This is a genomic window from Janthinobacterium sp. GW821-FHT03C10 (assembly GCF_059420865.1).
On sequence record NZ_JBWKUN010000010.1, the window covers coordinates 115,344 to 226,552 of the forward strand.

Consider the following 111,209-nt stretch of genomic DNA (forward strand, 5'->3'; position numbering starts at 1 on the left):
GAAAATCCGTGCGCCGGCGGTACCCCGCATCCCAGCCCGCCGCCAGCGCGTGGTGTTCGCCCAGCGCGCGGCGGTAGGTGCCGCTCGCCTGCACGCCCACCTCGTCCAGGCCCGAATCGACCAGGCGCGTGATGCCCTGTCCCGGCGCCGCGCCGCGGCCCAGGAACTGATAATCATTGGCGCGGTGGTTGACGCTGGCGCCCAGCTTCACGTCGAGACTGGCGCCATGGTCGAGCTTGCGCAGCCAGTGCAGGTCGCTGCGCACGGTGCTGCTGTCCTGGTTGAAATGCGCCTGGGTCTCCGGATAGGCGGTCGTGCCGCCCAGGTAAGCCGTTTCCAGCGCGTGGCGGCGGCTGGCCAGGCGGCGCACGTTGACCAGGCTTTGCCAGGCCAGGCTGCCCTCCCCCGCCAGCGCCCATTGCACGCGGGGCGCCAGCTCGATGCCGTCGCTCGTCACGCGCTCGGTGAGCGGCACGTGGCGCACCACCGTGGGCGCACCGCCGCCATCGAATTCGCGGTTCCACTCGTCGAGCAGCGCTTCGCGTCCCGTATGGCTGAGCGTGCCGGCCAGCGCGTACGACAGGCGTCCATCCTTGTCCGACCACTGCACGGTGGCGCTGCCGGCGGGCATGCCGTGGCTGGCGGACGCGCCCAGCTTGAACGTGCGTTCGCGCCGCCCGCCCGATTTTTTCAGCACGATGTTGATGGAACCGGCGATCGCCTGGGTGGAAAATTCCGCCGTGGCGGCGCGCATGATTTCCACGCGCTCGACCAGTTCCGGGTCCAGGGCGTCGAGCGAAAAGCCGGGCGCCACGGGCACGCCATCGAGCATGATCAAGGTATAGCCCTGGCCCAGGCCGCGCATCTGGATTTGCCCGCCAGCGGCGCCCGCAGCCGCGCCGGACGGCCCGCCGATGGAAATGCCGGGCAGGCGCTTCAGGGCGTCGGACAGCACGCGGTCGCCCTGGCGCATCAATTCATCGCGGCCGACGACGATGGCGGCGACGGTGTCGTTGCGGCGCTGCTCCGCCTTGCCCGCATGGACCGTCACGGAAGGGAGAATGTCTTCGGCACGGACGTGCGCCGTCAACGGCAGCGCGAGGCTGCACAACAAGATACTCAATCGCATGGGGATTCCCGAAAGAAAGGATATTTCAGTGAAAACCAAGAGCCTCACGCCGGGGCAGACCCTGCCGAGTCCGCCCCCGTTTGTTGTTCCTGGGTGACAAAAAACCGTACGGCGTCAGCGGCCGAACTGCTCCTTGCGCATGCGCAGGGCCCGCTCGCTGGCGTTGGCATCCAGGCCGGCCAGCCAGCGCTGCGGATCTTGCACGCGGCCGTCCTGGCGCACCTGGAAGTGCAGGTGCGGCCCCGTCGCGCGGCCCGTGTCGCCCACCGTGCCGATGCGCTGGCCGGCCTCGACGATGGCGCCGTCTTCCAGCGCGACGCTGTCGAGGTGGACGTACACCGATTGCAGTCCGCCGCCATGGGCGATGTGCACGGCCTTGCCCAGCCAGTCGTCCCGCGTCACCGTGGCGATGCCATCGGCCACTGCCTGCACGGGCGTGCCGCGCCGCGCCGCCAGGTCAATCCCGCGCAAGCCCTTCTGCGTGATGGGGCGCACCACGCCAAAGAAACCCGTGACGCGCATGGTGGCGAGCGGATTGCGCCACGGCGCATGGACAGGCGCCGCGGCCGAAAGCGGGGCCGGGCTGGCAAGGGACGCGGCCGATGTCCAGGCCCTTACGGGCTGCATTGCCGGTGCCGGCTGCAAGGCCAGTGCCGGCTGCAAGGCCACGCTGGCCGCACCCAGCGCGCACAGGGCCAGGCCCATGGCCAGCCGGGCGCACCAGTGCATCTTGACGGCGCTGCTGTCGCGCATGCGGGCCACGCGCTCCAGCATGCTGTCGGGCTGGCCGCCAAACGCCAGGCCGGCAGGGGAACGGGTTTGCAGACCCAGCTGGCGCACCAGCGCGGCCGCATATTCCCGGCGCTGCTGCTGCGGACGTCCAGCCAGCACATGGCGGTCGCAGCCCAGTTCCTGCGCCCAGGCCAGCTTGCCTGCCAGCCAGCGCGCTGCCGGGTTGAACCACAACAGCAGTTGCACGCCGCTGGCCAGCAGCTGGAGCACGGGATCGCGGCGGCGCGCATGCGTCAGTTCGTGTTCGATGACCAGTTGCTGCTGCTCGGCCGTGAATTGCCGCAAATGCGCGGGCAACAGCAAACGTTGCCGCCACACGCCCACCAGCATGGCCGAGATGGGCGCGTCGATTTCCAGCACGGCGGTGCGCTGGGCTTGCAGCTGGCGCAGTTGCTCCGGCGCAAACGCGCCATGCGCGGCCAAGGCTGCCGGCGCCAGCGGCCGCGCCGCCTGGAGCAAGGTCCGCAGCGTGCCGCGGCTACGCCAGCGGCGCCACGCCAGCACGGCCAGGCCCAGCGGATACACACCCAGCCAGAGCGTGGCCAGCATGCTCAGCCAGGTCATCACCGATGGCGCTGCCACCAGCGGCGCAGGCATGGGCGCGGAGCGTGGCGCGGGTGCGGCCATCGGCAAAGCCGCCTCGGGCGCTGCCTGCGCGGCGGCGGACAGGCTGAACTCGGGTACCACGCTGATCTGCGGGCCCTGCGGCAGCAGCGGCAGCAGGAACACGCCAGCCAGCACCAGCGCGGCCACCAGCCATGCGCTGCGCTGGGCCGCCAGCGCGGGCCAGCGCCCCTGCGCCAGGTGCAGCAAGCACTGCAGCAGCAAGCCGGCGCACAGGCAGGCGGCCGTCGCCTGCAACAAGGTCAGGGCGAACAGGGTCATGGCCTATTCCTTCGCGTCCGCAGGCCAGTCGTGCAGCAGCTGTTCCAGCGCCGCCAGTTCCTGCTGGTCCACCAGTTTGCTGCCCGTAAACATACTGACCGGCAAGGGGCTGTCGATCTCCATCACGCGCCGGCCAAAGTCGTGGGCAAACGCAGCCAGGGTGGCCACCTTGTCCACGTTGGACTCATACACGAGCACGCCGTGCACGCTGCGCTGCAGCAGCATGCCCTTGTCCAGCATGCGTTCTAGCGTCTTGCGCGTGGAGGAAAACGACCAGCCCAGCTCTTCTTCCACGCGGGCATGCAATTCGCGCGCGGACAGCGGATGGTCTTTCCACAAGGCTTTCAATAAAGACAGTTCGGTGACGGAGGGCGTGCTCATGGTGCATCCTTTGAGTGACTATTGACGCAATTATGCGACAACAGTCACACGCACGCAAGCGGTATTTGCGACAGCTGTCGCATGCACTCGGACGCCGCCATTAAAACTCGTCCCACTCATCGTCCCCGGGGCGCTGCTTGCCGGCCGGAACTTGCGGCGCATGGCGCGCCACGGGCTTGCCGCTGAGGCGGGCGGGAGCGCGCGCCACCTTGAGCGGCACGGGGCGGCGCACGGCGGGCCGGGGTGCCGGCGCCGTGATGGCGTCTGCCTGCGCCGTCTTGAACACGGCCACCGCATCGGCCAGCCGGGCGGCCTGCTCCTGCATGGCTTCGGCAGCCGCGGCCGCCTCTTCCACCAGTGAAGCGTTTTGCTGGGTCACGTGATCCATTTCGCTGATGGCCTGGTTGACCTGTTCAATGCCGGTCCGCTGCTCGTCGCTGGCGGCCGCGATCTGCCCCACGATGCTGCTGACCTTGTGCACGCTGTCGACGATCTCGTGCATGGTACTGCCCGCCTCGTCGACCAGGCGCGCGCCGCTCTCCACCTGCGTCACCGAATCGTTGATCAGGGCCTTGATTTCCCTGGCGGCCTGGCTTGATCGTTGCGCCAGGTTGCGCACTTCGGTGGCGACGACGGCAAAGCCGCGCCCCTGCTCGCCCGCCCGGGCCGCCTCCACGGCCGCGTTCAGGGCCAGGATATTCGTCTGGAAGGCGATGCCGTCGATGACGCCGATGATGTCGACGATCTTGCGCGAGGAGGCATTGATCGACCCCATGGTGTCGACCACTTGCGCCACCACGGCGCCGCCCTTGCCAGCCACGGCAGAGGCCGACGCCGCCAGGCCGTTGGCTTCGCGGGCATTCTGCGCGTTCTGCTGTACCGTGCCAGTCAGTTCCTCCATCGACGAAGCGGTTTCTTCCAGCGAACTGGCCTGCTGTTCCGTGCGCGACGACAGGTCGAGATTGCCCGAGGCAATCTGGCGCGAGGCCGTGGCGATGGCTTGCGTGCCGCCCCGCACTTCGGTGACGATGTGCAGCAGGCTGGCCGCCATCTCCTTCAATGCCTGCATCAACTCGCCTGTCTCATCCTTCGAGCGCACCGCCACCCGCACCGTCAGGTCGCCCTGCGCCACCTGCCTGGCCACGTCGATGGCCGAGCGCAAGGGTCCGCTGATATTTCTTGCCAGCCACATCGCCACCAGGCCGGCCAGCACCAGGGCCACCAGGCCGCCACCGAGCAAGACCCAGCGCGTTTGCAGCTGCAGGCCGGCCAGCGCCTGCGAACGCTGCGCCAGCAGCGCCGTTTCCGCCTCGCCCACCTCCTTGAGCAGCGCGCGCATGGCATCCATGCCCTGCTTGCCGCGGCCTTCTTTTTCCAGCGCCAGCACGGGCTCGATGGCGGCCGTGCCCTGCGCCACGGCGCGCCGCAGGGCGATCACGGGATCGAGCGCGCGGGCCAGCCAGGCTTGCTGAGCGGCATCGAGTTTCGCCAGGCGTTCCTGCTGGGCAGGATTGTCGCTGGTCAGGGCGCGCGTCTTGTCCAGATGCGCGCGGAATGCCGCCTTGCCCAGCACATATGGTTCCAGCGACGCCTCCGCGCCCGTGATCACGTAGCCGCGCTGCCCCGTTTCCATATTGATCAAGCTTTCCAGGATGGCATCATTTTCACTGAGCACCTGATAAGTATGGGTATTGATGGCGTTGGCGTCGGCCAGTTTCGAGAAATTCAAAGTAGCAACAGCGACCAGGACGGCCAGCAGCAGGACAATGGCGCCAAAACCGCCGTACAGGCGGGTGGCGATGCGAAGATCGGCAATGCGCATGGTATTCCTCCAGGAACAAGAACCCCGGCAGCGCGGCCATCCCCCGCGCAAGGGGTGCAGACAGGAATTTTACCCAGAATTACGCCAGGGCAGCGCGCCATTGCCTCACTTTTCTTTACTTGCGACATTGCAAACCTGAAACAAAACAGGCGCGTTTTTGCCAGGCTGTTATACTTCGCGTGTGCGGCACATATGACCAGTCCCCTTGCCGCTGTCTTTCGACCCCTAATCTGATTGCCTGCGACTGGCGCCCCACGATGGCGACAGGCCGATCTCACAATAAAGTTACCATGTCCTTTTCCTCCCTCGGATTGTCCGACGCTATCGTACGTGCCGTTACCGAACACGGCTACACCGTGCCGACCCCCATCCAGTCGCAGGCGATTCCCGCCGTGCTCGCTGGTGGCGACTTGCTGGCCGGCGCACAAACCGGCACCGGCAAGACGGCCGGCTTCACCCTGCCCGTGCTGCACCGCCTGTCGACCGACGCGAATGGCGCGGCCATCACCAGCAACACCTCGACGCGTCCGATCCGCGCCCTGATCCTGGCGCCGACGCGCGAACTCGCCGCCCAGGTCGAGGAAAGCGTGCGCGCCTACAGCAAGTACACCAAGCTGAATTCGGCCGTGATCTTCGGCGGCGTCGGCATCAACCCGCAAATCAAGCAATTGAAGCATGGCGTCGACATCCTCGTCGCCACGCCGGGCCGCTTGCTCGACCACATGGGCCAGGGCACCGTCGACCTGTCGAAGGTGGAAATCCTGATCCTGGACGAAGCCGACCGCATGCTCGACATGGGCTTCATCCGCGACATCAAGAAAGTGCTGGCCGTGCTGCCGCCGAAACGCCAGAACCTGCTGTTCTCGGCCACCTTCTCGGAAGAGATCAAGGCCCTGGCCGACGGCTTGCTGAACAAGCCGGCCATGATCGAAGTGGCGCGCCGCAATTCGACCGTGGAAGTGATCAAGCAAAAGATCCATCCCGTCGACCGCGACAAGAAGCACCCGATGCTGTCCTACCTGATCAAGTCGAACAACTGGACGCAAGTGCTGGTCTTTACGCGCACCAAGCATGGCGCCAATAAGCTGGTCGAGCAGCTGGGCGCGGACGGCATCGGCGCCCTGGCCATCCACGGCAACAAGAGCCAGTCGGCCCGCACGCGCGCCCTGTCCGAGTTCAAGGACGGCACCCTGCAAGTGCTGGTCGCCACCGACATCGCCGCGCGCGGTATCGACATCGACCAGTTGCCGCACGTCGTCAACTACGACTTGCCGAACATTCCGGAAGACTATGTGCACCGTATCGGCCGCACGGGCCGTGCCGGCGCCAAGGGCGAAGCCGTATCGCTGGTCTGCGTGGATGAGCACGAAATGTTGAAAGACATCGAAAAGCTGATCAAGCAAACCCTGCCGCGTGAAGTCATCCCCGGCTTCGAACCGGACCTGAACGCCCGCGCCCAGCCTGTGCAACTGCGCAGCGGCACCGGCGGCCACCGCAACAACAGCCGCGCGCCAGCCGGCGCCGTGGTGCGCGTGAAAACGGGCGGCGGCGGCGCCAAGCCACGCAGCGCCGGCCCAGCGGGCGGCGGTGGCGGCGGCAACCGTTCCGGCAATGCGCCGCGTTCGGCGGCCTCCCACCGCTCCGGCGGCCGCGGCCGCTAATACCCGCTTGTAAGCGCGTATCGCAGCAATCAAAACCGTTCCAGGACTTGCTTCTGGAACGGTTTTTTCATGCACGCCACCTTTTGCCGATTTGGGCTAGGATAGTATCCATCTTCCTCACCTGCGTGCCGCCATGCCGAACTTCGCTGCCAATCTCAGCATGATGTTTACCGAACTGCCCTTCCTCGACCGCTTTGCCGCCGCCAGGGAAGCGGGCTTCGATGCCGTCGAGTTTTTGTTTCCCTATGCCGTCGAGGCGCGGCAGATCGCCATGCGGCTGGAACGCCACCATCTGCAGCTGGCCGTCTTCAACTTCCCGCCCGGCGACTGGGAGCACGGCGAGCGGGGCATCGCCTGCGACCCGCGCCGGGGAGAGGAATTCCGCAGCAACGTGCAGCTGGCGCTCAACTATGCGCTGGCGCTGGGGGCGAAACAGCTGCACTGCATGTCCGGCATCGTGCCGCCCGGCATGAGCCTGGAGCGGGCGCGGCAAAGCCTGATCGGCAACCTGCAATTTGCGGCCGACGCCTGCCGTCCGCACGGCATCAACGTGCTGATCGAGCCGATCAACCGCTACGACATGCCCGGTTACTTTCTGAACCATAGCCAGCAGGCGGCCGACATCATCGCCGACTGCCAGCGCGGCAATATCTTCCTGCAGTACGACATTTATCACATGCAGCGCATGGAGGGCGAGCTGAGCAACACCATCCGCGCCCTGCTGCCCCTGATCCGCCACATCCAGATCGCCGACACGCCGGGCCGCCACGAACCGGGCACGGGCGAGATCAACTACCGCCACCTGTTCAAGCTGCTGGACCAGGTCGGCTACGCGGGCTGGGTCGGCTGCGAATACCGTCCCGCCAGCGACACCTTGGCCGGACTGGGCTGGCGCGAGCAATTAACGGCCACGACGGGCACGATGGGCGCCTGATCGCAGCGCGCTTGCGCCCGCACAAGGCGGGCAGCGCAGGCCGGCACGACAATACCTTTCCATACAGTATTTCCTGTCGAGAGGTGACGTGTCCGCCCTGCCTGCCCGCCTTCGCCGCGCCCTGTGCCTCAACCTGTACCTGAGCCTCTTCCTGGCCGTCGTGCTGTGCGGCTGCGCCAGCCCGCGCACCGACCTGGCGCAAGTGCGCGCCCTGGCCGCCGGCACCGATGCCTTGACCGCCTTCGGCGAACTGTCGCAGCGCCACGTGGACAGCTACCAGCGCGCCCGACCCTACCTGTCGCCGGCCGAAGACGCGCGCGAACGCGTGCTCGATGCGCAGCGCCGCGCCGCGCAGGCGGACGTCGCGCGCCTGGCGCAAGCCGTGCGCCTGTACCTGCAGGCGCTGGGCCGGCTGGCGAATGCCGATGCGTATGACGTGCAGGCGGAACTGGCCGGCGCCGGCGCCGCCATCCGCGCCTGGCCCGGCAGCGGCATCGACGACCGCCACGTCAGCGCCTACACCCTGTTGCTGCAGCAGCTGTCGCGCCTGGGCGGCGCGGCCAGCCAGCAGGCGCACCTGGCGCAAGTGCTGCACGACGGCGACGCGCCCCTGCAAGCCCTGCTGGCCGCGCTCGACAGCTTGCTGGCGCTGTACGACAAAAGCGGCGACAACGAGCGCGACATCGTGCTCGGCTTGCTCGACGTGGAAATCGCGTATGCGGACACGCCGCGGCAGCGCCTGCTGGCCGTGCTGGCGAAAACCATGCAGCAAAGCAAAACCGAAGAATACCGGCTGCTAGGCCTGCGCCATACCCTGGCGCGCCGGCAACTGGCGGCACTGGCGCGCGGCCACGCGCAGCTGGCCGCCGCCCTCACCACCACGGAGGCAAGATGGACGGATCGGTAGGCAGGAGCGGCGGCAGCGAACGCCGCGAAGCGGCCCTCAGCAGCGCCATGCGCGTCGAGCAACTGGCCGACAGCCTGTCGCAGGCGGCCGTCACCTTGCACGGCGCCGTCATGCGCGCCATCCGCAAGCGCGCCAGCCAGGGCGCCAACGGCATCAGCCACAGCCAGGCGCAAGCCGTCTTCGCCCTGGAAGTGGCCTTGCGCCAGCAAGCCAACCAGCTGTATGCCGATGCGGCCGGGCATACGGTAATGGGCCTGGAAACGGCGCAGCGCCAGCTCAGCGGCCTGCTCGACACGGTGCGCCTGCGCATCGCCCGCAACGACGACGTGCGGCACTGGATCAGCCTGGCGACGAGCTTGTTGCACCTGGGCAGCGCCGTCCTGGCCGGCAATCCCGAGCGCATCCTCAGCACCCTGGGCAAGGTGCGTGAGCGGCTGCAAGAGATGGCGCCGGACTGATTGAAATCGGCCGGCGAGCGCCTATACTGGGACGTCCCCGCCTGGCAATCGTGCCTGCGGGGCGATTGCCAGAGGAGACCAACATGCGTATCGAACCGTATTTGCAATTCGATGGAAACTGCGCGCAAGCGCTGGAATACTACCGCCAGCACCTGCATGGCACCGACCTGTGCCTGATGCCGTATCGCGGCACGCCGATGCAGGAGCAAGTCAAGGAAGACTGGTATGACAAGATCATGCACGGCTCCGTGCAGCTGGGTCCCACCATGCTGATGGGCTCGGACGGCGGCTGCGACGAGGGCGCCAAGGGCATGAGCGGCAGCTCGATCTGCCTGACCGTCGATACGCCGGAGGAGGCGGAGCGGGTCTTCGACGCGCTGGCGCGTGACGGCAACATCCAGATGCCCCTGGAGGAAACGTTCTGGGCCAAGCGCTTCGGCATGCTGAAAGACCAGTTCGGCGTGGCCTGGATGGTCAACTGCCTGAAAGAGCCAGCATAGATCGGCCCGCGCCTGCCTGCGCCGCATCAAACGCTGCGCGGGCAGTAGCGCAAGCAGAAGCGCCCATCCTGGACTACCATAGAGGAGTGACTCCTATCGGGGACCGCCATGAATGGATTGCCGCAAGACCAGCTACAGCGCCTGCAGGGCGTGCTGGAGCAACGCAAGCTGGCGCTGCAGGAACAGATCGAGAATGAAACGGCCGAGGCCGATGCGCGCGCCTCGCTGCTCAATGAAGTCGAAGCCTCGCCGGCCGACAATGCCAGCGTGCGCACCTTGAACGCCCTCGTCAGCGAAGCGGCCGAGCACAATCAGGCGCAGCTGGCCATCATCAAGCACGCGCTGGCCAAGTTTGCCGACGGCAGCTACGGCCTGTGCGACAACTGCGGCGAAGCCATCGGCCTGTCGCGGCTGAACGCGCGCCCCGAAGCGCGGCTGTGCATCGATTGCCAGACGCGGCTGGAGAAAGCCCGCCGCCCGCTACCATGACGGCAGCATGACGGCGGCACAACAACAAAGGGCAAGGCATCGCTGCCCTGCCCCCTGTTTTCCAGCGTGACTACCATGCTGCCTGCCGTCCTCCGCCAGCGTCTATGCGCCGGCTGGGTGGACGGGTCTCCTCTACTGCCATTGCCCAGCTTCAAGTGTCCCGCGGCACCCCGGATCAGCTCATGTGCTGTCCGCCATTGATGGCGATATTCGCGCCCGTGACGAATGCCGCCTCGTCGGACGCCAGGTATGCCACCAGGGCCGCCACCTCGTCCGGCTCGCCCAGGCGGCCCAGGGGAATCTGCGGCAGGATCTTCGTTTCCAGGATATCGGCCGGCACGGCCGTCACCATCTGCGTGCGCAGGTAGCCGGGCGAGACCGTGTTGACGGTGATGCCGTGGCGCGCCACTTCCAGCGCCAGCGCCTTGCTGAAGCCATGCACGCCGGCCTTGGCGGCCGCGTAGTTGCACTGGCCAAACGCGCCCTTCTGGCCATTGACGGACGAGATATTGATGATGCGGCCCCATTTCTGTTCCAGCATGGGTTCCAGCACCTGCTTGCTCATGTTGAACAGGCTGTCGAGATTGGTGCGCATGACCTCGGACCAGTGCGGCAACTCCATCTTGCGCATGCTTTGGTCGCGCGTGATGCCCGCGTTGTTGACCAGCACGTCGATGCGGCCGAATTGCGCCAGCACCCTGCCGACGGCTTCGCTGCAGGCAGCAAAATCCGTCACGTCGAGCGCCAGCGGATGAAAATAATACTGCTGCGACTGCTGCTCGTCGAGCCAGCTTTCCACCCGCGTGTTGCCCGGCGTATGCGCCGCCACGACGGCAAAGCCCGCCGCATGCAGGCGGCGGCACAAGGCCGTGCCCAGGCCGCCCATGCCGCCCGTCACCAACGCTACCTTTTGTTCCTTCATTGCTGTCTCTCCCCGCTTGTTATGGTTGTTCTGCGTGGGATCAAGTGTAGGTGGCGCTTTTGAAGCGGGCATTGCGCCAGATCAAAGGCCCGGTCTGCTTACTGCCGCGTTCGTCTGCGCTGTGTCCACATGCGAGAAATTATCAGAATCATACTCATCGGAGAGGTGATGGCACCTCGGCGGGCAAGGCAGATAATCCTTGCCTGATGGCATGATCCAAAGGAGAACGCGATGGAAATCCAGGACGACACAGAAGCATTGAGGGACTTGTTCAACGACATCAATCCCGGCATGAGCGACGTGGAATCGGTGCATCAGGCGGAGCTCGATCCACAGCATGCGCTGGCCCTGATGGCCAACCCGAAGGCGGCGCTGAAGGCCATGGGCATCCCCGTCAGCGACGCCTCGCAAGTGCAGGTGACCATGAAGAACCGTGCCAGCCGCGCCATGCTGGAGGTGGCGCAAAAGGCGGCTCAATTGCGGCGCATCATCGTCATCGTGATTCACTATCGCAACTGCGACGCCGATATCATCATCATCGCCATGAGCTGAAGCGACAAGCGCCGGCCGCAGTCGTGCGCGGCCGGCGCCCCGGACTGTGCCAGAATGGCCGCTACTGCACAGCGAGAGGACAGGCCATGACGTACAAGACCGTATTGCTCCACATCGACGACGGCGCCGGGCGCGCCGCCCGCATCGCAGCGGCGGCCAGCATCGCTCAGGCGTGCGGCGGCCACCTGACGGGCGTGGCGCTGACGGGCGTGTCGCGCCTGCTGTACCAGCACCAGCCCGACCTCGATGCGGACCCGAACCTGAGCTTGCATCTGAACTTCCTGCGCGAGCGGGCCACGCGCGCCCTCGACGGTTTCGAGCAGCAGGTGCGCGCGGCCGGCGTCGCCTCGTTCGAACAGCGCGTGCTCGACGACGAGGCGGCGGGCGGCATCAGCCTGCTGGCCCGCTATGCGGACCTGGTGGTCATCAGCCAATACAATGCCAAGGATAAATCGCCGTCCGTGATGCGCGACTTTCCCGCCTATGTGCTGCTGCATTCGGGCCGGCCCGTGCTGATCGTGCCGTATGCGCCGCCGCTGCCCCTGCTGGCGCCGCCGGCAGGGGCGCGCAATGTACTCATTTCCTGGAACGCCAGCAAGGAAGCGAGCCGCGCCGTGACCGCCGCCCTGCCCCTGCTGCAGCGGGCTGAACATGTGCATGTGGCCATCTTCGACGCCCAGGTGCATGCGGCCGAACACGGCGAACAGCCAGGCGCGGAACTGCTGCAGTACCTGGCGCGCCACGGCGTGGAAGCGCGGCTGCATTTGCTCGATGGCGGCGGCGTGCGGCGCGGCGATATCGGCGAAGCGCTGCTGTCGCAAGCCGCCGACCTGTCGGCCGACTTGCTGGTGATGGGAGCGTATGGCCATTCGCGCCTGCGCGAAACCATCCTGGGCGGCGTCACGCGCACGATTCTGCAGAGCATGACCATCCCCGTGCTGATGGCGCACTAGGCTCTTGGCAAGACGGCAGGGCTAGCTACCCTGCCAGGGCAGGCTGCGGATCTTCGCCACCTGACGCTGCGCCAGCCACTGCCACAGCTGCAGCGCGTCGTCCTGCGGCAGGGCCGACATGTGGCGCGGGCTGGCCAGGGCGATTTCGCAATCGCGGTCCGACCATTCCTCGAAGGTGACTTCGCCTCCGCTAGCGACTTCGACCTGATACATCAAGCCATCGTCGTAGCCGAAGCGCAACAAGACGGCGGCCGGGCTGCCGTCCGGCGCGACGGCGCCGCCGCGGTACACCTCGGCCAGCGCATCGGCCAGCTGTGCCGGCGAGGGCGCGCAGATGTCGCGCCCATCGGCCCGTGTCAGGATGAACCATGCCTGTGTCATGACGCGCCCTCCTATCCATACTCGTTAGCATGCGAGGCAAGTACTACGGGCAGTCACCTGGGTCCAGTGTCACTTCGGGCGCGCGGAAACTATCCCTGTCGGCATTGTTTACCAATCATTAGCAATACTAACAAGGATCATACCTAAATTTCGTGCAGCGCGGAATTTATGCATATGGCACCACAGAGGCGCCGATTCACGCCACCAGCACGGGAATGCTGAGCGGATCGAAGTCATGCCAGTCGCCATTGGCGATCGTGCCTTCCGCTTCCTCGATATGCTCGGCGCCCAGCCGGTGCAGTGTCTCGAGCGCCCGTTCGCGCTCGTCGAGGCCGCCCAGCGCGACGGCGATGAGCATGCCCGGATGGCGCGGCTGGCGGTGGTTTTCGCCATTTTTCTCGGGCTCGCCCGCCTCCTTCATTTTATTAAAACTGTAGAGCGAGCCCACGTGGGCGCCCACCAGCGCCCCCACCACCGGACCCAGCGGCCCCGTCGCCAGCGTGGTGGCCGCGCCGATGCCCGCGCCGACGGCGGCCCCGACGGCCACCCCCTCCACCACGCCCTCGGGCGTCTCCTTGGCGCCGGGCGAGATGTCGCGGTCGCCGCCGAGCGCGTGCAGATCATGCTGGCCCGGCTGGTTGACAAAGAAGGCGCTGATGCGGCTATCGGAAAAGCCCGCCTGGTTCAGCGCGGCGCGCGCGGCGTCTACCTGCTCCTGCAACTGAAAATGACCTGCAATGATGCGTGACATGATATGGCCCTCCTGGTCGGCTGCGGGCGCCCCGTGCGCCACTGATTAAGCGTGCGCCGGACGGCGCCAACATACCGTTCGCTTGCGCACACAGCCCACACATCCTCAGGCCGGCGTCCCATATGGGCTGCGGATATCGGCCAGAAATTGCTGTGCACGCGCATGTTGCGGCCGCGCAAAGAATTCGCCGGGCGCGGCCCGCTCCAGCACTTGCCCGTGGTCCATGAACCAGACGCGATCCGCCACCTCGCGCGCGAAACCCATCTCGTGCGTCACGCACACCATCGTCATACCCTCACGCGCCAGGTCGCGCATCACTTGCAGCACCTCGCCCACCATTTCCGGGTCCAGCGCGCTGGTCGGCTCGTCGAACAGCATCAGCGGCGGCTGCATGGCCAGTGCGCGGGCGATCGCCACCCGCTGCTGCTGCCCGCCCGACAGGGCCGCCGGCATGGCGCGCGCCTTGTGCGCCAGCCCCACGCGCTCCAGCAGGGCCAGCGCCCGCTCGTGCGCTTCGCGCCGGGTGAGGCCGCGCAGGCGCTGCGGCGCCAGCGCGCAATTGTCCAGCACGGACAAGTGCGGAAACAGGTTGAATTGCTGGAACACAAAACCGATATGCGAGCGCAAGGCATTCACGTCCAGCCCCGGCGCGTGGATGTCCTGGCCCGCCACCGTGATGCGGCCCGAGGCGACCGGCTCCAGGCGGTTGATGGTGCGGATCAGGGTCGACTTGCCCGAGCCGGATGGCCCGCACACGACCAGCACCTCGCCCTTGGCCACGTGTTCATTGATCTCGCGCAAGGCGTGATACTCGCCATAGTATTTGTTGACGTTGTCAAAGGTAATCATCTAGCCGCTTTCAGGAGACGCGCCTGGCGCCGCTCGAGCCAGAAGGCGGCGCGCGACAGGCTGAAACACAAGACAAAATACGTCATGCCCAACAGGAAATACACTTGCACGGGCTTGGTCAGCACGAGGCCGTTCACTTGCGAAGCGATGAACGACACCTCGGCCAGGCCGATGATGTACCCGAGCGAGGTTTCCTTGATGGTCGAGACGAACTGATTGACCAGCGAGGGCAGCATGTGGCGCAGCGCCTGCGGCAGCACCACCGAGCGCATGCTGTCCAGATAGTTCAAACCCAGCGAACGGGCCGCCTCCACCTGTCCCTTGGGCACGGCTTGCACGCCGGCCCGCACGATTTCCGCCAGATAAATGCCGTCGAAGAGGACGAGGGCGGCCAGCATGGTGCCGAACTGCCCGCTTTCATGTCCCGTGATGCTGGGCAGGAAGAAGTACGCCCAGAAGATGACCAGCAGCAAGGGGATGCCCCGCACCACGTGGATCAGTGCGGCGACGGGCCAGCGCAGCAGCCGCCAGGGACTCAGGCGCGCCAGGCCCAGCAGCAAACCGAACGGCAAGCTCAGCACCAGCGCCAGGCTGGCCAGCACGACCGTCAGCGCCAGTCCGCCCAGCGGCCCCTCGGGATAGCGGCCGACGAGGAAATACAACCAGTAATCATGGAGGAGTTCCAGCATCAGGCCACCTTTCTTTGCAGCCAGGCCGCCAGGCCGGCGATCAGCAGGGAGACGGCCAGGTAGGCCGCGCTGGCGAAGACGAAGGTCTCGACGCTGCGGAACGAGGCCGCTTCCACGCGCTGCGTCTGGTACATCAGCTCGGCCACGCCGATGACGGTGGCGATGCTGGTGTTTTGCCACAGGGTCAGGGTTTGCGACAGCAGCGGTGGTGCGGCCAGGCGCAGCGCCTGTGGCACGATGCACAGGCGCATGGTGGCGAGAAAGCTGAAGCCCAGCGCCCGGCCCGCCTCGAATTGCTGGGCGGGAATGGCGCGGATGCCGCTGCGGATATCTTCCGCCATGTAGGCGGCCGTATATAAAGTCAGGGCCGTGACGGCGCTGACGGCTTCGATATTGCCGGCATACAAGCACTCCTTCCACGCCTCGGGCAACAATTCGGGCGCGCCGAAATACCAGAACAGGAAGTGCGCCAGCAGGGGCACGTTGCGGATCAGCTCGACATACGCCACGCCCAGGGCATTGAGCAGGCGCGACGGGGCCAGCCGCAGCATGGCCACGCCGCAGGCCAGCGGCAAAGACAAGAGCAAGGTAATGCCCATCAGTTGCAGGGACAGCAGCAAGCCGGAAACGAGCCAGCCGCGGTAGCCGCCGGCCAGCAAAAAGTGCAGATCAAACATGCGGGAGAGTCAGGCAAGGTTCAGGCGTCGATCTTGTCCGATTCGATCTTGAAATTACGTTTCTCAAATTTCACATTACTCGTCGGGCCATACCATTTGAAGAACAGTTTTTCCGCCTCGCCCGATTTTTCCAGTCCCCGCAGCACCTGGTCGACGGCTGTTTTCACGCCCGTCTCGCCCTTGCGGATGCCGAAGGCAAACACTTCCTGGCTGATGTTTTGCGGCAGCACAATATAGTCTTTTTGCGCGGCGCCCAGCTTGGCGTAATTGTTCAGCAGGGACACTTCATCGTCGACATAGCCAACGCCCTTACCTTGCTGCAAGCCCAGATAAGCCTGACCCGCCGTCTCGAACGTCACCACGTCCACGCCGGGCACGGCCTTGCGGATATTCGGTTCCTGCGTGCCGCCCTTGACGGTCAGCACTTTCTTGCCGGCCAGTCCCGCGACCGTCGTGATGTTGCTGCTCTTTTTGACCAGCACGCGCTGGCCCGTGTAAAACGTGGACAGCGAGAAATCGACGAGCGCTTCGCGTTCCTTGTTGTGCGTCAAGGATGCCGTCAGGATATCGATGCGGCCCTGCTGCAATTCGGGAATGCGGGCGGCCACGGCCAGCTGCTTGATCACCGGTTTGACGCCCAGGCCCTGGGCGATGGCGCGGCACAGGTCCACTTCATAACCGACCAGCTGGCGCGACTTGGCGTCGATGAAACTGTTTGGCTCATCCGTGCCCAGGGTGCCGCAGACCAGCTCGCCCTTCGCCTTGATACTGGCCAGCTGGTCCGCTTGCGCCACCTGGGTGAAGGCGATGGAGGTGAAAAGAAGCGCGGCGAAGTGAAGACGGGTCTGCATGGAATTCCTCTGGTGGATAACGAATGCCGCCATTAGACCGCGGCACGCTTATTTCCAAAAAGGAATCTTTTCACCCTTGCATATGAGCAAATCATCTAAGGCGCCAGCGCCTTCGTCTCGCCACCGAGGCGGATGATTGCCGCCCTGGCCCCCACGGCGCCCGGATAGCGGGGGTCGAGCTGCAGCGCCTGGCGATAGGCGGCCACCGCCTGTGGGCGCAAGCCTTGCTCCACATAAAACTCGGCCAGACTATCGTGCAAATTCGCGTCGTGCGGATGCAGGCTGACGGCCGCCTGCAGCACGGCCATGCCTTGCGCCACGGCGCCGCCGCCTTTCAATCGATACGCTTCCAGGTTCAGCGCCGCCGGGCTGGCCGCGCCCAGCGGGTCGCGGGCCAGCGACACGCGCAGGGCGGCAAGGGCCGGTTCTGTCTTGCCGGCGCGCAGCAAGGTCAAGCCCTGCAGCGCATGCGCGCCGTCGCTGAGCGGATACAATTCCACGGCCAGGCGGCCGGCCGCCAGCGCCGCCTCCGCTTCGCCGCGCGCGGCCGACGCTTGCGCCAGTTCAAGCAGCTCGGGCACGAAATCGGGATACGCACGCTGGCCGCGGAAAGCGGCGCGCAGCTGGCCGTCGAGTGCGGCAATGGATACGAGGACCTGCGGCCAGGCAATAGCGGCCGTGCGGTCCCAGCTGGCGGCCAGGGCCACGATGGCTTGCTCGAAGGCGGGATCGAAGCGGGGCAAGGTGCCGGACGCTTTGCCTTGCGATAGCAAAATATAGTCGCGCGCAAACGCCAGCGCGCCGCCGCGCGAGTAGGTATCCAGGTCGGCGCCCGACCGGCGCAACGCCTCGGCCATGCTGGCGCCTGCTGCCAGGAAGACGCTTCCGCCGGCCGGATGGCGGGCCGCCTCGATGAAGGCACGCGCCGACGTGGCGTCCGGCGCCAGCGCTTGTTGGTTGATTTGGGTAAAGGCTGCCCGCGTGGCGGCCGCATCCGCATACGCTTGATCCGTGCGCTCGGCGTAGGCCCTGCCCTCCTCGAACAGGCCTTGCGCCACCTGGTAAGCGCGCTGCGCGTCCGCATCGGCGATATACGTTTTCAGCTGCCACGGCTCGCCCGTGACCACCTCGAACAGGCGCTGCACGAAGGCCTCGGGATTGACGCGCTCGAGATTGGCGGCAACGGCAAGGGTGAGTTTGCGCGAGGGAAAGCTGTACAGATAGGTGACGGTTTCCGGCTGCTGGCCGCTGTGGGCGATGGCGTAGCGCCCTCCCGTGGGGAGGATTTCCCAGCCCATGCCGTAGCGCGTCAAGCGGCCCGCGCGCGTGGCCATCGGCTGCACCATGGCGGCCACGCTGGCTGGCGACAGGATCTTGCCTTCATGGACGCCCCGGCCGAAGGCCAGCATGTCGGGCACGCTGGCGCGCGTGCCGCCGGCGGAAAAGCGGCTGCTGATGTCGACGAATTCCGCGTTTTTCAAAGCCTGGCCGTCCAGCCGGTAGCCGCGCACGCGGTGGGCGATCAGGGCGTACGGGTCGTCCATCACGATGGTGTCCATGCCCAGCGGCCCCCACACGTGGCGCCGCATGTAGCCGCCATAGCTTTCGCCCGAGGCGCCCTCGATGACGGCACCCAGCAGGTTGTAGCCATAACTGGTGTAGCGGAAGCGCGTGCCCGGTTCGGCGATCAGGTCGAACTGCTCGAAGACGGCGAGGGACTGGCGCGTATCCTTGTGCTCCTTGAAATGCTGTTCCGCCTGGCTGTTGCGGTAGGCATCGATGCCGCCCAGGTGACCCAGCAACTGGCGCACCGTGACCGTAAACGGTTTGACGGGGAAATACGGCACATAGGTTTGCACGGGCGCATCGAGGTCAACCTTGCCCTGCTCGACCAGCTGCAGCACGGCCACCGCCGTCATGGGCTTGGTGACGGACGCCAGCCGGTAGCTGGAGCTGGCCGTGGCCGGCACGCGGTTTTCCAGGTCGGCATAGCCATAGCCTTTTACCCATTCCACCTCGCCCTGGCTGAAACCGACGGTCACGCCCGGGATGCGCTGCGCACTCATGCGCCGGGCCACCCAGCCGTCGAAATCCGCCAGGCGCGCGGCCAGCGCAGGGGCGGGAACAGATGCGGGAGCGGATGCGGCCTGCGCCACGCCGCAGAACAGCGCCAGCGCGCCGGCGAAACCGTAGTAGTTGCTGCTTTGCATAGTCATGCTTCCATGGTGAGGCCGCGTCCACCACGCGGCACTGATGCATGATAAGCATCATGACAGCGCCATGGGCGGGCGATGCATGAAATGCACGCGGACTGCATGAACGGCACCGGGGAGCATGAAAATGTTGCAAAGGGTTGGCAAATGAACAGCTACAATGCCCGCCATGCCCTCCCTCTTCCGCTACCTGTTGCTGTGCTGCCTGGCCTTGCCCTCTTTCGCCTGCGCCATGCATCCGCTCTGGCTGGACGAAGGCTGGCGCACCTGCGGCGCGAGTCCCTCCGCGCCCGCCGCCACACTGCGGCAGTTGCTCCGGCCGGGCCAGCTGCTGTGCATCGAGCGCGAACTGGTCCTGGCCGCCACGCCGTCGTCGACGCAGCTGCTGGTCCTGTCGGCGCTGGCTTCCAGCGAGCTGTGGCTCGATGGCAACTTGATCGGCAGCAATGGCCAGCCGGCCCGCCAGGCTGTCGATGAAAGGCCGGGCGACATCGATTTCGCCATCCACCTGACGCCGCAACAGTTGACCGTAGGCAAGCACCACCTGCGCCTGCTGCTATCGACGCAGCAGGCGCAGGCCCGCCTGGTGTCACCATTCTATGCGCTGTACCTGGTCGACCGCCAAGAGTACCGCGCGGCGCTGGCCTGGTACCGGCTGCCGCCGCTGCTGCTGGCCGGCGCGCTGGGCGCCGTCGCCCTGCTCTTCCTCGCCTTGACGGCGCTGTACCAGCGGCAGCGGCACTGGGCCATGTTTGCCGCGCTGTGCCTGGTGGCGGCGCTGCTGCTTGTGGCGGAACTCTGGCGCAGCGTTACCGGCTACGCCTACCCCTGGCACTTGCCGCGCCTGTATGCCGTCAGCGCCCTGACCTGGCTGTTTTCCGCCCTGCTGCCCCTGTATTTTTATACGGCCTGGCGCCTGCCCCGTTGGCCGCTGGCGGCGGCGGTGTTGCTGGCGTGCATTGCGCTGGCCGGCGCGCTGCCCGCGCATTTCGATGCCCGCTGCTGGCTGATGTTTCTGACGGGCCTGACAGCGAGTCTGCTGCTCAACCTGGGCGCCCTGTGGCGCCGCCTGCCGGGCAGCCACGGCGGCACCTTGATCGCGCTGGCCTCGTGCGCCCTGTTCCTGCTGACGGGCAGCCAGTTTGCCGAAGGCGGCTTCGCCCTCGTCGTGTGCTTCCTGCTGCTGCCCCTGTGCGCGCAATTGCTGGCGCAGCTGTTGAGCGAACGCAGCAAGGCGGCGCGCGCCCGGCAGCTGGAAAACCAGCTCTTGCGCAAAAGCATGCAACCGCATTTCCTGATGAATTCCCTCAGCCTGATCAGCGAACTCAATGCCCAATCGCTGCAGGCGGCCGAAACCTTCATCGAGGCGCTGGGAGCCGAGTTGCGCATGCTCAATGAGTTTGCCCAGCAACCGAGCATCGCCCTGACGCAGGAACTGGCCCTGTGCCAGAATTACCTGAGCATCATGGGCACGCGGCTGCAGCAGCCGTGCCGTTTGCAGCTCGATGGGGAGGCGGCGGGCATCACCGTGCCGCCCGCCATCTTGCTGACGGCGCTGGAAAATGCGTTCAGCCATAACCGCTACCGCCACGGCGCCCACTTCGTGCTGCGCAGCGCCAGGCTTGCGCAAACGCACATACTGACCCTGATCCTGCCCGAGGGCGAGGCACGCCCGCACGCGGGCAGCGGCGTGGGCGAACAGTACATCCGCTCCAGCCTGCATGCCGTATTCGGCGATGCGGCCAGCTATGCCTGTGAATATGCCAGCGAACAGCCGCCGACAGGCTGGCGCCTCACCTTTACCTTGCCGGCGGCCACATGAACGTATTGATACTGGAAGATGAACCGCTGATCGCGCAAGGCCTGGAACGCGAGGTGCGCGCGCATTTCGGGACGCGCCTGGCGGCGCTGGCGCTGCATGACAATGTGCCGCAAGCGCTGGCCGCCCTGGCGCAGAACAAGATCGACTTGCTGCTGCTGGATTTGAACCTGCATGGCGGGGACGGCTATGACCTGCTGCGTCTGGCCCAACAAGCCCCGTTCCAGACCATCATCGTTTCGGCCCACGCGGAGCGCTCGATCACGGCCTTCGAGTTCGGCGTACTCGATTTCGTCGCCAAGCCCTTCAGCCGCGAACGGCTGCAGAAGGCGCTGCAACGCTACACGGGGCGGCACACGCAAGCGGCCTCGCTGGCCGTCAAGAAACGGGGCGCGCTGGAATGGATCGCCATGGCCGAGATCGACCACGTGCAAGCCGATGGCCACTACAGCAACATCGTGCTGCGCAACGGCGAACAGTGCTTTCACGACTTACCGATCGACAAGCTCATGGCCCTGCTGCCGCCCCACTTCCTGCGCGTGCACCGCTCCTACCTCGTCAACAGCCTGGGTTTCAAGCGGCTGCAGATCGCCGCGGGCGGCAGATACGCGCTCGACACGCAAACCAGCACGGGCATCCCCGTCTCGCGCAGCAGCTATCCCGCGCTGAAACAGCGGTTGCTGGGCTGAAGCCCCGCCTACCAGTGGGGCGCGTAATTGGGAAACGGCGAGGCCATGTGTTCGGGCTCCACGGGTGGCGCCATCCAGTCGCGCGGGTCGACCTTGTAGTACTGCAAGAATTGCGCATACAGTTCTTCGTGGTGCTCGGCCATCTGGTACGGCTTTTCAAAGAAGGTTTCCGTCGCCACGGCAAAAAATTCGGCGGGATTCGTGGCGCCGTAATGGTCCATCACGCTGTGCTGCTGATAGATGGCGTCGTGGCGCAGGTTGTCGAAGTCGCGCGACAGCACGGTGGCCCAGCTGCGGTAGCTCGACACGCTGGGCAGGTAGGGCGCGCCATTCGCGGCGCCCGATTCGCTGTCGAGCTGGTGGGCGAATTCATGCAGCACGACGTTGTGGCCATCGGTCCAATCGGCCGCACCGCGCTGCACGTGGTCCCAGGCCAGCACCACGCGGCCATCGCCCCAGGATTCGCCCAATAGACCATTGGCCGATGGCGTGACCACGCCGCCCGGCCCCACTTCATTGCGCGTGACGATGAATTCCGTGGGGTACACGAGGATGGTGTCGAGTTCCGGATACACCTGGGTCTGGCGATTCAGCAGCAGCAAGCACGCCTGACCGGCGATGGTGTAGCGCATCTCGTCCGTGATCTCCAGGCCGCCGCAGCCGACGAATTTCTTCTGATACAGGAATTGCACGACGAGCCGGCGCAACTGCTGCTGCAGCGGCGCCGGCATGCGCGGATACACGGGAATATTCTTTTCCAGCACGGCCAGGCCTTCCGGCGGCAAGGGCCTGGACAGGGCACGTTTCAAGCGCCAGCGGGGGAACCATAATGAAAAGACGATGGCGGCCGTGACGAGGGCGATCCACAGGAGCGGATTCATGCGGCGGCCCGTTTCAGGCAGCGCAATGGCGGGAACGATAACAGGGCGGCGTAGGCAGACAAGGACAAGCTCCTTCAAGTGAACCCGCGCGTTGCGGGCAGCAGTCCAGCCCACATGGGGTTGATTAATATCTTTTCAATCCGCCAAGGTCAAAGGGCTTGCCCCAACGCCAAAAGCCGGGTTGCAACCCGGCTTCTATTACGTCCCAACGCCTGACAAAACCGTAGCGAGCGGCGATGATTTGTGGCCAAGAAGCGCAACCGTACCTTAGTACGGTGAGCATCGCAGGCCGCACGCCGCGCGAGGTTTGGTCAGGTGTTACTCGGCCGACTTTTGCTGTGGCGCGCCAAACAGGGCGGCCACCAGCGGATCGCGCGTCACGGGACCGCGGTTGACGCGGATGGCGTAATGCGTGTCATCGGCCAGGATGTGGAAGTGGCGGCCGCTGCCTGCCATGCTTTGCTCGCGCAGGCCGGGACGGTCCTTGCGCGGTGGCGCGCCTTCGCGTTTCGGCTGGACGATGGCGGCCAGGAAGGCGCGCACGCGCTCAGGATCCGGCGTCAGCTGGTACACTGCCTTGCCCAGGTAGGTGGCGGTGCCTTCGATGTAGCGGGCCAGTTCGATCACGCCCGCTTCGCGCAGGTCGCGGATGTATTTGCGGGCGCCCGATGGCGAAAACTTGAGGAACCAGGCGATTTCGTCGGCCAGCATCTCGTGCAGCGACAATTCGCCGATCAGTTTTTGCATATTTTCGATGCGGCGCAGGGTGGCCGACGTCGAACGCACGCGCTCGATCGGTGCCATGGAAATGGGATTCATGCGTTCCGGGGGGATGGGTGCTGCGCGTTCGACCATTTGCGAGCCTTTTTCGGGGCTACGAAGTTCCTGGTGCGCTGCCTTTAATTCGCTCTTCACGTGAGACTGAGTCATTGCATGCATTTGAATACTCCTTTTAAACGATTGCCGGTAGCCCGGATTGTTAAGTTCTTGGCAATTTTTATACCAGAACGCCACGAATCCTGAGCGTCTGGACACAGAATGCCATCCTGCTCCTCACTGGTCTGTGCGTTAACGAACATTAGAAGCAAGAAAGTGAAAAATATTGCCCTGCTGAATTATTTCTCTCGCGGCATCTATAAAAGACATCTGAAAAACCCCGTATCCCATACGCGCACAAAGTGAAATAGCGAACAGAAGCGTCGGCATTCTTGCAATAAATTCAAGCTTCGCGCGCGGCGCCCGCCGTCCGCATCGCGCCAATTCTTAATATTTTGCAAAGGAACCATCATGAACATGCCTACTCTGCTGGCCGCCGCTGCCCTGGTCACCCTGTCCGCCTGCAAAAAACCGGCCGAGGCGCCGCTGCCTGAAACGGCGCCCAACCCCGCATCCGCCCCGCAGGTACTGCCCGCCCCCATGACGCCAGCCACGCCGGAAACGGGCCCGGGCAGCACCACGCCGCCCGCGCCGCTGACCGATCCGGCCACCGCGCCGGCCCTGCCGCCCGCCACGGCGCCGAAATAAGGCCCGCCAAAGCCGACCGATCAGGCGCCCGCGCGGCGCCGCCCCTACTCCACGGGGGAGTTACGCGTTGCCAGCCTGTTTGCAACGCGTTTTTTTACGATTGGAGTCGGCCGCGCCATTTAGGTTCACCCGCATGCCGCCCCCACGCGCGGCGCCAGCCCGCATCGCATCCACCGGCCAAAATGCGGCAATCCGCACAGCCTTTCCCCTCGCCGTGCGGAAAGGCGGAATCTCGCCATTTCCCATTTTCAATAGATTCAAATTAAACCTTTATAAACAATCACTTGCAATAAACGCCAAAATGCGCTCCACTGGCACGGAAGATGCTTTTATATTTTTGTAACCGCCACCAGAGCGGCAGCCTCACCCAATATAAAAACCATCTACCTTTTTTGGAGACAACAGCATGGCAAGCACCTTCCGCATCGCATCCTTCCTCAACACCAAGGCACTGGCCGTGGCCGTCGCACTGGCCGCGCAATTCCCGCTGGCCGCCCATGCGGCCGATCTGGTTCGCCTGGGCAACCTGAAATTCGCCCATTACGGCGCCGTCGCCTACATGAAGGAAATCGCGCCCAAATACGACCTGAAAATTGAAGAGCGCATCTTCGCCAAGGGCCTCGACATCGTGCCAGCCATGATCGCCGGCGAAATCGACGTCTCCGCCAGCGCGCTGGAAGCGGCCATCACGGGCCGCGCCACGGGCTTGCCCGTGTACCTGGTGGGCGGCTTCGCCAAGGGCGGCGTGCAGATCGTCGGGCGTCCCGACCTGAACATCAAGGATATTGCTGGCCTGAAAGGCAAGAAAGTCGGCGTCACGCGCGGCGGCCCGCAGGAAATCCTGCTGTTTGCCGAATTGACCAAGGCCAAGCTGAGCTGGTCCGACAAGCCGGGCAAGGACGTGCAGATCCTGTACATGGGCTACCCTGACCTGAACCAGGCGCTGCTGACCAAGGATATCGACGTCATGAGCCAGTCCGAACCGTACTCGACGCAGGCCATCCACAAGAAATACGGCGCGGCCGTCATCAAGCCCTACGACACGCCGCTGGGCGAGCCCGTGCGCGCCCTCGTGATGACGGAAAAGATGTACAAGGAAAAGCCGGCCGTGGCCCAGCGCTTCATGGATTGCTTCGTCGCCGCCACGCGGGCGTTCTTGGCCGACCCGAAACTGGCGGAAAAATACGTGCGCGAATCGATGTTCAAGAACCAGATCACGAGCGAGGATTACCGCGACGCCATCGACAACGCCATCTTCACGGAAGACATCACGCAAAGCCACGTGCAGCTGACCACCGACTACATGGTGAAATTCGGCGTGGGCCGCATGGCCAAGGCGCCTGCCGCCAAGGATTGGGTCAAGCTGGATCTGCTGGAAAAAGCCAAGAAGTCCTATGTCCCACGCTAACCACGACCACGCTAATCTGAAAGTGTCACGATGAATATTCAAATGATGAAACGCTTCGCGCACGGCGCCGCCGTGCCCGTCGCCGTGCTGCTGCTGTGGCAAGCCATGTCGACCTTCGGCTGGATCAACCCGCAAATCCTGCCCTCGCCCGTGGCCGTGCTGGTGAAGTGGTATGAATACCTGATGCCGATGCAAGCGTACACGCCCGAAGCGGGCAACTACCTGGTGTGGATGTTCTCCGGCGAACTGCCGCATGACGCCTGGGCCAGCCTGTCGCGCGTGCTGGGCGGCTTCGCCATCGGCGCCGGCCTGGCCTTGCCGCTGGGCTTGCTGATGGGCACCAACAAGACCATCTATAAACTGTTCGACCCGCTGGTGCAGGTGCTGCGCCCGATTCCACCGATCGCCTACATTCCGCTGGCGATCCTGTGGTTCGGCCTGGGCAACCCGCCCGCCTTCTTCCTGATCAGCATCGGTTCCTTCTTCCCCGTGCTGATGAATACCATCGCCGGCGTGCGCCAGGTCGACGGCATCTATATCCGCGCCGCGCGCAACCTGGGCGCCAGCCAGATGACCATGTTCCGCCGCGTCATCCTGCCGGCGGCCACGCCGTATATCCTGGCCGGCGCGCGCATCGGCATGGGCACGGCCTTCATCGTCGTGATCGTGGCGGAAATGATCGCCGTGAATAGCGGCCTCGGTTTCCGCATCCTGGAAGCGCGCGAGTATTTTTGGTCTGACAAGATTATCGCCGGCATGTTTACCATCGGCCTGTTCGGCCTGGCCATCGACATGGCCATGAATGCCCTGAATAATCATTTGCTGCAGTGGCACCGCGGCCTGGAACACTGAGAGGAACGGCCATGACCACGATCAATATCAATGCAGTCAATAAAATCTTCACCACGGGCGGCGCGGACGTCATCGCCCTGAAGGACATCAACCTGGAAATCGCCAGCGGCGAGTTCATCTGCCTGCTGGGACCGTCCGGCTGCGGCAAATCGACCTTGCTCAACGCCATCGCCGGCTTTTCGCAGCCGACCTCGGGCCAGATCCTGGCCGGCGGCAAGCTGATCACCGAGCCCGGTCCCGACCGCGGCATGGTGTTCCAGGAATACGCGCTGTTCCCCTGGATGACCATCGAAAGCAATATCGCCTTCGGCCTGGAAATCGCCGGCAAGACGCCTGCCGAGATCAAGGAACGGGTCGACATGCTGCTGAGCATGCTGGGCTTGACGGAATTCCGTGCCCGCTACCCGAAAGACTTGTCCGGCGGCATGCGCCAGCGCGTGGCCATCGCCCGCGTGCTGGCCCTCGATTCGCCGATCATGCTGATGGATGAACCGTTCGGCGCGCTGGACGCCTTGACGCGGCGCAACCTGCAGGATGAGTTGCTGAAAATCTGGAAAGTCTTCGGCACCACCATCGTCTTCGTCACGCACTCGATCGAGGAATCGATCTACCTGGCCGACCGCACCATCGTCATGACCTACCGTCCCGGCACCATCAAGCGCGACGTGGCCATCGAACTGCCCCGCCCGCGCGACCCGAGCGACCCCGAGTTCAACCGCCTGAAGCGCATGCTGGGCGAGATGGTGATGGAAGAGCAGCAGCGTCATCACAATGCCGAGACGATGGCCAGTACCGCCGATTGAGGTAGCTTGATTAAGCGACCGCAAACTTATTTGGGGTCTGACCCGGCGGGTCAGACCCCAAGGCTATTCGGCCCCCTGCTGGCCGTGGGCTCGCTGGTCGTGCTGACGTGGGCCTCGTATGCCTGGGTCAAGCAGCGCCAGCTCGATGAATTGCACCGCACGCTAGATTCGCGCGCGGAACTGTATGCGGCGTCCATCGGCGGCGCCCTGAACAAATACGAATTCCTGCCCCTGGCCGTGGCCCAGAGCGATGCGGTGGCGCAATTGCTGCAGCAGCCCAGCGCCGACAAGGTCACGCAGATCAATGCCTACCTGGTCGACATGAACCGCCGCGCGGGCGCCTTTGCCGTCTACGTGCTCGACGACAAGGGCACGACCCTGGCGTCGAGCAACTGGCAAGACCGCAGCTCGTATGTGGGCGTCAACTACGGCTTCCGTCCGTATTTCAAGAACGCCATCGCGGGCGGCATCGGCCGCTTCTACGGCATCGGCTTTTCCACCTTCGAGGCCGGCTATTTCATTTCGCAGCCCGTGCAGCGCGACGGGCGCATCCTCGGCATCGTCGCCGCCAAGGTCAACCTGGACTGGATCGAGCAATCGTGGCGCACGCCCGGTGCGGGCGAACAGATCTGGGTCAAGGATGCGAATGGCGTGATCATCCTGGCCACCACCCCCGCCTTCAAGTTCAAGACCCTGGCGCCTTTGTCGCCGGCCGCCAAGAAAGACATCAGCGAGCAGCGCCAGTTCCTGCAAGAAAATCTGCCCATCCTGCCGCACAAGGTGCAGCGCCAGTTCGCCGACGGCGCCAGCGTCATGACCCTGGAACGTCCCCAGGCTGGCGACACGCCGGCCCTGTCCGGCAATGCCGACAAGGCGGACTATCTGGCCGTGAACCGCGTGCTGGGCCCGCTGCAATGGCAAATCACCGTGCTGGCCGAGCTCGACCAGGTAGATGAGGCGGCGCGCAACGCGGCCATCGCCGCCGCGCTGGGCTGGGCCTTGCTGCTGCTGGCCCTGATGTATGCGCGCCAGCGCCGGCGCCGCATCGCCGACAAGCTCAATGCGCAACAGACGCTGGCCCGTGCCTATGAACAGCTGGAAATCAAGGTCGAGCAGCGCACGGCCGACCTCGTGCACGCGAATGGCCGCCTGCAGGCGGAAGTGGCCGAGCGCGAGCGGGCCGAGCAAACCTTGCGCTATGCCCAGGCGGAACTGGTGCAAAGCGGCAAGCTGGCCGCCATCGGCCAGATGGCGGCCGGCGTCACGCACGAGCTGAACCAGCCGCTGGCCGCCCTGCAGACGTTTTCCGACAATGCCAAGGTCTTTTTGGCACGCGGCCAGATCGATGACGCGCTCGACAACCTGTCGACCATTTCCGACCTCGTCAAGCGCCTCGGCTACGTCACCTCGCAACTGAAGGGCTTTGCGCGGCGCAGCGACGATGCCCGCAAGCCCGTCAGCGTACGCCAGGCGTTTGCGCAAACCATGCTGCAAATCCGCACGCGCAAGCATTCGCAACGGCTGACCCTGCATGAAAGCTGGCTTGAGGACGACATCATCGTGCTGTGCAACGCCATCGGCCTGGAGCAGGTATTTACCAACCTGATCACGAACGCCATGGATGCCGTGCCGGAAAGCGAGCCCGTGCAGATCTGGTTCCAGGTGCGCCGCGAAGGCAGCCTCGCCGTGCTGCATATCACCGATAATGGCCCCGGCATCCCGCTGGCCTCGCTCGACAAGATCTTCGACCCCTTCTATACCACCAAGGAACACGGACTGGGCTTGGGTTTGTCGATCAGCGCTGGCATACTGCGCGCGGCCGGCAGCGCACTGGCCGTGCGCAACCGCAGCGCGCAGGAAGGGGGCGGCGCACAATTTACCATCACCCTGAGCTGCGACCCGGGGGTGAGAGACAAGGAAACATCTGATGCACGAGAATAATTTTGAAGGCATGCAAGTGCTGCTGGTGGAAGACGACGCCGTCGTGCGCAAGGGCGCCCGGCAATCGCTGGAACTGGCGGGCCTGCAAGTGACGGCCGTCGCCACGGCCGAGGAAGCGCTGCCCTACCTGGTGCCCGAATTTGCCGGCATTTTATTGAGCGACATCAAGCTGCCCGGCATGGATGGCTTGAAACTGCTCGATATCGCCGTGGCGCAGGATGCCAGCCTGCCCGTCATCCTCGTCACGGGTCACGGCGACGTGTCGATGGCCGTGGGCGCCATGCGCCGCGGCGCCTACGATTTCATCGAAAAACCGTTTTCCGCCGATCTGCTGGTGGAAGTGTGCCGCCGCGCCCTGGATAAACGCCACCTGGTACTGGAAAACATGGACTTGCGCCGCCAGCTCGAACAGCGGGTGGGCATCGAGGCGCGCATCGTGGGCCGCAGCGCGGCCATGGCCAAGGTACGCCAGCTGGTGCTGACCCTGGCGCCGAAGTCGGCCGACATCATCATCCTCGGCGAAACGGGCACCGGCAAGGAACTGATCGCGCGCTGCCTGCACGACTTCAGCGAGCGGCGCGACCATCCTTTCGTGGCGATCAACTGCGGCGCCCTGCCCGAATCGATCTTCGAATCGGAACTGTTCGGCCACGAGGAAGGCGCGTTTACGGGCGCGCAGCGCCAGCGCATCGGCAAGATCGAGTACGCGAACGGCGGCACCTTGTTTTTGGACGAAATCGAAAGCATGCCGCTGGCCCTGCAAGTCAAGCTGCTGCGCGTGCTGCAGGAACGGCAAGTCGAACGCCTCGGCTCAAACAAACTCATTTCCGTCAATTTCCGCGTGATCGCCGCCGCCAAGGAAGACCTCAATGTGCTGGCGGAACAGGGCAAGTTCCGGCCCGACCTGTACTACCGCCTGAACGTGGCCAGCCTGACCCTGCCCGCGCTGCGCAACCGGCGCGAGGATATCCCCCTGCTGTTCGAGTTTTTCGTGCTGCAGGCGGCCCTGCGCTACGGCCAGCCGGCCGCCCTCGTCAGCGGCGAACTGATCGCCTCGCTGATGGCGCAGCGCTGGGCCGGCAACGTGCGCGAGCTGCACAACGTGGCCGACCGCTTCGTGCTGGGCTTGCTGGACGACACCCTGAGCCCGGCCGGCTGCCGCGAGGCATCGCTGGCCGAACAGGTGGACACCTTCGAGATTTCCATCATCGAGGAAGCCTTGCGCCGCCACAATGGCAACGTCATCGACGCGGCCGCCAGCTTGAATATCCCGAAGAAAACCCTGTACGACAAACTCAAGCGCTTTGATATCTCGACGGAGCAATTCCGTTAATCTGAAGCAAATGGCCGACACAGCCATGCGGCGGCGTCCTACCCGTGCGGGCGGTCTCCTGTGTGAGAATGCAAGCTCTTATTCATTTCTGCACAGGACACTGCCATGAAAACCGCTGCTCTCTTGCTGGCCGCCACCCTGATGACCGTCGGCGGCGCCTGGGTACAAGCCCAGTCGACGACGAATGTGAACCAGACGGGCAACCACACCAACAATGCCAACGATCCGGGCCAGCAATCGGACCAATCCGACAAGCTCGACAACAAGGGCAGGCTGATCCACGACGGCAAGCCTGCCAAGACGCGCACCGACAAGCGCACGCGGCGCGGCAAGCCGACAGCATCCACACCCGCTGTGCCCAGCATCCCCCCCGCCCCCGCAAAATAAGATCAGCGCTGCGCCACATTGCTCCAAGGCACGCTATCATCGCGCCTTTACAAGATAGCCGGGATGACAATGAAAGCAGCATGGCAAGCGATGGTGGCGGCAGGCGTATTCACGGCCGCGGGCGTACAGGCGGCGCCCACGGTGGGCGAGTGCATGGAGCTGACGACGGGCGTCAAGTTCAGCAAGAACAATGGCGACGCGCAAGTCAACGTCGAGGAAGTCTTCGAAGGCAAGAAACTCAAGGGTATCCAGCTGATCCTCGACGGCGGCGTGCTGCTGGCCACGTCCTACCAGGATATCCGCGACGGCCAGGTCTTCCTGACGGGCACGGTCCATTACAACGAAGACGGCACAGTGCGCAGCAAGAACGTCTACGCGCCGCAGTCCGCCATCCCCGCCAAGATGCGTCCGGGCCAGGAAGTGCGCGTGCAATTCACCGACACGCAAACGAGCACCCACTACCCGCTGGCGGGCCTGTCCGACAAGATCACCACCTCCACGCGCACGGATCAACGCGATTTCTCGATCACCTTCCTGGGCTGGGAGCGCCTTGAACTGGGCGGGCGCCGCTTCCCCGACGCCTGCAAGTTCGAATTGCACGACGTGGGCGGCAAGAGCAAGGGCAAGAGCGGCGAATACGTGTGGTATGCGCAGGGTTTTGGCGTGATCATGACGGACAAGATTGACCAGGATGGCGACGTGCAGCCGGCCTACCGCATTGCGCTGACGAACATCATCAGCGCGCCGTAATTTTTAGCAACTTTTGCGCTAGAATCGGTGATACACACTTTTTTAGGAAGTCATGTCGCCCATCGAACGCAAATGGTGGTTTGCCCTGCCGGTCATGTTCATCGCCATGGCCGCCACGCTGTGGCTGCTCGATTACGCGCAAGTACCACGTACGTACTCTTTCGCCTGGGTCATTATTTTCAGCCTGTGCAGCGTGCCGCTGCAGCGCAGCCTCTCTTTTCTTGTCTGGGTATTGCTGCTGTGGCTGGCGCCGGAAGTGGCGGATAGCAAGCGGGCCAAGGGTAGACGCCACACCGCCTAGTTCAGCTGCGCCAGGGCATTGCCCCGCACCTGGAACGCCACCTGCGCCACCGTCTTGCCGGCGTCATCGACGAGGGCCAGCGCGTGCTTGCCCGGCACGGGGCGCCAGCTGATGCTCTCCGCTGCACCGCCCATATCCTTGCCGTCGAGCACCCAGCGCAAGCCGTGGCTGCCTTGTGCCTGGAAGAAGACGCGCTGCAGGGCGGGCGGGATGTCGGGGTCGATGGCGAGGATGCTGTCCTCGGCCGGATACACGATGGCGGGCGGCTTGACGGTGTCGCCCAGCACGGCGATGACGGGACTTTCCGTGCCGACGATAAACCATTCGCGGCGCGGCGCTTCCAGCGCGGGCTGGTACGCCACCATCTGCTGCAGCACGCCGGGCGGCGCTTTCGGTGCATGGCTGGGCACGTTCTTGTGCAGGTAATCCATGACGTCGCGCCACACGGGCGCGGCGCCCGTCACGCCCGACACGTCCCACATGGGCTTGCCGTCAAAATTGCCCACCCACACGCCTACCGTGTAGCGCTCCGAGTAGCCCATGCACCAGTTGTCGCGCATGTCCTTGCTCGTGCCCGTCTTGACGGCGCTCCAGAAATTCGTCCCCAGCTCGTTGCGCAAGCCAAAGGTCATGCTGCGCGCGGCGCGGTCGGCCAGGATGTCGCCGACGATGAAGGCGGCGCCCGGCTCCATCACGCGGCGCCGGTCCTTGCCAGCCTGCCCCGGCTGCAGGCTGGCGGTGCTGTACAGCCCGCCATTCGCCAGCGCGCGGTAGGCGTTGGCCAGTTCCAGCAGGGTCACTTCCGACGAGCCCAGCGCCAGCGAGGGGCCGTAGTATTCGGCCGGTTCCGTCAGGCTGGCCAGGCCCACGTCCTTCAGGCGGTTATAAAAACCGTCTTGCCCCGTCAGCAGCACCGTGCGCACGGCGGGAATGTTGAGGGAGCTGGCCAGGCTGGTGCGGGCGCTGACGTAGCCCTTGAAATTGCGGTCGTAGTTTTGCGGCGCATACATGCCGGACGCCGTGGCGACGTCCAGCGGGGAGTCGTCCATGACGGAGGCGGCCGTCATCAGCCGGCGCTCGATGGCCAGTTCATACAGGAATGGTTTCAGGGTGGAACCGGCCTGGCGCAGGGCCGTCACGCCATCGACGTGGCTGCCGCCCGCATTGCCCACATAGGCGAGGATCTCGCCGCTGCGGTTATCTAACACGACGATGGCGCCGTCGTTGACATTGCGCTCGCGCAAGGACGCCAGTTGCTGGCGCAGGTTTTCCTGCGCGAAGCGCTGCAAAGGGCCGTCGAGCGTGCTGGCGACCTGCGCGCCCGGCTGTTTCAATAACTGCTGCGCCACCTGCGGCGCGGGGGCCAGCTCCGCATACAGCGCATTGCGCTGCAAGGCCGTCTGCACGCGCTGGCCGATCAGCTGGCAGCTGCTGTCCAAGCGCCATTCCTTTGCCAGCGCGCAGGCGCGCCGCGTGACGGTGGCCGGCGGCGCGTTCGGCGCCCGCACCAGGCTGGCCAGGATGATGCCATCCGTCTGGTTCAGGCCGGACGGTGCCTTGCCGAACAGGCTGTACGAGGCGGAGGCGATGCCTTGCAGTTCTCCCCGGAATGACACGAGGTTCAAATACGCTTCGAAAATCTGCGCCTTGCTCCAGCTGTCCTCGATGGCTTGCGCGGCGCGCATCTGGTCCCATTTCTGGCGCAGGCTGCGTCCGCCCGAGGACGCCTGCAAGTCCGCGTCCAGCTGGCCCGCCAGCTGCATGGTGATGGTGGAGGCGCCCCGGGCTTTCTTGGAAAACAGATTGTCCCAGGCGGCCGTGGCCAGCGCGGACACATCCACGCCGCCATGGCGCATGAAGCGCTGGTCTTCCGCCAGCAGCACGGCCTGCTGCACGGCGGGAGAGATGTCGGCCAGCGGCACCCACGGCAAGCGCCGCACCTTCATATCCACGCGCAACGATTGCAAGGGTGCGCCGCCGCGGTCCAGCAGCTGCGCTTCCGAACTGCGGTAGGCGGCCTGCACCTGGGCCGGCGTCAGGACCGCCTCGGCGAAGATCGGGCTGGCCAGCAGGCCGCCCATGATAAAAATCAAACTCTTCACTGCGCCACCCTGACATTCGCATTCGGCGCTTCGCCAAACATCTCGGGCGAATACATGGCCTCGATGCGCGTGGCCGGCAGGCTGAAATCCCCGGCATTGTTCAGGCGCACCGTGTATTCCACGCTCCAGTTACCCTTTGGCACAAAAGCGTAGTAGGCGCGGAAGGCGTCAAACGCCCGCTCCTCGAACGTGGGCCAGACCCAGCCCGTGGATTTTTCGCCGGCCGTCAGCAGCTGCGAATCGCGGCCCAGGCCATTGCCCAGTACGCTGGCGCTGGCGGGAATCGGGTCGTCGACCACCACCCAGCTCATGTCCGCCTGCGCCGACAGATCCAGGCGCACGCGGTAGACGTCGCCGCGCGACCACTGGCCAGTGGTTTTCTGTTCCACCGGCGTCACGGTTTTCTTGATCGTGTAGCCGCTGGAGACGGGCGCCTTGAGCGGGATGGCCGCCAGGCTTTGCACGGTGGCCCACGGCTTGCCCGTACCGCTGTGCGCCAGGCCCAGGGTGTCCATGCCCTTCGGCCACGCCTGCAGCACGGGGCCCACTTTCGCCGCGCCATTCCACACGAGCGCTTGCGTGTCGCCGCCCAGCTTGACGGCGCTGGCGCCCGTCACTTGTGTGGACTCGAATTTGGCCGAGAATCTGGCGATGGCCAGGGTACCCCAGGCGTTGGCCACCGTCGTATCCCAGCGGCCCTTCTTCTGGCGGCCCATGCTGCCGCGCACCAGGCGGCCGATATCGTCCTTCCACGCCGGGTCGTCCATCACGGCCAGCAATAAACGGTTGGCGTTGACGTCGCCGGACACCATCAGCCACCACCAGTTATCCTTGCGCTCGGTGGAAAAGCCCATGGTCGTGCCCTGGAAATTCAGGCGCGCACGCAAGATCTGCTGCGCCTCGGCCAGCAGCGCATCGCGGCGCGCCAGGCCTGGTGTGCGTTGCAGCAACAAGCTCCAGTCGATGACGGCCGAGGTCGGCCACAGGTTCGGGCTGATGCTGATGCTCTCCAGCGCATCGGGCGGCACCTTGTTCGAACGCGACAGCGCTTCCAGCGCGGCCAGCTTGCGCACGGCCAGGTCGGTCGTGGCCAGCGCGGAACGGCGCACGATCTTGCCCTGCACGAAGGCCGTCAAGGCGGCTTCCATGCGGTTCTTCGTCTGTTCCGGAATCGCATAGCCCGCTTCCCTGGTGGCCGACAGCACGTAGGCCGTCAGGCTGTCGCTGCCCTGCTCCATGATGGGGAAGTATTTCAGCATGCCATCGCTGTCCAGATAGGCGGGCAGGCTGGCGGCCAGCTTGTTCCACGCCTCCTGGTCTTGCAGGGCGATGGCCTTCGACGTGTTTTGCTCGAAGCAGGTGTACGGATAGGCGGCCATGTACTCGCGCACGCCGGGCAAATCGCCGCCCAGCCTGGCGACAAAGCTCGTCTGGATGCCGCCCCGGCCCGGCAAGGCGCCGGCCGGCATCTGCACGGACATATTGACGGGTTTCTCGATCTGCAGCAAGGTGGCCTGATACGTGCGCACGGGCGTGGCCTGGCCTACCTTTTGCGTGATTTTCAGCTTGTCCGTGTGGCTGCCCGCCTTGGCGACTATCTCCCAAACGACATTCTGCGCACCGAGCGGCACCTGGTAATCCCAGCCCGTTTCGCGCGCTTCGCCGGCAGCCAACGTCAAGCTTTGGCGCGGCAGCGCCTTGCCTGCCGCGCTGGCGTTGAGTTCCACGTTCAAGGATGCGGCCGAGGTGTTGCGCACAGTAAAACCCGCGCGCAACTGGTCGCCTTCGCGCACGAGGGTCGGCAAGCCCGACATCAGGATCAGGTCTTGCGAGCTGCGGATGTCCGTGCTGCCCGTGCCAAACAATTCCTTGCCCGCGCTGGCGATGGCAACGATGCGGAAGCCCGTCAAGGAATCGTTGAGCGGCACTTGCACCGTCGCTTCGCCCTTGGCGTCGAGCTTGACGGTGCCCTTCCAGAACAGCAGGGTGTCGAACAGCTCGCGGCTGGCGCCCTTGCCGCCGCCACCGCCGGCCGGGAAGGCCTTGCGGCCGAAATGGCGCTTGCCGATCACCTGCATCTGTGCCGTCGCCGTTTCCACCTGCAGGCTGCGCTGCGCCATCATGGTATCGAGCAACTTCCAGCTATCGTTGGGCATCAGTTCCAGCAGCCCCGTGTCGACGGCCGCCAGCGCCACTTCGGCGCCGGCCGGCAAGGCCTTGCCGTCGGCGCGGCGCACACGCACGGACACTTCCGCCTTGTCGCGCGTCTTGTACACTTCCTTGTCAGACACCACCATGACGTTCAGCTCGTGCGCCTGCCACCCCACGTTCAGCGGTGCGATGCCCATCTTGTAGGCCGGCTTGCCCAGGTCGACCAGGGCCGTCGGCTGCACGCCATCGACCCTGCCCCGCACGACAAACACGGACACATACACGTTCGGCGCATAATTCGGTTTGACCGGGATGGTCACCACCGGTTCCCGGCCATTGAGCTGGCGCACATAGGTGTCGAGGATGCCTTCGCGCTCGACCGTGATCAGCGCCGTGCCCGCGCGGAACGGCATGCGTACCTGCAAGCTGGCTTCCTGGCCCGGTTCATAGCGTTTCTTTTCAGGCAAGACGTCGATGCGGTCATTGTCGCTGGCGTTGAACCACCAGTCGCCGCTGCCGGCCACCCAGGTTTCGCGGTTGGCGACGGCCGCGTTGCCGGCACTGTCCTGCGTGCGGGCGCGCAACACCAGATTGCCGCTGGCGGGCGCCTTCACGTCGCAGACCAGCAAGCCCTTGTTGTCCGTCTTGCCCGAGCACGCTTGGCCCAGCTTGACGACTTCGCTGCTGTTTTCATACGCATAGAAGCCGCCGATCAGGCGCCGGCGGTGCGAATAGCTGTTGCGCTGGAAGAAGTCGACGGCCACAGGGGCATTCGCCACCGGCTTGCCATTGGTACCGAGCACGGCCACCGTGAACTTGAAGGCATCCTTGCTCAAGGCCCAGGCATCGGGCTTGATGCCGATCACATAGTTGGAGGGCCACAGCGGCACGCGCGCGGCCACCGAGGCCGTCTCGCCATTCGCATCCTGGAAAGCCATTTCCGCCACCAGGTCGCGCGGCACGGACAGCTGCGGCAGCTGGTCGATGACGATGCGCGCGCCGCCCGCCTTGTCCAGGGTCAAGCTTTGCGTGCGCGCGGCAGCCGCGCCGGCGCCGGAGGGGCCGCCATGGCCTTCGTCCTGCCACTCGCCCTCATCGTCGTCATAGCCCGTGCTCTGCTTGACAAGACCTTCCTTCACGTCGCCATTGCTGAAGCTATAGTCGGGATAGTCGGCAAACGTCACGCTCTTGTCCTGCAGCACCGTACGCAGCTTGACGGGCGCGTTGGTGGCGGCGCCGCCGGCCAGATACGTGATTTGCGCATCCAGGGCCAGCTGCCTGGCCTGCACGGCGGGCGCTTTCGGGCCCTGCAGCACGGCTTTCATGGTCGGTACGCGGAAGGCTTCCACGCGGAAACTGCCGGACGGACGGCCCGCCATCGTCACGCTGTATTCGCCCTGCTTGGCGTCGGCGGGGATGAGCCAGTCGCTTTCCGCCGTGCCGCCGGCGGACCAGCGCAGCGGTAATTGATAGTTCTGGTCGCTGCCCTGGTGCGTGATGACGATGGAGGTGGCGCTGCCGGGGCCGTTGTTCTTGTCGACCAGGCTCATGCCCTCGCCCGTGTGCTTGCGGATGAAATGCTTCATGTGCACGGTTTCGCCGGCGCGCAGCAGGGTGCGGTCGAATACCGTCGCCAGCAGGGTGTTGTCGGCGCGCGTGTCGTCCGTGGGCAGGTTGAAACGCCAGGCTTCGATGCCGCCCACCCAGTCCGACAGGGTGAACGTCATGTCGCCGCCGCTGCGCGCACTGATAAAGTAGCGGCCATTGTTCTTGCAGCTGGAAGCGGCCAGCTCGCCGGGGATGTGCGCCACGCCGTCCGCGCCCGTGGCGCCTTGCCACAGCAGCTTGCCGGCGCAGTCGCGCACGGCCACTTGCGCTTTCGCGACAGGCGCGCCCTTGTCCAGCGACGTGACCCACACGAGCGACGATTGCGCGCCGTGCTTGAAGTGGGCCGCCAGGTTCGTCACCAGCGCGGCCGTGCGGATATACGCCGTCGTCGGCTTGCCCAGCAGCACCTTGCCGAGGATGGGGCTGGCCAGCTCGACTACATAAAAGCCCGGTTTCTGCAGCGGAATGCCGATCACTTCAAAGGTTTTCCTGCCATCGGGGCGCGGCAGGCTGATGGGGCGCGTGCCGGCGGCGTCCGCCAGCACGGATTTGCTCATGTTGCCTGCATACTGGGCGTACGGCTGCCAGTACTCGCCCCCGGCGCCATTGCCGGCCAGGCGCTGCATCCACTCGATGACGAACTTGTCGTCATTGTCGGGCACGCGCAAGGTGGCACCCGTGGCGGCAGCGGATGGCTGGGCGATTTCCTTGCCCGACAGCACGGGCTCGATATTGCGCACAGTGACGGGCAGCAAGCCGTCGCCCTTCGCTTCGATGATGCCGAACGGGGCCGGGAACTTCAGCAGCGGCGGCTGTTCGCCCGTGCGCACCGTCATGGGGAAGCGCGCGCGGTTGAGCAAGGCGCGGCCCGCATCGTCCTTCAAGCCCGGCGGCAAGCTCAGCATCAGACTGGCCTGCACAGGGAATGGGCCATTGAAGACGGCGCCATACAGGAATTCCGCCTTTTCTTCCTCTTTGGAAATCGTCGGCGCGTACGTCTTGCCGCCGCCCTTCAGGGTCATGGCGCGCACCAGCGACGCGCTCACGGGCGCGGAAAACTGCACGCGCATGGGCAGGAAGGGGATGCACTGCTCCTTCGGATTGCTGCGCTCGCAGCTGAACTTGGCCGTGAAATCGGGACGCGTCTTGAACTGCAGGGTTTGCGCCTTGTCCGTGGCGATGCCGCCGGCGCTGGCGATGCCCTCGCCCCACACGAGCGACACCTTGGCGTTGGCGGGGAAGCTGCGCTTGCATTGCAGCACGGTCACGGGCAGCGGCGGCGCGCCCTTGCTGGCAACGGGCATGCCCGCTTTCCAGACCGTGCCCCGCTTCTTGAAGTACACGGTCAGGTAGCGGTCGAGAAAGCTCTTGCGCAGGGTCAATACCTGCTCCAGTTCCTTGCCTTTGAGCAGGCGCACGGGAATCTTTTCATTGATGCCATCGGCGCGGCAATACGCGTTCGCGGCCACGCTGGCCTCGTTCGGCGCGGCGTCCAGGCCCAGCACGAAGATCTGGTTTTCATCGATGTAGGGCTGGCCGTCATAGGGCACGGCCTCGACGATGGCCGGACCGCCCGTGGAAAAGCGGTAGGATGCCGTTCCCTGCAAAGGCTTGCCCGCCAGATCCTTCAGCCCCGGCTGCAAGGTGAAGCTGCAGGCCACGCCGGCCGGCAAGTCGCGCTCGAAATCGAAGTTCCAGTTGCGTTCGTCAGCCCAGCGCCCCGCGCCCGCCACGACGGCCGGCTCCGCCTTGCCGCAATCGATGGCGAACGGCGCGGGCAAGCCCATGTCGCCGAACGGCACCATCGGCGTGGCGAACTGGGCCCGTACCTGGCGTACGGCCTTGACCGTGCCGCTCGGTGAAAACAGGGACACGCCGCTATCGGCCCAGGCCGGCGTCGCCAGGCCCAGCGACAGCAGCAGACACAGCGGGCCCAGCTTGCCAGGCAGCGGGGAAGTAAGAATATGGCTCAGGTCAGGCACGGGTAACTCCTTGATGAAAAGTGGCGGAGCTGGCTGCGGCGCGCAAAAGTTGCTTGGCGGAAGCCTGGAAAAGCAACAGAACGCGGCAGGAATACAACATCAATGTAATATTAGTTATCAAGCTCATCATTGTTGCTAATATACAGTGGCATGCAGGTGACAAGTCGTACGATTGCCTCTTGCCGCGCCGCCAGGAAAAGCCCGCGCTTGTAAAAATTTCACCAATAAAATTAGTTTTTTTCAACACCAAAGTCTTTGTCGTGAATCTGCAACACCATTGATATACCGCAATGCTTTGTGCGCCAGCGCACCGACCACCTGAACCTGCAAACGTATTCTCTAGTCCAACAGCAGTGCATTTATCGCAAGAAAGCGCACCTGGAAGTGTGGTCTATCTCTAGCAATAGCACGTGTAGCAAGATGTCGTTTTGATGCCGTAGAGAAAATCTCTTATCAACGTTGGGAGTTACTTGTGAATAATCTAAAAAAAATCGCCGTTGCCGCCGCAGTCCTGTGCTCCGCCCTCGGCGCACAGGCCCAGGAAATCAATCCCTCCTGGTATATTCAACCTAGCATCAACGCACTCAAGCCAGATTCCGACTTCGCCACGGACAAAACCGGCTATGGCGCAGGCTTGCGTTTCGGTAAGCCTGTTTCCCAGGACTGGGATATCCAGCTGGGCACCACGTATGCCCGCTCCAAGGATGGCGGTCAACGCTACCAGCAAAATACGCTGGGCGTAGACGGCTTGTACATGTTCTCGCGTAAAGCCTTCCGTCCTTTCCTGCTGGTCGGTGCCGGCATGCAGCGCGACAAGGACACCAGCTTCGCCTTCGGTGAACGCACGAAGAGCTCGCCATACGCGAGCGTGGGCCTGGGTTTCCAGTCCAGCATCACGGAGCAGCTGTCCCTGCAGGCTGACGTGCGCAACGTGCACGGTTTCCTGCGCGGCAATACCTTCGATCCAAGCAGCAAATCCAACAACTACTATGTCACCGTGGGCCTGAACTACGCGTTCGACAAACCGGCTGCGCCGCCGCCACCACCACCGCCGCCGCCAGTGCGCGAGGAAGTCGTCGTCGTCGTGCCGCCGCCACCACCGCCACCGCCGCCAGCACGCTTTGAAAAAGTGACGATGTCGGCAACGGAACTGTTCGCGTTCGACAGCGCCAAGCTGGGTCCGACACAGACCAAGCTCGACGAAATCGCCCGCGTGCTGAACGCAGCGCCGGACGTCAACAACGTCGTCATCAGTGGTTATGCCGACCGCATCGGTTCACCCAAGTACAACCTGAAACTGTCGCAGCAGCGCGCTGATGCAGTCAAGGAATACCTGGTGGCCCACGGTGTCGCCGCCAACCGCCTGACGGCCGAAGGCAAGGGCTCGACCAATCCTGTCGTCACCTGCGATAACAAGAAACGTGCCGACCTGATCAAGTGCCTGGAACCAAACCGCCGCGTTGAAGTGGAACAGATCACCATCGAACGCCGCGTGCAGTAAGCTCGACAGTGGTACGCCACTTGTGAATAGAAAAAGGGGCTCGCGCCCCTTTTTTGCATTGAAAGCCATCATGAATTTCTCTACCCGCTATCCCAAGCTGGCCGACCTGGCGCCGCTCAGCAGGCAGATGCGCAGTGTCATCGTCTGCTCCGTCACCGAATGGCTGGAACACCGCGCTTCGAGCAAGGGCGCCGCCCTCGCCTATTACACCCTGTTTTCCATCGCCCCCATCCTCGTGCTGGTGATCGCCATCGCCGGCTTTTTCTATGGCCCTGCCGCCGCGCGCGGCGAGCTGATGGGGCAACTGCAAGGATTGCTGGGCACGCAAGGCGCAGAAGCCATCCAGCTGGTGCTGGCCGGCGCGAAAAACCATGAGCAGGGCCGCATCGCCACCCTCATCGCCAGCGCCCTGCTGCTGTTTGGCGCCACCAGCGTGTTTGCCGAACTGAAGGCCAGCCTCGATGAAATCTGGCAAGTACCACCGCTGAAGGAAGCCGGTGCCTGGGATATGGTGCGCACGCGCTTGCTGTCCTTCGGCCTGGTGCTGGTGCTGGCCTTCCTGCTGATGGTGTCGCTGGTGGTCAACGCCGCCATGGCCATCCTCGCCAACTTCTGGGAAGGCGTGTGGAAAGATACGGCCGTGCTGTTTACCATCCTGTCGAACCTGATCGGCTTTGCCGTCATCGCCAGCCTGTTTGCCGTCATCTATAAGATGCTGCCGCGCGTGCGCCTGTCCTGGCGCGACGTGGTGATCGGCGCCGTGGGCACGGCCTTCATGTTTTCACTGGGGAAATATGCGATTGGCGTGTATATCGGCAATAGCGGCGTGGCCAGCAGCTATGGCGCCGCCGGTTCACTGGTGGCCCTGCTGCTATGGGTGTATTACTCGGCGCAAATCTTCTTCCTGGGTGCCGAATTCACGCGCCAGTTCGCCCTGCAGTTGGGCAGCATGAAGGATATGCCGAAGACGGACGATGGCGACGTGCAAGTGAAGATACTCAAACGCCACCAGTCGTAAGGTGTCGTTCCTGATGCAACAACGGCGCCCGCGGGCGCCGTTTGCGTTGCCGCAAGCTATTCGCCCAGCAGTTCCGCCACCACTTCCATGCCCTGCACGCGCTCCGCCACGACCTTCGCGATGACGATGATGGGCACGCCCAGCAGCAAGCCCCAGACGCCCCACAGCCAGCCCCAGAACAGCAGGCTGACGAACACGGCCGTGGGATTCATGCGCGCGATGCGCCCCGTCATCCAGGTGGTGACGAAGGTGCCCACCAGGGTGGCGATGGCCATCGACGTGCCCGTCACCAGCAAGACCATTTCCAGCGATTCGAACTGCAGGAAGGCGACCAGGCCCGTGGCGATGGTGATGAGCAAGGGGCCGAAGTACGGCATGATGTGCAGCAAGCCGGCCACGATGGCCCAAGCGCCCGCGTTTTCCAGGCCGATCACGCGCAGGGCGATCCACATCAGGACGGCCAGCAAGACATTCGTGACGAGCAGCATGAACATATAGTTCTGGATCGAGGTATTGATGTCTTCCAGGATGTGCACGGTGACCTTCTTGCGGCTCAACGACGGTCCCGTCAGCTTGACGAGCTTGCGTTTGAAGGTGTCGCCCGACAGCAGCAGGAAAAACACGAGGAAGATGACCATGGTGGCCTGGCTGAGAAAGCCCACCAGGCCCAGCGAACCGGCCCAGACCCAGTCCATGATCTTGAAGTTGGGCGCCTCGGCGGCGGCGGCGCGGCGGTTGTTGCGGCGCGCTTCGGCGCCGGCGGCCACTTGCTCGATTTCATTGGCCACGGCCTGCATTTTCTGGAAGGTGCTGTTCTTGCCGCCCGTATTGGCGGCGATCAGCCGCGACAGCTTGTGCGTGGCGGCCGGCAACTCTTCCACGATGGATTCGAATTCGCCCTGCACGCGCTCGACGACGACGAGGGAACCGAACAGTATCAGGGCCGTGACGGCCGTGGCGCCGATGGCGCGCGGCAGGCGCAGCTTTTCCAGCCAGGCCACGACGGGATTGAGGGTATAGGCAATGAAAATGCCGAAGATGACGGGAATGAGGAATTTCTGTGCCCACTGCAGCGCATAGATGAAGCTGACGGTGGCGATGATGCCCAGGGCCATGCCGCGCGCGTTGACGTGCAGCGGCAAGCGCAAGGTTGAGTCTGGCTGCTCCACGGGCGCGCCGGGAGGTGGCCCGGCGGGCTCGGTGGAGGCAGCCGCCACCGGCTCGGGCGGGGTATCTGTAGGCTGGATATGCATGCGATTCCCGCGACGGTCGGTGGAGGGCCGCAGTGCCAGCCGTGGGGCTGGCCGCTGCGGCAGGTCAGGCCATTACTTGACGCGGATGTCGTTTTTCACCGACTTCACGCCCTTGACGCCACGGGCGACTTCGCCCGCTTTGGCGGCATCGGCTGGCTGGGCCACGAAGCCGCTCAGCTGAACCACGCCCTTGAAGGTTTCAACGTTGATTTCCGTCGATTTCAGGGTCGGCTCGTTGAAGATGCTGGCTTTCACTTTGGTGGTGATGGCCGCGTCGTCGATGTACTCGCCCGTGCCTTCCTTGGTTGGGGTCGAAGCGCAGCCTGCAACGGCGAATAGGGAAGCGACGAAAAGGCCAGTAGCGATAGATTTAGTGAATTTCATGGTTTTTTCCTTAGGAGTGGTCAATCAATGTGCTCACAATGAGCTTCTTATACCAGCGTGGTGCCTGCGCGCCGGAGGGCACTCAGTAGCCAAACTGGGTTTTTGCAGCCTTGATACAGTCATCCTTGGCTGCGCCGGCTAATGCATCGCATTTTTCTGTCGCGACCTTGTACTCGGCTTTTCTTTTTGCTTCACGCGCATCGCTGCGCGCTTCGATGACTTTCTTGTCCGCCTTGGCGTCGGCCAGGGCCGCCACCTTGGTGGACTTGGCCAGCTTGACGCAGACATCCTTGTCGTTGCCCGTCAGCGCATTGCAGCGGGCCAGGTCGACGTCGTAATTGGCATCGGCAATCTTGATGCGCGCCTTGGTATAGGCACGCAGGGTATTCGTGTATTGCGCCTGCGCCACGGCTTCATCGTAGGCGCGCACGGCCTTCGCTTCAGCGATGCAGACATCCTTTGGGTTGCCCGTGATTTTTTCGCACTCGGCATGCGCCAGCTTGTAGTTCAGGCCAGCCTGTTCATTGGCAGCCTTGTAGGCTGCTTTCGCTTCCGGCGTGGCCGCCACTGCCTGGCCGCCCCAGGCGGCGCATGCCAGGCTGACGACGATGGCGGTGAAAAGCTTATTCTTGTTCATGTTGTATTTCTCCCTGGTGGTAGCAAGCATGTCTGCTTGGCATGACTACCGTTTTACGTGGATCGTGGCCACTCTTCTGTACGCTGCCGTACACAAGTAATTTATTTTGAAAGCGGAAGGCCGGCACGGAGAAATAACAACGCTTTGCTGGATCGCCCAGGACAACAATACCATTTCGACAGCAAATTAGTACGTGCGGCAGCGTACAGACCGGGGACGGGGGCATGACTAAGATGGCACTACACCCTCACCTCGTCAGGAGAATAAAATGAAAACCAACGCCACCTTGGCTGCACTGATGCTTGCCGCCACCGCCGTATTGAGCGGTTGCGCCACCGGTCCTTCCCAGTCACAACAGTATTACCCGGCCAACCAGCCTGAGTCCGCCATGTACGGTACCGTCGATTCCATCCAGATCGTGCAGGGTGGCGGTCAAACCAGCGGCGCCGGCGCCGTGGTCGGCGGCATCGCCGGCGCCCTGCTGGGCAATACCATCGGTTCAGGCAGCGGACGCACGGCCGCCACCGTGGCGGGCGCCGTTGCCGGCGGCGTGGTCGGTAACCAGGTGGAAGGCCGCAAACAGCAAGCCCAGGCTTACCAGATCAGCGTGCGTCTCGACAACGGCGAATACCGCACCGTGGTGCAGGACAACGCGAATGATTTGCGCCCAGGTAATCGCGTGCGCGTCGTCGACGGCCGCGTCTACCGCTATTAATTTTCGGCGGAGCTTGTCAGCAGGCATCCGCCATCCGCATGAGTCGTACGATAACAAGGAGTTGCCATGGGCACCATCATTCTGATCATCTTGATCCTGGCCCTGGTCGGCGTCCTGCCTACCTGGCCGCATAGCCGCAACTGGGGCTACGGCCCCAGCGGCATCGCCGGCCTGGTCGTAGTGATACTGATCCTGCTATTACTGACGGGCAGGTTGTAAAAAAAGGCGCTTCGGCGCCTTTTCTATTTCAAGGAGGAAATATCATGACTATCCACAACACACTCTTGGCCGCCCTGTTCGCCTGCAGCGTGGCACCACTGGCACTGGCCCAGACGGCCACGCCGCAGCCGGGCGACCCGCAACGCTGGTACCAGGAAGACAGCACGGCGCAAGCCCAGCTGCGCACCCTGCGCAAGGAAATCGCCGCCGCCCTGACCGAGGCCAAAAAAGCGTGCCGCCTGGAGCCATCCGCCACGCGCGCCACCTGCCTGAAGGAGGCGCAGGATACTTACCGGCAAGACATGGCGAATGTGGAAAAACTGCGTGCAGCGGCCCATCCGCAGTGATATGCCGTTTCCGGCAACGCCTGATCAGGCGGCGTCGCGTTCGTACGGCGGCAACTCGTGCACTACGAGCGGCGTGTCTTCCGTGACGAAGGCCAGCCAGCCGGCCGCCTTGATCGCGCGCAAGCCATCCTGGTAGCCCTGCTCCCAGCGCCACTCGATGGAGCCCTTGGAGAAATTGATATCCTTGGCCGCCATGTGCCAGTCGCGCCCCGCATACGGCAGGCGCACGATATGCATGGTGCTGTCGCAGCCCAGCGCTACGAGCTCTTCCGTCTGCTGGCGGTTGTGTTTGGTGTCGGGCAGGCCGGCGTACAGCTCGCGCAATTTGCGCTGCAAGGTGTGCGTATTGACATAATCGGCGATATGCCGCTTCGAGCGCGACGCGAAGGTGACGTCCTTCTGCCGCGTCTGCACCTCATCGAGGGTGGTCGGTTCCGGCCCTTCCGAGCTCCACAGGTCCACCATGAAGACCAGGGTGTCAACGTGGGGCGTGTCGTCGAGCACGGTTTCCAGCGGCGTATTCGAGTACAGGCCGCCATCCCAATATAAATCGCCATCGACGCGCACGCCGGCAAAGCCGGGCGGCAGGGCGCCGCTGGCGCGGATATGGTCCGCCGTCAGGGCTTGCTGCTGGCTGTCGAAACTGGTGAGGCTGCCACATTTGACGCGCAGGGCGTTGACCGTCAGGCGCATGCCGCCGGGCTGGTTCAGGTAATCGAAATCGACCAGTTCCTCGAGGGTATCGGCCAGCTCGCTGGTGTCATAGAAGCTGGCTTCTTCCGGCTTGACGGCGATTCCGACGGGAAACAGACTGAAGGCGCGCGGCTTGAAGAAGCCGGGCACGCCGCGCAGCACCGTATCGAGCGTGGCCAGCCAGATGTTCGAGCGGCGCTGCCGGTCCGAAACGAGGTTCATGTCGATGCTGTCGCGGTGCGCCACGCGCTGCCAGAACTGTTTCAGGCGCACCAGCCTGTCCTCGTGCTTGTTGCCGGCCAAAATGGCGGCATTGATGGCGCCGATCGAGGTACCCACCACCCAGTCGGGCGCCAGGCCATGTTCGTGCAGCGCGTGGTAGACGCCGGCCTGGTAAGCGCCCAGTGCGCCGCCGCCCTGCAGCACCAGCACGATGCGCAGGCGCGAGGGATTTAACTGATTGATCGGTGTCTTCGAATTCGTCATCAAGATGGCCCCTCTGTGCGCCGCGCAAAATGCGGCGTGAATCATTGTAAGGGATTGCGCCTGCCCGTGCCGGACGTTGGGTACGGGCAAAAAAAACGCCGTCAATGACGGCGTTCCTGTGCAACACGGCTGGCGTTCAGCGCTTGCGGCGCAGCCAGCTGGCGGCCACGGCGGCCACGGCCACGAGGACCAGGGCCGGCTTGACCAGCTTCTTGCGTCCGATAAACGATAGCGCCGTCAGCACGTAGGGCATGGCGCCTTGCAAACGCATGCCGCCCGGCGCCAGCAGGGACTCGACGCGGTGGCCGGCAAAGCCGACCGCCGTTTCCACCACGCCCTGCAGCATCGACTCGGGGCGCAAGGCATAACCGACGTTGGCGCGCGCATGCACGATGCCTACGCGGTACATTTCGCCCTGGGCGATCAGCAGGCGCTTGCGTGCGGCTTGCGCCGCCAGTTTGTCGTTGTCCGACATGAATTCTCCTCGTAATGCCGCTTACATCAGCATGTCGCGGTCGGCCTTCAATTCCGCCATGGTGGCCGGCATGGACAGCTTTCCTTGACGCAGCATGGCACGCGCATACATGACCAGGGCAATGGCCAGCAGTACGAACACGACCGTCATGATCGCCAGAATCTTCCAACCCAGGCTATCCCAGGCCAGGAAGACGATCAGCACGCTGCCGTAAGCGATGGCGAACAAGCCCGCCACCGTCGCCAACGCGAAAATGACAATCAGCTGCAACATGTGATTGCGCACTTCCGACAGTTCGATGGTGGCCAGTTCCAGCCGCGACAACATCAGTCCGACGGCGTTTTTGGCCAGGCCGGCGACCGAGCCGATCAATCCCGGCCCCTGGTGAGACGAAGCAGACTTGTCCATATCGCTCCTGAAGTGGATTACTTGCGGCCCAGGATGAAGCCGACCAGCACGCCGACGCCAGCGGCGACGGCCACCGTGCGCCATGGGTTTTCCTTGACATAGCCGTCAGCCTGGGCAGCCATCTGCTTGGTCGCGACGATGGCCGATGCTTGCGCTTCATGCGCCTTGGCCAGGGCGGCGTCCAGGGTTTTCATGCCCTTGACGCGCACTTCATCGGCTTTTTCGCCGGTCAGGGCGGCAGCGGCGCTGAACAGGGCTTGCGCATCCTTGACCAGGGTTTTGACATCGTTATTAACGGTGGTGATATTGTTTTCCAACATGGTTTAGCTCCTTAGCTGTGGATGAATGTAGTTACTATACCTACTTTACTCAAAAACACTATTCCATTAGATCGCGCATATCATCGGCGTGCTCTTCCTCGACAGCCATGATCTTGATCAACAAATGGCGTGTGGTTGGGTCTTTGTCGCCGATTTTCACGATCATCTGGCGATACGACTCGATCGCCACCCGTTCCGCGATCAGATTGGCACGCACCATGCTTTGCACGTCTTCGGAGTCATCATACTCGGCATGGCTGCGTGCAAGCAATGTTGCAGGATTAAAATCTGGCTTGCCATTCAATTGCACGATGCGCTCGGCCAGCCAGTCCGCGTGTTCCTGCTCCTGCTGCGCATGCTCGAGGAACTCGGCCTTGATGGTGCCATTGTCGCGGCCGCTGACGGTGTAGTAATGGCGTTTATAGCGCGCAATACACACCAGTTCGGTGGCCAGCGCCCCATTCAACAGGGTGATCAACTCCTGGCGGTCGCCCTGATAGCCGGCCGTCACGGCGCCGTCGTCCAGGTTGCGGGCGGCAGCGCGGATGGCGGCCGTGTCGATGCCAGCTGGAATCTCAACAGATGTTTGGGTCATGATGTTTCCTTTCAAGTCTTGCATGGGTATCCACCGGCCAACCTTCGGCCGGTGCTGCCTACTAACAAATCAAACACTAGGCAAAACCGTAGTTTGGCCTGGTGTTTTAACGGCGGGCGGGAATGGCCGTGTTATCTTCCGACAAGACGATTTCCACCCGGCGATTCAGCTGGCGGTTCGCCGCCGTATCGTTGCCGGCGGCCGGATAGGCGGCGCCATAGCCTTTCGTGGCGATGCGGTCGCGGCTGATGCCTTGCTCCAGCAGCGCATTGCGCACGGATTCGGCGCGGCGTTGCGACAATTCCAGGTTGTGCGCGGAGCCGCCCGTGCTATCCGTGAAGCCTTCGATCAGCACGGTGCGCTGCGGATTGTTTTTCAGCACATCGGCCAGCTTGCGCGCCGTATTCGCGCCATCGGCCGTCAGGTTCGCCTTGTCCGTGCCAAACAGCACGTCGCCCAAGGTGATCACCATGCCGCGTTCGGTTTTCTTGGCGGCCAGGTCGGCCAGCTGCGCTTCGAGTCCGGCGGCGCGGGCTTGCGCATCGCGCGCCGATGCTTCGGCCGCTTGGGCCTGGGCCTTGGCCGCTTCCGCATCCGCTTGCGCCGCCTGGGCGCGGGCCGTGGCCTGGTCAGCCTGCTGCGTGCGCGCATCGAGGCGCAGCTGGTCGCGCTGCTTGCCGGCGTTGGCGATATCGGCTTCGGCCGCCTTCTGCTTGGCGACTTCTTGCGCCGTGGCTATCTTTTGCTTGGCCAGGTAGGCCAGCTTGTCGACTTTTTCGCTATCTTCCTGGCGCGTGGCGGCTGCGTTTGCCGCTTCCAGGGCAGCGCTCGCTTCGCGGAATTCGCGCGGCGCATAGGTCGATACCATCGGGTTCGATTGCGCCGCCATGTAGTCGCCGCGCGTCTGGTCGAGCAGGCTGGTGGTGGTCGGTGCGGAGCTGCAGGCGGCAACGAGGGCGGCCATGGCCAGCAGGCCGGGGATGGTGGTGTAGGTAGCTTTTTTCATGATGGGATCCTGTTATTCGTTATTGTTTTGGGGCTTGCTGATTGGCACGGTCGAGTTCTTCGCGCATGACGCGGATGTTCTCGTTGATTTCATCGGCGGCGCTGGTGGCCTTGGCCGAGTTGGCCTTGCTTTGCGCCAGCTTGGCATCGGCTTGCGCCTGGTCGGCCAGCTCGCGCGCCGTCTTGTAGTCGCGGTCTTTCAGGGCCTGGTTAGCCATGCGCATTTTTTCGCGGGCCGAACGCATTTCATCGGGTGCCAGGTCGGCGGCGCCGGCGCTGGCGGCGTTATCGACGGCGGCGCGCGACACGGCGACATCGGCCGTGGCTGGCGTTTTCAGACTGGAGCAGCCCGTCATCAGGACGACGGCGGTGGCGCAGGCGGCCAAGGCGGCCAGCGGGGAAATCTTGAAATCTCGGTTTGTCATTTTTTTTCTCCTGGAGAATGTTTAAGCGGTAGGTATCAACGTCGGTGCATCTGGAATCAGGAACTGCGTTTGATGTATGACGTTATAGGCTCCGGCTTCCCGCATATCCGTTCGGTGCCGCACATAGAGTAGGAAATCGACAATACTTGCATCGGCAACGTGCGCCAGCGCACGTGCCGGACCGCAAAAGCGAGAAACGGGCCCGGCTTTGAAGCGATTCCTGTAGCATCGTGAATACTTGTCCAGAAAGAATCTCTCCCATGCCACGCTTTACCTCCCTCTCGCGCCGCCAGAAAATCGCCCTCGCCAGCGCCGCCGTGCTCATCGCCCTGCCCGTCACCGCTTCCATCGTCCTGATGAACATGGACTGGAACCGCGCCAAGCCCTGGCTCAATGCGCGCGCCAGCGAAGCACTGGGGAGACCGTTCGCCATCGCGGGCGACCTGACGCTGACGTGGCAGCAGTCCACGACTGGAGGCAAACAAAGCTGGCGCGACTATTTGCCTTGGCCGCACTTGCAGGCCACGGACGTGCGCCTGGGCAACCCGAGCGCGATGGCCGGGACGGGTGACCAGGCGCAGCTGGCCAGCGTCAGCCATCTGGCGTTCTCTCTCAATCCTTTGGCCCTGCTGGACAAAAAGATCGTCATCCCGGAATTGCGCTTCGACACGCCGCAGGTACGTTTGCTGCGCAACAAGGACGGCAAGAACAACTGGACCTTCGACAAGCAGGAGCAGCCATCGCCGTGGCAGCTGGAACTGCAAAGCGTAGTCTTCAGCAAAGGCACGGTGGTGCTCGACGATGACGTGACGGGCACGGCCATGCGCGCCGATGTCGACACCATCGCCGGCGATACGCGCTATGGCATCGCCTGGACGCTGTCGGGCAAATACCATGGCGAAACCATCAAGGGCGGCGGCAAGGCGGGCGGCGTGCTGTCGCTGCAGCAGCAAGGCACGCCCTTCCCCATCCAGGCCGACATGCGCGCGGGCGGCAGCAGCGTGGCCATCGAAGGCACCCTGACGCGTCCGGCAAACCTGGCCGCACTCGACGTGCGCCTGAAAATTTCGGGGCCCAGCATGGCCCGGCTGTACCCCTTGACGGGCGTGCTGCTGCCGGAAACGCCGCATTTCAGCACGGAAGGCCATTTGACGGGCACGCTGGCGCCGCGCGGCGGCGAGTGGGTCTACGACCAGTTCAGCGGCAAGGTGGGTTCGAGCGACATCAGTGGCAAGCTGGCCTTTTCCGCCAGCAAGCCGCGCAAGCGCCTGACGGGCGAAGTCCACTCGCGCCTGCTGCAATTTTCCGATCTGGGCCCGCTGGTGGGCGCCGATTCCAGCGCCAGCAAGAAGGAGCGTGGCGTGCCGTCGACGCAGCCGGCCGGCCGCGTGCTGCCGGTGGAAACCTTCAAGACGGAGCGCTGGACCAGCCTGGACGCCGACGTGCGCTACACGGCCGACAAGATCACGCGCGACGCCGAATTGCCGATCAGCAAGCTCGACACGCACGTGGTGCTGACGGACGGCGTGCTGTCCCTGATGCCGCTCAACTTCAACGTGGCGGGCGGCACCCTGAGCTCGCAGATCAAGCTCGACGGCAGCGGCAAGGTCATCGCCAACGGCATCGCCGCCGAACTCAAGGCCAGCGCCCGCCATCTGCATATCCAGCAACTGTTCCCCCGCCTGCCAGCCCTGCAAGCGAGCGTGGGCGAAATCAATGGCGACGCTTCACTGTCGGCCACGGGCAATTCCGTCGCCAGCCTGCTGGGCAGCTCGAACGGCGAAGTGCGCGCGCTGATCAACCGGGGCAGCATCAGCAAGCTGCTGCTGGAAGAAATGGGCTTGAATATCGGCAGTGTCGTGCTGGCCAAGCTGGCCGGTGACAAGCAGGTCAAGCTCAATTGCATGGCCGCCGACTTCGCCGTCACCAAGGGATTGATGCAGACGCGCCAGTTCATCGTCGACACGGATGACGCCGTCCTGCATATCGATGGCACGGTGAACCTGGCCGATGAACGGCTGGACCTGACCTTGCGGCCCGACAGCAAGGGCTTGCGCGTCTTTTCGCTGCGCTCGCCCCTGTATGTGCATGGCACCTTCAGCAAGCCCGACGTGAGCGTCGACAAGGGCGTGCTGGCCCTGCGCGCCGGCGGCGCCCTGGCGCTGGCCGTGGTGGCGCCCGTGGCGGCACTGCTGCCGCTGGTCAATACCGGCCCCGTCGAAGACAGCGAATGCGCGGCGCTGCTGGCCCAGGCGCGCGTGAAACCGGTGGCGCCGAAGCCGGGCAAGACGGCGCGCAAACACCGCTGAACAAGAGGGGAAGAGAGGGCAGCCGTGCACGATTACAATTGTTACACCCCTATGTGCGTTGCCGAACAGACCCTGCCTTGTCACAATCCTATTCTGTGATCGTGCCTGAAACACCCAAGACGTGGCGATACGAAGTCCCCCGGCCCATACCATGCCGGCGCCACGAGGTCCGAATTCATAGGAGAACTATCATGCAAATCATTAAAAAAATCGCCGCTACCACTTCCGTTGCCGCTCTGCTGCTGAGCTTGACTGCTTGCGCCAACATGTCCAACCAGGATAAGAACACGGCCATCGGCGCCGGCGTCGGTGCCGTTGCCGGTTCCGTGCTGACGGGCGGCAGCGCTGTCGGCGCAGTCGGCGGCGCCGCAGTCGGCGGCGTGATCGGCAACCAGGTCAAGCCGAAGTAATCGGCCATCCGAAAAGCGGGGTGGGCGCCCAGGCGCCTGCCCCGCTTTTTTGCGTCCGGCTTCCGTTGACGACATTGAAAAGTTATTCTGAGGAAATTAAACGAAGACGTTGGCCATGCCGATGGCGCCGCTATCCTTGACCAGCTCGTAGCAGCGGCAAGAAACGGCTTCCAGGCCGGCCGAATCGAGGATTTCGATATTGCCGCGACTGTAAGTAATCAGCTTTTGCTGTTGCAGCGCGCTGGCCGCCTTGGTCACGCCGACGCGCCGCACACCCAGGGTGTGGGCGAGGAATTCATGGGTCAGGTGAAATTTTTCGGACTGCAGGCGGTCGCGCGTGATCAGCAGCGACCGGGCCAGGCGCGCCTCGAGCACGTGGAAACGGCTGCACACGGCAATCTGGATGGCTTGCGCCAGCAGGGTGTCCGTGTAGCGGTACAGCAAACGCTGCAGGGACTCGAGCTGAGCGAACTCGGCGCAGAAATCGGTCCGCGAGATGCGGCTGGCCGTGCCGGAACGTTGCACCACCGCCCGTACTTGCGCCAGGTCGTGGCCCAGCGCGACGGATGCGCCCAGCACGCCTTCGCGGCCGACGGAGCCCACTTCCAGGGTCATGCGGCCTTCCGCCACGGCCAGCAGCGAGATCAGGCAGTCGCCGGGGAAGTAGATGTGGCCGATAGGCTGGCCCGGCTCGTACAGCACCTCGCCCACCTCGACCGTGACGGTATCGAACAGCGCCGTCAGGTGCCGCAAGTCGTGCTCGGGCAGGCTGGCCAGCAGACGGTTGCCCGCGTCAAGCGTGCCCGCAGGCGTGCCCAGGCCGGATCGGCCTGCGTCGCGGGACAGGGTCATGCTGGCGTTCGTTAGTGGCATTGCTTTTCCTTGGTGCCGTTACAACTCGACATAATTTTTACTTAGCCTACGGTGCCATACCATCCCTGTATGTACGGTGACGCACGGAAGCGAGGCAAGCGGCACAGCACACTGGCAATACACGCGAATCGCACGGATAACACGCACTACCCATTTCATTATTTATAAAAACCAAGGAGCTCTCCATGACCACCACCACCAAATCCCTCCATCCGCTGGTGCTTGCCGCCGCCGTCGCCGTCCTGCTGTTTTGCGGCGTGGGCACGGCGGCCCTGATGGGCTGGCTGCCCTCGTCGCAGGGTGATAGCCAGCCGCTGGCGGCCAGCACTTCCGCCGAGCAGATGGCCAGCCTGCAGGCGAACCAGCCGCCAGCGAACCTGCAGCCTGCCGCCGCACAGCCGCTGGCCGCCCTGCCGCCGCAGCAACAGCAGCCACAGCAGCAGCCCGTGCGCCAGCCACAGCCCCAACCGCAACAGCAATACGCGGCCGCCCCCGCGCCGGCGCCGCAGGTGTGCGGCAATTGCGGCGTGATCGAAGCCATCCATGAAGTCAATACGCGCGCCGAAGGCAGCGGCGTGGGCGCGGCCGGCGGCGCCGTCGTCGGCGGTTTGCTGGGCAACCAGGTCGGCGGCGGCCACGGCAAGCAGCTGGCCACCGTGCTGGGCGCCGTTGGCGGCGCCGTGGCCGGCAACCAGATCGAAGGCAGCGTGCGCGCCACGCGCAGCTACAACATCGTCGTGCGCCTCGATAACGGCAAGACGCGCACCGTGCACCAGAGCGCCGCGCCGAACTGGCGCCAGGGCGACCGCGTGCGCGTCGTCAACGGCGGCTTGCGCGCCATCGGCTAAGCTCCCGGCGGCCAGCGCGCCGCCCGCCAGCGCAGCAAATCAAACACACGCCCGGCCTGTCCGGGCGTTTTCTTTTTGGCAATGTTCGCTGGCGTACAGATGAGCTTGCCGTCCCGCGAGATGATGCATTCAAGAAAGTTCAACGGATATCTTCAAGGAGATGCGATGGAAAACGACAAGACAGGCAGCCACCGGATCTGGCTCGGCTTTATCGGCGGCGGCATATTGGCTACCGCGCTGGGCTTCTGCGCGCTGGACCTGGCCCCCGCGGCCAGCAGCGCCCCCGTGTTTGGCGTCATGCTGCTGCTGACGGGCGGCATGGTCAGCTGCCTGGCCGGCGCCGTCGGCATGGCCGGCATGCTGGCCTGGATACCGGGCATGGATGGCGAGCAGGAACGCCGGCCGATGCGCGAACAGAATCTGGCCAAATAAGCTGGCCCAATAAAGCAAATAAGTTGGGTAAATAAGGCTTGTGTACGGCACCGTACAGAAAGTTTCAGAAACAAAGTAGACAATAAGTCATGGCATCAGCGCTCAGCGACCAAGTCGCCGCGCAATGACAAAAACCGATGACAGCACAAGGCCAAGGCAGTCGCCGTCATCCACACATTACTCTCGGAGGACACATCATGCTGTATACAATCGCCGTCGTACTCATTATTCTTTGGCTGCTGGGCCTGGTAACTTCTTATACCATTGGCGGCTTCATCCACATCCTGCTGGTCGTCGCGGTCATCATGATCCTGCTGCGCCTGATCAGCGGGCGCGGTTTATAGAGGCTGGCGCACTAGCCAGACAGGGCGGCGCGCGTGCAAACGGGCGCCGCCTTTTTGCCGCTTTTTGCGTACGTATGCGCGCACTGGCACGCCGCGGCATTTTGCAGTAACGTGTGCAGGTAATTCCTGGGTATGTCCCAATAACAAAACAAGGAGAAAATCCATGAAACAAGCATTCAAAAAAGGTCCTGGCGCCACATCCCTGATCGGCATGCTGGTGATCGCGCTGGCCGCCACCGGCTGCGCGGACATGTCCTCGACGCAACGTGGCACGGCCACGGGCGCCGGCATCGGCGCGGGCCTCGGTGCCTTGATCGGCGGCACCACCGGTGGCGGCAGCAGCGGCCGCACGGCCGGCGGCGCCCTGATCGGTGCCGCAGCTGGCGCCGTGGTCGGCAATATCTGGTCGAACCGCATGGAAAACCAGAAGCGCGCCATGGAACAGGCGACACAGGGTACCGGTGTGCAAGTGTCGCAGACGGCCGATAACCGCCTGAAAATGGAAATCCCGAGCGACATTTCCTTCGACACCAACCGCGCCGACATCAAGGGCAACTTCCGCCCCATCCTCGACCGCTTCGCCGCCACGCTGAATGAAAACCCGAACACCACGGTCAGCATCATCGGCCACACGGACAGCACGGGCAGCGATTCCATCAACGAACCGCTGTCGGTGGAACGCGCCGCCCACACGCGCGACTACCTTGCCATGCGCGGCGTCTCGCCGACGCGCGTCGTCACGGAGGGCCGCGGCGCCCGCGAGCCGATCGCCTCGAATGCGGATGCCTCGGGACGCGCACGCAATCGCCGCGTGGAAATCTACGTAGCAGAGCTAGCCCCACGGGGGTAACACCGAACCAAACCTACTGCGCGTCGGTATAGGCGGCCTGCGATGCTCACCGGCTCGGCGCCCCCGTACTAAAGTACGGTTGCGCTTCTCGGCCACCTCTCCCTTCCGCTCGCTACGGTTCTGTTCGGTGTCGGGACGTTGACATCAAAATCAAGATCGTAAAAAAACCCGCTGGCACGGTCACTTGCCAACGGGTTTTTTTCATTTAAAGCAGCTTATTTTGAAGTAGCTTACTTCGACGTCGTTGCCTTGGCGCCGCTCTCGCCCTCTTTCGCCACCTTGGCAAAGTCGCCCGCCGTCACCACCGACACGGCCGCTGGCTTCAGGTATTCGCGCAGACCCTGGTTCACTTGCGCCAGGGTCAGGGCGGCCACTTTGGCTTCCAGGTCCTTGTCGTAGGCCATGGTGCGGTCTTCGGCAAGGTAGCCGGCCAGTTCGCGCGCCAGGCCGCTGTCCTGCGTGCGGCCCACTTCCTGCGATTGCAGCCAGCCTTTCTTCGCCTCGGCCAGTTCCTCTTGTGTAAAGCCGTCGGCCAGCACCTTGGCGATTTCCTCGCGCAGGGCCGCTTCCACCTTGACCGTGTTTTGCGGCGCGCTGATGGCGTAGGCCATCCAGTAGCCGGCCGGTTCGCGCGACGGCACGGACACTTGCGAGCCGACGCCGTACGACAGGCCTTCCTTCTGGCGGATGCGGTCGGCCAGGCGGCTGCGCAAGGCACCGCCGCCCAGCATGTGATTGGCGATCAGCAAGGCCGGATAGCTGGCCGCGTCATCCTTGAGGGGAACCGGCTGGACGGCGAACAGCACGCTGTTGGCCTTGTCCGGCGTTTCCAGCGTGACTTTCTCGCCGCTGACGGGCTTGACGGCGTCGGGAATGCGCACATACGGCTGCTGCGCCTTCCAGCTGCCGTACAGGCTGGCCACTTGCGCCTTCAGCGCGGCCGGGTCGAAGTCGCCCACGGCGGCAAAGGTGGCGTTCGCCGCGCCATAGTAGGCGCCATGGAAGGCTTTCACATCGGCAACCTTGATGGCTTTCCATTGCGCCAGCTCGGCCGGCAAGGTGGCCACATGGCGCACATGGCCTTCCGGCGTGGCGTCGAGCAGGCGTCGGAAGGCGTTCACGGCCAGCGGCTGCGGTTCAGGCAATTCCTGCTCCGCGCGGCCCACGCGCTCGCGCTGCAATTCCAGGAATTCCGTTTCGCTCAGGGCCGGCTTTTGCAGCACTTGCGCCAGCAGGTCCATGGCGGCCGGCAAGTTCTCGCGCTTGCCCGTCAGCATGGCGGTCACGCCCTCGGCGCCGCCCGTGATGGCCACCTGCATGCCCAGCTGGTCGAACTTGTCCTTCACTTCCTGACGCGACAGTTTATCCGTGCCGCGCGATAACAAATTGGCCGTGTAGCCGCCCACTTGCGCCTTGCCGCGCAAGCTTTCTTCGCTGCCGAGCTGCAATTTCAATACGACGCTGACGTTGCTGCCCTTGGTTTTCTTCGGCAGCAAGGCGCCCTTCAAGCCGTTCGGCAAGGTGAAGCGCGTGGTGCGCGCCTCGATATTGTCAGGGCTGGGGTCGAACGCCTCGCCCTGTGCCACCACGGCGCGGCCCGTGTAGCCGGCCAGCTGCGGCGCCACGTCCGCGTAGGCCGGCACGACCGTGCGGTCCGGCGCGTCGGTGGGGATGAAACGGCCCAGGGTACGGTTCGAGCTCTTCAGGTATTTCTCGGCCGCCGCCTGCACCTGCGCCGTCGTCAGCTTGTCGAGCTGGTCGCGCTGCAGGAAGAACAGGCGCCAGTCGCCGGCCGCCAGGGACTCCGTCAGGGCGATCGTCATGCGCGCCGTGTTCGAAGTGATCAGCTCGACCTGCTTGTTCAGCTGCTGTTTCACGCGCGCCACTTCCGCATCCGTGATCGGCTGCGATTTCAAGTCTTCCAGCACTTTCAGCATGGCCGCCTGCGCCGCATCGAGGTTGCCATCGACGGGCACCAGCGCGCCGAACAGATTGTAGCCCGGCTCCAGGTTGCTCACCGAGTTGTATTCGATCTTGCTGGCCAGCTTGGTTTCCACCAGCGCCTTGTGCAAGCGGCCGGCGGGCGCGTCCGTCAGCACGTGACCGAGCACCTCGATGGCGACGGCGTCCGGGTTGCCGGACGGCGCCACGTGGTAGCCGGCGCCGACGAACTGCGTGCCGCCGCTGCGGCGCACCGTCACGGCGCGCTCGCCATCCTGCACCGGTTCGGCCGTGTAGGTCGGTTCGATCACGCGCGTGGGTTTCGGTATCTTGCCGAACAGCTCATTGATCTGTGCCAGGACCTTGGCTTCATCGAAGCGGCCCGCTACCATCAGCACGGCGTTATCGGGCTGATAATATTTATGATAGAAGGCGCGCAGACGGGGGATGTTCACCTGCTCGATGTCGGAGCGGGCGCCGATGGTCGACTTGCCGTAGTTATGCCAGTCGTAGGCGATGGCCTGGATGCGTTCGCTGGTCACGCCGATCGGGTCGCTCTCGCCCATCTCGAACTCGTTGCGCACGACGGTCATTTCGCCCTTTTGCGTCTTCGGGTTCCACAGGTCGTTCTGGTCGATGGCCGCGTTGACCATGCGGTCCGCTTCCATGGCCAGCATCTGGCGCAGGTTGTCGTCGTTGGCGGGGAAGGTGGCGTAGTAATTGGTGCGGTCGTACCAGGTGGTGCCGTTGAACTGCGCGCCCGTCGAGTTCAGGATCTCGACGGGGGTCTTGGTTCCCTTCTTGACGCCGAAGTTGGCGCTGGGCTTGAACAGCAAGTGCTCGAGCAAGTGGGCCATGCCCGTTTCGCCATAGTTTTCATGGCGCGAGCCGACCAGGTAGACGATGTTGGTGGTAAGCGTAGGCTTGCTGGCATCCGGGAACAACAGCACGCGCAAGCCGTTGGCCAGGCGGTATTCGGTGATGCCTTCGACGGAGGTGACCTTGACGGCGGCGACGCGGCTGGCGGCAAGCTTGCCGGTTTTCTGGGCCGGCGCGGCATCGACCGGGGTGGCGGCCAGGATGAACGACGGCGAGAGGATGCCGGCGGCAAGCAGGAGGGCGGTAATTGGTTTCAAGTCGGAGTCCTGGTGGCACTACGTTATAAAGATGCGCAAGCGCAATGAAAGATACGCAAGCACAATGCGATACGAACGCAAGAATGATCACGGTGCCCGCGCTGCGTCTTCGCCGCCACGTGAAATTATTGCTCTCGCAATTTACGTCATGCTTGTCAGTTGCGCAAGTCCTGTCATCGGGCTGTTATGTGCCCGTGCTATACTCCACGGTTCCAGAACTATCTGCCTGTATATGAGACGAGCTCTCGTCCTGCTCTGCCTTTTTGTTTTCATCGCCCTACCCCAGGCGTTCGCCAGCATGGCTTACGCCAGCCCTTCCCCATTCCAGCATGCAGTCGCGGCCGGCACTACCGCCGCGCCTGCCTTCGTCGCCGATTGCCTTGCCCCCGACGCCCATGTGGGCTTGCCCGGCGACAACTGCGACGCCGACGAATGCGACAACGACCCCATCACGCTATACCCGACCTCGCGCCAGGGAGCGCCGTTTTGCGCCATCATTTGGCAAGCGGGACCGGGGGCACTTGCCGAAGCGGACGCGCGGCAGGCCACCCGGCCGCCGCGCGTCCGCCGCCACACCACGCACTCGCAACACGGTTCCCTGGGGCACGAGCCACCAGGCAAGCTTGAAACTTACTGACTTTACAAGGTTACACACATGGAATGGTTATTTGACCCGACAATCTGGGTCGGCCTGCTGACGCTGGTCGTACTGGAAATCGTACTGGGTATCGACAACCTGATCTTCATCGCCATCCTGGCCGAAAAGCTGCCGCCGCACCAGCGCGACAAGGCCAGGGTGCTGGGCCTGACCCTGGCCCTCGTCATGCGCCTGGGCCTGCTCTCGCTGATTTCCTGGCTGGTCACCCTGACGACGCCCTTGTTTTCCATATGGACCTTCTCGTTTTCGGGGCGCGACCTGATCCTGCTCGTCGGCGGCCTGTTCCTGCTGTTCAAGGCCACCACCGAGCTGCACGAACGCCTCGAAGGCGTCACGCATGCCCAGACGGGCCCGAAAGTCTATGCCGGCTTCGGCCTCGTGGTGGCGCAGATCGTCGTGCTCGACGCCGTCTTTTCCCTCGACGCCGTCATCACGGCCGTCGGCATGGTGGAAAACCTGTACGTGATGATGGCGGCCGTCGTCATTTCCATCGTCGTCATGATGCTGGCCTCGAAGGTGCTGACGCGCTTCGTCAACGCCCACCCCACCGTCGTCGTGCTGTGCCTGAGTTTTTTGCTGATGATCGGCCTGTCGCTGGTGGCCGAAGGCCTGGGCTTCCACATTCCGAAGGGCTATCTGTACGCCGCCATTGGTTTCTCGATCGTCATCGAGTTCTTCAACCAGCTGGCGCGCCGCAACTTCCTCAAGCTGCAATCGAATGCGCCGCTGCGCGACCGCACGGCGCAAGCCGTGCTGAGCCTGCTGGGCGGACGCAAGGGCCGCGAAGCCGTGGAAGAGCACGAAGTCAAGGAATTGCCCGACGTCTCCGCCTTCGGCGTGGAAGAGCGCAACATGGTCAGCGGCGTGCTGACCCTGGCCGAACGCTCGATCCGCTCCGTGATGACGCCGCGCGGCGACGTCTCGTGGGTCAACCTGAACGACAGCAGCGAGAAGATGCTGCAACTGCTGCGCGACACGCCGCACAGCATGATTCCTGTCTGCAACGATGACCTCGACAATGTGGCCGGCATCGCGCGCAGCAAGGACCTGATCGAAGACCTCGTCTCGCATGGCAAGATCGATCCGGCCAGCATGCGCGAAGCCGTCGTCGTGCCGGAAGCGGCCGGCGTGCTGAAAGCCATGGAAACCCTGAAGCGCTCGCGCGGCCAGCTGGTGCTGGTGGTCGACGAATTCGGCACCGTGCAAGGCGTGCTCACGCCGATCGACATCCTGGAAGCCATCGCAGGCGAATTCCCCGACGAGGACGAACAGCCCGACGTGGAAGTGCTGGGCCCCGGCCACTGGCGCATCGATGGCGCGACGGACCTGCATTACCTGGAGCAAGTGTTCGAGACGGAAACCCTGGTCAGCGAAGATGGCGAATACAACTCGCTGGCCGGCTTCCTGCTGGCGCATTTCGAGAACATGCCAGCCGTGGGCGAAGTGCTGGAGCTCGACGGCTTGCGCTATGAAATCGTCGAGGCAGACGAGCGCCGCATCGCCAGCGTGGACGTGCGCCGCATCGAGCCCGATCACAGTTTGTAACACAATGGCAAGCGTGCCCCGCTTGCCATGCCGTATGCTGGGGTCTGCCTTTTTTGGAGACGCCAACATGAAACACTCCCTGCTACGCCTGACCCTGCTCGCTTGCGCCGCCTTGGGCAGCCAAGCCCAGGCCGCCGCGCCATCCCCCTCCATCAAGCCGGGCCTGTGGCAAGTCGACAGCAAGATGGCGTCGCCGGACGCCGCCACCGACAACGCCATGTCCATGGTGCTGCAGCAGCTGGGCAACCTTCCTCCCGATCAACGCAAGCAGCTGGAAAGCATGGCGGCCAGCCGCGGCATGGCCATGCCCACCGTGGGCGCCGACGGCGCCGTGCGCGTGACGGCCTGCGTGACGCCGGAGATGGCGGCGCGCAAGCAGATTCCCACGGGCCAGCCCGGCGACTGCACCTCGAAGAACACCGACACCGCGGGCGGCATGAACGTGTCGTTCACGTGCGCGAATCCGAAATCGAGCGGCGAAGGCAAGGTGATGTTTACGGGCGACCAGGCGTTCAGCATGCAGCTGGCGGTGACGACGAGCGCGCGCGGCACGCCGGAACAGGTGAATGTGACGAGCAACGGCAAGTGGCTGGGAGCAACGTGCCCGGCCCCATCCGCCGCCGCTCAGAAGCCGTGACGGAAACCCATGTTGAAGGCGGCGTCGCCGCGTCCCGCGTCGCTGGCATTGCCCACCGTGTAGCGGGCGCCATTCTTGTTGTGGATCTTCGCGTAGGAGGCGTAGAAATCGCTGCGTTTTGACAGGGAATACGTGAGGCCGACGGCCACCTGATTGGCGTCGCGGTCGGCCAGGTCGCGGTCGTCCTTGCGCACGTACGAGGCCAGCAGCTTGAAGCCGCCCACGGGCACGGACACGCCGAGCAAGGTGTCGCGGCTGTCCGACGACGACATCGACAGGGCCAGCGAGCTGTAGGCATTGTTCGGGTCCCATGGCGAGCTGCCATAGCCCTTGTTCACGCCCACGGCGGCAAAGGCGGTGGCCACTTTCAGGTCGATGTTCGCCGCGATCAGGGTGTTGCGCGACGACATATCGATGGCGGGCAAGGTGCCGGACGCGAGGATGAAGTTGTTCTTGCGCTGGTGCGACACGCTGACATTCACGGCGCCGGCCGAATAGCCGAGGGTGGCGCCATACGCGCGGTTGTTGGCGTTGCTGTATGGCGACTCGCCAAAGCTGTAGATGGCGCTGGCCGTCACGCCGCGCAAGGCGGGCGTCGCATATTTGACGGTATTGTCGTAGCGTTTCACGCTGTAGCCGGCCAGGTTGCTGGCGCTGCCGGCCATGCCGCCCTTGAAGGGGTCGGCCACGTCGGTCAGGGTCAGGTATTGCAGGTTGTACTGGCGTCCCAGGGTCAGCGCGCCCAGGCGGCTGTCCAGGCCCACATAGGCCTGGCGGCCGAACAAGCGGCCCTCGTCCGACTGGCCCGTGTCGTTCTGGATGCCCGCTTCCAGGGTAAACACGGCGGAGACGTCGTTGCCCAGCGCTTCGCGGCCCTGCACGCCCAGGCGCGAGCCGGAGGCGACGCCACCGGACAGCTTGGTGCCGGCGCAACCGGCGGCACAGCCCCGTTCGGCCACGATACCCGCGTCGAGCACGCCGTACACGGCAACGTTCGTGGATGCGGCACTGCCCGCGCCATCGGCAGCCTGGGCCGTCGCGCCCAGCGCGAACGGCCCCATCCCTATCACAGCAAGCGCAAAATACGAGGTCTTCATGATAAATATCTCGGTGACGTGAAAAGTAAACTACCCGGTATTGATCAGGACATGCGCTGTGTGTCTGATCTCAGTGTTACCTTATCCTCGCTTTTTGTCCAGCCATCCGTGCGTTGTACAACAGAAACTTCAGCTTAGCCCCACGAAAAGAGTCGCGCACTGACAACACGCAAGTTTGACCATGATTGTGGCCATTTGCGGCAAAATGGCGTGAATTGCAGGCCCTGCCGTAAAGCAATGTTCGGTGGCGAACGTTGCGCGATCTGACGCAGGCGGTACACTACTGGTTTTACCGACAGCGGCTCGCCCGTTTTTTCTGCATGCTAGCTATCCTCGAACGCATTGACCCCAACTCCAGCAATATCGACTTGCTGGTGGAATTATTCAACTCACTGCGTCCCAAGCGCCCCCACGACAGCGCTACCGCGATTGCCAACGTGCGCACCCTGCGCCAGCTTCTCAAAGGTAACCCCGCGCAGGCGCGCGCCCTGCACGAATACGTGCTGCGCGTGCTGGCCGCGCGCCGCCACGCCAGCCTGTACACGGACATCGGCGTGCTGTCGAACAGCGGTTTCTTTACAGAATTGAAACGCCGCATCGCCTACCGCATGCTGCCGCCCGCCCTCGGCGACGAATACCTGAACGACGCGCTCGACCAGGTGCTGTACCTGAAGACCGATTATTTGTGGATCAGCAACGTGCCCGCCACGGACTGGCTGGAACTGTTCGACGTATTGACCAGCGATGAGGTCGAACTGGCCGTCGGCGATGGCAATATCATGCTGCCGGGCATGCTCGACGCCATCCGTACCCTGTCCTACCGCGTCTGCGCCATGGGCCTGGAACCGGAACTGACGCGTTTCCACAATGAAATTGAAGTGTTCCAGTCGCCGTTCATGGTGCAGAACACGGAAGTGAACGCCTATCTGGACGCCTATACGAGCCTGCTGCAGGGCGATATCGAACACATCGAGGATGCGCGCCATTTGCTGGTGATGCTGGACCAGTGCGACGCCGTCATCGCCAAGATCCGCAAGAAGGCGCTGTACCAGGGCACCAGCATTCCCCTCACGTATTTATTGGTGGCGCTGGCGCAGAGCATCGACCGCTTGCGCAAGCTGCTGTTCCTCGTCGACACGAGCGGCGAGCTGCCGGCCTCGGGCAACGTGGACATCGACGCCATCACGGTGGACGCCACGCAAGACTTGCTGCACCCGCAGCCCGTCAGCCGCCGCCGCGCGGGCGCCGTCGGGCTGGCGCTGGAATTGATACGCGCGCATAACCACAAATACAAGGTCAGCGACCTGTTTTCCGACAATATCAACTTGCTGGCGCGCAATGTGACGGAAAACGCCAGCCGCACGGGCGAGCACTACATCGCGGAAAACCGCCGCGAAATGGGTGCCATGTTCCTCTCGTCCGCCGGCGCGGGCGTGATCATCGGCTTCATGGCCCTGTTCAAGATCTTGATGTCCTACCTGCGCTCGGCGCCGCTGGTCGAAGCGTTCATGTTCAGCATGAATTACTCGATCGGCTTCATGTTCATCCACTTGCTGCACTTCACGGTGGCCACCAAGCAGCCGGCCATGACGGCGTCGCGCATCGCCGCCGGCCTGCACAGCAAGGATGGCCGGAACATCGACCTCGACAGCATGGCGGAACTGATCAACAAGGTCTTCCGCACGCAAAACATGGCCGTGCTGGGCAACTTGGCCACGGCCATCCCCACGGCGTGGCTGATCGCGCTCGGCTACAAGGCGATCACGGGGCACAACCTGGTGACGCCGGAAAAAGCCATGCACCTGCTGCACGATATCGACCCCATCGGCAGCCCCGCCATCTTCTACGCCATGATCGCGGGCGTGTGCCTGTTCGTCGCGGGCCTGATTTCCGGCTACTACGACAACCAGGCCCTGTACACGCGCTGGGCGCAGCGCATCGCGCAATTGCGCGGCCTGGGCCGCGTGATCGGCCAGGAACGCTTGCAGCGGCTGGGTATGTATCTGGAAAACAATCTGGGCGGCCTGATGGGTAATTTCTATTTCGGTATCCTGCTGGGCTCCATCGGCACCTTGGGTTTCCTGATCGGCTTGCCGATCGATATCCGCCACATCACCTTCTCGGCCGCCAACTTTGCGACAGCCCTGGTGGGACTCGATCACAATATGAGCTGGCAACTGGCCGTCAAGTCGCTGTCGGGCATCTTCGCCATCGGCACGGCCAACCTGCTGGTCAGCTTCGGCCTGGCCCTGTGGGTAGCCCTGCGTTCGCGCCAGGTGCGCTTCAAGCACGGCGTGCAACTGTTGAAAATACTGGGCAAGCGTTTCCTGCGCTCGCCCATCGTCTTCTTCTTCGGCTCGAAAAACCCGCCGCCACTGGCACTGGCCGATGACTCGGCAAACCTGTCACCCACGACCAAGGCTCAAAAATGACCGCCAGGCGCATGCAACCCTGTCTCACCGCCCTACTGCTGTGCTGGACCCTGGCTGCATGCGCCGCGTTGCCCAATGTCAAGAATCTCAATACCACCCTCGAACCGGTGGCCAAGCCCAAGGTGATCACGGGCAAGGGCGCCGTGCTGAACGTCAACAGCCGGGCCGCCCTGCTCAACAAGCGCTGGGCCAGGTCCGGCATGGACTTGAAGACCCAGGCCGCGCTGGAAGAGGCGGCCACGGGCGTGCCTTTGATCAAGGGCAACAAGGTGACCCTGCTGTTTGACGGCCCGCAAACCATGGCCGCCATGTTCCAGGCCATCAGCGAAGCGAAGAACAGCATCAACCTGGAAACGTATATCTTCGACCAGGACCCGCTGGGCCTGAAATTCGCCGACATGCTGATCGAGAAGCAGCAGGCGGGCGTGACGGTCAACGTCATCTATGACAGCGTGGGCACGATCGGCGTGCCGCAGGCGTTTTTTGACCGCATGCGCGCGGCCGGCGTGCACCTGGTGGCCTTCAATCCCGTCAATCCCGCCAAGCTCAAGGGCGACGACTGGAAGATCAACAACCGCGACCACCGCAAGGTGCTGATCGTCGACGGCAAGACGGCGTTTACGGGCGGCATCAATATCAGCGATACCTATGCAAAAAGCTCGCTGTTCCGCTCGAAATCGAAGCCCACCGACAAGAAGGACGTGGGCTGGCGCGACACGCACGTGAAAGTGGAAGGCCCGGCCGTGGCCGCCTTCCAGTGGCTGTTCATCCGCACCTGGGCCCAGCAAGACCAGGCCGACTTGCCGGACGCAAATTATTTTCCCGTGCTGTCCGAAGTGGGCGACAAGCTGGTGCGCGTGGTGGCCAGCGAACCGGACGGCGGCTTTGAAATCTACAAGGCCTACATCCTGGCCATCCAGGAAGCCAAGAAATCCATCCACATCACGTCCGCCTATTTCGTGCCCGACCAGCAGACGGTGGACGCGCTGGTCGCGGCAGCGAAACGGGGCGTGGACGTCACCGTGGTGCTGCCCGGCGTGTCCGACAGCGGCCTCGTGTTCCATGCGGGACACGCGCTGTACGACCAATTGCTGGCCGGCGGCATCCGCATCTTTCACTTGAAACTGGCCGTGCTGCACGCCAAGACGGCCGTCATCGACGGTGCCTGGTCGACGGTCGGCTCGACCAACATCGACATGCGCAGCTTTTTGCACAACAGCGAGCTGAACGTGATCGTGCTGGGCGACAGCTTCGGCCGCGAAATGGAAAACGCCTTCCAGGAAGACTTGCGCGACTCGGAAGAGATCACCAAGGCAAAATGGGAAACGCGCCCCATCTCCGACCGCATGAAGGAGTGGGCGGCCCGTTTCATGAACTACTGGCTGTAAGCACCGATCAGGCGGCTGGATATTTGCACAAATATGCACTATATTGCACCAATAGTATGACGATCGTCGTACTGCTCATATCTGGAGTGGACCACCATGGGAACCGTGCGCAAAACCATTACCTTGACGGACCAGCAGGACGACTGGATCAAGGCGCAAATTGACGCGGGGCGCTATACGAACGACAGCGAATACATCCGCGACCTGATCCGGCGTGAACAGGAACGCAGCGCCGAACTCGATGCGATCCGCGCGGCGCTGGTGGAAGGCGAGGCCAGCGGCGAACCCCAGCCTTTCGACGCCAGGGCTTTCAAGCAGAGAATGCTGGCAGCGCATGGCTGAATACCGGCTGACGCCCGCCGCCGAACGTGACCTTGAGGCGATCTGGGCGTATACGTCGCAGCGGTGGAGCGTGCAGCAGGCCAGTCTTTATCTTGACACCATGACGGCAGCCTTCGATGACCTGGCACGCGCGCCCGAGACGGCACCGGCATGCGAGCAGATTCGGCCCGGCTACCGGCGCCGCAAAGTTGGACGGCACATGATTTATTTCCACATCACTCACTATGGCATTGCCATCGTCCGCATTTTGCATGACCGCATGGATGCGGCACGCCATCTGTAATTAACACATCATCGATCACAGCGGCCGCAAGCTGGCCCACACCCCGCCCTGGCGTTCGAACGCTTCCGTGCTGACCTTTTCAAAGTCGGCGCTGTCTTCATTCCAGCTGTAGCGCTCGACCCGGATGCAGCTGTTTTCCACGCGCAGCACATTGAACGAGTTCGACTCGCCCCTGCCCCGCGTGGACGTGGCCGTGCCCGCCTGCACCATCAGGGCTGCGTAACCGGCGATCTTGTAGCGCTCGGCCGTGTTGCCCGCCACGCTGGCATGCAAGTGTCCCGCCAGCAATAAATCCACGCCGCATTCGGAAAACATTTGCAGCGCCTGCGGCGCGCGGTCCACCAGGTCATCCTCGTCGAAGTGCTCGGGCAAGTCAAATGGATGGTGCGTGACGATGATGCGCGTCAAACCGGGCGGCAAACGGCCCAGGCGTTCACGCAGGAAATCAATCTGCTCATGGCTGATGCGCCCATCCTTGAACGTCAATGAGCGGGCCGTGTTGATGCCCAGCACGGCGATTTCCTCGTCCACGTATTCGGGCGACAAATCGTCCGTCACATGGCGCCGGTATTTCACCAGCGGCGTCAGGAAGCGGGAAAAGACGTTGTACAGCGGTACGTCATGGTTGCCCGGCACCACGATCTGCGGGCCCGGCAAGCTGTCGAGAAAGTGCCGCGCCGCCTGGAACTGGGCGCTGCGGGCCCGCTGCGTGAGGTCGCCCGAGACCACCACCACGTCCGGTTCCAGCCGCTCGACCAGCGCGCGCAAGGGCGCCAGCAAGTCCCCGTCGACCCGGCCGAAATGCAAATCCGATAAATGCACGATGGTACGCATGGCGCTCTCCTAGCTGGCGGCGGGCACGGGCGCCGGCACGATCACATCGAGCGCGGCCGTGCGGATGCGGTAGCGCAGCGGCGTATTCATGACGGTCACTTCGCCATCGGTGGCCACGCGCAGGCGGCGGTGTCGCGTGGCGATCTCCAGGTCAGTGGCCGTCAGCACGTCGAAATCCTTGGCCTGCGACAACTTGCCGAACAACGCGTGCAAGGCCAGCTTCAGCAAGCCCAGGCGGCCCGGACGCTGCGCCACGTACAGGCTCAGCTGGCCACCGTTGAGCCGTTCGCGCTCGCCGATATTCAAGCCTTCCATCCGGTATTCATTATTGCCGATGAAGACGAAAGGCGTGCGGCGCGCATGCACGGCGTCCTTGAGTTTCAGCTGCACGCTGAGAAACGGATAGCGGCGCAAGGCGGCCACCAGCGCCCAACTGAACGCCAGCCACTTGCCCCGTCCCAGCCGGCGCTGCTGCTTTTCGCGGTCGCGCACGATGTCGGGATACAGGCCCAGGCTGGAATTGTTCAGGAAGATGCGGCCATTGACTTCGCCCACGTCGACCTGGTGCGGCACGCCCCGCGCCACATTGGCGATGGCGGCATCGAGCGCCAAAGGAATATTCAAATCCTTGGCGAAATGGTTCAAGGTGCCCAATGGCAAGACGCCAAACGGCGTGCCGCTGCCGACGACGACGGAGGCGACGGCATTGATGGTGCCGTCGCCTCCGCCGGCCACGACGATGGGCGCGCCATCGCGCAAGGCTTGCTCGGCCGTGGCGATCATCTCGGCCCCGCTTTGCGCCAGGGTGATGGCGGCGTCGAGGCCCACGGCCAGGAATTGTGCTTCGAGCTGCTGCGCCCAGTCGGGCGCATAGCCGCAGCCGGCGCCCGCATTGATGATGACTGCAATCTTGCTCAGGATCACTCCCCTTATTTGGTTTGCCGGATATGCCGGCGGCGGCGCAGGGTCGACACGCCGGCGATGCAGATGGCCAGCCAGCCATAGCTTTCGGCCATCGCCGCCAGCACATCGCTCAGGTAATGCGCGCCCAGATAAATGCGGCTGAAGCCGACGAGCGACGCCATCAGGAATGCGCCCAGCGCGATGGCGATGCGCTTGCCCCAGGCGCCCGGTGCCGTCTGGCAAATCAGGTAGGCGGCCAGCAAGCCGTACAGGGCTGTCGAGGTGGCCGTATGGCCGCTGGGAAAGCTGTACGTGCTCAAGGCCGTCTGCAGGATGGGCTCGTCAAAGCTGGGCCGCGCGCGGACAAAAATGTACTTTAACAGCAGGTTCAAAAACATGACGCCCGGCATGGTGATGAGCAGGGTAAACAGCCAGTAATCGGCGCCCTTGCGGTGCAGATACCAGCCCAGCAAGGTGGCCAGGGTGATGGCGCCGATCACGCCATGCATATGCGTGACGACCAGCAGGCAACTGGTGATCCACGGGACCGCATGCTGGTTGAACCACTGCGCCACCTGCAGGTCGATCACGGTGATCCGGGCCATGCCCATCACGGCTTCGGCGATCTCGTGGAAGACCACGATGGCCACCAGCATCAGGGCCACGCCCACCGTCATATGCAGGCCCAGCTCGCCTTCGGGCGACAGGCGCGCCTCGACGAAACGGCGCAGTTTCATGGTCCAGCCCGTGGTCATGCCCATGTCATTTTTCTCTTGCAAACTGATCTCTCTTTCATGTTCCTGGCGATGATCAAAAAAACCACACCAGCAAAAAAATACTGTTTATTCATACAGTAGCTGTGTATTCATACAGTAGTTATGCTATTCTGATGACTCGTTCAACACATCTCCCTCAAAGGAATTGTCATGGCAACATTGAATAGCGGTTTTGGCTCACGGTTCGGCCTGGAATACGCCCCAAGCTCTTTCCTCGTCCGCATGGGCAAGCGCGAAATCCTCGTTTGCCGCGACTTCCGCAAGCGCTACTACACCGTCAATCCCTTGATCGAGTGCGGTACGGGCATCGAGCCGGGCTATGTTGAAGTGCTGCTGATGCGCCGTTGGCTCCTCATTCTATCCAAGGCGCATTAAGAATGCCTTTAAAGCATGGTGCTTGCACCCTGTTGTAAAGTCAGCTCCGCCCGGCCACGCCGGGAGCGCGCCAGTACCGGCCAGCGGCAACGCTGGCCGACCCCTCATTACTGCGTGCGTTCCGGGGCGGCCGGGCTGGCAGGTGTATTCGGGCCTGCCTTGACAGGCGCCACCTTGTCGAACACATTCGCTTCGTACCACAGGGTCACGAACAGCACCATCACGACGGGGCCGATGAACAGGCCCACGAGGCCCAGGGTCTCCACGCCGCCCAAAATACCGAACAGCACGGCCAGGAAAGGCAAGCGGGTGGCGTTGCCGATCATGCCGGGGCGCACGAAGTGGTCGGCCACGAACAGCACCACGGTGCCCCAGGCGGCCACGCCGATGGCGGCGCCCACATTGCCCTGGAAAACCAGCAAGGCGGCCGCGCACAGGTAAGCGAGCGGCGCGCCGAACGGGATGATGGCCAGGATGCCCGTGGCGAACGCCCACAGGGCCGGCGACGGCAAGCCGGCGATGGCATAGGCGAAGCCGATCAGCACGCCCTCGGCCAGACCCACCAGCACCAGGCCGTTGACGGTGGCGCGGATGGCGGTCGGGATCTTTTGCGCATAGCGGCCCCAGCGTTCAGGGCGCAGGAAATGGCTGCCGACGGCCGTGATCTGGCGCGTCAGCGCTTCGCCATCCTTGTAGAAGAAAAACAGGCATAAAAAGGCCAGGCCGAAGTCGACCAGGCGGTGGAAGACGTCCGCGCCCAATACCTTGAGCATGTCGCGCGCGGAATGAAAGCCGCCCACGGCGCTGCCCGCAAAGAAGTGGCCGAGGCCGTGTGGCTGGCTCAGGGTGGCTTGCCACCAGTCGCCGATGGCGCTGCCCGCCAGGGGAATATGCGGCACCCAGTCCGGCACGGGCAAGCCGTCCGTATTCGCATGCACGATGAAATTGGCCAGCACGGGCACTTCGCGCGCCGCCTGCGCCACGCCGAACAGCACGGGGATGATGAAGATGCAGGCAAACGCCAGGGTCAGCACGGCTGCCGCGATGATGGTGCGCTGGCCCAGCGCCGCGCGCACGCGCAGGTACAGGGGCCAGGTGGCCACGCACAGGATGCCGGCCCACACGAGCGGCAAAAAGAAACGCTGCATGACGAAGGCCGTCACGGCGATCAGGGCCAGGGAAAAGCCTGCGCTGACGATGTCGCGCTGGGTATCGGTCATACCACTCCATTCGTGCCCGGCGCCACAGGCCGCCAGTATTCGCTATGCGCCAGTTGCGCAGGCATAGCGTAACACGCCACCCGCCAAGCTTATACCAGTCCCAGCTCCACCGGCTTGACGCCGGCAAACACGTGATCGAGTTGCGCCGGCGTCAAACCGAAGGTGCGGCGCAGCAAGCCGCCCAGCACGGCCCGGTATTCATTCAGCACGGGCATGTCGCGGTTCTGGAACAGCGTCGCCTGCGAAATCGCCACCTGTTCGCCCGCCACCTGCTTGCCCTTGATCCCGCCACCGAGCACCCAGAACACGCTGCCGTGGCCATGGTCCGTGCCGCGGTTGCCGTTTTCGCGGAAGGTGCGGCCAAATTCGCTGACCACCACCACCACGGTATTGCGCCATTCGCTGCCCATTTCCTGCGAAAACGCGGCCAGGCCCCGCCCCAGCTCGTCGAAGCGCCCCGCCAGATAGCCGCTGGCGCCGCCCTGCCCCACGTGCGTATCCCAGCCGCCCACGTCGACGAAACCGAGGTTGTATTTGTCCTTCATCAAGCGGGCGATGCGCTGCGCTTCCAGTTCAAAACCCTTGGTACTGATGGCGTTGCGGTTGGCCGCCTGCATTTCTCCCGTCAATTCCCGGCTCACGTCCGCGCGCACGGCAAAGCCCGCGCTGACCGGTTGCTGCAAGGGCGTGCCCTTGTACATGGCGGCGATGAGCTGGCTTTGACGCGCATCAATACCGGACTTGCCCACGGAGCGCAGCCCCATGTTCGGCACTTGCACGCCGCCCTGGAAGATCAGGGGCAGCTGGTCCGTGAAGGAAATGGCGTGATTGCCGCTGTTGAGGCTTTGCGCCAGCCGGTTCAAAAAGCCCGAGCGGAAATCGCGGCGCCCGCCCAGTTCCTGCCCCAGTTCAATGCTGTCCTGCGTCTCGAAATGGCTGCGCGTCAAATCCGTCGTGCCCGCAAACGGGATGAAGGCCGCCTCGCCGCCAGTGAACATCGGGTAGATGGTCTCGCGCAAGGCGGGATGCAGGGCCCAGTCGGCGTTCAAGGCCAGCGCGCCGTTATCCGCACCGGGCTTCGCGATGGCGATATTCGGCCGCGATGCATAATAAAAATCGCTGCCGAGCGGCACCAGCAGGTTGTTCGCGTCATAGCCGCCGCGCAGGAAGACAAACAGCAGCTTCGCATTCGTGGCGGGCGCGGCCAGCAGGCTGCCCGCGTGCGACAACAGGGGCGCGGCGGCCAGGGCTTTCAACAGGTCACGACGGTTCATGGTGATCCTTTCAATCTAACGGTGCATCATTTCCGGTGAAGACAACAGGAAAGTGTTCCACTCCTGCGGCGAGGCGGCCTGCTCCAGGGCCTGGCGCGTGGCGGGACTCAGGCCTGGCTGCAGCGACTGGTAATACAGGGCGCTGGCCAGCTGGGGAAACGCGACCTTTTCCTGCGGCTGCGGCCCATCCGTCTTGAACAGGCCGGCGCTGCCCGAACCGATGGTGCGGGCGATATCGAAGCGCGTCGTCATCTGGCCGGGGCTGGCCCAGGAGGCGTCCGTCAGCGGATAGCCATCGGGCGTCTGGCGCCCGTACAGGGGCTGGCCCATGCGCGCGAGCCAGCTCAGCATCGGGCCCGCGTTCAGGATGGGCTTGTCGTCGTAGCTGAGGCGCACGGCCGACACCACATAATGCATGGGATCCTTGAATTTCTTGCCCAGCGACTGCCTGAACTCGGGACTGCTGAACATGGTCTGCAGCACGTCGGCGATCATGCCGTCGCTTTGCTGGAAGGTGGCCGCCATGCGCGCCACCAGGGCTTCAGGTGGATTGTCGCCGACGAAATACTGGGCCAGCTTGCCGCTGATAAAGTGCGCGGTGGCGGGACTGCGGCTCAGGCGATCCAGCGCTTCGTCGAGTTCGGCCAGTCCCCTGCCCTTCACCGTTTGCCCCAGAAATTGTTTATCGCCGTAATCGTGGCGGTTCGGATTGAATTCGAACAAGCCACGGCGCACGTATTGCGATTGCAGCGCCGGTTTCACCTTCGGCGTATCCGTGCCCAGGTTGACGCCCACGCCCGTCAGGATGCGCGCCAGTTCCTGCACGTCGGTCTGGCTGTAGCCGCCGTTGACGCCCAGGGTGTGCAGCTCCATCAGCTCGCGCGCATAGTTTTCATTGATGCGCTTGACGGCATTGGCTTCATTATCGAGGTAGCGCAGCATGGCCGGGTGGTGGACGGTCGCGCCCAGCAAGTCGCGGAATTTCCCCAGTGCGTGCGGCGCGATGGCGTTCGCCTCGTAGTCGCCGACCATGGCGCGCAAATTGTGCTTGCCCTGGTGCACGCTGAAATGGTTGAGCCAAAACCAGCTCAGCTGCTGCTGCAGCTGGTTCGGCGAATACACGTCCAGCAACAGCGAACGCGTGGCCGCCTCGCGCGCCAGGCGATTCAGTTCCTGCTGGTACTCCTTTTGCGCCTGCTGCTTCGCCATGTCGTCCATGACGCCGGCCGACGCCTTGCGCTTTTGCTCCACGGACATGACGAGCTGATCGAGCGGCACCTGGCTGATGGTCATGGCGTCGATCTGCGCCTGCACGGCGGGCGGCAGCGTGGTTTTGCCTGGGTGCAGTTGCGCCCGCAGCCAGGCGTTCCAGCCTTTCTCTTGCACTTGGCGCACGCTGCCCCCGTTCACGCCCCAGCTGACCCGTTCCAGCATGGCAATGTCCTGCGCGGAACTGGCCGGCGCGCGATGATCGGCCTGGACGGCAGGTTCCGTCGCGGCACAGCCGGCCAGCAACAGCAGGGACATCAAGGTCGTCGGCAATAATCGGTTCGGGGTCATGGCAATCCTTCAAGCGGTTTCATGCAGAATGCCTGAGAGTACGCCCAGGTTGACCTGCGCATGATTGCCATTTGCAACGAGTTGTAATCAAGCAGGATTGCTCATTAGGAAACTTTTCGCGGGTACGGGCACATGACTGATGAATAATCTCGGATAAAATGTTATCGGGAGAATTGCGTATTGCAATGGCAGCTACGTATTTTCTCTTGAATCAGACATTATCCATACAATACGTCCATATTAAAAAGAAATGAAAATATTATTTATCGTTGCATCAGGAATGTTATCGCTCATACAAACGCCGTCAGCCTCCGCGGAGAATCTGAATGGAAAAACGCTGTATGTCCAGCGATGTGCCGTGTGCCATGGCGCAGAGATCAAGGGCACAGGGCCATTGGCGAATAAAAGCACGCCTCCCACACCGGACCTGACAACGGCCGCTTTCAAGAAACGCCTGAAGGATTATCCGGGCGTGATCGTATCCTCGGTCATACTGCGTCCGAATGGCGATTTGATTCCAAAGACCTTGAAAGAGAATGGCGTCAAGATCGCGCCATACGCCTGGCGGGTAAAGGATTTTCGCGATTTGAATCAATACATGAGCGATGTGATTTTCAAAAACCGCTGATCTTACAATCAGCGAAGTACGCCTCGCGCAGGAATCATCCGCAATTAATCATGCTGTTTGAATAACTCCGCACACTTGTCGCGCAGGAAATCGCGCAGCTGCAGCACCAGCGGCGTCACTTGCGCCCGGTGCATGCAGACTAGGTGCAGGGGCGTCGCCTCGCCCGCCACGTCGGGCAGCAGCACGTGCAGGCGGCCGGCCGCCAAGTCGCCGGACACGTCCAGCCGCGATTTATAGGCGATGCCCAGCCCCGCCACTGCCCAGCGGCGCACCAGCTCGGCATCGTCGGCGCTGCGGTTGCCGCTGACGGAAATCGTCACTTGCTCGCGCTGGGGCAGGCGGTAAAAGGTCCAGCGGTCGTGCAAGCCGTCTTCCAGCGCGAAGCGCAGGCAATTGTGCTGCAGCAAGTCTTCCAGCGCCAGCAAGGGGCCATGTTCGCGCAGGTAGCCGGGCGAGGCCACCAGCACCCTGTCGTTGGCGGGGGCGATGGGCATGGCGATCATGCTCGAATCGTCTTGCTGGCCGTAACGCAGGGCAATGTCCACTTGCTGGCGCACCATGTCGGCCACCCGGTCGCTGACGCTGAGCTGGTACTGCAGCTTCGGGTGGCGCGACTGGAATGCGTCCAGCCAGCCCAGCATCAGGTTGCGGCCCAGGTCGGAAGGCATGGCAATTTTCAAGGTTCCGCCGAAACTGTCCTTGCCGGCCAGCAGCGCATCATGGCCCGCGCGCAGCAGGCGCAAGGCTTCGCGCGCGTGCTCCAGGTATTGCGTGCCTTCCGGCGTCAGGCTCAGCGAACGGGTCGTGCGGGCCAGCAGGCGCAAGCCCAATTCCCCTTCCAGGCGCTTGACGGCGGCGCTGGCCAGCGCTGGCGAGATGCCGATCTCGCGCGCGGCCGCCGACAGGCTGCCCCGGTCGGCCGTGCGCACAAATACCTGCAAGTCATCGAGTCGCAGCAATTTTCAGCATTCCTTTGAAAGTGTTTCGGTACGCGCCCTCTTTTTCGCTGGCGAGAAAATGGCCATGATACGTCATCAAGCCTGTATGGCGTAGGTCGGATTAGGTCCAAAGGACCGTAATCCGACAACATTGTTGGCGTGGCCGATGGTGGTGTCGGATTACGCGCGGTACAGCCGCGCTAATCCGACCTACCCGACTCCATCACTGTTTTACCAAAGGAAGAATATGAAAGCCATCGCCTACCACCACAGCCTGCCCATCACGGATGCCAACGCCCTGCTCGACATCGATCTGCCCGTGCCCGTCGCCACGGGACGCGACCTGCTCGTCGCCGTCAAGGCCGTCTCCGTCAACCCCGTCGACACCAAGGTGCGCAAGAACCGCGCGCCGAAAGACGGCCAGCCCGAAGTACTGGGCTGGGATGCGGCCGGCGTCGTCACGGCCGTCGGTCCCGACGTCACCCTGTTCCAGGTGGGAGACAAGGTCTGGTACGCAGGCGCCATCAACCGCCCCGGCAGCAACAGCGAATTTCAATTAGTCGACGAGCGCATCGTGGGTCACATGCCGGCCAGCCTGGACTTTGCTCCGGCCGCCGCCCTGCCGCTCACGGCGATCACGGCCTGGGAATTGCTGTTCGACCGCCTGCAGCTCAGCCGCGACAGGAGTCTGACCGGCAAGTCGCTGCTGGTGATCGGTGCGGCCGGCGGCGTCGGTTCCGTGCTGGTGCAGCTGGCGCGTCAATTGACGGGCGTCACCATCATCGGCACGGCGTCGCGCGCGGAAACGGCCGATTGGGTCAAGCAACTGGGCGCCCACCACGTGATCGACCACAGCCTGCCGCTGGCCGCCGAAATCACGCGCCTGGGCTTGCCGCCCGTCGATTACGTGATCAGCCTGAACCAGACGGACAAGCATTTCGAACAGATCGTGGAACTGATCGCGCCGCAGGGGAAATTTGCCCTGATCGACGACCCCGAGCACATCGACGTGCGCAAGTTCAAGGGCAAGAGCGTGTCCCTGCACTGGGAACTGATGTTTACCCGTTCGCTGTTCCAGACGGCCGATATGCTCCAGCAGCATGCACTGCTGGAGGAACTGGCGCAGCTGGTGGACGCGGGCGTGATCAAGACCACCGTGGCCGAGCGCTTCGGCACGATCAATGCGGCGAATCTGAAGCGCGCGCATGCCTTGCTGGAGAGCAATACGGCCAAAGGCAAGATCGTCCTGGAAGGTTTTAACTGATCAGGTAATCAAAATGGCCCGGAAATCATTGACGTTCGTCAATGTCGGGCCCGTGATCACACTATCTCCCAGCGCCTGGAAGAAGCCGTGTCCATCGTTGTTGTCGAGGCTGTCGCGGGGCTTGATGCCCAGCGCCCAGGCGCGCCGCAGGGTGTCAGGCGCCAGACAAGCGCCGGCGATCTCTTCCTGGCCATCGACGCCATCCGTGTCGCCGGCCAGCGCGTGGATGCCCGCTTGCCCGTCCAGCGCGATGCCCAGCGCCAGCAAAAATTCCACGTTGCGCCCGCCGCGGCCGTTGCCGCGCACGGTGACCGTCGTTTCGCCGCCCGACAGCAGCACGCACGGGGCGGGAAACGGCTGGCCCCGCACCGCCGTCTGCAGCGCGATGCCGGCCATCACCTTGCCCACGTCGCGCGCCTCGCCTTCCAGGCTGTCGCCCAATATATACGGCGTGACGCCGGCCGCGCGCGCCACGGCGGCCGCCGCTTCCAGGGCCATCTGCGGCGTGGCGACCAGGGTCGTGCGCGTGCGCGCCAGCCGCGGATCATCGGGTTTCACGGATTCGCCGCGCCCGCTTTCCAGCGTTTTTCTTATGCTCTCCGGCAAGTCCATGCCATAGCGGCGCACGATGGCCAGCGCGTCCTCGCACGTCGTCGCGTCACCCACCGTGGGTCCGGAGGCGATATCGCCCAGCTTGTCGCCGGGCACGTCGGAAATCGCCAAGGTCACCACTTGCGCCGGATGGCAGGCGGCTGCCAGCCGGCCGCCCTTGATGGCGGACAAATGGCGGCGCACGCAATTCATTTCGCCGATAGTGGCGCCCGACGCCAGCAGCGCACGGTTCAGGGTTTGCTTGTCTTCCAGGGTGATGCCGTCCAGCGGCAAGGCCAGCAGCGACGAACCGCCGCCCGAGATCAGGCACAGCACCGTATCGTCCGCCTGCAGATTGCTAACCAACTCCAGCATGCGGCGCGCCGCCGTCATGCCGGCAGAGTCCGGCACAGGATGCGACGCTTCCACGATCTCGATGCGCTCGCACGGCACGGCATAGCCGTAGCGCGTAACGACGAGCCCCGACAGCGGCCCCGGCCAGTGCCGCTCGACGGCTTGCGCCATGGCGGCCGAGGCCTTGCCGGCGCCGATGACGATCAGCCGCCCCTTGGGCGCGGGCGGCAGATGGGGCGGTATGCAGTGCGATGGCTGGGCCGCTTCGATGGCGGCCTGGAACATGGCTTGCAGTAAGGCGCGCGGCGCGGGGGGCGTCGTCATGGTGTTCTCCTCGGGTATCCGAACCCGATCATAGCAGGGACGGCGCCGCCCGGCGGCTAGAATGGCGTCTTGACCACATCACAGGAACACCATGAGCGACGCCATCGAATGGACCAGTCTTGCCCGCACCTTCGGGCTGTTTACCGTCACGGCCGTGGCCGAATTGCTGGGCTGCTACCTGCCCATGCTATGGCTGAGCAACAAGGGTAGCGCCTGGCTGCTGTTACCGGCCGCCATCAGCCTGCTGGTCTTCGTGTGGCTGCTGACCTTGCATCCGGCCGCCAGCGGACGCGTGTATGCCACGTATGGCGCCATCTATATCGCCACGGCGCTGGGCTGGCTGTGGCTGGTGGACGGCATCACGCCCGCCTGGACGGATGTGACGGGCGTGGGCCTGGCCCTGGCCGGCGCCGCCGTGATTGCCATGGGACACAAGGCAGCATAATTACGCCGCGTGCTGGCGGAAATTCGTTTCCGCCGACCAGGCCGCGCTGGCGCGGGCCAGCAGCACGGCTTCGCCATCGGCCAGCCAGTCGTCCGCGTCGGCGATCTTCCACATGGCTTGCAACAGCTTGCGGCGCAAGTCCGGGTCCGTGATTTCATCGAGCAGGCTGTCGATCACGCCATGGGCCAGCTGCACGGCGCCATGCACGGTCGACGTCAGCATGTCGTCGCACAGGTCTTGCAGCAGCTGTTGAAAGGCGGCCGGCGCCAGGTCGATATGCTCGAGAATCTTGCTGCGGTGCATGGCTTGTAGCTCGGCGCTGGCCAAGTTGCCGTCGACCACCATCATCAGGGCCAGGATACGTCCCGCTGCCTGGGGACTGTTCGCTTCATAGGTACGCATGATTTCATTCTTTCATTGTGATTGATCAAAAGACGCGCCACCGCCGTGCGGGGCGCGCCGTATTGCAGTTTTACTTTTTGTCGCTACGGGTGATGAACACGCTCGCCACGCAGCTCGATACGATCAGCACCGCCACCACCAGCAGCGACGCTTCGACGGGCACGTGGTACCACGGCATGACCAGCATCTTGGCGCCGATGAACACCAGCACCATCGCCAGGCCATACTTGAGCATGTGGAAGCGGTCCGCCACGTCCACCAGCAGGAAGTACAAGGCACGCAAGCCCATGATGGCGAACAGGTTCGACGTGAAGACGATGAACGGGTCCGTCGTGATGGCGAAGATCGCCGGGATCGAGTCCACCGCAAACACCAGGTCCGTCACCTCGATCAGGATCAGCACCAGAAACAGCGGCGTGACATAGCGCAAACCGCCCTTTGCCACGAAGAAACGCTCGCCGTGGTCGCCGTCCGCCACCCGCAAGTGACGGCGGGCAAAACGCAGCACGGGATTGTTCGCCACGTCCGGTTCCGCATCGGTCGCCACCAGCATGCGCATGCCGGTAATCAACAGGAAGGCGCCGAACAGGTACAGCACCCAGCTGAACTCGCTCACCACCCACGCGCCGGCCATGATCATCACGGCGCGCATGACGATCGCGCCCAGCACGCCGTAGATCAGCACGCGGCGCTGGTACTGGATCGGCACCTGGAAGGCGCTGAAGATCAGCAGGAAGACGAACACGTTATCGACCGACAGGGCTTTCTCGATCAGGTAGCCGGAGAAAAACTCCAGCGCCTTCTGGTTGGCGATCTCGGGACCGGCCGTGCCGTTCAGATACCACCACAGGCCGCCGTTGAACAGCAGGGCCAGGCTGACCCACACGAGCGACCACGTCGCCGCTTCCTTGACGCCCACCTTGTGCGCCTTGTTGCCGCCGAAGACGAACAGGTCCAGCGCCAGCATGAACAGGACGAATACGATGAAGCCGGCCCACATGGGTGCCGTTGCAATGCTCTCCAGGCCGTTCATCGGCGGCCTCCGCAACTGTCTGTGTCTATCCTGATGCCCATGGCATTCTCCTTGCATGAATTGAGCAGTCATCATAGGCTGAATATAAACATCGAACAAATCGAATATAATTTACGAATACATCGAAAAACTCGATGTATTAATTTGCCGGGAACAAACATGTCGACACTCAACTTCAAGCACTTGCGCTATTTCTGGATGGTGGCCAAGACGGGCAGCATCGCCCGCGCGGCCGAGCAGCTGCACCTGACGCCGCAATCGATTTCGGGCCAGCTCAGCGACTTTGCCGACACCCTGGGCGTGGAACTGTTCCGCCGCAGCGGGCGCAAGCTGGAATTGACGGAGACGGGCAGGCGCATCCTCAGCCATGCGGAAGAGATTTTCAGCACGGGCGACGAATTGCTGGAAATCGTGCGCGACCAGTCGCGCACGGCGACGACGACCTTCCGCGTAGGCTGCGCCGATTCCGTGTCCAAGCTGATCGCCTGCCGCCTGGTCGAACCGGCGCTGGGGCTGGCCGAACCGCTGCGCATGATCTGCCGCGAAGGCCGGCTGGCCAGCCTGCTGGCGGACCTGGCCGTGCACCGCCTGGACCTGATCATCGCCGACCGCCCCATGCCGTCCCACTTGAGCGTGCGCGGCTACAACCACCTGCTGGGCGAAAGCGGCATGACCCTGTTCGGCACGCCGGCCCTGGCCGCCACCCTGGAAGGCGGCTTTCCGCTATGCCTCGATGGCGCGCCGCTGCTGCTGCCGGGCGAGGACTTCGCCATCTATGGCCGCCTGCTGCAATGGCTGGGCGACAACCACCTGCACCCGCGCATCGTGGGCGAGTTCGACGACAGCGCCATGATGCAGGCCTTCGGCCAGTCCGGCGCCGGCCTGTTCTTCGCCCCCACCGTGATCGTGCCCCAGGTGTGCGAACAGCATGGCGTGGTGGCGCTGGGCCGGGTCGACAGCCTCGTCGAGCAAGTGTATGCGATCACCACGGAGCGGCGGCTGAGCCACCCCGCCACCATCGCCATCAGCCAGAGCGCGCGGCGCGAACTGTTCGTGTAGTAGTTCCACAACTGAAGTTCCACAATTAAAACCCCGCAAATACATTTGAGCAAATACATCTATATAATGGCAAGCCTCCCCGACGCCCTGCGCGCCCCTTCCAGGACTTGCCGCAATGAAGCACTTGCACGACATCCCCTCTGCCTTCAAGCATGAATTTGCCAACCCGCGCCTGTGGTGGTCGCGCGCCGTCGTCGTCGGCATGGCCGCCGTCGCGGGCCTCGTCGTCGTGGGCTTTACGTGGCTCGCGGAAACAGCGCTCGATTGTTTTCTCTTTTTTAACGGCAAGGCCTGGTGGTTCGCCCTGCTGTGGACACCGGCCTGCGCCGCCCTGCTCGTCTGGCTGACGCGCCGCTATGCCATGGGCGCGGCCGGTTCCGGCATCCCGCAGGTGATGGCGACACTGGACCCGGCCGTGGCGCCGGAACAGCGCTCATTGTTTGTGTCCCTGAAACTCAGCGCCGCGAAGATCGGCCTGACGGCGGGCGGCTTGCTGGGGGGACTCTCGCTGGGGCGCGAAGGGCCGTCCGTGCAGATCGCCGCCGGCGTGATGCTGGCCGCGCGGCGCTGGCTGCCGCGCCACGCGCAGGTGAGCGCCCATTCGCTGCTGGTGGCCGGTGGCGCGGCCGGCATCGCGGCCGCCTTCAACACGCCGCTGGCGGGCGTCATGTTCGCCATCGAGGAACTGTCGCGCTCGCCCGAGCAGCGCAACAGCGGCTTGATTGTCGCCGGCATCGTGCTGGCCGGCATGATGGCCGTGTCCATCCACGGCAACGCCACCCACTTCGGCATCATCCATCCCGGCCCCATCGGCCTGGCGCTGGCACTGCCAGGTTTACTGGTAACGTTGGTCGCGGGCGTGGCCGGGGGCCTGTTCGCCCGGCTGCTATTGGCGTCCGCCCGGAGCAATCCGCTGGGAAGATTATCGGCGTGGAGAACAGGCCGGCCCGTGCTGTTCGCCGCCGTCTGCGGTTTGCTGGTGGCGGCCATCGGCATCGCCAGCCACGGCGCCACGTTCGGCAGCGGCACCGTGGCCACGCGCGCCATGCTGGAAGGTTCCAGCGACGTGGCGCCGGCCTTTGTTGCCTTCAAATATGTGGCGACGTGGCTGACCGTGTGGTCGGGCGTGCCGGCCGGCATCTTTGCACCATCCTTGGCCATCGGCGCCGGGATCGGGCATGACATTGCGCAATTGCTGCACTACCCGCATGCGCCCGCGCTGATCGCGCTGGGCATGGTGGGATTCCTGGCCGCCGCCACGCAGGCGCCGCTGACGGCGTTCATCATCGTCATGGAAATGGTCGACGGCCACGGCATGGTGCTGAGCCTGATGGCCTGCGCCGTGGTGGCCAGCACCGTCTCGCGCGTGCTCAGCGAACCGCTGTACGGCGCGCTGGCCCAGCTGCAGCTGCAACGGCTGCCGGCGCCACCGAACTAAAAATGGCTGCAGGGGCGCAGCAAGCTGCCCTCCTGCCATGCGCAGAGGGTTCGCGTGCCGTCCTCGGCCCAGTTGCGCTCCAGCCCGTGCTTTTCCCCATGCACATAATGGAGGTGCGATTTTTCGCGGCCGTCCGGCCACCAGGCCTCGTACAGGCCCTCGCGCTGGCCGTCCAGATACGTCCCGCGCTCGGCCAGCCGGCCATTCGGATGAAACGCTGTCACTTCGCCCGACAGCACGCCATCGGCAAAATGGGCGCGGTTGCTGACCTGGCCATGCTCGTCAAAGCTCAGGTATTCGCCATCGGCGGGCTGGCCCGCGTGGTACCGCAATTCACGGCTCAGCTGGCCATTCGCATGGTAGTGACTATGCAAGCCCTCGTACTCGCCGCCGCGGTAAGCCTTGCGGCTTTTTAGCGTGCCATCCGCATACCAGGCGACGTTCACGCCATCGAAGTCGCCCTCGCCGTTGCGCTCTTCCAGCAGGGCCGGCTGGCCATCGGCGAAATACACGCTGCGCTGATAGACGTAGCGGGGCGACTCCGGGTCCGCGCCGCGCAGCCAGGCATCCATGTGCAGCTTGCCCGGCGGCTGCGCGAAATACAGCTGCCAATGCCAGGCCTGGCGGACCGCATCGTGGCGCAGCGGCGCGCGCTGCTCGTACATGGCGGCGGCACGCCCGGCAGGCTGGTAATCCGCGTCGAAATACAGGATGGCCGGCGACGGCTCGGAAGGCAAGGCCGGGGCGGCCGACTCAGTGGCCATGGAAAGGGATGAACCGGCCAGGACGGTAGCCAGCAAAACGGGAATGACGATCTTCAAGGCATGCTTTCATCAACGGTGCGATGGCGCCGATGATAAGGGCAAGCGGAGCGGCCCGGCCGCACGCTTGCCGCGTGATTACATGGTGAACGGAAACGGCTGCATGCCACCCTGCCTGTCATCGGGGGCGACGACGGCCAGCAAGGCGTTCAAGCCCTGGTTCAGGTGCGCCAGGCTGTCGGGGTCCAGCTGGGCCAGCGCGCTGGGCAGCAAGCCGCGCGCCGGCTGCGGCGCACCGGCGATCACGGCTTGCCCTTCCGCCGTCAGGGTGAGCGTAACGACGCGCTGGTCGGGCTGGTCGCGTGCCTTGCGCACATAGGTTTTCTTCACCAGCGCCTCGACCAGGTTGCTGGCCGTCGTCTGGTGTAGCGACATCTTGCCGGCCAGCTCGCCCATGCGCAGGCCTGGCCGCTCCAGCAATTCCTGCATCACCCACAGTTGCGCGCCCGACACGCCGCATTGCTTCTCGATCTGTGCCGAATGCCGCTGCGCCGCGCGCATGACCACGCGCATGTTTTGCAAGGCCATGCCTTGCGCCCTGGCCATTGCCGAAACTTCCGCTTCCACCACCATTGCCTCCAGTTATCAGACCCGGCTGCGCACCTGCTGGCGGGCCGGAATCCCTGCATGATACCTGCAAAGGCGGGTGGATTCCTAGCGCATGGGGACTGGCTCTCCGGCTTGCCAAGCCTGCTCCAGCACCAGCTTGCCGGCCGCGTCCCACTGGCGTTCGATGCCGTGCTTCTGGCCGCGTTCGTACGGCACGATCTGCCGCAGGCTGCCGTCGCCGTACCAGGTCTGCAGCAAGCCATGGCGCTGGCCGTCGCGCATGGGCGTGACACTGGCGCGCATGCCGTTGTCATGCCATTCCGTTAAGTCGCCCTGCTCGCGCCCTTGGGCATCCTGCTGCCAGGCAACGGTCGGCTGGCCATTGCTGCCCCACTTCTGCATGCTCAGCAGCTTGCCCTTGCGGTACAGCGCTTTCTGCACCAATTGGCCATTGTCATGGCTGTCGAACGACCAGCCGTCGGGCTCGCCATTGCGCCAAGTCATGCTGGCGAGTACCTTGCCATCGGGCGCCAGGGTGACTGCCTCGCCATCCTGCTGGTCATGGATGAAATGGCTGCGCTGGAACAGCTTGCCGTCTGCGTAAAACAATTGCTGCAACCCATGCATCCTGCCGCCCTTCAGGAAGGCGCGGCTGCTCACCTTGCCATTCGGCCCATACGATACATACTCGCCATCGGCCATCTGCTGGCCGTGGTAAGTGATGCGGTTCATCAGCTGGCCATTCTCATGGTAAGACTCGACAATACGGTCGCGCCCGTTCGGCAGCCGGGTCACTTTTTGCTTGAGCTGGCCGTTGTCATAGAACGACGTGCCGCCGGCCGGTGCCTGTGCCTGCGCCGCCAGCGGCAGCACCGTCATGAGCGCTGCCAGCAGCGCCAGGCGCATTTGCTGTGCATACCGCATGCGATCCCCCCTATTTCGCGGCCACGGGCTGGCCATCGTGCCACGCCTGCTCCAGCACCAGCTTGCCGGCCTTGTCCCACTGGCGCTCGATGCCGTGCTTCTTGCCGTGCTCATACGGCACGATCTGCCGCAGGCTGCCGTCGCTGTACCAGGTCTGCAGCAAGCCGTGGCGCTGGCCATCGATAAACGGCGTCACGCTGGCGCGCACGCCGTTGGCATGCCAATCCGTCGTGTCGCCATGGTCGCGCCCCTGCGCGTCTTTCTGCCACGCAAACTTGGGCCGGCCATTCGGCCCCCACGTTTGCAAGCTGAGCACGGCGCCTTTCCGGTACAGCGTCTTGTTCGACACGACGCCATTGCCATGGCTTTCAAACGACCAGCCGTCGGGCTGGCCGTGCACCCAGACGGTCCGGGCCAGCACCTTGCCATCCTCGGCATACATGACAAACTCGCCCTCGCGCTTGCCATCGACGTGCCGTCCCCTTCGGAACAGCTTGCCATCGGCATAAAACGATTCCTCGAGGCCATCCATCTGGCCATTGCGGCGATACGAGCGGTTGCTGACGGCCCCGTTCGCGCCATACGACACTTGCTCGCCATCGGCCATCTCGTCGCCGTGGTACAGCGTGCGGCTCATCAGTTGGCCGTTCTCGTGGTACGTTTCCGAGATGCTGTCGCGCCCGTTCGGCAACGCGGTCACTCTTTGCTGGACCTGGCCATTCTCGAAGTACACGCAGCCGCCCAGCAGCTCCTCGCCCTGGGCATTGAAATAGGTTTCCCGCAACAGCTGGCCATTCTCGTGGTAATACTTGCGAAACTTTACGAACCTGATCTGACTCAGGTCCAGATCCGTGGCATAGGTTTCAAAGGCCAGCACGCCCGGCGTATCGGGAAATTCGAGCCGTACATGCCAGGCGCCCAGCGCCTCGTCGCGCACGGGCGGCGTGCGCAGCGCATACACGGCGCGGCGCTGGTTGCTGGGCATGAAATTTTCATCCAGATACATGGTCCGGTCTTCCTCCTGCAAGGTTGGCGTTGGCGCTGGCGACTGCGCCGCCGGCTGTTCCTGCGCCGCCAGCGGCCAGGCCGCACCCAGCGCGGCGGCCAGCAGCCAGCGCATCGTCTGTTGCATCGTCTGTTGCATCCTCATGTTGCTGTTCATGTTGCTTTGCGGCCACTATCATAAAGGCAAGCGCCGTTCGCCATGGGCACGATTGCCGCCCCCGCCATAAAAAACCGGGACCAGACCTGCTGGTCCGGCCCCGGTCCGGGGACATGCGCTGGCGCGGCAGGCGCGCCACACATCAGCCCATGCCATCCTTGACGGGCGACAACTGGCTCGCATGCAGCCGTGCATACGCGCCGCCCTGCTGCAGCAAGGCGGCATGGCTGCCCGACTCGACCAGGCGCCCGCCCTGCATGACGACGATGCGGTCGGCGCTTTCGATGGTGGATAAGCGGTGGGCGATGACGATGGTGGTGCGGTTGCGCATCAGCACTTCCAGCGCCGCCTGCACCGAGCGCTCCGACTCCGTGTCCAGCGCGCTGGTGGCTTCATCGAGCAGCAGTATCGGCGCATCCTTGTACAGGGCGCGCGCGATGGCCAGGCGCTGGCGTTGCCCGCCCGACAGGCGCGAACCGTTCTGCCCCGCCTGGGTCGCGTAACCCTGCGGCAACTGCATGATGAAATCGTGCGCGTAGGCGGCGCGCGCCGACGCTTCGATCCTGTCCTGATCCGGGGCCGGGTCGCCATACGCGATATTCGCCGCCATCGTATCGTTGAACAGGATCACATCCTGGCTGACGAGGGCGAACTGGCGCCGCAGGGCCAGCAAGGCGTAGTCGCGCAAGTCGACGCCGTCGAGCAGGATCTGGCCGCCGCTGACGTCATAGAAGCGCGGCAGCAAGCCCAGCAAGGTCGTCTTGCCGCCGCCCGAGCCGCCCACCAGGGCCACCGTTTCGCCGGCGCGGATGTCGAGCGTGATATCGCTCAAGGCCGTGGGCGCATCGGGGTCGTCGCTGTTGTAGCGGAAGTTGACGTTCTGCAGAGACAGATTGCCCTGCACGGTGGCCGGGGCGATGGTGCCCGGGTCCGGTTCCAACGGCGTGTCGATCAGGCCGAAGACGGACTCGGCCGCCGCCAGGCCCCGCTGCAACGGCTCATTGATCTTGGTCAAATTCTTGATCGGCGACTGCATGGCCATCAACGCACCCATGAAGGCAACGAAGGCGCCCGGCGTGATGGCGCCGCTTTGCGCGCGCAGCATGGCGAAATAGATCACGGACGACAGGGTGATGCCGACGAGCATCATGATGAAGCCGGAATTCATGGCCGACGTGGCCGCGTGCTTGACGGCCAGCTGGCGGTTGCGCTTGACGACATCGACGAAGCGCGCCTGCTCGTAATCTTGCCCGCCGAAGATTTTCACCACGCGCTGGCCGCCGATGCTTTCGTCGAGCACGGACGTCAGCTCGCCCACGGCTTGCTGCGAACTCTTGCTCAGATGGCGCATGCGGCGTCCCGCCAGGGTCACGACGATGGCCACGATGGGCATCGATGCCATGCAGAACAGGGCCAGTTTCACGTCGATGCTGAACAGCAGGATCAGGTAGCCGATGGTGGCGACGGAATCGCGCACCATCACATTGAGCACGTTCAAGCCTGCCTGCGACACCTGGCTGGCGTCGAAGGCCACGCGCGACTGCGTCAGGCTGGTGGTGGTGGTATCGAAAAAGCGGCTGGGCAGGCGCATGATGGTGGCGAACATCTTTTCGCGCAGATCGGCCTGCACGCGGCTCGATAGCCAGACGGAACCGTAATCGCCGGCAAAACTGGAGACCATGCGCAGCACGGCCAGGCCCAGGATGGTGGCGGGAATCACCCATAGGTCCACCTGTCCTGCCTGTGCCGGCAGGAAACGGTCGACCCAGCCCTGCAGCATGCCCATCACGCCGGACACGGGCGCGACCTGCGTGCTGGCCGTCGTGCGCATGGCGTCGACGACGTTTTGCAGCTGGCGGATTAACAGCACATCGGTGGCGGACGCCACGCCCACGGCCAGCAAGGTGGCGGCAACGATGGCGCCATAGCGGCGAAACTGGCCGGCCAGGCGGAAGAACAGGAGGCGACTTTGCTGCATGCAGGTGACAGAAGTGAGGGTAAAGCGTGATTCTAACCGCTGCCAGACTTACCTATGAGAAAGTCGTCACCTTGCCGGCGCAGGACCGGCAAGGAAAGGTACGGGCTATCAGCTCTTCGCCACTTTCCACGCGGCCGTGCCAGCCTTGCAGACCTTCAGCTTCAGGGTCTGTTCCTGGCCCTTGGCGCTCAAGCCCACCTGCACCTTGCGGCACGTTTGCGCATCCGTCTTTTCCGTATCGCTGGCCGTGATGTCGGCGGCGATGCGCACGGAATTGCGCAAGCCTTCATTGCTCCATTGCACGGTTTCGCCATCTTTCTTGTCGTTGAGCACGTCGGTGACGGCTTTCACGAAGACGGGCTTGTCGTTCTTGTTCAGGTAAGCCATCGGCGTATCTGCCAGGAAACCCAGGCCGACGGCGGAAGCGGAAGCGCTGAAGACGACGCTGCCCAGTATCAAGGTGGACAACAGTGTGGCGGGACGAATACGCATGGAAAACTCCTTTTAAGTAAAAATAGGGACCGCCGGGGCGGCCCTTAGCCGGGATCCGCCGGCGAAATACCCACGGCCAGCAAGGCGTCGATGCTGGGCACGAAATAGATCGCCGACGACAGCGCCGTGGAAAAATCCAGCAGCCTGTCCGTCTTGGTGACGCCATCATAGCCTACGCCGTACATTTGCCGCAGCATGCCCATGGTCACGGTGATGTCCTTGCAGAAACCGACAAACATGACGCCCGCCTCGGTCGCATTGGCGTAATTGGCATTGCGGCGCACGATATCGACTTCCTCGCCATCGCGGATGAACTGGTTGCGGCCCACGTGGGAATCGACGGGCAGCGGCGACAATTCATGGCTGCCGGCCTTGGTGCGGCCCCACACCTGCTCCGCCGCGTGCACGGGCAAGGCGCGCAGGCGCTCCACGTCCATGCGCCATTTCTGCAGCAGCACGGTCGAGCCGCCCGCACCTGCCTCGCCATCGGGAATGATGGCCACGCCATTCGCGCGGAACGGATTCGGGTTGGCGACGCCGTCGGCAAAGCCGTCGAAGGTCACGTTATTGTGATACGGAAAACACACCTGCTCGCTGGCCAGCTCGGCGCAGGGACTCAGCAAGGTGAGCGTCGTGCGCATGCTGTCGTACAGGGTGGCCGCGTTCGACTGCGTGATCCAGACCCAGAAATCGTGCTGGGTGGCGGGCGCCGTCTTGCCGTTGGCGCCCACCAGGTCGTGCGCGAACGATGCCATGTTGTCCGGCACGCAGCCGGGGCAGGCTGCGCGCCACAACTCGGGCTTGAATCCCAGCACCACATTGGCCGTGCCGCCCGTCAACTGGTGGTGGCGGTTCAGGGTGGGGTCCAGGATGCCCGTGACCCCGGATTCCCACAGTTTGCCCAGCAGCCTGAACAGCTGCTCCGGTTCAACGCCGGCCTTCACATTGAACTGCAAATGCACTTCGTCGCGCGCGACGACAGACAGCATGCTTTGTGGAATTGCCATGACCAATATTCCTTTTTTCGTTTTCCAGGTGAATCTTAAACCAGAAGTGCCGGATGGCAGTTTCATTTAGGCAACATGCGATATTTGTAACTATAGGTCGTCATGAATTGGACGATAATGCAATGACGTAGAGCAAGAATCAAGAATGGATACCAATGAAATTGTATGAAAAGCTCGTCAGCGACATCGAGCAACTGGTGGCCCAGGGCGTGCTCTTGCCCGGCGAACGCATACCTTCCGTGCGCCAGACCAGCCAGCAGCACAAGCTGAGCATCACCACGGTGCTGCGCGCCTACGTCAAGCTGGAAGGCATGGGCGTGATCGAAAGCCGCCCCCAGTCCGGCTACTTCGTGCGGCCCCGCGCCGACGGCGATGCGCAGCCGGCCGACCTGTGCATGCAGGCCTCCCAGCCGAGCACCGTGCCGGCCGAAGTGCACGTCAGCCGCCTGGTGCTGTCGACCCTGCGCTCGATCGGCTTGCACGACGCCATCCCGCTGGGCTCGCCCTACCCCGATCCCGCGCTGTTTCCATGGGAGCGCATCAACCAGTACGCAAGCGCCGTGGCGCGCCGCAACCGCGACTGGAGCATGACGGACGACCTGCCGCCGGGCAACCCGCAACTGATACGCGAAATCGCCCGCCGCTACCTGGAAAACGGCCTGGCCGTCGATCCCGACGAAATCATCGTCACCGTGGGCGCCACGGAAGCCATCAACCTGTGCCTGCAAGCGGTGGCCAAACCGGGCGACACCATCGCCGTCGAATCGCCCACCTTCTATGCCATGCTGCTGGCCGTCGAGCGGCTGGGCATGAAGGTGGTGGAAGTGTCCACCGATCCGTATGACGGCATCAGCATCGAAGCGCTGGCCGACATCATGGCCCGGCAACCGATCGCCGCCGTCATGGTCATGCCGAACTTCCAGAATCCGCTGGGTTTCCAGATGTCGGACCAGCGCAAGCGGGCCCTGGTTCAGCTGCTGGAGCAGCACGACGTGCCCGCCATCGAAAACGGCGTCTACAACGAACTGTATTACGGCGACGCCCACCCGTCCTCGCTCAAGTCCTGCGACCGCAAGGGCCTGGTGCTGCACTGTTCCTCGTTTTCCAAGAGCCTCAGCGCCGCCCAGCGCGTGGGCTGGGCCCTGGCCGGACGCTACCGCAGCAAGGTGGAGGAACTCAAATTCCTCAACACGCTCACCACCTCGTCGTTCCCGCAGCTGGCCATCGCCGAATACCTGCAGAACGATGGCTACGAACAGCATCTGCGCCGCACCCGCAAGGCCTACGCCCAGCAGGCGCGCATCATGGCCGCCGCCGTGCTGCGCTTCTTTCCTGCTGGCACCAAAGTCTCGCAACCGCAGGGCGGCTACGTGCTGTGGGTGGAGTTGCCGGGCAACGTGGACTCCATGCAGCTGTACCGGCGCGCGCTGGAATGCAAGATCACGGTGGGCCCGGGACGCATGTTTTCCGTCAGCCAGGCCTACAGGCATTGCATCCGCCTCAACTACAGCTATCCGTGGAGCGTGGAGGTGGAACAGGCGATCATCTTGCTCGGCAAACTGATCACCGAATTCTTGTAGACCATTCACCCGCCCACCAGCGACATGCGCACGGTGGGATACTGCTTGCGCTGGGCGCCGCCCACCTGGGCCAGCGCGCCGCGCACTTCCGAGTAGCGGTCGCCACGGCGCTGCCAGTGCCGGCGCAGCACGGTTTCCAGCCCTTGCGCGCCTTGCGCAGGATCAAGCTGGGGCCGCAGGTCGAGGCCGTCCTGGGCGAACAAACAAGTAAACAGCTTGCCATCGGACGACACGCGCACGCGGCTGCAGTCGCCGCAGAACGGCTGCGACACGCTGGAAATGAAACCCACTTCGCCGCCGCCATCGAGGTAACCATAACGGCTGGCCGTCTCGTGCAGGATCGGCTTGCCTTCGCCCAGCGACACGAGAGGAAATTCTGCCGCGATCAGCGCGCGCGCCGCCTCCGACGTGACGACGTGCGTGCGCGACCAGGCGCCGATGCCGCCCACGTCCATGAATTCGATCAGGCGCAGGATCACGCCCGTGTGGCGGAAGTGGCGCGCCAGCGGCACGATCTGGCTGTCGTTGACGCCTTTCTGCACGACCATGTTGACCTTCACGGGGTGCAAGCCGACGGCTTGCGCTACCTCAATGCCGTACAGCACTTTCTCGACGGGAAAGTCGACGCCATTCATGCGCTGGAAGATGCCGTTGTCCAGGCTGTCGAGGCTGACGGTGACGCGGTCCAGGCCCGCCTCCTTCAGCGAGCGCGCCTTGGCCGCCAGCAAGCTGCCATTCGTCGTCAGCGCGATGCTCACGGCGCGCCCGTCCGGGGTGGTGAGGCGCGCCAGCATCTCGATCAGCCGTTCCAGATTCTTGCGCAGCAGCGGTTCGCCGCCCGTGATGCGGATCTTATCCACGCCCAGGCGCACGAAGGCGCGCGCCATCGTTTCGATCTGCGCGAAGGACAGGCGCTCGCTTGATGGCAGGAACGGGTAATCGCTGGGGTAGAGCTCGGCCGGCATGCAATAGGTGCAGCGGAAGTTGCACTGGTCGATGACGGAAATGCGCAAGTCCGTCAGGGGGCGGCCCAGCATGTCCACGCAGGGCGCGATATGGTCTGGCTGCCGGAGTTCTGGCTGCGGAGACAGGATGGTATTCATTGTGCTTCCCCCTTGATGTGCATTCGTCAGGACGTAGCATAGGGCGAATGGGGGCAGGCCAGGAGGTACAGTCCGGCGCCAGCCGATAGAGTACAGATGCGGTTTTACTCTGCCGGCGGCGGCGCGAACACGCTGGCGCACAGCTCGGCACCCGCCGCGGAGAGCAACGCGCTGCCGCCGCCGCTCTCCGCCGTGTTCACGACGACCAGGCCCGCGCTGGACAGCGCATTGAGCTGGCGCAGCAAAGTACTCATCTGTACCCCTGCCCGCTTGGCCAGCTTGGCCAGCGACCACGGTTTCTCGGGCGCCTCCTGGTGCGCTTGCCACAGCAGCGCCAGCAGCGCTATCAGTGCCGCGTCGACTTCGTCTTCCTTGTTGTGCATGTTTTTCTCCTTGTCCACATCATAAATCAGCGCTGGCGCCGGCGCGACCGGCATCGTCGTCTTGCCATCTGTACTCTGTTTTTTTGTCCGGAACTGTGCGCCTACGGGGCAGTCCGCCGCCCCTACCATGTGATTGTCCCATCGCATATCACCAGGAGAGTCATCATGAGCAAGCCAAAGTCCGACGCGCGCATCGCGCCCTACACCCATGCCGCGGCCGGCTGGGGTGCCCTCAAGTACGTGGCCATCAACCTGTTCAAGGAAAAAGTCAGCGCCGGCAATTACCGTTCGCTGTTCGAGCAAAACCAGCCCGACGGCTTCGACTGTCCCGGCTGCGCCTGGCCCGACCGCGAACACGCGTCGACCTTCGAATTCTGCGAAAACGGCGTCAAGGCCGTGGCCGCCGAATCGACGAGCAAGCGCGTGCGCCCCGAGTTTTTCGAGGAGCACACGGTCACGGCATTGATGGAGCAGTCGGACTATGATCTGGAACAACATGGCCGTTTGACGGATCCCATGGTGTACGACGCGGCCAGCGACAAATACCAGGCCATTTCCTGGGACGACGCCTTCGCCCTCGTGGCGCACCATTTGCACGCGCTGGACGACCCGAACCAGGCCGCCTTCTACACGTCGGGCCGCGCCAGCAACGAGGCGGCTTTCCTGTATCAGCTGTTCGTGCGCGCCTATGGCACGAATAACTTCCCCGACTGCTCCAACCTGTGCCACGAAGCGACGAGCCGCGGCTTGCCGGAAACGGTGGGCATCGGCAAGGGCACGGTGCTGCTCGACGACTTCGAGCATGCGGATACCCTGCTGCTGTTCGGCCAGAACCCCGCCACCAACCACCCGCGCATGCTGGGCGAATTGCGCGAAGCATCGCGCCGCGGCGCCACCATCGTTTCCATCAACCCGCTGCATGAACGGGGCCTGGAACGCTTCACCAGCCCGCAACACCCGCTGGAAATGCTGACGGGTGGCAGCACGAACATCTGTTCGCTGTTCATCTGCCCGACATTGGGCGGCGACTTCGCGCTGATCAAGGCCATGGCCAAGCGCGTCGTCGAGCTCGATGACGACGCCATCGCCCACGGCCAGGAGCGCGTGCTCGACTGCGATTTCATCGCCGAACACACGAGCGGCTTCGACGCCTTCGCGGCCGACCTGCGCGCGGAAAGCTGGGACTTGCTGCTGGCCGAATCGGGCGTGGCGCGCGACAAGATCGAAGAGTTGACGCAAATCTATGTCAAAGGCAAGGCCGTCATCGCCACCTGGGGCATGGGCGTGACGCAGCACAAGAATTCGCTGGCCACCGTGCAGATCCTGTCGAACTTGATGATGATGCGCGGCAATATCGGCAAGCGCGGCGCGGGTCTGTGCCCGGTGCGCGGCCACTCGAACGTGCAGGGCGACCGCACCATGGGCATCGAAGAACAGCCGACCAAGGAATTCCTCGACCGTCTGGGCCTGGTCTTCGGTTTTGAACCGCCGCGCCACCACGGCTACGACGCCGTCGGTACCATCGAGGCCATGCTGGAGAAAAAAGTCAAAGTGTTTGTCGCGCTAGGCGGCAATTTCTCGATGGCCACGCCGGACACGCCGCGCACCTGGGACGCGCTGCGCTCGTGCGACCTGACGGTCCACATCGCCACCAAGCTCAACCGCAGCCACCTCGTGCACGGCAAGGATGCGCTGATTTTGCCTACGCTGGGCCGCACGGAAATCGACGTGCAGCAAGGCGTGGCGCAGGGTGTGACGGTAGAAGACTCGATGAGCATGGTGCACATCTCGTTCGGCATGAACCAGCCCGCCTCGCCCAATCTGCGCTCGGAAATCGCCATCGTGGCCGGCATGGCGCAGGCGACACTGGGCAGCGAAAAGATCGACTGGCTGCGCTATTCCGGCAACTATGCGCTGCTGCGCGATTCTATCGAGCAAGTATTCGACGACTTTTTCGACTACAACTTGCGCGTGGCCAAACCGGGCGGTTTCCACCTGGAAATTGCATCGCGCGAACGGGTGTGGAAGACGGACAGCGGCAAGGCGCAATTCCTCGTCAACGCCGTGGAACGCGATACCCCCATCCATCGCGCGCGCCAGCAATACGGCGAGCGCCTGATGGTGCTGATGACAACGCGTTCGCACGACCAGTACAACACGACGATCTACGCCATGGACGACCGCTATCGCGGCGTGTTCGGCCAGCGCCGCGTCGTCTTCATCAACAAGGATGACCTGGCCATGCTGGGTTTTGCGGCCGGCGACTGGGTCGACCTGATCGGCGTGTGGCATGACGGCATAGCACGCCGCGCCGACCGCTTCCTGCTGGTCGAGTACGACATTCCGCGCGGCTGCATCGGTGCCTACTACCCGGAAACCAATCCGCTGGTGCCGCTGGGCAGCGTGGGCCACGGTTCGCGCACGCCGACCTTCAAATCCATCCCCGTGCTGCTGTCGCCTTCAGCCGCCCTCAGTTGATCAGGAGAACGCCATGTTCGGTTTCGATACCCTGGACCTGTCGCGCGCGCAATTTGCGATGACGGCCATCTTCCACATCCTGTGGCCCATATTGACGATCAGCCTGTCGCTGTTCCTGTTCGTCGTCGAGGCGCTGTGGCTGCGCACCAGCGACCCCGTCTACTACCGCCACGCGCGCTTCTGGAGCAAGTTGCTGGTACTGAACTTTGCCGTCGGCGTCGTCAGCGGGATTCCCCTGGAATTCCAGTTCGGCACCAACTGGGCACCGTTCTCGCACCATTCGGGCCAGTTCATCGGCAACATCCTCGGCTTCGAGGGCGCCATGGCCTTCATGCTGGAAGCGGGTTTCATCGGCGTCATGATGTTCGGCTGGGGCCGCGTACCGAAGGGCGTGCACCTGTTTGCCACCGGCATGGTGGCGCTCGGCTCCAGCATTTCCTCGTTCTGGATCATGGTCGCCAATTCCTGGATGCAGACGCCGGCCGGCGTGCGCGTGGTCGACGGCAAGATCATCGTCACCGATTACGTGGCCGCCATCTTCAATCCCGACATGGCCTGGGCCGTGGGCCACATGTGGGTGGCCGCCGTGGAAACGGGCTTGATCGTCATCGCCGGCATTTCCGCCTGGTATATGTTCAAGCGCAGCGAACCGGCCTTCTTCGCCCGCTCGTTCAAGCTGGCGCTGATGCTGTTGCTGGTCATTGCACCGTTGCAAGTGTGGCTGGGCGACTCGAGCGGCGTCGACGTCTTCAAGACCCAGCCCGCCAAGGGCGCGGCCATCGAAGGCCACTGGCACACGAATCCCGATGGCGAAGGGGCGGCCTGGTCCTTGCTGGCCTGGCCCAACCAGACCGAGCAGAAGAACGACTGGTCGCTGGAAGTGCCCGGCATGCTCAGCGTGATCGCCACGCATAGCGCCACGGGCAAGATCACGGGCCTGGCCGACATCGCCCGCGCAGACCAGCCGCCCATGCTGCCGCTGCTGTACTACGCGTTCCGTGCCATGGCCGGCATCGGCATGTGGTTCGTGCTGCTGGCGTTCTGGACCTTCGTCGCCTGGCGCAAGGTGGGCGGCCGGGTGCAGGAGTTCGTGCGCAACCGCAAGCTGCTGCTGGCCTGGGTGCTGACGATACCGCTGCCCTACATCGCCGTCGAGTGCGGCTGGATCGTGCGCGAGGTGGGACGCCAGCCATGGGTCGTGTACGGCTTGCTGCGCACGCGCGACGCCGTTTCCGACGTGGCGGCCCATGCCGTGGCCGGCAGCATGCTGATGTTCTGCGTGTTTTACATCGTGCTGTTCCTCACTTTCTTCGTGTTCGCCAGGAAATGGCTGCAACAAGGCCCGGACGTGGCGCTGCCCCTGCCCGATGCCGTACATGCCACGGGGTATTGAAATGCGCCCCCATCAATCAAGGAGTTTGTAATGGATATCAATTCGCATGCCATGCTAGGCAACGCCTGGTTCGGCCTGATCGGCCTGATGCTGGTGTTTTACGTGGTCACGGACGGCTTCGACCTGGGCGTGGGCATCCTCAGCCTGTTCACCCGCCGCGAGCAGGAACGCAACCTGATCTTCCAGTCCATCGCCCACGTGTGGGACGCCAACGAAACCTGGCTGGTGGTGGTGGGCGGCGCCCTGTTCGGCGCCTTTCCCAGCGCCTACGCCACCCTGCTGGAACAATTGTACATTCCCATCATGCTGCTGATCGCCAGCCTGATCATGCGCGGCGCCTCGATCGAGTTCCGCCATGCGGCCGGCAACAAGCGCCTGTGGGACCTGATCTTCGGTGTGGGCAGCCTGCTGGCCGCCGTGGCGCAGGGCGTGGTGCTGGGCGAAGTCATCACGGGCTTGCAGCCGGGCCCGCTGAGCGGCACCTTCACGGCCTGCACGGCGCTGGGCGTGGTGGCCGGCTATTGCCTGCTGGGCAGCACCTACCTGATCAAGAAGACGGGCGGCCAGCTGGAAGCGGCGGCGCGCCGCTACGCGACCACCAGCGTGCTGGCGACGGTCGCGGCCGCCATCGTGCTGTCGGCCGGCACCATGGTCTTCAGCGCCATCGGCCACGACCGCTGGGCGCAGCCGGGCGTGTTCGGCGTGCTGCTGGCCCTGGCCGCCGTCGCCGCCAGCGCTTTTATCTACATCCTGTGGGCCGTGCACGTGAACGGCGTGCGCGGACCGTTCCGCGGCGCCATCGTACTGTTTTTGGCCTCGTTCGCGGGCCTGGCCATCAGCTTCTTCCCGGACCTCGTGCCGGGCAAGCTGAGCATCGCGGCGGCCGCGTCCGATGAGCCGACGTTGATCTTCATGCTGATCGGCATGGGTTCCATGCTGCCGATCATGGTCGGCTACAACCTGTTCCAATACTACGTCTTCGAGGGCAAAGTCGTGCCCCGCAAGCATTGATCGGCATCAGATCATGATCATTCGGCCTACCACCAACTGGTTCCGCATGCTGTTCGTCTGGAACGGCTCGGTGCTGCAAGCCATCATCCCGCAACTGCTGCTGATGCTGGTCGTCAGTTCGCTGGCCTTGCTGACGGACGGCCGCATCTTCGGCGTCAAGATTCCGCTCGATACGGCGCCGTTTCCCATGGTCGGCATCAGCCTGGCGATCTTCCTCGGCTTTCGCAACAACGCCAGCTATGCGCGCTTCGTCGAGGCGCGGCATATCTGGGGGCAATTGCTGATCGCCGCGCGGGCCCTCGCTTCGCAGGCGCTCACGTATCTGCCGCAGGAAACGAGCGGCCTGGACCACCAGTTGCTGCTGCGCCGCCTGATCGCCTTCGTCTACGCGCTCAAGCACCAGCTGCGCCAGACGGACCCGCAAGAAGACCTGGCGCGCTACCTGCCGGCCACGGAAGTGCAGCAATTGCAGGGCGTCAACTTCAAGCCCGTCGCCTTGCTCCATTCGGTGCGCGCCATGCTGCACGAGGCCGTGCAGCGCCAGCCGGGCCAGATGCAGCTGCTGTGGACGCTCGACACCCAGCTCAACGACCTGGCCGCCACGGTGGCCGGCTGCGAGCGCATCAAGAACACGCCGATCCCGTATCCATACGGCGTGCTGGTGCACCGCACCGTCTACATGTACTGTTTTTTACTGCCGCTGGGCCTGGTGGACGCCATCGGCGTGGCCACGCCCCTCATTTCCGTCTTCGTTGCCTACACCCTGTTCGCGCTGGAAGCCATCGCGCAGCAGATCGCCGAACCGTTCGGCCTGGCGCCCAATTGCCTGGCCCTCAACGCCATGACGCGCGAAACGGAACGCTCGCTGCTGGAATTGAACGGCGACCCGCTGCCGCCTTCGATACGGCCCTGCCCCCGCTATCAAATCAATTAATTTATATGCCTAACAAAACCGTAGCGAGCGGATGTGAGTTGTGGCTGAGAAGCGCAGCTGTGCGAATGCACAGTGAGCATCGCAGGCCGCAAATCGCGACGCGCAGTAGGTTTGGTCAGGTATAGGAGGAGAAAATCATGGAATGCGACATCACCACCATCGAACGCGATGGTTTTCTGGAAGTGCCCATGGTGCGCCACCAGGGGGGCGTGGCCACAGCGGGCCGCGACATGGTGGCCGAGGAATATCCCGTGGCCCTCGTCTACAACGGCATCGCCCACGCCGTGATGATGGCCACGCCGCGCGACCTCGAGGAATTCGCCGTCGGTTTCACCTTGACGGAGGGCATCGTCGGCAGCGTGCGCGACATCTACGACCTCGACGTGTGCTGCGGCGAAGACAGCGCGGAAGTGCGGCTGACCATCGCGCAGCCTGATTTGATCAAGCTCAAGGCCCGCCGCCGCGCGCTGACGGGGCGCACGGGCTGCGGCGTGTGCGGCATCGAAAGCCTGGCCCTGCTGGACCTGGTGCCGGAAAAGATTACGCGGCCCCTGCCGCCGCTGGTGGCCAGCAGCGCCATCCTCGGCCGGGCCGCGCGCGAACTGCTGCCCTACCAGGAGCTGATGCACAAGACGGGCGGCGTGCATGCGGCCGCCTGGTGCACGGCCGAGGGCGCGGTGGTAAAAGTGTTCGAGGACGTGGGCCGGCATAACGGCCTCGATAAACTGATCGGCTACCTGGCGCTGCACCGCATCGCCATGCACGACGGCTTTGTCTTCCTGTCCAGCCGCGCCAGCTATGAACTGGTGCGCAAGTCGGCGCGCATGCATATCGGGCTCGTCGCCACCATCTCGGCGCCCACCTCGCTGGCCATCCGCATCGCGCGCCAGGCCGGCATGCAGCTGGCCAGCTTTTGCCGCCGCGACGGTTTTGTCGATTACACGGCGGGCGAAGGGGAAAATAGCGGCCAGCATGCACCGTGAACAGCCGATGCTACATTCTTTGCCGTAAAGCAAGTGCACGCTTGACTTGCCGTCGCTGCGGGCTTTCAATGGCAATAATTTCCAATTGTTAACTTTTCCTGCTGCAACTGCGGCAGCGATGAAAGGATGGCGCGATGGCCCTGGCACACGAGCAGCATCTGGCAGACACCTGGCAAACGGGCGGCTTGAAGCCGCGCGCCTGCGACTGCGGCGGCACCGTCTTCACCATCCTGCACCAGCGGGTGATGGCGGACATGCGGCGCCGGCAATTTCTCGGCGGCACGGCTGCCATGCTGGCACCGTTCATCGGCCTAGGCCTGTCCACCAGCAATGCCATCGCCCAGCAGCCGCAAGCATCCGAACGCCCTCTGTTGCTGACCAATCTGCGCCTGTTCGACGGCACGGGCAAGGCGCCCCGCGCAGGCATCCACGTGCTGGTGACGGGGGCGACCATCACTGCCCTGCTGCCGGCCGGCGAGAAAGTCGAGGGCGCGCAAGTGATCGATTGCCAGGGCAAGCTGGTCATGCCGGGCCTGATCGACGCCCACTGGCACACCATGCTGGCCGCCATCAACCAGGTGACGGCCATGACGTCCGATGTCGGCTATCTGTACCTGGTGGCGGCGCAGGAAGCGCGGCGCACCCTGCTGCGAGGATTTACGTCCGTGCGCGATCCCGGCGGCCCCGCGTTTGCATTACAACGCGCCATCGATGAAGGCATCGTCGACGGTCCGCGCATCTTCCCGTCGGGCGCCATGATTTCGCAGACCTCGGGCCACGGCGACTTCCGCATGCGTTCCGATATCCCGCGCGCGGCCAACGCGCCGCTGGGCATGGCGGAAACGGCGGGCATGGCCATGATCGCCGATGGCGAGGCGGAAGTGCTGCGCCGCGTGCGCGAGCAGCTGATGCTGGGCGCGACGCAGATCAAGATGATGGCCGGCGGCGGCGTCGCGTCCATGTACGACCCGCTCGACAGCACGCAGTACTCGGAGCGCGAACTGCGCGCCGGCGTGGAAGCGGCCGCCGACTGGGGCACGTATGTGATGACCCACGTCTACACGCCAAAAGGCATACAGCGCGCCATCCGCGCGGGCGTGCGCAGCATCGAGCACGGCCAGCTGGCGGACGACGAATCCGCGCGCATGATGCGCGACACGGGCACGTGGTGGAGCCTGCAGCCTTTCCTGCAAGACGCGGATGCGAATGTGTATCCTGACGCGGCGCGCAAGGCCAGCCAGGCCATCGTCTCGGAAGGCACGGTGAAGGCGTATGCGCTGGCGCAAAAGTACGGCATCAAAACGGGCTGGGGCACGGATATCCTGTTCAACGCGAAAAACACGCCGACCCAGGGCCGCCAGCTGGCCAAGCTCACGCGCTTTTACGATCCCCTGACCTTGCTGGCGCAGGCGACGGGCCGGAATGGCGAATTGCTGGCCCTGTCCGGCCAGCGCGCGCCCTACCCGGGCGCCCTGGGCAAGCTGGCGACAGGCGCCCTGGCCGACTTGCTGGTGGCCGAGGGCGATCCCACGAAAAACCTCGATTTCCTCGCGCATCCCGAGGAAAGCTTGTTCCTGATCATGAAGAACGGGCGCATCTACAAGGACAAATTGAGCGCGCCGCTGGCAGGCTGAGGCTACCGGCGTTGGCAAGCGGGCAAGGCTTGCCGCATAATGCGGGCATGTTCAAACTGACTTTTCTCGGCACGTCTTCCGGCGTGCCCACGCGCCACCGCAACGTCACGTCGCTGGCCCTGCAAACCACGCACAACCGCGACTGGTGGATGATCGATTGCGGCGAAGCCACGCAGCACCGGCTGCAGCGCCTGCCCTTGTCCGTGCACGACCTGGTGGGCATCTGCATCACCCACGTGCATGGCGACCACAGCTATGGGCTGCCGGGCCTGCTGGCCAGCGCCTCCATGACGGGGCGCAAGAAGCCATTGCTGCTGATCGCCCCGGCCGCCATCAAGGCATGGATCGACGCCACCCTGTTGCATACGGAACTGTTCCTGACGTATCCGCTGATCCACATCGACGTGGACAGCGCACCCGTCGTGCATGCAGCAGCGGGCTTGACCGTCTCGCGCCATGCGCTGTCGCACCGCGCACCGAGCGTGGCCTACCGTTTTACGCTGGAAACGAGCAGGTGGAAACTGGACAAGGCCGCCCTGCAGGCGGCGGGCGTGCCGCCCGGCCCGGCCTGGGGACTCTTGCAGGCGGGTCAGGATGCGCTGCTCGACGATGGCATGGTCTTGCACGCCGCCGCGTTCCGCCAGACGGAAACGCAGCGCGCCACCGTGGTGATCGGCGGCGACAACGACACGCCGTCCTTGCTGACGGACGCCTGTGCCGATGCGCAATTGCTCGTGCATGAAGCCACCTACACGGAAGCCATGCTGCAAAAGGTGGGGCCCGGCCCCACGCACAGTTCCGTGCAGCGCGTGGCGCAGTTCGCCGAAGCCGTCCGCTTGCCGAATCTGATCCTCACCCACTTCAGTGCCCGCTATCACAATGCGGACGGCATGGCCGAACTGGAAGCGGAAGCACGGCTGCATTACTCGGGTGAACTGTTCCTCGCGCGCGATTTCGACAGCTATGAACTCGATGCGGCCGGCGTGCTCGGCAAGCTGCCGGGGAAGTCTAGTGGGGATTGACGCCGTATTGCTCCGCATACTCGGCGGCCAGCGCGCGCGCCGCCTGCTGCTGTGAGGGCGTGAGGATTTCCAGCAACTGGTCGCGGTTCTTGATCGATTGCGTGCTGCCCGCCTCGGCCGGCATGGCGATCCACGCATACGCCTGCACGTAATCGAGCTCGACGCCCTGCCCTTGCGCGTACAGCAAGCCGTACTCGTTCTGCGCCGACAGGGAACCGGCCTCGGCCGCCTGCTTGTACCAGAATGCCGCCTCGGCGTAGTCTTGCGGTACATCAATACCCTTGCGGTAAGCCTGCGCCAGATTGAATTGCGACTGGCCATCGCCCGCCTCGGCCGCCTGGCGTCCGTAGGCCAGCGACTGCCGCATATCTTGCGCGACGCCATCGCCGCTCGCATACATCAGGGCCAAATTGGCCAGCGACGGCGGAAAGCCCGCCTGCGCTGCCGCCGTAAACAATTCCACCGCTTTCGGCACGTCTTGCGTCACGCCATGGCCCTGGTAATACAGGCTGGCCAATAAATGCTGTCCCGCGGGATCGCCAGTGCGCGCCGCGGCGTCGAATTGTTTAAATGCCTCGGCATGATTGCCGTCGTTATAAGCGAGAATGCCCGCTTCATTCAAAGATTCGGGAGAAGATGTCATCAGCATTCCTTATGCGGGGATTTTCTGGCATTGTACACAGCACTGTTCCGCACAGAATGCACAATAGAAACCGTGTGGCGCATTGCCCAAATCATGCGTTATGATCATTCTCCACCTGATGCAATCGGGGCATTGTGCCCGAAGAATAACGCCATGAAATTGATTGTTCTGCTTTTATCCCTGATTGCCACGTCGGCTTATGGCGGCACCTTGCACCTGGACAAAGCCGCGACAGGAACAGTGCGGCAAGCGGCCGATATCCGCTATGTCAATCACGATGAAAAACAGACCTACCGGCTGAAAGCCGGCAAGCAGTGGCTCAATGGCAGTTGCAGCAGCAGTGGTACGGGCAATTTGCATGCGCTGCTGCTGGACATGAATTTCGACGGCCATGCCGACCTGTGGGTCACAGGTTATACGGATAGCCAGGGACGCATCCGCTGTTCCGATGTGTGGCTGTGGGATGCGCAAGCAAAACAATACAGTTTCAACAAACCCTTATCGGCGATTCCAAATCTCGATATCAACATCGCCGAGCAAAGAATCGAAGGCGGCATCGCCAATTGCGGCTGCGCGGCGCAATGCTTTTATGAAGACAGCTATAAGTGGCGGGCAAATACATTAATCGCCATCGCCCGGCGCGCACAGGATTGCGAGCGCTACCGGGAATACCGCCTCAATGATAAAAATGACCTGATCATCGTCAAGGATGAAATCATCGATAGCGCCAATCCCGGCCAGCAAGCCATCGAACATACCAAAGCCGTTGACTGGCAGCGCCACGCGCAAACCATGCGCAAATCCTGGGAGTAAATCCTTCACTACCATCCAACAATTCACAACAATTCACGCACACATGACGACACATCCCGCATCGATTACTTTCCATACCGCCCAGGCGGAAGACACCCCGGCCTTCATCGCCTTGCGCGGCAAGACGCGGCAAAATGCCGTTTCACGCGAACGCCTGGCGGAAGTGGGCATCACGGCCGACACCTGGGCCGGGATGATGCGCTCGGGCAGCCTGCCCGGCCAGGTCTGCCATCACGACGGCCAGCTGGTCGGCTACTGCTTTGGCGAGCGCGACACGGGCGAAATCATCGTCCTGGCGCTGCTGCCGGAATTCGAAGGCCTCGGCATCGGCAAGACCTTGCTGGAACTGGTGATGGCCGAGCTGCGCGCGCAGGGCCACCAGCGGCTGTTCCTCGGCTGCTCCAGCGACCCCGCTTCGCGCTCCTACGGCTTCTACCGCTACCTGGGCTGGACCGCGACGGGCGAGACGGACAAGTATGGCGACGACGTGCTGGAGTTTCGCTGGACGGCCTAGCGCCTAGCCAGGCACGCGGCTGGCATCCCACACGCGCAGGATCTGCGTAATGGCGGCGTCAAACACGGCGTAACCCACGCCGTCGCGGGCCTGGATAGACACGCCCGACAAAAAACTGTCGAAGACGGCCGCCAGCGCCGCAGCATCCGTACCCGCCGGCAACTCACCGCCGGCCATGCCCCGCTCGACGCAATGCACGAAACCGGCACGCGTGCGCGTGCGCGAAGCCGTCAGCGGGGCTGCCACGGCCGCACGTTCGGCCGTCGGCGCGCTCATACAGCCGAGCGCCACCATGCAGCCGGGCGGATGTCCCGCATCGGACTGCATGCGGGCCGACTGGCGCAAGGCCAGCTCGATGGCCACGCGCGGCGCCAGGCCATCGTCCCACAAACATTCCGTCACGCGCGCAAACGTGTCCAGATAGCATTGCGCCGCCTCGCGGAACAGCGCTTCCTTCGAGCCGAACGCCGCATAAAAGCTGGGCGCGGAAATGCCGCCGCCCAGGCTCGCCTTGAGCTGGCTCAAGGACGTCGATTCATACCCTTGCTGCCAGAATAAAAACATGGCCTGCTCGACGGCTGCCTGCCGGTCGAACGTGCGCGGCCGTCCCATTTGCGCCATCCACCGCTCCTTCTCGTCTATTCACCACCACTTACATACTACTCGATACAGAAGTCATTGACAACGCGGCGCACCATCACCTATATTTATACCGATCGATATATATGTACCGCCACGACGGTCAGGGCACTCCCGCGCCTGGCCGCCCCGTCACATTTCCAAGGATAGCCGCTTTGAATCACGCCACGCTCACCACCGGAGCCAGCCCCGCGCTGGCCGACCGCCTCCCCGTTTCGGGTTTATTGGCCCTGGCCATGACGGGTTTCATCTGCATCGTCACGGAAACCTTGCCCGCCGGCCTGCTGCCGCAGATCAGCGCGGGGCTCGGCATCAGCGCCGCGCTGGCCGGGCAAATGGTCACGGCCTATGCGCTCGGTTCCCTGCTGGCGGCCATACCGCTGACCATCGCCACGCGCGGCTGGCGCCGCCGCAACGTGCTGCTGCTGACCATCATCGGCTTTCTCGTGTTCAATACCGTCACGGCCCTGTCCTCCCACTACTGGCTGACCCTGGCAGCCCGCTTCTTTGCCGGCATGGCGGCCGGGCTGGCGTGGAGCTTGCTGGCCGGCTACGCGCGGCGCATGGTGGCGCCCCAGCAGCAAGGCCGCGCCCTGGCGCTGGCCATGGTGGGTGCACCCGTCGCCCTGTCCCTGGGCGTGCCGCTGGGCACCTTGCTCGGTTCGCTCGTCGGCTGGCGCGCCGCGTTCTGGATCATTTCCGCGCTGACATTGGTCCTGATCGGGTGGGTGCTGGCGAAAGTGCCGGACTACCCTGGCCAGCGTGCGCATGAGCGCCTGCCCCTGCACCGCGTCTTCACGACGCCGGGCGTGCGCCCCGTGCTGGCCGTCGTCATCGCCTGGATGCTGGCGCACAACATTCTCTACACCTACATCGCCCCGTTCGTGGCGCCAGCCGGATTGACGGGGCGCATCGACCTGGTGCTGCTCGTCTTCGGCGCCGCGGCCATGGCCGGCATCTGGATCACGGGGAAATTGGTCGAGCGCCACCTGCGCGCCACCGTGCTGGCCAGCCTGGCGACCTTTGCCGCCACGGCCCTGGTGCTGGGCGTCGCATCGCACGTTCCTGCCGTCATCTATGTCGGCATGGCCGTCTGGGGCCTGAGCTTTGGCGGCGCAGCAACGCTGTTGCAGACGGCACTGGCCGACACGGCCGGCAGCGGCGCCGACGTGGCCTTGTCGATGAACGTGGTGGCGTGGAATGGCGCGATTGCGGCCGCAGGCGTGGTGGGCGGCGCCCTGCTGGAAACCTGGGGCGCGGACGCTTTCCCGTGGGCCATGGTGGCTTTGCTCATGCTGGCATTCGTGGTCGCCTGGTCGGCCCGCGCGCACGGTTTCCGGCCGGGACGGCGCAGCGGCGGCGCGCCCGTGGCCGGGCATTGAGATTGTCTTATTGCGTTGCCGGCACCGTCACGATGTGGGGCACGTGTCCCGTATGCGCGAGGAAACGGACCAGGGTGGCATGCGACAGCGCCACCGTGGCCGTATTGCGCAGCGGATGGGCTTGTATATGGTCAGCATCCCACACGGCCTGGTCCAGCACCAGTTCTACCGCCTGCGCGCCGTCATGGATCAGCGCAAACAGGCTGACGGAGCCGGGCGTGATGCCCAGGTGCTGCAGCAGGCGCTCGGGCGAAGCCATGCTCAGCTTACTGGCCGGCAATAACCGCCCCAGCGCCGCCAGGTCGATGCGCTTGTCGAAAGGCACGATGACGAGAAAATGCCGCCGGCCCTTGTCATCGCGCACGAACAGGTTTTTCACCATCAGGCCGGGCATGGCGGGCACGTGGATGAGCGCCTCATCGATGGTGTGCACGGCCGGGTGTTCGACCATGGTGTAATCGCCGGCGCTGCTTGCCAGCCAGCGGGACAGTATCTCTTGCATGGGCATTTCCTCAACGCGAGTGCGATGGGAAATTGTAGCGGATCGGGGCGCTGTCACCGCTAAGGTTTTTTCTCCGCCTCGGCTTGATCGGCGGCCGCCAGCCCCCAGTCATTCCAGCCTTCGCCGAACAGCTCGATGGGATGCTGCGTGCGTTCGGAACCATTGCCGCAGCGCATGGCATCCGGCGGACAATACTTGTCGCAACCCCAGCAGATGCGCTCGGGGTTCTTCGGGTTCAGGGGAAAGGGCTTGGCCATGGCGTGGGGATGCAGTCGGTTGAGGTCTCGTTGACGACTCTAGACCTGGCGCGGGGGAACGGTCAAACGAATTTCAGTGAGGAATTTGCTTAGGTCAAGTTTGCGAAGATTGCTGCGGCAGCAGCTTGCATCCTATGTTCACCCAAGAGACCAGCGAACGTCATTCCCTCTCATAACTACTTACCGCATCATTAGCATGACTCTTGATGACCTTCATTATTTTTCCATTGCCTTTATATTTCATTTCAAGAACTCTCAGCTGATTTTGCGCCACCTTGCAGTATTTATGTATGTTCTTGAGGAGATCATCCTGCTGCCGCTTAGGTAGCTCCCCATCAAATTCTCCCGCCAAGTGCTCACATGCTTCTGCGTTATAGATAAACCTGCTGACATCCTTAGGGAGTGGCTCGGCTGAAAAGGCAAAAGGAAGAACAAAGCAAATAGGCACTATCAGAAAAATTTTTCGCATGACTTTCCTTTAATAGCCGTTATTGGACCAGTGTGGCCGGTCGCTTCCAGGCCCGCTGTATTTCTTTACCCCATATGTTGCAGCGACCGCAATAAGTTGCCTGTTCATGCCCGTCCTCGGCAAAGTGGCAATCTTCACCAGATTGCCGCTCGCATCTTTCACCTCAACCGTTCCGCTCCACAGCAAATCCATATCAATTGCCAGACCAGAATTGTGTTGCGAGCGCAGTGCGGGTTTGATGGGTAAATGATTAATCTGCAAGACAATCAACATTGCCTTTGCAGCCTTGACAGATGCGTCAATTTCACCGTGATCCCATTCGATATGCACACCCGCCATTTTCGGGATGTGTTGGGGATCAAGCTGTTTTCTTGCGATTCTCCACGCATAATGCATCAGGTAGGAGCGCTGCGGCGGTCTGTAGGTGGCATTGATTGCAACCCTGATCCCCGCCTCTTTCATTGCATATAGAAAATCTTCCACTGCCAAACGAAAATTTCCCGACAAATCCCTGGTGTTGGTGCTGCCTGGAAATTTTCGCCCCCATTTCTCACCACTGAGTTCGTCGTCCATCTCGCCTCCATCATCAAATGTCCTTAATTTAATGCAAACCTGGAGGGATGGTGTTGACAGAGAACAGGAGGCTTTGGCAGCAATATCAAGTGGCTATAGACGCCTTATCCCGCAGAAACAGATACTTCCAGCACGGTCCGCGCGTAGCAGGCACCACCGTCAGCCGCCTGCGCCTTCATCTCGTCCAGCGCATACACCATCGTCACCGTAGCGCCGGGCACGAACAGCTTGATGTCCTGCTTGCGGTGCGTGTAGATGCTCTCGTTGACTGTCGAGCCATCGGCCAGACGCAAAGTGAAGCTGTTGACTTGATCGCCGCGCCGGCTATCCTGGCCAGCGAAATACGTGCGCTCGATGCAGCCCGTCAACGTTTGCGTCTGGAGGCGGCCGGCTTTGATGCTTTCCCACCACTCGTCGGAGGCGAACAGGCCGTGCCTGCCTTTCAGGCCCATGTGGGGCCTGGAGCTGTCGAGGGTAAGAGCCTGGGTCTTGGCCACGCGAGCGGGGTCTTGTGCCAGGGCTTCGGCGAGGGTGTAGACGGGTCTCATAAAGGCACAAGCGTTCCTGGAAGCGCTCACTTAATGTTTGCGCCGAATGATAAAAGCATTCGCGGCAGGTTCAAAACCGAGCGTCGGATAGTAGGACATGGCATCGGGAGCGGAAAGCAATATCAGGGACACTTCGTCGCCGATGACGGCCTGGGTGCGCTGGACAAGCGCTTTGCCGATACCCATGCCCTGGTATTGCTTGTCTACCGCCAGATCCGAGAGATAACAGCAATACGCATGGTCGGTCAGCGAGCGGGCAAGCCCCACCAGCTGGCCATCCACCCATGCCGACAGTACCAGGCAAGGCACGGCAAACATGCGCGCGATTCGCGGGAGGTTGCTGGTGGGCCGCTTGATGCCGGACTGATCGAAGACGCGAACAACGTCCAGCGGATCAAGGGGAAAGTTATGACGATATTCGACAGTGGTGTTTTTCATTGGTTCACGGATGTAAAGAGATGGCGCATGGGAAACCTCTGCCATGCACCTAGTATAACCAGCGATGATCGAGGCATGCGGACGATACGGCATCGGTGACGGGGCGCCAGGAGTGCGCGCCAGAGGCGCCATGCTGCCAGCGGCCACATCGCCGGCATGCCCGTTCAGTGATTAAAGCACCTCCAATCTGTTAAAATAGTTGAAAATTTTAATGATCCATGAATAACCTGTATTTTTCAGACACAAGGAATGTGTTTAGCAAATGAAAGCCATTATATTCTGCACCAGCTTTATAAAAGATGCACCATCATGGGAAAGCCGGTATCAGCGGTGGCTCGATTACTACGAAAACATTCCAATTAATGCAGTAAAGAAGATAATGATTGACGATGGATCGCCATTTCTTCCGCCTGCCGACATTATCAAGACTGTTTCCCATAGCGCTGCGCTGGCTGCAAATGGCGATAAAAACCTCATCATTCGCTTCGACAACAATCTGGGACGACAAAGCGGGGCTGATTACCCGGGCTGGTGGCGCAGTTTTCTTCACTCTGTCAAGGTGGCCAATGAAATGGGCGTGGATAAAATCATCCATATCGAATCGGATGCCTATATCATGACGCCGCGCCTGGTAAAATTCATCAATGAAATCGAATCAGGCTGGAACGTCCTGTGGTCCCCGCGCTATCGCATGCCAGAAACGGCCATTCAAGTTATCTGCAGAGATCAATTTGCGATTTTTGAGAAATTCAAGGATGACCATCCGGATTATTCTTTTCCGGATATTGCGGAAAGGTTGCTTCCTTTTACAACTGTACATACACAGTTCAAAGGCGACCGTTACAGCGATTTCACGAAAAACAGATGGATATTTCGTTCGAAAAAATTCAACAAAATTCCCATTTTTAAACATGTTTTTTTCTGGGAAACAATCCCGCCCGATGCGGACTTTGTCACGCAAGGCATTCAGCGTCAACAATTCGTGTTCAGGCGCGATGAAGCGGCTTGATATTGTGATGGCCGGGGATATCAAACAGACTTGGCAAGGGTTGTAAATATGCAGCTACCATTACGATGGAATCAACGCGTGTGCGTCGCCCTTGCCGGCGCTCTTTTTCTTGTCGCAGGTATCGCCTCGGCAATCGCTGCCACGCTTGACGAGGATAGAACCCGCGGTGACATACATGGTTTGTTTGAGATCAGGGAGGCCGCAGTCAAGTTCATGGCAGCAGAAAATGCCAAAAACGGCACACAGTGGCAGGTATTGGAGCCGAACCGGAAGATTCTGGTGGCGAAATGCGCGCTACCTTTGCATGTGACATGGGTGCCGAAGAGCCATGGCCTGTCTAGGCCGAATGTTGCTGTGAGTTGCGCCAGGACCGTAAAGCCGACGATACAACATAAATGGGACGTGTTTGTGCCGGTCGATAAGGGGCCACAACGCGCCGCAGCTATTCCGGCAAACTCCTGAGAGTCGCAAAAAGACTGCATTGCCGATAGGCCCCAGACAGCGCAGACCTTAGGTGAGGCTGGGCAGGCGCGTCAGAAGTTCGATACGCTGATGACGCGGACTGATGGCGACTCTCGCCCCATGTCGCTCGGTCACCCTCTTCCGAAACGCTCATGTAACGCACAACTCGTCCCTACCCGAGTCAAGTTCCGTCAGGGACGAGGCTCAAGTACATTGGTGACGGCACTACTCTGCCGTAGTCGGGTCAATGACCGAGATGACTTCCGACACGCGGTTTGCAGGGAAGCCACCTTGCTGGGCATGTTCGCGAACCAGCGCTTCATTTGCAGCGATGTAAACACAGTAGATTTTATCGCCAGTAACATAGCTTTGCAGCCATTGAATTTGTGGCCCCATCTTGTTTAAGACACCGCAGGACTTCTGCGAAATGGCTTGAAGTTCTTGCTCTGACAACTTCCCGGCCCCGGGAATATCACGCTCAATAACGTACTTTGGCATAGCAGTCTCCTTATGAGGTTTCCGGGCGAACACGACACTCGCCGGTTCCATGCGTCACATATGCCGTGACATGTATTCGTTATATACCATGCTGGTGGGTTGGTGTTGCTGGAATTACCATGAAACGTACTAGAGTCTGGTCTGCTATTCAGACACGGGTGACGCATGGCGTGCTATGAGAGCGGGTTCAGTTCAGAAGGCGGTTTCTTTATTTCTTGGTGGAGGCGGCGCAAGCCACACATCACTATTTTATGCCG

General features: G+C 63.5%; 113 protein-coding genes (1 of these 113 only partly in view). 56 read left to right on the forward strand and 57 right to left on the reverse strand.

Annotated elements, in window-relative coordinates; all coding sequences use genetic code 11:
- The 4 genes from AC07VH_RS26605 to AC07VH_RS26620 all read right to left on the reverse strand — a co-directional run.
- A protein-coding gene (locus AC07VH_RS26605; protein ID WP_494789245.1) for a TonB-dependent receptor plug domain-containing protein crosses the window boundary here: on the reverse strand, positions 1–1,129 show its 5' portion. It extends 1,016 nt beyond the left edge of the window; only the first 1,129 of its 2,145 coding nucleotides appear in the window; it begins with the start codon at positions 1,127–1,129; its stop codon lies off the left edge, out of view.
- Positions 1,130–1,243: 114 nt separating this feature from the next.
- A complete protein-coding gene (locus AC07VH_RS26610) occupies positions 1,244–2,806 on the reverse strand; it encodes a M56 family metallopeptidase (RefSeq protein WP_494789246.1) in 1,563 nt (520 codons plus the stop codon).
- Positions 2,807–2,809: 3 nt separating this feature from the next.
- Positions 2,810–3,187, reverse strand: coding sequence for a BlaI/MecI/CopY family transcriptional regulator (locus AC07VH_RS26615; protein ID WP_436542119.1), 378 nt, complete (start codon positions 3,185–3,187; stop codon positions 2,810–2,812).
- Positions 3,188–3,287: 100 nt separating this feature from the next.
- On the reverse strand, positions 3,288–5,009 hold the full coding sequence (locus tag AC07VH_RS26620; protein WP_494789247.1) for a methyl-accepting chemotaxis protein: 1,722 nt from the start codon (positions 5,007–5,009) through the stop codon (positions 3,288–3,290).
- 290 nt (positions 5,010–5,299) lie between these two features.
- Between AC07VH_RS26620 and AC07VH_RS26625 the strand changes: the two genes are divergently transcribed.
- From AC07VH_RS26625 to AC07VH_RS26650, 6 genes are all read left to right on the forward strand, one after another.
- The gene (locus tag AC07VH_RS26625) at positions 5,300–6,670 is read left to right on the forward strand and encodes a DEAD/DEAH box helicase (RefSeq protein WP_475413682.1); all 1,371 of its coding nucleotides are present in this window, start codon (positions 5,300–5,302) and stop codon (positions 6,668–6,670) included.
- Positions 6,671–6,803: 133 nt separating this feature from the next.
- Positions 6,804–7,604 (forward strand): 2-oxo-tetronate isomerase, encoded by an 801-nt coding sequence (otnI, locus tag AC07VH_RS26630; protein WP_475413683.1) that lies wholly within the window; start codon positions 6,804–6,806, stop codon positions 7,602–7,604.
- 88 nt (positions 7,605–7,692) lie between these two features.
- On the forward strand, positions 7,693–8,511 hold the full coding sequence (locus AC07VH_RS26635) for a hypothetical protein (protein ID WP_494789248.1): 819 nt from the start codon (positions 7,693–7,695) through the stop codon (positions 8,509–8,511).
- Complete coding sequence (locus AC07VH_RS26640; RefSeq protein ID WP_475413685.1) at positions 8,496–8,969, forward strand: hypothetical protein; 474 nt, start codon at positions 8,496–8,498, stop codon at positions 8,967–8,969. Before AC07VH_RS26635 ends, AC07VH_RS26640 begins: the two co-directional genes overlap by 16 nt.
- An 83-nt stretch (positions 8,970–9,052) precedes the next feature.
- Positions 9,053–9,469: a VOC family protein gene (locus tag AC07VH_RS26645; protein WP_475413686.1), complete on the forward strand. Its 417-nt coding sequence runs from the start codon at positions 9,053–9,055 to the stop codon at positions 9,467–9,469.
- A 108-nt stretch (positions 9,470–9,577) separates the two neighbouring features.
- Positions 9,578–9,958 (forward strand): TraR/DksA family transcriptional regulator, encoded by a 381-nt coding sequence (locus tag AC07VH_RS26650; protein ID WP_475413687.1) that lies wholly within the window; start codon positions 9,578–9,580, stop codon positions 9,956–9,958.
- A 175-nt stretch (positions 9,959–10,133) separates the two neighbouring features.
- Here the strand turns inward: AC07VH_RS26650 and phbB are convergent, their stop codons facing one another.
- Positions 10,134–10,880 (reverse strand): acetoacetyl-CoA reductase, encoded by a 747-nt coding sequence (gene phbB, locus AC07VH_RS26655; RefSeq protein ID WP_494789249.1) that lies wholly within the window; start codon positions 10,878–10,880, stop codon positions 10,134–10,136.
- A gap of 231 nt (positions 10,881–11,111) precedes the next feature.
- Here phbB and AC07VH_RS26660 point away from each other — a divergent pair, with 231 nt between their 5' ends.
- Together AC07VH_RS26660 and AC07VH_RS26665 are read left to right on the forward strand one after the other, a co-directional pair.
- Positions 11,112–11,432: a hypothetical protein gene (locus AC07VH_RS26660; protein ID WP_071324588.1), complete on the forward strand. Its 321-nt coding sequence runs from the start codon at positions 11,112–11,114 to the stop codon at positions 11,430–11,432.
- 86 nt (positions 11,433–11,518) lie between these two features.
- Positions 11,519–12,385 carry a universal stress protein gene (locus AC07VH_RS26665; RefSeq protein WP_475413689.1) on the forward strand — a complete coding sequence of 289 codons (867 nt, stop codon included), beginning with the start codon at positions 11,519–11,521 and terminating at the stop codon, positions 12,383–12,385.
- Between the two features lie 21 nt (positions 12,386–12,406).
- On the opposite strand, the gene AC07VH_RS26670 is transcribed toward AC07VH_RS26665, so the two are convergent.
- The 7 genes from AC07VH_RS26670 to AC07VH_RS26700 form a co-directional block, all read right to left on the reverse strand.
- Positions 12,407–12,766, reverse strand: a complete 360-nt coding sequence (locus AC07VH_RS26670; protein WP_475413690.1) for a hypothetical protein — start codon at positions 12,764–12,766, stop codon at positions 12,407–12,409.
- Positions 12,767–12,962: 196 nt separating this feature from the next.
- Positions 12,963–13,517, reverse strand: coding sequence for a glycine zipper domain-containing protein (locus AC07VH_RS26675; protein WP_494789250.1), 555 nt, complete (start codon positions 13,515–13,517; stop codon positions 12,963–12,965).
- 105 nt (positions 13,518–13,622) lie between these two features.
- On the reverse strand, positions 13,623–14,366 hold the full coding sequence (locus AC07VH_RS26680) for an amino acid ABC transporter ATP-binding protein (RefSeq protein WP_494789251.1): 744 nt from the start codon (positions 14,364–14,366) through the stop codon (positions 13,623–13,625).
- A complete protein-coding gene (locus tag AC07VH_RS26685; RefSeq protein WP_494789252.1) occupies positions 14,363–15,055 on the reverse strand; it encodes an amino acid ABC transporter permease in 693 nt (230 codons plus the stop codon). Before AC07VH_RS26685 ends, AC07VH_RS26680 begins: the two co-directional genes overlap by 4 nt.
- Positions 15,055–15,732: an amino acid ABC transporter permease gene (locus AC07VH_RS26690; RefSeq protein ID WP_494789253.1), complete on the reverse strand. Its 678-nt coding sequence runs from the start codon at positions 15,730–15,732 to the stop codon at positions 15,055–15,057. Before AC07VH_RS26690 ends, AC07VH_RS26685 begins: the two co-directional genes overlap by 1 nt.
- 20 nt (positions 15,733–15,752) lie before the next feature.
- Complete coding sequence (locus tag AC07VH_RS26695; protein ID WP_494789254.1) at positions 15,753–16,583, reverse strand: transporter substrate-binding domain-containing protein; 831 nt, start codon at positions 16,581–16,583, stop codon at positions 15,753–15,755.
- A gap of 95 nt (positions 16,584–16,678) precedes the next feature.
- Entirely contained in the window at positions 16,679–18,799 is a 2,121-nt protein-coding gene (locus AC07VH_RS26700; protein WP_494789255.1) for a serine hydrolase domain-containing protein, read from the reverse strand.
- Between the two features lie 166 nt (positions 18,800–18,965).
- Here AC07VH_RS26700 and AC07VH_RS26705 point away from each other — a divergent pair, with 166 nt between their 5' ends.
- Together AC07VH_RS26705 and AC07VH_RS26710 are read left to right on the forward strand one after the other, a co-directional pair.
- Positions 18,966–20,618: a histidine kinase gene (locus AC07VH_RS26705; protein WP_494789256.1), complete on the forward strand. Its 1,653-nt coding sequence runs from the start codon at positions 18,966–18,968 to the stop codon at positions 20,616–20,618.
- The gene (locus tag AC07VH_RS26710) at positions 20,615–21,304 is read left to right on the forward strand and encodes a LytR/AlgR family response regulator transcription factor (protein WP_494789257.1); all 690 of its coding nucleotides are present in this window, start codon (positions 20,615–20,617) and stop codon (positions 21,302–21,304) included. The genes AC07VH_RS26705 and AC07VH_RS26710 overlap by 4 nt, the downstream gene beginning before the upstream one ends.
- An 8-nt stretch (positions 21,305–21,312) precedes the next feature.
- On the opposite strand, the gene AC07VH_RS26715 is transcribed toward AC07VH_RS26710, so the two are convergent.
- Together AC07VH_RS26715 and AC07VH_RS26720 are read right to left on the reverse strand one after the other, a co-directional pair.
- Positions 21,313–22,185, reverse strand: a complete 873-nt coding sequence (locus tag AC07VH_RS26715) for a M90 family metallopeptidase (protein ID WP_494789258.1) — start codon at positions 22,183–22,185, stop codon at positions 21,313–21,315.
- 318 nt (positions 22,186–22,503) lie between these two features.
- Positions 22,504–23,004: a winged helix-turn-helix domain-containing protein gene (locus AC07VH_RS26720; protein WP_223278908.1), complete on the reverse strand. Its 501-nt coding sequence runs from the start codon at positions 23,002–23,004 to the stop codon at positions 22,504–22,506.
- Between the two features lie 468 nt (positions 23,005–23,472).
- On the opposite strand from AC07VH_RS26720, the gene AC07VH_RS26725 reads away from it, so the two are divergent.
- The 9 genes from AC07VH_RS26725 to AC07VH_RS26765 all read left to right on the forward strand — a co-directional run bounded on the left by AC07VH_RS26725 (position 23,473) and on the right by AC07VH_RS26765 (position 31,484).
- Positions 23,473–23,709 carry a hypothetical protein gene (locus AC07VH_RS26725; protein ID WP_475413700.1) on the forward strand — a complete coding sequence of 79 codons (237 nt, stop codon included), beginning with the start codon at positions 23,473–23,475 and terminating at the stop codon, positions 23,707–23,709.
- Between the two features lie 406 nt (positions 23,710–24,115).
- Complete coding sequence (locus AC07VH_RS26730) at positions 24,116–25,117, forward strand: ABC transporter substrate-binding protein (RefSeq protein ID WP_494789259.1); 1,002 nt, start codon at positions 24,116–24,118, stop codon at positions 25,115–25,117.
- A gap of 42 nt (positions 25,118–25,159) precedes the next feature.
- Positions 25,160–25,969 (forward strand): ABC transporter permease, encoded by an 810-nt coding sequence (locus AC07VH_RS26735; RefSeq protein WP_373631952.1) that lies wholly within the window; start codon positions 25,160–25,162, stop codon positions 25,967–25,969.
- Positions 25,970–25,980: 11 nt separating this feature from the next.
- Entirely contained in the window at positions 25,981–26,772 is a 792-nt protein-coding gene (locus tag AC07VH_RS26740; protein ID WP_077401587.1) for an ABC transporter ATP-binding protein, read from the forward strand.
- Between the two features lie 30 nt (positions 26,773–26,802).
- The gene (locus tag AC07VH_RS26745) at positions 26,803–28,713 is read left to right on the forward strand and encodes a sensor histidine kinase (RefSeq protein ID WP_494789260.1); all 1,911 of its coding nucleotides are present in this window, start codon (positions 26,803–26,805) and stop codon (positions 28,711–28,713) included.
- The gene (locus AC07VH_RS26750; protein WP_494789261.1) at positions 28,700–30,046 is read left to right on the forward strand and encodes a sigma-54-dependent transcriptional regulator; all 1,347 of its coding nucleotides are present in this window, start codon (positions 28,700–28,702) and stop codon (positions 30,044–30,046) included. Before AC07VH_RS26745 ends, AC07VH_RS26750 begins: the two co-directional genes overlap by 14 nt.
- A 105-nt stretch (positions 30,047–30,151) precedes the next feature.
- Complete coding sequence (locus AC07VH_RS26755) at positions 30,152–30,433, forward strand: hypothetical protein (protein ID WP_494789262.1); 282 nt, start codon at positions 30,152–30,154, stop codon at positions 30,431–30,433.
- Between the two features lie 63 nt (positions 30,434–30,496).
- Positions 30,497–31,183: a hypothetical protein gene (locus AC07VH_RS26760; protein WP_494789263.1), complete on the forward strand. Its 687-nt coding sequence runs from the start codon at positions 30,497–30,499 to the stop codon at positions 31,181–31,183.
- 52 nt (positions 31,184–31,235) lie between these two features.
- Complete coding sequence (locus AC07VH_RS26765) at positions 31,236–31,484, forward strand: hypothetical protein (RefSeq protein WP_475413705.1); 249 nt, start codon at positions 31,236–31,238, stop codon at positions 31,482–31,484.
- On the opposite strand, the gene pbpC is transcribed toward AC07VH_RS26765, so the two are convergent.
- Both pbpC and AC07VH_RS26775 read right to left on the reverse strand, forming a co-directional pair.
- On the reverse strand, positions 31,481–33,565 hold the full coding sequence (gene pbpC, locus AC07VH_RS26770) for a penicillin-binding protein 1C (RefSeq protein ID WP_494789320.1): 2,085 nt from the start codon (positions 33,563–33,565) through the stop codon (positions 31,481–31,483). The genes AC07VH_RS26765 and pbpC overlap by 4 nt on opposite strands.
- 17 nt (positions 33,566–33,582) lie before the next feature.
- Positions 33,583–39,327: an alpha-2-macroglobulin family protein gene (locus tag AC07VH_RS26775; protein ID WP_494789264.1), complete on the reverse strand. Its 5,745-nt coding sequence runs from the start codon at positions 39,325–39,327 to the stop codon at positions 33,583–33,585.
- A gap of 472 nt (positions 39,328–39,799) precedes the next feature.
- Here AC07VH_RS26775 and AC07VH_RS26780 point away from each other — a divergent pair, with 472 nt between their 5' ends.
- The gene (locus AC07VH_RS26780; RefSeq protein WP_475413707.1) at positions 39,800–40,828 is read left to right on the forward strand and encodes an OmpA family protein; all 1,029 of its coding nucleotides are present in this window, start codon (positions 39,800–39,802) and stop codon (positions 40,826–40,828) included.
- Between the two features lie 70 nt (positions 40,829–40,898).
- Complete coding sequence (locus tag AC07VH_RS26785; protein WP_494789265.1) at positions 40,899–41,846, forward strand: YihY/virulence factor BrkB family protein; 948 nt, start codon at positions 40,899–40,901, stop codon at positions 41,844–41,846.
- Between the two features lie 56 nt (positions 41,847–41,902).
- Here AC07VH_RS26785 and AC07VH_RS26790 read toward each other — a convergent pair whose 3' ends face one another.
- The 3 genes from AC07VH_RS26790 to AC07VH_RS26800 all read right to left on the reverse strand — a co-directional run bounded on the left by AC07VH_RS26790 (position 41,903) and on the right by AC07VH_RS26800 (position 44,120).
- Positions 41,903–43,099, reverse strand: a complete 1,197-nt coding sequence (locus AC07VH_RS26790) for an AI-2E family transporter (RefSeq protein WP_494789266.1) — start codon at positions 43,097–43,099, stop codon at positions 41,903–41,905.
- A 72-nt stretch (positions 43,100–43,171) separates the two neighbouring features.
- The gene (locus tag AC07VH_RS26795) at positions 43,172–43,483 is read right to left on the reverse strand and encodes a BON domain-containing protein (RefSeq protein WP_034758914.1); all 312 of its coding nucleotides are present in this window, start codon (positions 43,481–43,483) and stop codon (positions 43,172–43,174) included.
- Positions 43,484–43,565: 82 nt separating this feature from the next.
- Positions 43,566–44,120, reverse strand: a complete 555-nt coding sequence (locus tag AC07VH_RS26800; protein WP_071078642.1) for a hypothetical protein — start codon at positions 44,118–44,120, stop codon at positions 43,566–43,568.
- 268 nt (positions 44,121–44,388) lie between these two features.
- On the opposite strand from AC07VH_RS26800, the gene AC07VH_RS26805 reads away from it, so the two are divergent.
- The 3 genes from AC07VH_RS26805 (at position 44,389) to AC07VH_RS26815 (ending at position 45,401) form a co-directional block, all read left to right on the forward strand.
- Positions 44,389–44,835, forward strand: coding sequence for an outer membrane lipoprotein (locus tag AC07VH_RS26805; RefSeq protein ID WP_034758920.1), 447 nt, complete (start codon positions 44,389–44,391; stop codon positions 44,833–44,835).
- A 66-nt stretch (positions 44,836–44,901) separates the two neighbouring features.
- Positions 44,902–45,054, forward strand: a complete 153-nt coding sequence (locus AC07VH_RS26810) for a DUF3309 family protein (RefSeq protein WP_010396415.1) — start codon at positions 44,902–44,904, stop codon at positions 45,052–45,054.
- A gap of 44 nt (positions 45,055–45,098) precedes the next feature.
- Complete coding sequence (locus tag AC07VH_RS26815) at positions 45,099–45,401, forward strand: hypothetical protein (RefSeq protein ID WP_494789267.1); 303 nt, start codon at positions 45,099–45,101, stop codon at positions 45,399–45,401.
- A 24-nt stretch (positions 45,402–45,425) separates the two neighbouring features.
- Here AC07VH_RS26815 and AC07VH_RS26820 read toward each other — a convergent pair whose 3' ends face one another.
- The 7 genes from AC07VH_RS26820 to AC07VH_RS26850 form a co-directional block, all read right to left on the reverse strand.
- Positions 45,426–46,580, reverse strand: coding sequence for a patatin-like phospholipase family protein (locus AC07VH_RS26820; protein ID WP_475413711.1), 1,155 nt, complete (start codon positions 46,578–46,580; stop codon positions 45,426–45,428).
- Between the two features lie 136 nt (positions 46,581–46,716).
- On the reverse strand, positions 46,717–47,055 hold the full coding sequence (locus AC07VH_RS26825; RefSeq protein WP_034786335.1) for a hypothetical protein: 339 nt from the start codon (positions 47,053–47,055) through the stop codon (positions 46,717–46,719).
- A gap of 21 nt (positions 47,056–47,076) precedes the next feature.
- The gene (locus AC07VH_RS26830) at positions 47,077–47,463 is read right to left on the reverse strand and encodes a phage holin family protein (protein ID WP_034758936.1); all 387 of its coding nucleotides are present in this window, start codon (positions 47,461–47,463) and stop codon (positions 47,077–47,079) included.
- 17 nt (positions 47,464–47,480) lie between these two features.
- Positions 47,481–47,783 carry an ElaB/YgaM/YqjD family protein gene (locus tag AC07VH_RS26835; RefSeq protein WP_035826246.1) on the reverse strand — a complete coding sequence of 101 codons (303 nt, stop codon included), beginning with the start codon at positions 47,781–47,783 and terminating at the stop codon, positions 47,481–47,483.
- A 58-nt stretch (positions 47,784–47,841) separates the two neighbouring features.
- Entirely contained in the window at positions 47,842–48,402 is a 561-nt protein-coding gene (locus AC07VH_RS26840) for a ferritin-like domain-containing protein (RefSeq protein ID WP_475413712.1), read from the reverse strand.
- An 82-nt stretch (positions 48,403–48,484) separates the two neighbouring features.
- Positions 48,485–49,384: an OmpA family protein gene (locus AC07VH_RS26845; protein ID WP_475413713.1), complete on the reverse strand. Its 900-nt coding sequence runs from the start codon at positions 49,382–49,384 to the stop codon at positions 48,485–48,487.
- A gap of 19 nt (positions 49,385–49,403) precedes the next feature.
- Positions 49,404–49,808: a DUF4398 domain-containing protein gene (locus tag AC07VH_RS26850; RefSeq protein WP_046682424.1), complete on the reverse strand. Its 405-nt coding sequence runs from the start codon at positions 49,806–49,808 to the stop codon at positions 49,404–49,406.
- A gap of 260 nt (positions 49,809–50,068) precedes the next feature.
- Here AC07VH_RS26850 and AC07VH_RS26855 point away from each other — a divergent pair, with 260 nt between their 5' ends.
- Positions 50,069–52,117, forward strand: coding sequence for an AsmA family protein (locus AC07VH_RS26855; protein WP_494789268.1), 2,049 nt, complete (start codon positions 50,069–50,071; stop codon positions 52,115–52,117).
- 191 nt (positions 52,118–52,308) lie between these two features.
- Complete coding sequence (locus AC07VH_RS26860) at positions 52,309–52,527, forward strand: YMGG-like glycine zipper-containing protein (RefSeq protein ID WP_076570450.1); 219 nt, start codon at positions 52,309–52,311, stop codon at positions 52,525–52,527.
- Between the two features lie 96 nt (positions 52,528–52,623).
- Here AC07VH_RS26860 and AC07VH_RS26865 read toward each other — a convergent pair whose 3' ends face one another.
- Complete coding sequence (locus AC07VH_RS26865) at positions 52,624–53,400, reverse strand: Crp/Fnr family transcriptional regulator (protein WP_475413715.1); 777 nt, start codon at positions 53,398–53,400, stop codon at positions 52,624–52,626.
- Positions 53,401–53,585: 185 nt separating this feature from the next.
- Here AC07VH_RS26865 and AC07VH_RS26870 point away from each other — a divergent pair, with 185 nt between their 5' ends.
- The 4 genes from AC07VH_RS26870 to AC07VH_RS26885 all read left to right on the forward strand — a co-directional run bounded on the left by AC07VH_RS26870 (position 53,586) and on the right by AC07VH_RS26885 (position 55,874).
- The gene (locus AC07VH_RS26870; RefSeq protein ID WP_494789269.1) at positions 53,586–54,248 is read left to right on the forward strand and encodes an outer membrane lipoprotein; all 663 of its coding nucleotides are present in this window, start codon (positions 53,586–53,588) and stop codon (positions 54,246–54,248) included.
- Positions 54,249–54,413: 165 nt separating this feature from the next.
- A complete protein-coding gene (locus AC07VH_RS26875; protein WP_475413717.1) occupies positions 54,414–54,680 on the forward strand; it encodes a hypothetical protein in 267 nt (88 codons plus the stop codon).
- A 197-nt stretch (positions 54,681–54,877) separates the two neighbouring features.
- Entirely contained in the window at positions 54,878–55,024 is a 147-nt protein-coding gene (locus AC07VH_RS26880) for a lmo0937 family membrane protein (RefSeq protein WP_121670992.1), read from the forward strand.
- Between the two features lie 211 nt (positions 55,025–55,235).
- Entirely contained in the window at positions 55,236–55,874 is a 639-nt protein-coding gene (locus AC07VH_RS26885) for a YiaD family glycine zipper/OmpA-like lipoprotein (protein WP_430886693.1), read from the forward strand.
- A 230-nt stretch (positions 55,875–56,104) separates the two neighbouring features.
- Here the strand turns inward: AC07VH_RS26885 and AC07VH_RS26890 are convergent, their stop codons facing one another.
- Positions 56,105–58,951, reverse strand: a complete 2,847-nt coding sequence (locus AC07VH_RS26890; protein ID WP_494789270.1) for a M16 family metallopeptidase — start codon at positions 58,949–58,951, stop codon at positions 56,105–56,107.
- Between the two features lie 298 nt (positions 58,952–59,249).
- Here AC07VH_RS26890 and AC07VH_RS26895 point away from each other — a divergent pair, with 298 nt between their 5' ends.
- The 3 genes from AC07VH_RS26895 (at position 59,250) to AC07VH_RS26905 (ending at position 61,791) form a co-directional block, all read left to right on the forward strand.
- Positions 59,250–59,588, forward strand: coding sequence for a hypothetical protein (locus AC07VH_RS26895; protein ID WP_489628270.1), 339 nt, complete (start codon positions 59,250–59,252; stop codon positions 59,586–59,588).
- An 18-nt stretch (positions 59,589–59,606) separates the two neighbouring features.
- Complete coding sequence (locus tag AC07VH_RS26900) at positions 59,607–61,154, forward strand: TerC family protein (RefSeq protein WP_489628271.1); 1,548 nt, start codon at positions 59,607–59,609, stop codon at positions 61,152–61,154.
- Positions 61,155–61,221: 67 nt separating this feature from the next.
- Positions 61,222–61,791, forward strand: coding sequence for a DUF3617 domain-containing protein (locus tag AC07VH_RS26905; protein ID WP_494789271.1), 570 nt, complete (start codon positions 61,222–61,224; stop codon positions 61,789–61,791).
- Here AC07VH_RS26905 and AC07VH_RS26910 read toward each other — a convergent pair.
- Positions 61,779–62,888 (reverse strand): porin, encoded by a 1,110-nt coding sequence (locus tag AC07VH_RS26910; RefSeq protein WP_494789272.1) that lies wholly within the window; start codon positions 62,886–62,888, stop codon positions 61,779–61,781. The two genes, AC07VH_RS26905 and AC07VH_RS26910, sit on opposite strands and share 13 nt — an antisense overlap.
- A gap of 320 nt (positions 62,889–63,208) precedes the next feature.
- Between AC07VH_RS26910 and AC07VH_RS26915 the strand changes: the two genes are divergently transcribed.
- From AC07VH_RS26915 to AC07VH_RS26930, 4 genes are all read left to right on the forward strand, one after another.
- A complete protein-coding gene (locus tag AC07VH_RS26915; RefSeq protein ID WP_494789273.1) occupies positions 63,209–65,320 on the forward strand; it encodes a site-specific recombinase in 2,112 nt (703 codons plus the stop codon).
- Between the two features lie 11 nt (positions 65,321–65,331).
- Entirely contained in the window at positions 65,332–66,708 is a 1,377-nt protein-coding gene (gene cls / locus AC07VH_RS26920; RefSeq protein ID WP_494789274.1) for a cardiolipin synthase, read from the forward strand.
- A 96-nt stretch (positions 66,709–66,804) separates the two neighbouring features.
- Entirely contained in the window at positions 66,805–67,050 is a 246-nt protein-coding gene (locus AC07VH_RS26925; RefSeq protein ID WP_070224900.1) for a type II toxin-antitoxin system ParD family antitoxin, read from the forward strand.
- On the forward strand, positions 67,043–67,333 hold the full coding sequence (locus tag AC07VH_RS26930) for a type II toxin-antitoxin system RelE/ParE family toxin (protein ID WP_475415966.1): 291 nt from the start codon (positions 67,043–67,045) through the stop codon (positions 67,331–67,333). The genes AC07VH_RS26925 and AC07VH_RS26930 overlap by 8 nt, the downstream gene beginning before the upstream one ends.
- A 15-nt stretch (positions 67,334–67,348) precedes the next feature.
- Here AC07VH_RS26930 and AC07VH_RS26935 read toward each other — a convergent pair whose 3' ends face one another.
- The 3 genes from AC07VH_RS26935 to AC07VH_RS26945 are packed head-to-tail and all read right to left on the reverse strand — an operon-like array spanning position 67,349 to position 69,831.
- Positions 67,349–68,167 carry a metallophosphoesterase family protein gene (locus tag AC07VH_RS26935; protein WP_070291353.1) on the reverse strand — a complete coding sequence of 273 codons (819 nt, stop codon included), beginning with the start codon at positions 68,165–68,167 and terminating at the stop codon, positions 67,349–67,351.
- 9 nt (positions 68,168–68,176) lie between these two features.
- Entirely contained in the window at positions 68,177–69,091 is a 915-nt protein-coding gene (locus tag AC07VH_RS26940; RefSeq protein ID WP_494789275.1) for a diacylglycerol/lipid kinase family protein, read from the reverse strand.
- A 5-nt stretch (positions 69,092–69,096) separates the two neighbouring features.
- The gene (locus AC07VH_RS26945) at positions 69,097–69,831 is read right to left on the reverse strand and encodes a phosphatase PAP2 family protein (RefSeq protein ID WP_494789276.1); all 735 of its coding nucleotides are present in this window, start codon (positions 69,829–69,831) and stop codon (positions 69,097–69,099) included.
- A gap of 165 nt (positions 69,832–69,996) precedes the next feature.
- On the opposite strand from AC07VH_RS26945, the gene AC07VH_RS26950 reads away from it, so the two are divergent.
- Complete coding sequence (locus AC07VH_RS26950; protein WP_010396348.1) at positions 69,997–70,221, forward strand: hypothetical protein; 225 nt, start codon at positions 69,997–69,999, stop codon at positions 70,219–70,221.
- A 107-nt stretch (positions 70,222–70,328) separates the two neighbouring features.
- Here AC07VH_RS26950 and AC07VH_RS26955 read toward each other — a convergent pair whose 3' ends face one another.
- From AC07VH_RS26955 to AC07VH_RS26965, 3 genes are all read right to left on the reverse strand, one after another.
- Complete coding sequence (locus AC07VH_RS26955) at positions 70,329–71,441, reverse strand: AI-2E family transporter (RefSeq protein ID WP_494789277.1); 1,113 nt, start codon at positions 71,439–71,441, stop codon at positions 70,329–70,331.
- Between the two features lie 89 nt (positions 71,442–71,530).
- Positions 71,531–72,715, reverse strand: a complete 1,185-nt coding sequence (locus AC07VH_RS26960) for a DUF1501 domain-containing protein (protein WP_494789278.1) — start codon at positions 72,713–72,715, stop codon at positions 71,531–71,533.
- 15 nt (positions 72,716–72,730) lie between these two features.
- Positions 72,731–74,275 (reverse strand): DUF1800 domain-containing protein, encoded by a 1,545-nt coding sequence (locus tag AC07VH_RS26965; protein WP_494789279.1) that lies wholly within the window; start codon positions 74,273–74,275, stop codon positions 72,731–72,733.
- Between the two features lie 250 nt (positions 74,276–74,525).
- Here AC07VH_RS26965 and AC07VH_RS26970 point away from each other — a divergent pair, with 250 nt between their 5' ends.
- Complete coding sequence (locus AC07VH_RS26970; RefSeq protein ID WP_494789280.1) at positions 74,526–74,903, forward strand: c-type cytochrome; 378 nt, start codon at positions 74,526–74,528, stop codon at positions 74,901–74,903.
- Positions 74,904–74,947: 44 nt separating this feature from the next.
- Here the strand turns inward: AC07VH_RS26970 and AC07VH_RS26975 are convergent, their stop codons facing one another.
- Positions 74,948–75,862, reverse strand: coding sequence for a LysR family transcriptional regulator (locus tag AC07VH_RS26975; RefSeq protein WP_489628280.1), 915 nt, complete (start codon positions 75,860–75,862; stop codon positions 74,948–74,950).
- Between the two features lie 226 nt (positions 75,863–76,088).
- On the opposite strand from AC07VH_RS26975, the gene AC07VH_RS26980 reads away from it, so the two are divergent.
- Positions 76,089–77,105, forward strand: coding sequence for a zinc-binding alcohol dehydrogenase family protein (locus AC07VH_RS26980; RefSeq protein WP_494789281.1), 1,017 nt, complete (start codon positions 76,089–76,091; stop codon positions 77,103–77,105).
- On the opposite strand, the gene AC07VH_RS26985 is transcribed toward AC07VH_RS26980, so the two are convergent.
- Positions 77,106–78,374: a glycerate kinase type-2 family protein gene (locus AC07VH_RS26985; protein WP_494789282.1), complete on the reverse strand. Its 1,269-nt coding sequence runs from the start codon at positions 78,372–78,374 to the stop codon at positions 77,106–77,108.
- A 91-nt stretch (positions 78,375–78,465) separates the two neighbouring features.
- Here AC07VH_RS26985 and AC07VH_RS26990 point away from each other — a divergent pair, with 91 nt between their 5' ends.
- A complete protein-coding gene (locus AC07VH_RS26990; RefSeq protein WP_475415977.1) occupies positions 78,466–78,819 on the forward strand; it encodes a YnfA family protein in 354 nt (117 codons plus the stop codon).
- Here AC07VH_RS26990 and AC07VH_RS26995 read toward each other — a convergent pair whose 3' ends face one another.
- Positions 78,820–79,221, reverse strand: a complete 402-nt coding sequence (locus AC07VH_RS26995; RefSeq protein ID WP_070224889.1) for a TerB family tellurite resistance protein — start codon at positions 79,219–79,221, stop codon at positions 78,820–78,822.
- 70 nt (positions 79,222–79,291) lie between these two features.
- Positions 79,292–80,254 carry a TerC family protein gene (locus AC07VH_RS27000; RefSeq protein WP_494789283.1) on the reverse strand — a complete coding sequence of 321 codons (963 nt, stop codon included), beginning with the start codon at positions 80,252–80,254 and terminating at the stop codon, positions 79,292–79,294.
- A gap of 159 nt (positions 80,255–80,413) precedes the next feature.
- On the opposite strand from AC07VH_RS27000, the gene nhaR reads away from it, so the two are divergent.
- Both nhaR and AC07VH_RS27010 read left to right on the forward strand, forming a co-directional pair.
- Entirely contained in the window at positions 80,414–81,313 is a 900-nt protein-coding gene (nhaR, locus tag AC07VH_RS27005) for a transcriptional activator NhaR (protein ID WP_494789284.1), read from the forward strand.
- 115 nt (positions 81,314–81,428) lie between these two features.
- Positions 81,429–82,751 (forward strand): chloride channel protein, encoded by a 1,323-nt coding sequence (locus AC07VH_RS27010; RefSeq protein WP_494789285.1) that lies wholly within the window; start codon positions 81,429–81,431, stop codon positions 82,749–82,751.
- Here the strand turns inward: AC07VH_RS27010 and AC07VH_RS27015 are convergent.
- The 7 genes from AC07VH_RS27015 to AC07VH_RS27045 form a co-directional block, all read right to left on the reverse strand.
- Positions 82,748–83,572, reverse strand: coding sequence for a toxin-antitoxin system YwqK family antitoxin (locus tag AC07VH_RS27015; RefSeq protein ID WP_494789286.1), 825 nt, complete (start codon positions 83,570–83,572; stop codon positions 82,748–82,750). The genes AC07VH_RS27010 and AC07VH_RS27015 overlap by 4 nt on opposite strands.
- 78 nt (positions 83,573–83,650) lie before the next feature.
- Complete coding sequence (locus AC07VH_RS27020) at positions 83,651–84,145, reverse strand: MarR family winged helix-turn-helix transcriptional regulator (protein WP_475415980.1); 495 nt, start codon at positions 84,143–84,145, stop codon at positions 83,651–83,653.
- 81 nt (positions 84,146–84,226) lie between these two features.
- Positions 84,227–85,045 carry a toxin-antitoxin system YwqK family antitoxin gene (locus AC07VH_RS27025; RefSeq protein WP_494789287.1) on the reverse strand — a complete coding sequence of 273 codons (819 nt, stop codon included), beginning with the start codon at positions 85,043–85,045 and terminating at the stop codon, positions 84,227–84,229.
- A gap of 10 nt (positions 85,046–85,055) precedes the next feature.
- Positions 85,056–86,177 carry a toxin-antitoxin system YwqK family antitoxin gene (locus AC07VH_RS27030; protein WP_494789288.1) on the reverse strand — a complete coding sequence of 374 codons (1,122 nt, stop codon included), beginning with the start codon at positions 86,175–86,177 and terminating at the stop codon, positions 85,056–85,058.
- Positions 86,178–86,349: 172 nt separating this feature from the next.
- Complete coding sequence (gene msbA, locus AC07VH_RS27035; RefSeq protein ID WP_494789289.1) at positions 86,350–88,185, reverse strand: lipid A export permease/ATP-binding protein MsbA; 1,836 nt, start codon at positions 88,183–88,185, stop codon at positions 86,350–86,352.
- A gap of 108 nt (positions 88,186–88,293) precedes the next feature.
- The gene (locus AC07VH_RS27040) at positions 88,294–88,677 is read right to left on the reverse strand and encodes a hypothetical protein (RefSeq protein WP_494789290.1); all 384 of its coding nucleotides are present in this window, start codon (positions 88,675–88,677) and stop codon (positions 88,294–88,296) included.
- Between the two features lie 44 nt (positions 88,678–88,721).
- Positions 88,722–89,684 (reverse strand): Dyp-type peroxidase, encoded by a 963-nt coding sequence (locus AC07VH_RS27045; RefSeq protein ID WP_494789291.1) that lies wholly within the window; start codon positions 89,682–89,684, stop codon positions 88,722–88,724.
- 155 nt (positions 89,685–89,839) lie between these two features.
- Between AC07VH_RS27045 and AC07VH_RS27050 the strand changes: the two genes are divergently transcribed.
- Positions 89,840–91,264, forward strand: coding sequence for an aminotransferase-like domain-containing protein (locus AC07VH_RS27050; protein ID WP_494789292.1), 1,425 nt, complete (start codon positions 89,840–89,842; stop codon positions 91,262–91,264).
- Between the two features lie 5 nt (positions 91,265–91,269).
- On the opposite strand, the gene moaA is transcribed toward AC07VH_RS27050, so the two are convergent.
- Together moaA and AC07VH_RS27060 are read right to left on the reverse strand one after the other, a co-directional pair.
- Entirely contained in the window at positions 91,270–92,367 is a 1,098-nt protein-coding gene (gene moaA / locus AC07VH_RS27055; RefSeq protein ID WP_494789293.1) for a GTP 3',8-cyclase MoaA, read from the reverse strand.
- Between the two features lie 104 nt (positions 92,368–92,471).
- Positions 92,472–92,750 carry a helix-turn-helix domain-containing protein gene (locus AC07VH_RS27060; protein WP_494789294.1) on the reverse strand — a complete coding sequence of 93 codons (279 nt, stop codon included), beginning with the start codon at positions 92,748–92,750 and terminating at the stop codon, positions 92,472–92,474.
- A 165-nt stretch (positions 92,751–92,915) separates the two neighbouring features.
- On the opposite strand from AC07VH_RS27060, the gene AC07VH_RS27065 reads away from it, so the two are divergent.
- The 7 genes from AC07VH_RS27065 to AC07VH_RS27095 all read left to right on the forward strand — a co-directional run bounded on the left by AC07VH_RS27065 (position 92,916) and on the right by AC07VH_RS27095 (position 102,205).
- On the forward strand, positions 92,916–95,228 hold the full coding sequence (locus tag AC07VH_RS27065) for an FdhF/YdeP family oxidoreductase (protein WP_494789295.1): 2,313 nt from the start codon (positions 92,916–92,918) through the stop codon (positions 95,226–95,228).
- 13 nt (positions 95,229–95,241) lie between these two features.
- A complete protein-coding gene (locus AC07VH_RS27070) occupies positions 95,242–96,621 on the forward strand; it encodes a cytochrome ubiquinol oxidase subunit I (RefSeq protein WP_494789296.1) in 1,380 nt (459 codons plus the stop codon).
- Positions 96,622–96,651: 30 nt separating this feature from the next.
- Positions 96,652–97,632 (forward strand): cytochrome d ubiquinol oxidase subunit II, encoded by a 981-nt coding sequence (locus AC07VH_RS27075; protein WP_494789297.1) that lies wholly within the window; start codon positions 96,652–96,654, stop codon positions 97,630–97,632.
- A 13-nt stretch (positions 97,633–97,645) separates the two neighbouring features.
- Positions 97,646–98,566 (forward strand): bestrophin family protein, encoded by a 921-nt coding sequence (locus AC07VH_RS27080; protein WP_494789298.1) that lies wholly within the window; start codon positions 97,646–97,648, stop codon positions 98,564–98,566.
- 137 nt (positions 98,567–98,703) lie between these two features.
- Positions 98,704–99,549: a formate dehydrogenase accessory sulfurtransferase FdhD gene (fdhD, locus tag AC07VH_RS27085; protein WP_494789299.1), complete on the forward strand. Its 846-nt coding sequence runs from the start codon at positions 98,704–98,706 to the stop codon at positions 99,547–99,549.
- A gap of 134 nt (positions 99,550–99,683) precedes the next feature.
- Positions 99,684–101,183, forward strand: coding sequence for a metal-dependent hydrolase family protein (locus AC07VH_RS27090; protein ID WP_494789300.1), 1,500 nt, complete (start codon positions 99,684–99,686; stop codon positions 101,181–101,183).
- 47 nt (positions 101,184–101,230) lie between these two features.
- On the forward strand, positions 101,231–102,205 hold the full coding sequence (locus AC07VH_RS27095; protein WP_494789301.1) for a ribonuclease Z: 975 nt from the start codon (positions 101,231–101,233) through the stop codon (positions 102,203–102,205).
- Here AC07VH_RS27095 and AC07VH_RS27100 read toward each other — a convergent pair.
- Positions 102,192–102,848 carry a tetratricopeptide repeat protein gene (locus AC07VH_RS27100; RefSeq protein ID WP_475415996.1) on the reverse strand — a complete coding sequence of 219 codons (657 nt, stop codon included), beginning with the start codon at positions 102,846–102,848 and terminating at the stop codon, positions 102,192–102,194. The two genes, AC07VH_RS27095 and AC07VH_RS27100, sit on opposite strands and share 14 nt — an antisense overlap.
- A 30-nt stretch (positions 102,849–102,878) precedes the next feature.
- Between AC07VH_RS27100 and AC07VH_RS27105 the strand changes: the two genes are divergently transcribed.
- Both AC07VH_RS27105 and AC07VH_RS27110 read left to right on the forward strand, forming a co-directional pair.
- On the forward strand, positions 102,879–103,661 hold the full coding sequence (locus AC07VH_RS27105) for an XAC2610-related protein (protein WP_494789302.1): 783 nt from the start codon (positions 102,879–102,881) through the stop codon (positions 103,659–103,661).
- Positions 103,662–103,704: 43 nt separating this feature from the next.
- On the forward strand, positions 103,705–104,175 hold the full coding sequence (locus AC07VH_RS27110; RefSeq protein ID WP_494789303.1) for a GNAT family N-acetyltransferase: 471 nt from the start codon (positions 103,705–103,707) through the stop codon (positions 104,173–104,175).
- Positions 104,176–104,178: 3 nt separating this feature from the next.
- On the opposite strand, the gene AC07VH_RS27115 is transcribed toward AC07VH_RS27110, so the two are convergent.
- Positions 104,179–104,796 (reverse strand): TetR/AcrR family transcriptional regulator, encoded by a 618-nt coding sequence (locus tag AC07VH_RS27115; RefSeq protein WP_494789304.1) that lies wholly within the window; start codon positions 104,794–104,796, stop codon positions 104,179–104,181.
- Positions 104,797–105,050: 254 nt separating this feature from the next.
- On the opposite strand from AC07VH_RS27115, the gene AC07VH_RS27120 reads away from it, so the two are divergent.
- Positions 105,051–106,196, forward strand: coding sequence for an MFS transporter (locus tag AC07VH_RS27120; RefSeq protein WP_494789321.1), 1,146 nt, complete (start codon positions 105,051–105,053; stop codon positions 106,194–106,196).
- Positions 106,197–106,203: 7 nt separating this feature from the next.
- On the opposite strand, the gene AC07VH_RS27125 is transcribed toward AC07VH_RS27120, so the two are convergent.
- The 6 genes from AC07VH_RS27125 to AC07VH_RS27150 form a co-directional block, all read right to left on the reverse strand.
- The gene (locus AC07VH_RS27125) at positions 106,204–106,698 is read right to left on the reverse strand and encodes a prolyl-tRNA synthetase associated domain-containing protein (RefSeq protein ID WP_494789305.1); all 495 of its coding nucleotides are present in this window, start codon (positions 106,696–106,698) and stop codon (positions 106,204–106,206) included.
- 59 nt (positions 106,699–106,757) lie between these two features.
- Positions 106,758–106,955, reverse strand: coding sequence for a DUF3079 domain-containing protein (locus tag AC07VH_RS27130; protein WP_332862333.1), 198 nt, complete (start codon positions 106,953–106,955; stop codon positions 106,758–106,760).
- Positions 106,956–107,115: 160 nt separating this feature from the next.
- Positions 107,116–107,424, reverse strand: coding sequence for a hypothetical protein (locus AC07VH_RS27135; protein WP_494789306.1), 309 nt, complete (start codon positions 107,422–107,424; stop codon positions 107,116–107,118).
- Between the two features lie 9 nt (positions 107,425–107,433).
- Positions 107,434–107,997 (reverse strand): hypothetical protein, encoded by a 564-nt coding sequence (locus tag AC07VH_RS27140; RefSeq protein ID WP_475416002.1) that lies wholly within the window; start codon positions 107,995–107,997, stop codon positions 107,434–107,436.
- Between the two features lie 104 nt (positions 107,998–108,101).
- Positions 108,102–108,545: an immunity protein RhsI2 family protein gene (locus AC07VH_RS27145; protein ID WP_489628309.1), complete on the reverse strand. Its 444-nt coding sequence runs from the start codon at positions 108,543–108,545 to the stop codon at positions 108,102–108,104.
- A 30-nt stretch (positions 108,546–108,575) separates the two neighbouring features.
- On the reverse strand, positions 108,576–109,028 hold the full coding sequence (locus AC07VH_RS27150; protein ID WP_494789307.1) for a GNAT family N-acetyltransferase: 453 nt from the start codon (positions 109,026–109,028) through the stop codon (positions 108,576–108,578).
- A 217-nt stretch (positions 109,029–109,245) separates the two neighbouring features.
- Between AC07VH_RS27150 and AC07VH_RS27155 the strand changes: the two genes are divergently transcribed.
- Complete coding sequence (locus AC07VH_RS27155; protein ID WP_494789308.1) at positions 109,246–109,992, forward strand: hypothetical protein; 747 nt, start codon at positions 109,246–109,248, stop codon at positions 109,990–109,992.
- 48 nt (positions 109,993–110,040) lie between these two features.
- Positions 110,041–110,454, forward strand: a complete 414-nt coding sequence (locus tag AC07VH_RS27160) for a hypothetical protein (RefSeq protein ID WP_494789309.1) — start codon at positions 110,041–110,043, stop codon at positions 110,452–110,454.
- A gap of 225 nt (positions 110,455–110,679) precedes the next feature.
- Here AC07VH_RS27160 and AC07VH_RS27165 read toward each other — a convergent pair whose 3' ends face one another.
- Positions 110,680–110,952, reverse strand: a complete 273-nt coding sequence (locus AC07VH_RS27165; protein ID WP_475416007.1) for a DUF4242 domain-containing protein — start codon at positions 110,950–110,952, stop codon at positions 110,680–110,682.
- Positions 110,953–111,209 lie beyond the last annotated feature (257 nt).

Coding starts and splice junctions, on each gene's coding strand:
- AC07VH_RS26675 (WP_494789250.1), bottom strand. CDS start 13,517: ATGTCACGCATCATTGCAGGTCATTTTCAGTTGCAGGAGCAGGTAGAC.
- AC07VH_RS26805 (WP_034758920.1), top strand. CDS start 44,389: ATGAAAACCAACGCCACCTTGGCTGCACTGATGCTTGCCGCCACCGCC.
- AC07VH_RS27025 (WP_494789287.1), bottom strand. CDS start 85,045: ATGCGGTATGCACAGCAAATGCGCCTGGCGCTGCTGGCAGCGCTCATG.
- AC07VH_RS26620 (WP_494789247.1), bottom strand. CDS start 5,009: ATGCGCATTGCCGATCTTCGCATCGCCACCCGCCTGTACGGCGGTTTT.
- otnI (WP_475413683.1), top strand. CDS start 6,804: ATGCCGAACTTCGCTGCCAATCTCAGCATGATGTTTACCGAACTGCCC.
- AC07VH_RS27140 (WP_475416002.1), bottom strand. CDS start 107,997: ATGGACGACGAACTCAGTGGTGAGAAATGGGGGCGAAAATTTCCAGGC.
- AC07VH_RS27130 (WP_332862333.1), bottom strand. CDS start 106,955: ATGGCCAAGCCCTTTCCCCTGAACCCGAAGAACCCCGAGCGCATCTGC.
- AC07VH_RS27010 (WP_494789285.1), top strand. CDS start 81,429: ATGAAGCACTTGCACGACATCCCCTCTGCCTTCAAGCATGAATTTGCC.
- AC07VH_RS26865 (WP_475413715.1), bottom strand. CDS start 53,400: ATGCCACTAACGAACGCCAGCATGACCCTGTCCCGCGACGCAGGCCGA.
- AC07VH_RS26650 (WP_475413687.1), top strand. CDS start 9,578: ATGAATGGATTGCCGCAAGACCAGCTACAGCGCCTGCAGGGCGTGCTG.
- AC07VH_RS26860 (WP_076570450.1), top strand. CDS start 52,309: ATGCAAATCATTAAAAAAATCGCCGCTACCACTTCCGTTGCCGCTCTG.
- AC07VH_RS26875 (WP_475413717.1), top strand. CDS start 54,414: ATGGAAAACGACAAGACAGGCAGCCACCGGATCTGGCTCGGCTTTATC.
- AC07VH_RS27150 (WP_494789307.1), bottom strand. CDS start 109,028: ATGGCAGAGGTTTCCCATGCGCCATCTCTTTACATCCGTGAACCAATG.
- AC07VH_RS26760 (WP_494789263.1), top strand. CDS start 30,497: ATGACAATGAAAGCAGCATGGCAAGCGATGGTGGCGGCAGGCGTATTC.
- AC07VH_RS27020 (WP_475415980.1), bottom strand. CDS start 84,145: ATGGTGGTGGAAGCGGAAGTTTCGGCAATGGCCAGGGCGCAAGGCATG.
- AC07VH_RS27120 (WP_494789321.1), top strand. CDS start 105,051: ATGACGGGTTTCATCTGCATCGTCACGGAAACCTTGCCCGCCGGCCTG.
- AC07VH_RS26810 (WP_010396415.1), top strand. CDS start 44,902: ATGGGCACCATCATTCTGATCATCTTGATCCTGGCCCTGGTCGGCGTC.
- AC07VH_RS26835 (WP_035826246.1), bottom strand. CDS start 47,783: ATGTTGGAAAACAATATCACCACCGTTAATAACGATGTCAAAACCCTG.
- AC07VH_RS26705 (WP_494789256.1), top strand. CDS start 18,966: ATGCCCTCCCTCTTCCGCTACCTGTTGCTGTGCTGCCTGGCCTTGCCC.
- AC07VH_RS26700 (WP_494789255.1), bottom strand. CDS start 18,799: ATGACTATGCAAAGCAGCAACTACTACGGTTTCGCCGGCGCGCTGGCG.
- fdhD (WP_494789299.1), top strand. CDS start 98,704: ATGGAATGCGACATCACCACCATCGAACGCGATGGTTTTCTGGAAGTG.
- AC07VH_RS26945 (WP_494789276.1), bottom strand. CDS start 69,831: ATGGGCATGACCACGGGCTGGACCATGAAACTGCGCCGTTTCGTCGAG.
- AC07VH_RS27080 (WP_494789298.1), top strand. CDS start 97,646: ATGATCATTCGGCCTACCACCAACTGGTTCCGCATGCTGTTCGTCTGG.
- AC07VH_RS26625 (WP_475413682.1), top strand. CDS start 5,300: ATGTCCTTTTCCTCCCTCGGATTGTCCGACGCTATCGTACGTGCCGTT.
- AC07VH_RS27160 (WP_494789309.1), top strand. CDS start 110,041: ATGCAGCTACCATTACGATGGAATCAACGCGTGTGCGTCGCCCTTGCC.
- AC07VH_RS26690 (WP_494789253.1), bottom strand. CDS start 15,732: ATGTTTGATCTGCACTTTTTGCTGGCCGGCGGCTACCGCGGCTGGCTC.
- AC07VH_RS26720 (WP_223278908.1), bottom strand. CDS start 23,004: ATGAATCCCATTTCCATGGCACCGATCGAGCGCGTGCGTTCGACGTCG.
- AC07VH_RS26790 (WP_494789266.1), bottom strand. CDS start 43,099: ATGCATATCCAGCCTACAGATACCCCGCCCGAGCCGGTGGCGGCTGCC.
- AC07VH_RS26910 (WP_494789272.1), bottom strand. CDS start 62,888: ATGAAGACCTCGTATTTTGCGCTTGCTGTGATAGGGATGGGGCCGTTC.
- nhaR (WP_494789284.1), top strand. CDS start 80,414: ATGTCGACACTCAACTTCAAGCACTTGCGCTATTTCTGGATGGTGGCC.
- AC07VH_RS26955 (WP_494789277.1), bottom strand. CDS start 71,441: ATGACCGATACCCAGCGCGACATCGTCAGCGCAGGCTTTTCCCTGGCC.
- AC07VH_RS26765 (WP_475413705.1), top strand. CDS start 31,236: ATGTCGCCCATCGAACGCAAATGGTGGTTTGCCCTGCCGGTCATGTTC.
- AC07VH_RS26980 (WP_494789281.1), top strand. CDS start 76,089: ATGAAAGCCATCGCCTACCACCACAGCCTGCCCATCACGGATGCCAAC.
- AC07VH_RS26925 (WP_070224900.1), top strand. CDS start 66,805: ATGGGAACCGTGCGCAAAACCATTACCTTGACGGACCAGCAGGACGAC.
- AC07VH_RS27110 (WP_494789303.1), top strand. CDS start 103,705: ATGACGACACATCCCGCATCGATTACTTTCCATACCGCCCAGGCGGAA.
- AC07VH_RS26660 (WP_071324588.1), top strand. CDS start 11,112: ATGGAAATCCAGGACGACACAGAAGCATTGAGGGACTTGTTCAACGAC.
- AC07VH_RS26685 (WP_494789252.1), bottom strand. CDS start 15,055: ATGCTGGAACTCCTCCATGATTACTGGTTGTATTTCCTCGTCGGCCGC.
- AC07VH_RS26885 (WP_430886693.1), top strand. CDS start 55,236: ATGCTGGTGATCGCGCTGGCCGCCACCGGCTGCGCGGACATGTCCTCG.
- AC07VH_RS27075 (WP_494789297.1), top strand. CDS start 96,652: ATGGATATCAATTCGCATGCCATGCTAGGCAACGCCTGGTTCGGCCTG.
- AC07VH_RS26970 (WP_494789280.1), top strand. CDS start 74,526: ATGAAAATATTATTTATCGTTGCATCAGGAATGTTATCGCTCATACAA.
- AC07VH_RS26905 (WP_494789271.1), top strand. CDS start 61,222: ATGAAACACTCCCTGCTACGCCTGACCCTGCTCGCTTGCGCCGCCTTG.
- AC07VH_RS27070 (WP_494789296.1), top strand. CDS start 95,242: ATGTTCGGTTTCGATACCCTGGACCTGTCGCGCGCGCAATTTGCGATG.
- AC07VH_RS26995 (WP_070224889.1), bottom strand. CDS start 79,221: ATGCGTACCTATGAAGCGAACAGTCCCCAGGCAGCGGGACGTATCCTG.
- AC07VH_RS26960 (WP_494789278.1), bottom strand. CDS start 72,715: ATGAACCGTCGTGACCTGTTGAAAGCCCTGGCCGCCGCGCCCCTGTTG.
- AC07VH_RS26615 (WP_436542119.1), bottom strand. CDS start 3,187: ATGAGCACGCCCTCCGTCACCGAACTGTCTTTATTGAAAGCCTTGTGG.
- AC07VH_RS26900 (WP_489628271.1), top strand. CDS start 59,607: ATGGAATGGTTATTTGACCCGACAATCTGGGTCGGCCTGCTGACGCTG.
- AC07VH_RS26610 (WP_494789246.1), bottom strand. CDS start 2,806: ATGACCCTGTTCGCCCTGACCTTGTTGCAGGCGACGGCCGCCTGCCTG.
- AC07VH_RS27135 (WP_494789306.1), bottom strand. CDS start 107,424: ATGCGAAAAATTTTTCTGATAGTGCCTATTTGCTTTGTTCTTCCTTTT.
- AC07VH_RS27095 (WP_494789301.1), top strand. CDS start 101,231: ATGTTCAAACTGACTTTTCTCGGCACGTCTTCCGGCGTGCCCACGCGC.
- AC07VH_RS26915 (WP_494789273.1), top strand. CDS start 63,209: ATGCTAGCTATCCTCGAACGCATTGACCCCAACTCCAGCAATATCGAC.
- AC07VH_RS27065 (WP_494789295.1), top strand. CDS start 92,916: ATGAGCAAGCCAAAGTCCGACGCGCGCATCGCGCCCTACACCCATGCC.
- cls (WP_494789274.1), top strand. CDS start 65,332: ATGCAACCCTGTCTCACCGCCCTACTGCTGTGCTGGACCCTGGCTGCA.
- AC07VH_RS26750 (WP_494789261.1), top strand. CDS start 28,700: ATGCACGAGAATAATTTTGAAGGCATGCAAGTGCTGCTGGTGGAAGAC.
- AC07VH_RS26800 (WP_071078642.1), bottom strand. CDS start 44,120: ATGAACAAGAATAAGCTTTTCACCGCCATCGTCGTCAGCCTGGCATGC.
- AC07VH_RS27100 (WP_475415996.1), bottom strand. CDS start 102,848: ATGACATCTTCTCCCGAATCTTTGAATGAAGCGGGCATTCTCGCTTAT.
- AC07VH_RS26985 (WP_494789282.1), bottom strand. CDS start 78,374: ATGACGACGCCCCCCGCGCCGCGCGCCTTACTGCAAGCCATGTTCCAG.
- AC07VH_RS26740 (WP_077401587.1), top strand. CDS start 25,981: ATGACCACGATCAATATCAATGCAGTCAATAAAATCTTCACCACGGGC.
- AC07VH_RS26795 (WP_034758914.1), bottom strand. CDS start 43,483: ATGAAATTCACTAAATCTATCGCTACTGGCCTTTTCGTCGCTTCCCTA.
- AC07VH_RS26715 (WP_494789258.1), bottom strand. CDS start 22,185: ATGAATCCGCTCCTGTGGATCGCCCTCGTCACGGCCGCCATCGTCTTT.
- AC07VH_RS26785 (WP_494789265.1), top strand. CDS start 40,899: ATGAATTTCTCTACCCGCTATCCCAAGCTGGCCGACCTGGCGCCGCTC.
- AC07VH_RS26815 (WP_494789267.1), top strand. CDS start 45,099: ATGACTATCCACAACACACTCTTGGCCGCCCTGTTCGCCTGCAGCGTG.
- AC07VH_RS26755 (WP_494789262.1), top strand. CDS start 30,152: ATGAAAACCGCTGCTCTCTTGCTGGCCGCCACCCTGATGACCGTCGGC.
- AC07VH_RS27030 (WP_494789288.1), bottom strand. CDS start 86,177: ATGCAACAGACGATGCGCTGGCTGCTGGCCGCCGCGCTGGGTGCGGCC.
- AC07VH_RS26725 (WP_475413700.1), top strand. CDS start 23,473: ATGAACATGCCTACTCTGCTGGCCGCCGCTGCCCTGGTCACCCTGTCC.
- pbpC (WP_494789320.1), bottom strand. CDS start 33,565: ATGGGCGGCCTGCTGGCCAGCCCGATCTTCGCCGAGGCGGTCCTGACG.
- AC07VH_RS26880 (WP_121670992.1), top strand. CDS start 54,878: ATGCTGTATACAATCGCCGTCGTACTCATTATTCTTTGGCTGCTGGGC.
- AC07VH_RS27115 (WP_494789304.1), bottom strand. CDS start 104,796: ATGGCGCAAATGGGACGGCCGCGCACGTTCGACCGGCAGGCAGCCGTC.
- AC07VH_RS27125 (WP_494789305.1), bottom strand. CDS start 106,698: ATGCAAGAGATACTGTCCCGCTGGCTGGCAAGCAGCGCCGGCGATTAC.
- AC07VH_RS26820 (WP_475413711.1), bottom strand. CDS start 46,580: ATGACGAATTCGAAGACACCGATCAATCAGTTAAATCCCTCGCGCCTG.
- AC07VH_RS26735 (WP_373631952.1), top strand. CDS start 25,160: ATGATGAAACGCTTCGCGCACGGCGCCGCCGTGCCCGTCGCCGTGCTG.
- msbA (WP_494789289.1), bottom strand. CDS start 88,185: ATGCAGCAAAGTCGCCTCCTGTTCTTCCGCCTGGCCGGCCAGTTTCGC.
- AC07VH_RS26710 (WP_494789257.1), top strand. CDS start 20,615: ATGAACGTATTGATACTGGAAGATGAACCGCTGATCGCGCAAGGCCTG.
- moaA (WP_494789293.1), bottom strand. CDS start 92,367: ATGAATACCATCCTGTCTCCGCAGCCAGAACTCCGGCAGCCAGACCAT.
- AC07VH_RS26830 (WP_034758936.1), bottom strand. CDS start 47,463: ATGGACAAGTCTGCTTCGTCTCACCAGGGGCCGGGATTGATCGGCTCG.
- AC07VH_RS26665 (WP_475413689.1), top strand. CDS start 11,519: ATGACGTACAAGACCGTATTGCTCCACATCGACGACGGCGCCGGGCGC.
- AC07VH_RS26965 (WP_494789279.1), bottom strand. CDS start 74,275: ATGACCCCGAACCGATTATTGCCGACGACCTTGATGTCCCTGCTGTTG.
- AC07VH_RS26950 (WP_010396348.1), top strand. CDS start 69,997: ATGGCAACATTGAATAGCGGTTTTGGCTCACGGTTCGGCCTGGAATAC.
- AC07VH_RS27145 (WP_489628309.1), bottom strand. CDS start 108,545: ATGAGACCCGTCTACACCCTCGCCGAAGCCCTGGCACAAGACCCCGCT.
- AC07VH_RS26640 (WP_475413685.1), top strand. CDS start 8,496: ATGGACGGATCGGTAGGCAGGAGCGGCGGCAGCGAACGCCGCGAAGCG.
- AC07VH_RS26670 (WP_475413690.1), bottom strand. CDS start 12,766: ATGACACAGGCATGGTTCATCCTGACACGGGCCGATGGGCGCGACATC.
- AC07VH_RS26825 (WP_034786335.1), bottom strand. CDS start 47,055: ATGTCGGACAACGACAAACTGGCGGCGCAAGCCGCACGCAAGCGCCTG.
- AC07VH_RS26870 (WP_494789269.1), top strand. CDS start 53,586: ATGACCACCACCACCAAATCCCTCCATCCGCTGGTGCTTGCCGCCGCC.
- AC07VH_RS26935 (WP_070291353.1), bottom strand. CDS start 68,167: ATGCGTACCATCGTGCATTTATCGGATTTGCATTTCGGCCGGGTCGAC.
- AC07VH_RS27155 (WP_494789308.1), top strand. CDS start 109,246: ATGAAAGCCATTATATTCTGCACCAGCTTTATAAAAGATGCACCATCA.
- AC07VH_RS26730 (WP_494789259.1), top strand. CDS start 24,116: ATGGCAAGCACCTTCCGCATCGCATCCTTCCTCAACACCAAGGCACTG.
- AC07VH_RS27045 (WP_494789291.1), bottom strand. CDS start 89,684: ATGGCAATTCCACAAAGCATGCTGTCTGTCGTCGCGCGCGACGAAGTG.
- AC07VH_RS26845 (WP_475413713.1), bottom strand. CDS start 49,384: ATGAAAAAAGCTACCTACACCACCATCCCCGGCCTGCTGGCCATGGCC.
- AC07VH_RS26680 (WP_494789251.1), bottom strand. CDS start 14,366: ATGATTACCTTTGACAACGTCAACAAATACTATGGCGAGTATCACGCC.
- AC07VH_RS27165 (WP_475416007.1), bottom strand. CDS start 110,952: ATGCCAAAGTACGTTATTGAGCGTGATATTCCCGGGGCCGGGAAGTTG.
- AC07VH_RS26840 (WP_475413712.1), bottom strand. CDS start 48,402: ATGCAAGACTTGAAAGGAAACATCATGACCCAAACATCTGTTGAGATT.
- AC07VH_RS27000 (WP_494789283.1), bottom strand. CDS start 80,254: ATGAACGGCCTGGAGAGCATTGCAACGGCACCCATGTGGGCCGGCTTC.
- AC07VH_RS27090 (WP_494789300.1), top strand. CDS start 99,684: ATGGCCCTGGCACACGAGCAGCATCTGGCAGACACCTGGCAAACGGGC.
- AC07VH_RS27040 (WP_494789290.1), bottom strand. CDS start 88,677: ATGCGTATTCGTCCCGCCACACTGTTGTCCACCTTGATACTGGGCAGC.
- AC07VH_RS26695 (WP_494789254.1), bottom strand. CDS start 16,583: ATGCAGACCCGTCTTCACTTCGCCGCGCTTCTTTTCACCTCCATCGCC.
- AC07VH_RS26855 (WP_494789268.1), top strand. CDS start 50,069: ATGCCACGCTTTACCTCCCTCTCGCGCCGCCAGAAAATCGCCCTCGCC.
- AC07VH_RS26930 (WP_475415966.1), top strand. CDS start 67,043: ATGGCTGAATACCGGCTGACGCCCGCCGCCGAACGTGACCTTGAGGCG.
- phbB (WP_494789249.1), bottom strand. CDS start 10,880: ATGAAGGAACAAAAGGTAGCGTTGGTGACGGGCGGCATGGGCGGCCTG.
- AC07VH_RS26645 (WP_475413686.1), top strand. CDS start 9,053: ATGCGTATCGAACCGTATTTGCAATTCGATGGAAACTGCGCGCAAGCG.
- AC07VH_RS27050 (WP_494789292.1), top strand. CDS start 89,840: ATGAAATTGTATGAAAAGCTCGTCAGCGACATCGAGCAACTGGTGGCC.
- AC07VH_RS26990 (WP_475415977.1), top strand. CDS start 78,466: ATGAGCGACGCCATCGAATGGACCAGTCTTGCCCGCACCTTCGGGCTG.
- AC07VH_RS26850 (WP_046682424.1), bottom strand. CDS start 49,808: ATGACAAACCGAGATTTCAAGATTTCCCCGCTGGCCGCCTTGGCCGCC.
- AC07VH_RS26895 (WP_489628270.1), top strand. CDS start 59,250: ATGGCTTACGCCAGCCCTTCCCCATTCCAGCATGCAGTCGCGGCCGGC.
- AC07VH_RS27060 (WP_494789294.1), bottom strand. CDS start 92,750: ATGCACAACAAGGAAGACGAAGTCGACGCGGCACTGATAGCGCTGCTG.